This is a genomic window from Paenibacillus sp. FJAT-26967 (genome assembly GCF_001541095.1).
In the GTDB taxonomy this organism is placed as follows: domain Bacteria; phylum Bacillota; class Bacilli; order Paenibacillales; family NBRC-103111; genus Paenibacillus_F.
Genome location: NZ_LMXH01000001.1, coordinates 551,140 through 666,482, shown reverse-complemented (window position 1 = coordinate 666,482; position 115,343 = coordinate 551,140). Strand labels below are relative to the sequence as shown.

At 49.5% G+C, this 115,343-nt stretch carries 45 protein-coding genes; 4 read left to right on the top strand and 41 right to left on the bottom strand.

What is annotated here, in order from left to right; all coding sequences use genetic code 11:
• Positions 1 to 170: 170 nt before the first annotated feature.
• A complete protein-coding gene (locus AR333_RS02815; RefSeq protein ID WP_068773824.1) occupies positions 171 to 1,880 on the top strand; it encodes a discoidin domain-containing protein in 1,710 nt (569 codons plus the stop codon).
• Between the two features lie 53 nt (positions 1,881 to 1,933).
• On the opposite strand, the gene AR333_RS02810 is transcribed toward AR333_RS02815, so the two are convergent.
• The 9 genes from AR333_RS02810 to AR333_RS02770 all read right to left on the bottom strand — a co-directional run bounded on the left by AR333_RS02810 (position 1,934) and on the right by AR333_RS02770 (position 18,816).
• Complete coding sequence (locus AR333_RS02810) at positions 1,934 to 7,561, bottom strand: S-layer homology domain-containing protein (protein ID WP_068773823.1); 5,628 nt, start codon at positions 7,559 to 7,561, stop codon at positions 1,934 to 1,936.
• Between the two features lie 254 nt (positions 7,562 to 7,815).
• Complete coding sequence (locus AR333_RS02805; RefSeq protein WP_068773822.1) at positions 7,816 to 9,252, bottom strand: extracellular solute-binding protein; 1,437 nt, start codon at positions 9,250 to 9,252, stop codon at positions 7,816 to 7,818.
• Positions 9,253 to 9,331: 79 nt separating this feature from the next.
• Positions 9,332 to 10,369, bottom strand: coding sequence for an alpha/beta fold hydrolase (locus AR333_RS02800; RefSeq protein WP_068773821.1), 1,038 nt, complete (start codon positions 10,367 to 10,369; stop codon positions 9,332 to 9,334).
• Positions 10,359 to 12,248, bottom strand: coding sequence for a hypothetical protein (locus AR333_RS02795; RefSeq protein WP_156430814.1), 1,890 nt, complete (start codon positions 12,246 to 12,248; stop codon positions 10,359 to 10,361). The genes AR333_RS02800 and AR333_RS02795 overlap by 11 nt, the downstream gene beginning before the upstream one ends.
• Positions 12,245 to 13,477 (bottom strand): DegT/DnrJ/EryC1/StrS aminotransferase family protein, encoded by a 1,233-nt coding sequence (locus AR333_RS02790; protein ID WP_068773819.1) that lies wholly within the window; start codon positions 13,475 to 13,477, stop codon positions 12,245 to 12,247. Before AR333_RS02790 ends, AR333_RS02795 begins: the two co-directional genes overlap by 4 nt.
• A gap of 15 nt (positions 13,478 to 13,492) precedes the next feature.
• Entirely contained in the window at positions 13,493 to 15,214 is a 1,722-nt protein-coding gene (locus AR333_RS02785) for a hypothetical protein (RefSeq protein ID WP_156430813.1), read from the bottom strand.
• 55 nt (positions 15,215 to 15,269) lie between these two features.
• Complete coding sequence (locus tag AR333_RS02780; RefSeq protein ID WP_068773817.1) at positions 15,270 to 16,847, bottom strand: extracellular solute-binding protein; 1,578 nt, start codon at positions 16,845 to 16,847, stop codon at positions 15,270 to 15,272.
• A gap of 107 nt (positions 16,848 to 16,954) precedes the next feature.
• Positions 16,955 to 17,833, bottom strand: a complete 879-nt coding sequence (locus AR333_RS02775) for a carbohydrate ABC transporter permease (protein ID WP_068775098.1) — start codon at positions 17,831 to 17,833, stop codon at positions 16,955 to 16,957.
• Positions 17,834 to 17,880: 47 nt separating this feature from the next.
• Positions 17,881 to 18,816 (bottom strand): sugar ABC transporter permease, encoded by a 936-nt coding sequence (locus AR333_RS02770; RefSeq protein ID WP_068775097.1) that lies wholly within the window; start codon positions 18,814 to 18,816, stop codon positions 17,881 to 17,883.
• Between the two features lie 815 nt (positions 18,817 to 19,631).
• Here AR333_RS02770 and AR333_RS02760 point away from each other — a divergent pair.
• Positions 19,632 to 21,317, top strand: a complete 1,686-nt coding sequence (locus AR333_RS02760) for a discoidin domain-containing protein (protein WP_156430812.1) — start codon at positions 19,632 to 19,634, stop codon at positions 21,315 to 21,317.
• A 54-nt stretch (positions 21,318 to 21,371) separates the two neighbouring features.
• Here the strand turns inward: AR333_RS02760 and AR333_RS02755 are convergent, their stop codons facing one another.
• The 32 genes from AR333_RS02755 to AR333_RS02600 all read right to left on the bottom strand — a co-directional run bounded on the left by AR333_RS02755 (position 21,372) and on the right by AR333_RS02600 (position 113,565).
• Positions 21,372 to 21,929 carry a nuclear transport factor 2 family protein gene (locus AR333_RS02755; protein WP_068773814.1) on the bottom strand — a complete coding sequence of 186 codons (558 nt, stop codon included), beginning with the start codon at positions 21,927 to 21,929 and terminating at the stop codon, positions 21,372 to 21,374.
• A gap of 24 nt (positions 21,930 to 21,953) precedes the next feature.
• Positions 21,954 to 22,205, bottom strand: a complete 252-nt coding sequence (locus tag AR333_RS02750) for a phosphopantetheine-binding protein (RefSeq protein WP_068773813.1) — start codon at positions 22,203 to 22,205, stop codon at positions 21,954 to 21,956.
• 19 nt (positions 22,206 to 22,224) lie between these two features.
• Positions 22,225 to 23,070: a hypothetical protein gene (locus AR333_RS02745; RefSeq protein ID WP_068773812.1), complete on the bottom strand. Its 846-nt coding sequence runs from the start codon at positions 23,068 to 23,070 to the stop codon at positions 22,225 to 22,227.
• Positions 23,071 to 23,096: 26 nt separating this feature from the next.
• Entirely contained in the window at positions 23,097 to 23,948 is an 852-nt protein-coding gene (locus AR333_RS02740) for a hypothetical protein (protein WP_068773811.1), read from the bottom strand.
• Positions 23,949 to 24,662 (bottom strand): SDR family oxidoreductase, encoded by a 714-nt coding sequence (locus tag AR333_RS02735; protein ID WP_068773810.1) that lies wholly within the window; start codon positions 24,660 to 24,662, stop codon positions 23,949 to 23,951.
• Positions 24,659 to 25,873, bottom strand: coding sequence for an AMP-binding protein (locus AR333_RS02730; RefSeq protein ID WP_068773809.1), 1,215 nt, complete (start codon positions 25,871 to 25,873; stop codon positions 24,659 to 24,661). Before AR333_RS02730 ends, AR333_RS02735 begins: the two co-directional genes overlap by 4 nt.
• Positions 25,857 to 26,105 carry an acyl carrier protein gene (locus tag AR333_RS02725; RefSeq protein WP_253735699.1) on the bottom strand — a complete coding sequence of 83 codons (249 nt, stop codon included), beginning with the start codon at positions 26,103 to 26,105 and terminating at the stop codon, positions 25,857 to 25,859. The genes AR333_RS02730 and AR333_RS02725 overlap by 17 nt, the downstream gene beginning before the upstream one ends.
• 23 nt (positions 26,106 to 26,128) lie before the next feature.
• The gene (locus tag AR333_RS02720) at positions 26,129 to 27,196 is read right to left on the bottom strand and encodes a MupA/Atu3671 family FMN-dependent luciferase-like monooxygenase (RefSeq protein WP_068773808.1); all 1,068 of its coding nucleotides are present in this window, start codon (positions 27,194 to 27,196) and stop codon (positions 26,129 to 26,131) included.
• 25 nt (positions 27,197 to 27,221) lie between these two features.
• Positions 27,222 to 28,034: a 2-amino-3,7-dideoxy-D-threo-hept-6-ulosonate synthase gene (locus tag AR333_RS02715; protein WP_068773807.1), complete on the bottom strand. Its 813-nt coding sequence runs from the start codon at positions 28,032 to 28,034 to the stop codon at positions 27,222 to 27,224.
• A 52-nt stretch (positions 28,035 to 28,086) separates the two neighbouring features.
• Positions 28,087 to 30,387, bottom strand: a complete 2,301-nt coding sequence (locus AR333_RS02710) for a beta-ketoacyl synthase N-terminal-like domain-containing protein (RefSeq protein WP_068773806.1) — start codon at positions 30,385 to 30,387, stop codon at positions 28,087 to 28,089.
• A gap of 12 nt (positions 30,388 to 30,399) precedes the next feature.
• The gene (locus AR333_RS02705; RefSeq protein ID WP_068773805.1) at positions 30,400 to 35,130 is read right to left on the bottom strand and encodes a type I polyketide synthase; all 4,731 of its coding nucleotides are present in this window, start codon (positions 35,128 to 35,130) and stop codon (positions 30,400 to 30,402) included.
• A complete protein-coding gene (locus tag AR333_RS02700) occupies positions 35,123 to 42,151 on the bottom strand; it encodes a non-ribosomal peptide synthetase (RefSeq protein ID WP_068773804.1) in 7,029 nt (2,342 codons plus the stop codon). The genes AR333_RS02705 and AR333_RS02700 overlap by 8 nt, the downstream gene beginning before the upstream one ends.
• Before the next feature lie 3 nt (positions 42,152 to 42,154).
• The gene (locus AR333_RS02695; RefSeq protein ID WP_068773803.1) at positions 42,155 to 50,101 is read right to left on the bottom strand and encodes a non-ribosomal peptide synthetase; all 7,947 of its coding nucleotides are present in this window, start codon (positions 50,099 to 50,101) and stop codon (positions 42,155 to 42,157) included.
• The gene (locus tag AR333_RS02690) at positions 50,089 to 53,940 is read right to left on the bottom strand and encodes an SDR family NAD(P)-dependent oxidoreductase (RefSeq protein ID WP_068773802.1); all 3,852 of its coding nucleotides are present in this window, start codon (positions 53,938 to 53,940) and stop codon (positions 50,089 to 50,091) included. The genes AR333_RS02695 and AR333_RS02690 overlap by 13 nt, the downstream gene beginning before the upstream one ends.
• Before the next feature lie 27 nt (positions 53,941 to 53,967).
• Positions 53,968 to 57,714, bottom strand: coding sequence for a non-ribosomal peptide synthetase (locus tag AR333_RS02685; protein ID WP_172798789.1), 3,747 nt, complete (start codon positions 57,712 to 57,714; stop codon positions 53,968 to 53,970).
• Between the two features lie 22 nt (positions 57,715 to 57,736).
• Positions 57,737 to 69,172, bottom strand: a complete 11,436-nt coding sequence (locus AR333_RS02680) for a non-ribosomal peptide synthetase (RefSeq protein WP_068773800.1) — start codon at positions 69,170 to 69,172, stop codon at positions 57,737 to 57,739.
• A 23-nt stretch (positions 69,173 to 69,195) separates the two neighbouring features.
• A complete protein-coding gene (gene fabD, locus AR333_RS02675; RefSeq protein ID WP_068773799.1) occupies positions 69,196 to 70,482 on the bottom strand; it encodes an ACP S-malonyltransferase in 1,287 nt (428 codons plus the stop codon).
• 26 nt (positions 70,483 to 70,508) lie between these two features.
• Positions 70,509 to 71,546, bottom strand: a complete 1,038-nt coding sequence (locus AR333_RS02670; protein WP_068773798.1) for an HAD family hydrolase — start codon at positions 71,544 to 71,546, stop codon at positions 70,509 to 70,511.
• A gap of 21 nt (positions 71,547 to 71,567) precedes the next feature.
• On the bottom strand, positions 71,568 to 72,704 hold the full coding sequence (locus tag AR333_RS02665; RefSeq protein WP_068773797.1) for an acyl-CoA dehydrogenase family protein: 1,137 nt from the start codon (positions 72,702 to 72,704) through the stop codon (positions 71,568 to 71,570).
• 23 nt (positions 72,705 to 72,727) lie between these two features.
• Positions 72,728 to 72,976, bottom strand: a complete 249-nt coding sequence (locus AR333_RS02660; RefSeq protein WP_068773796.1) for an acyl carrier protein — start codon at positions 72,974 to 72,976, stop codon at positions 72,728 to 72,730.
• A 23-nt stretch (positions 72,977 to 72,999) separates the two neighbouring features.
• Complete coding sequence (locus tag AR333_RS02655) at positions 73,000 to 73,857, bottom strand: 3-hydroxyacyl-CoA dehydrogenase family protein (protein WP_068773795.1); 858 nt, start codon at positions 73,855 to 73,857, stop codon at positions 73,000 to 73,002.
• A 19-nt stretch (positions 73,858 to 73,876) separates the two neighbouring features.
• Positions 73,877 to 77,035 carry a non-ribosomal peptide synthetase gene (locus AR333_RS02650; RefSeq protein WP_068773794.1) on the bottom strand — a complete coding sequence of 1,053 codons (3,159 nt, stop codon included), beginning with the start codon at positions 77,033 to 77,035 and terminating at the stop codon, positions 73,877 to 73,879.
• A 23-nt stretch (positions 77,036 to 77,058) separates the two neighbouring features.
• Positions 77,059 to 83,130: an SDR family NAD(P)-dependent oxidoreductase gene (locus AR333_RS02645; RefSeq protein WP_068773793.1), complete on the bottom strand. Its 6,072-nt coding sequence runs from the start codon at positions 83,128 to 83,130 to the stop codon at positions 77,059 to 77,061.
• 6 nt (positions 83,131 to 83,136) lie between these two features.
• On the bottom strand, positions 83,137 to 93,249 hold the full coding sequence (locus AR333_RS02640; RefSeq protein WP_068773792.1) for a non-ribosomal peptide synthetase: 10,113 nt from the start codon (positions 93,247 to 93,249) through the stop codon (positions 83,137 to 83,139).
• Positions 93,246 to 97,067 carry a type I polyketide synthase gene (locus tag AR333_RS02635; protein WP_068773791.1) on the bottom strand — a complete coding sequence of 1,274 codons (3,822 nt, stop codon included), beginning with the start codon at positions 97,065 to 97,067 and terminating at the stop codon, positions 93,246 to 93,248. Before AR333_RS02635 ends, AR333_RS02640 begins: the two co-directional genes overlap by 4 nt.
• Before the next feature lie 60 nt (positions 97,068 to 97,127).
• Positions 97,128 to 98,411 carry an ACP S-malonyltransferase gene (fabD, locus tag AR333_RS02630; RefSeq protein WP_068773790.1) on the bottom strand — a complete coding sequence of 428 codons (1,284 nt, stop codon included), beginning with the start codon at positions 98,409 to 98,411 and terminating at the stop codon, positions 97,128 to 97,130.
• Between the two features lie 16 nt (positions 98,412 to 98,427).
• A complete protein-coding gene (locus tag AR333_RS02625) occupies positions 98,428 to 102,123 on the bottom strand; it encodes a non-ribosomal peptide synthetase (RefSeq protein ID WP_068773789.1) in 3,696 nt (1,231 codons plus the stop codon).
• Positions 102,116 to 102,862, bottom strand: coding sequence for a thioesterase II family protein (locus AR333_RS02620; protein WP_084783473.1), 747 nt, complete (start codon positions 102,860 to 102,862; stop codon positions 102,116 to 102,118). The genes AR333_RS02625 and AR333_RS02620 overlap by 8 nt, the downstream gene beginning before the upstream one ends.
• A 59-nt stretch (positions 102,863 to 102,921) precedes the next feature.
• Positions 102,922 to 104,379: a serine hydrolase gene (locus AR333_RS02615; protein ID WP_301336117.1), complete on the bottom strand. Its 1,458-nt coding sequence runs from the start codon at positions 104,377 to 104,379 to the stop codon at positions 102,922 to 102,924.
• Positions 104,380 to 104,829: 450 nt separating this feature from the next.
• A complete protein-coding gene (gene loaP, locus AR333_RS02610; protein ID WP_068773786.1) occupies positions 104,830 to 105,402 on the bottom strand; it encodes an antiterminator LoaP in 573 nt (190 codons plus the stop codon).
• Between the two features lie 30 nt (positions 105,403 to 105,432).
• Positions 105,433 to 111,159, bottom strand: coding sequence for an SDR family NAD(P)-dependent oxidoreductase (locus tag AR333_RS02605; RefSeq protein ID WP_068773785.1), 5,727 nt, complete (start codon positions 111,157 to 111,159; stop codon positions 105,433 to 105,435).
• A 102-nt stretch (positions 111,160 to 111,261) separates the two neighbouring features.
• Complete coding sequence (locus tag AR333_RS02600) at positions 111,262 to 113,565, bottom strand: amino acid adenylation domain-containing protein (protein WP_156430811.1); 2,304 nt, start codon at positions 113,563 to 113,565, stop codon at positions 111,262 to 111,264.
• 411 nt (positions 113,566 to 113,976) lie between these two features.
• Here AR333_RS02600 and AR333_RS02595 point away from each other — a divergent pair, with 411 nt between their 5' ends.
• Both AR333_RS02595 and AR333_RS02590 read left to right on the top strand, forming a co-directional pair.
• Positions 113,977 to 114,216, top strand: coding sequence for an acyl carrier protein (locus AR333_RS02595; RefSeq protein ID WP_068773783.1), 240 nt, complete (start codon positions 113,977 to 113,979; stop codon positions 114,214 to 114,216).
• 1 nt (position 114,217) lies between these two features.
• The gene (locus AR333_RS02590; RefSeq protein ID WP_068773782.1) at positions 114,218 to 115,222 is read left to right on the top strand and encodes a BtrH N-terminal domain-containing protein; all 1,005 of its coding nucleotides are present in this window, start codon (positions 114,218 to 114,220) and stop codon (positions 115,220 to 115,222) included.
• Positions 115,223 to 115,343: the final 121 nt, after the last annotated feature.

Here is a 115,343-nt window from a genome sequence, read left to right as displayed (position 1 = left end):
AACCTAATAATATACAGATCATTTAAATATGTAAATAATTTCTTACTGTTTAATTTTTATAGTCTTTTTTTAAAATTATGGTTATCATAGATGCCACTTTTTCTTAATAATGATCAAAGATTTTCTCCAAAAAAAGACTAGCACAGCTTGTCATGAAAGGAGTTTTTATATTGGACGCTCTATTTTTAAGAAAGAACTATTTGAACTGCGTAAAAATCGAACTCGTCGAACATTTAATTCATCATGGAGAAGCTTTTTATCAATTGTTCTATAACAGTTATGAGAATACGAATAAGATTTATGAAAATATCATTGTTCAGAACAAAGGGTTTTGGAATTATCCTTCAGAGAGTTTGAATAACGAAGATTTGTTTGAAACAGGAATTTTAGCCATTCCATGTGAAGTACAAGACCGTTACCAGACGGAGGCATTTATACGTTCTAATTTACAACAAGGGAACATTCTTTTTTTCGGAATTGAACCCCGTTGCTTACCTGGATTTGACCTGCTCGCGCCAGATTCCAAGCACTCTGTTATGATCGAAGAATGGAATGAGTCAGAGGATACGTACAAACTGAATGATGCCAGTAAATTCGTTGGTAAGTGGATAGATCGGGGAAGAATACTTGATATTATGGAAGAACTTAACTCTCCGCTATTTGCTGTAGATTTCAAAAAATTCCATGTCTCAGATAATGTAAGGAAAACGTACCAGGAGCGTGCTGAAGAACGGATTAAACGTCATGCGGACGACTTTTCTTTTTACCAGTCTTTTATTGATTCTATAGCTGATTTCAAGAATAAATCGATTACAGAAATGGAAGAATCTCTGGGTGCATGGAGGCAAGCTTTTCAAATTATTGCCGGGTCCAGATATAACTTCAGCCGCTATGTCCAGCACCTTCACTCTGCCAGTTCCGTTTCTTCTCATTTATACTTAAGCGATCTGATTTTGCATTGCTCTGATTTAGCTGAGAGCATTAAAAATTCCTTACTAAAACAAGAATTGCTTCTCAAAATGTATCCCGAAAATGTTCTTTTTGATGATATCGTCGTAAAATCCCTGATTTTAAAAGACTTTGAAATTCTAACCTTAAAAAGAATAAAAAAGTTTTTCGCTCCCAACGATTCATCAGAAGACTTCCCGACATTTAATATAAAGCTTTCCAATCCACAAAAAATCACGCTGCTGGATAAAAAACCAAGCAGTGCGACTTTAACGTGGAACGGCTCACCTAAAGAACAATTTGTTATTGCCTACGAACTATCCGTGAATAACCAGATATGTACTACCAAAGTACCTTACTTCACTTTAAGAGACCTGAAACCCGGGACAACCTACGAAATAAACATAAAAGCCATAAACGCATACGGAGAGAAGTCTATTCCCGGCACAGATATCAGTATTACTACTGAAACTTACGGCATTGACCTGGATAAAGCTCTCTACAGGCCTACTACCGCTTCTTCTTATGAGGATGATAACCTGGATCAAAATTACCAGCCCTCTAACGCCGTTGATGGCAATGCTAATACCAGATGGAGCAGTCTCTACTCAGAGCCCCAATGGATATCAGTCGATATGGGGGCTATAACGGATATCGAATCCGTAACTCTAAGATGGGAAGGAGCCTACGCCAAAGCATACCGGCTGCAGGTATCTACCGATGGACACACCTGGTCTGACATTTACGAGAATAGAACAGGCTCAGGAGGAACAGAAGTTATTGAAGCGGCTGGAAGGGGAAGATTTTTGAGAGTAAATTGCCTGGAAAGAGCTACTGAATACGGCTTCTCCTTGTGGCAAATAGCCATCAAAAGCAGGGCGGACAGTAAAGCCGAATCTGAAACAAAAATTCCGGCCGATAGCAAATTATAAACGCAAAGAAGGCAGAGCGGATTAGGCCCTGCCTTCTTTGCATTTACCTGCTGCTATTGAAGCTCGAAAAGCAACCATGTAATTTTTGCCGCTTGCTCCCGTGTGGCCGTCTCCTGTGGTGCAAAACGACGATCCTCTATCCCGCTGATCACCCCTCCATGATAGAGGTCCTCCACAGCCTCGCGCGCATAGCTGCTCGTTGCGTCCTGATCTTCAAATGGACTGCTGCCATTCTTCTCAGGAAGCTCAATTCCCGCGGCCTGCAAAGTTCGGTGCGCAATGACGGCCATATCCTCTCTTGTAATTTTCTGACCCGGTCCGAATTCCGAATCACTTATACCAGACACGATGCCGTGCTTCTTAGCGGACGCGACTGTCCGGTAGTACCAGTCTTTTTCGTGTACATCAGTGAAATCGGCATCACTTTGCTCATCGATTAAATCAAAAGCTTCCATCATCAGCTTCAGGAACTCAGCCCGTGTCACATTCTCTTCCGGAGAAAAGAGAGCATCGGTTCTGCCCGTAATAATTCCACGGACAGCAAGCCGATTAACGTAAGAACTGGACCACCGTTCTTCGCTTACATCCGTGAAGTTTACTTCCGCCTGTTTAATTATAAAGGAACTAAATTCACCGGTAACCAAAGTCACTCGCTTCTTCTCTGCGTCGTAACTGAAATGTTTGACTACCCGCAGCTGGCCGTCCTCATCCAACAGATAAGCGGCGAGCTTCGAAGGGTCTTCAGATTCATGCAGACGATAATTCATAGAAATCTCCACGGCTTTGCGGTCCTTGAAACTCGTGATGCTGCTGCCATCTGCATAAAGCTTGACATGATAGACGGGGCGGCCTCCCGCCTGCCCGGCTGTGACCGGGTCCAGGCTGCCTGCATCTGTCTTTGCGAACTCCATGCTAAGAGCAGCTCCCGTATATTCTTGGAGCGCATCGACTCGCAGAGTCACGTCGGCGAAACCGGTGCCGATTGTAAGTTTGGAGATGCCTTGCTTCACAGCGACATCCACAGTGGAAGATGGAAGCTGAAGAGTAATCTTACCCTCCTCTGCGGCATCCTTCAGCCGTATGAGAAGCGTATCCATTCCCGAAGCGGACGCCCGCGCAGCCGCTTTGGAATACGATTCTTCCTTCACCTCATACTCCGCTGTACCTCCCTGTGATTTTACAGGAGCCTCCACTATCACTCCGTCTTCCGGCTGCTCTTCGCCGGGTAAGCTCGGGCTTCCTCCGCCGCCTGGTGAGCCGGGTCCGCCGGGATTATTCGGTTCTGAAGGCCCCGTACCAGATCCGGATCCTTCAATCACCAGTTGAATAACATTCGATTGTACGGTGTTTCCACCTAGAGCGACAGTTGCCCGGATATCCACACGCCCCGGCTTCATAGCCTTGACTACCCCCTGATCAATTACAGCCAATTCCGTATCGCTCACTGTATAAGAAACGGAAGCCCCTGCCATTTCTGCTGTGCTCCGGTTCTTTTCCAAGAGACCCTTCAACGTAACGGGCTGCTCTTCACCGGTTCGAAGCGTGGTCTTCGGTACAGACAACTCTGCCCCCGTCAGTTTCAGAACAAGCTCTGGTATCGTGTATTTATATAGATTGATCCCATCTGCGGAATATAAGTAGAAATGTCCGAAGTCATCCTGGGCAACCTTCTGCGCCTGCGAAGCCAGCACCGTTACCTCCTTGGTTCCTGCGTCTACTTTGAAAAAATTCCCGCCCACAGTTGCATAAACATGACCATCCGTACCGGTAACCATCGATCCGTCAATCCAGCGGCCGACTGCACCAGGGAACTCGTTCTTGCTGTAAGTGACTTTTTGCTGCTCGGGATCAAAGATGAACAAAGCTCCGTTTGCAAGTCCCCATATGTTTCCATCCGGTCCTATATGAAGAGCTGTAATCGCTTGTTTCCCGGCGACGGGAACAACTTCGAATACCTTCTCCTTCTTTAACACATCCCAGCCGAACAAAACGGCTTCAGCAGCTTTAGGCGCCCCGCCTTGCCCGCCATGAATAGAAGTCCCTCCATATACGATCCCGTCTTTATAGGCAAGCGTGATCAGGCTCTGGTCCGGAACCAGATTCCAGTAGACTTCAGGCTCTGTGCGCTCGGTAAGATCATATACCGCTAAGGCTCCGCCCAAAAGTCCGTTCTTCGGTACCGTTCCCACGAACAATTTGTTCAGATCCTCGGCACCGGCGATACCAAACGGCCGGTCTTGAAGCGTATAGCCCGGAATCTGCGTATTCTTGGAAAGGCTGAAGAGAAGATTCGGATTCAGCTTATCCGTTTCATCGCGGTTCCACGGCTTTTTCAAATTATATTCATAGATCTTGGCATCCGGATATAATCCGAAATACATGCTGTCGCCAATGACCGTAACACTCTCACTTTGGCCCATTCCGTTCAGATACATGCTGCTGCCTGTCGTTGGCGTATGCACACCTACATTACCGGCAAGATAGCCTGTCGTATATATTTTACCGTCCGGTCCTTTCTCGATGTCATGGATCTTTACGGCTTCAGCAGGCAGCATAAGGTCGGACAACTGGACTTTACCCGTTTCCAGATTGTATTTATACATTTTGCCGCCGTTGCCGGAGAGTCCAACCAGACTATAGCCCGGGAAGCCCTCTTCCTTCAGCTGTACGAAGGTATAGCCAATCGCCGCTCCCCCGATGCTGACGCCAAGCGAACGATAGGTATTCGTACTCAGATCATACTCGAACAAGATTCCGTTCGCCCCGGCATAGTACATCTTGTTCGCAATCGGCGATTTAGGAGAAACGCCGCGCGAGTAGTTAATCAATTCATAACTTTGGGTTCCCGTGTCCCCATCCGTGATCAAAATCTCCTGGCCTGTTTTGGCGTCGAGGACAAACGTTTCGAAACTGTTGTTCGCCTCTTTGCGGGCAAACAGCTTGCCGTCAACGAGGTTCAGATCATAGACCGAAATGATATTCCTGTACTTCTCCGGAAGCAGATCCCGTTTGGTCCCGGTCTTGATGTCATACTCTACCAGACGCGCCTGGTTGCCGACGCCCGCATAGATTTTATCCGTGTCCGCGTCATAGACGGTTACACGTGTCCAGCGTTCTCCATCCGTCTTGGATGCCATCGTGCCATAATCCGTGAATATCCCCGTTGCAGGGTCATATTGATAGACACTTCCTGTAGGGTAAGTGCCCCCGTACATTTTGCCGTCCGGCCCGCTGTCCATCGGATAGAGGACCGCATCCTTGGAAGCCAGAGGATGACCCAGATTACTCAGCTTCTCTGATACAGGATCATAGCGGTACAGCAGGCCTTTGTTATAAGCTCCGAGATAGACAGTGCCGTCACTCGATACTTTTACTGACCAGGCTCCTTCTGTATCCGGAAGCGGCTTGCTTGTTATCACTTTCTCCGTCTGGATGTCGATAACGGTAAATACGGATGGCGATCCTTGAACAACCGTGTACATCACATCACGACCATCGCCGTACTTGCCGATATCTCCCCTCATGATATTCGCTTTGCGAACTTGAACGCCCAGATCTTGCGCCACTTTGGAGAGAGCGTTATCCGGAGCGGGGACCTCATGTACGACGTGGTTTCCTTTAATCAACTTTACGTCATCCACATAATAGGAATAGGTTTTTTTGGAGCTGCCCGCAAACATGACAGCCGCATAGCTTGCCTCAGCCGGGACTGCCGCTTCGACGTAATTCGTAAACCATGTGGAAGCCGGCTCCGATTTGATGCTGAAATTTTGTTTGTTTAAGTATTTCCCGCTCGCATCAAAGTAACGGACATACATATCGGCAGTTCCGTAATCAATGAATGTTTGCGCTTTCGCCGTATAGGTGGCACCCGCTTCAACCGGAATGAGCTCCGAAATTACGTTAAGAAATCGGTCCGGTGTATTCTGGATCTTTAAACTTTTGGCTCCCGCCGCGAATTTCTCCCCGGTCACTCCGAAGGAGCCTGCATCGGCAGCTTCGTTAACTTTTCTCCAGCCGGGTATGCTGCCGCCGGTCACTTCCTGCTCGAACCCTCCATTCACAACTGCTTTCAGCAAACTGATATCGTCGAGATATACCTGAAAACTTTTCTTGGTGCCGGTGATGAGAGACACTTTCGCTTTTTTGCCTCCCGGCTGCACGTTGAAAGTTCCTTCAGCCAATCCCCATTTGCCGTCTGCCGAAGCGGAGAGCAGGTTCACGTAGGCATGAAAACTAGAGCCCGTCGGACCCGGGATAAGAGTACCTTTTGCATCATAGACATAGACGTACATGCCTTCCAGATTGCCCGCTTGCAGGAATACACTCGAAGTAAGTGAGTAGCTTGCACCTTCTTCTACATCGATGAGATCACTCTCTACATTTACGGCAGGTCCCGTATTAGCCTCATTTTGTATAAAGAGACTGTTCTTGCCTTCAAAAGCATTCGTCTGACTCAGGCTGGCATTCCCTGATTTCACAGTCCATCCGGGTATAGAAGTGCCGGATGCCGGTTGTTCAAATCCGCCATTGGCAAGAAAAAGAGACTGGGCCGGACCGCCTGGCAGACCGCCTTGATCCTGTTTGGGAGCCATGACGAACGCCTCCTCTTCGAGGGAAACCTCATCCCAGTAACTTGTTCCGAGCGAATCCTTGCCGGAGACTAGAGCAACCGCCGCCGATGCGGCCTGTGCCGGAGCCGCTGCCTTCAAAGAAAGGCGCTGCCACTGGCCGGCAGGAGCACTGGTAAAATTCGGATCATGGACGGCGATTCCGCCGTCCTGTGATGCGATCAGCGTCCCGTCAGCCCCAAAGAACCGCAGCTGAAGCTGAACAGACCCGCTCTCTACATAGACATCCGACGTGACTGTATAGGAAGCCAGCGGCGTCACACTGCTTCTGCTGCTCTCCGCTCCGAAATTAACGGTATCGTTATCCGTAATGCGCAGACTCGAGCTGCCCGCTGCAAACTTCTCTCCGGATACGGACAGTCCGCCGCTTTTGCCGCCGCCCAGATTTTGTGTCCAGCCTGGTACCGCACCACCCGCAGCAGGCTCTTCGAAGCCGCTGTTGGTAAGAGGCATAACCCGGGTGAACGCGGCATCGTCCCAGTACACAGTTCCCTTCTTGGTTTTGCCCGTTACGAGAACGAGTGAAGCCTTGGCTGCTCCAGCCGGCGCTGGCGTCTGAACCGATAGAGTCTGCCATTCATTCAGCGGCCCCTCCTTATAGACAGAACCTCCTGCCTCCACGATTCCGCCGGCGGCAAGCAATTTATCCGCGCTGTCATAAAAGCGCAGCTGGATATTCACCGCTCCGCCTCCTATGTATCCTTTAGCGGCAGCCCGGTAAGTTTGTCCGGGGAGTACTTTCATTTTGCCGCTTTCCAGACCGAAGCTTGCGGTGTTGTCCCCGTCTGTAACTTTCAGACTGCCCGCACCGCTATGTGTGATGCTGTTACTGATTTCAACCGTTCCGGTTTTCCCAGTCCCAAGATTCTGAGTCCAGCCCGGAATCACATTTGCCGAGACCGGCATTTCAAAACCCGCATTCTCAAGTGCAGACACGGGCACAAGCACATCTGCGGCTGCACGCGCCGGAGTGGACATCCCCCAGCTGGACAAGAACAAACAAAAACTCAATAGCAGTAAACCTGCCTGACGAACGACTTTCTGACTCAAGATAAAGCCTCCCCTGTGATAGACTTAAAATCTTCCCGCTGATACCCGGCCTTCTGACAACCAGTGTCGTTACCGGTTGGTTTTGCACCCTGGAATCAGCTGCATAACGCAAATGAAAGCACTTTCATTAAATAGAAACAATATAGCACAAAAAATTAAATAAATACAGGATGTATACAGGTATTTATCGAGTATAATCTGTCTTTAATCGAACGCACCTAGATCGTGATCCAAATAAAAAAACCGCTTTTCCATTAGGAAAGCGGCAGTCCGATCAAACTCTCATTAAATTTATCTTCAATTCTGCGGCAAGTCTCTTCCGGACTTTCCATACAAGCCCAGAGCAAGCTCAGCTCGTCAAACAGCATCGAAATTTCCCGCTGCTTGAGATGAAGGCTGCGAAGCGGCACCGCGTAAGGCAGCACATCCAGAAACCGGTTATAATGCTGGGGATGAATGTCGGGACTAAGCAGCTGATCGTTCTCGGCCGCCGATTTAAGGGCAGGAATCGTGCAGCCGTAAGTTTTGAGCAGATTCTGCGCCTCCGTCCCCGTCATATAATCAACGAGACGCTGAGCGGAGCGGACATGCTGACTGCCCGCATTCACGGCAAGCCCGCCGCCAAGCAGAAGCGTGGCTTGTTTGCGCTGCTTCGGAACGGGAAGCACATCCCACTCGATGGAATGGTCCCGGAACTCATTCATGAAGTAATAGGTGGTCATAATCATGGCTACCCGCTCCTTCATAAACAGCCGCTCCGCCAGATGACTGCTCCCGTGCGAGTATATCGGCGATACGTGGTGCTTATACATCAGGGATGTACAGAACTCCAGCGCCTGAATCGTTTCTTCTTTAGCCATAGTAGACCGGGTATGATCGGAAGACATAATCTCTCCTTCATTCTGCAGCAGAAACACCGGCCAGCGGTTAGATGAGGAAGAAAAACAGAAACCGTAATGTTCGGTAAATCCATCCTCGTTCGCATCCCTCGTGCATGCCTTGGCTACACGAAGCAGGTCGTCCCAATCTTTGAGCGGTGTTTGCTCCGACAGCCCGTTTTCCCTGAAGATCGAACGATTGAAACAAATCACGACAGGTGAAAAAATAAAGGGTGCGGCAAGCATCCTGCCGTCATTGGTAAACAAATCAAAAACCTGCGGGTAACTCGTCTCCTCCGGGTTCAAATGAGGGGGCACGTATCCGGCGAGCTCGCCTGTCCGGTCCGTTTCAATCCATTCCCGGAAATGGTGATCCGACATCATAAATACATCCGGTCCCTGTTTCTGATCCATCATGCGGATCAAAGTATCCGTATAGCCATCTTCGGGAAGCAGCGTAAGCTCCACTTTGATAAAAGGATTCTGCCGTTCAAAATTATGAATCATCCGGCGTACAATATCTAGTTCATAAGAGCTGGAAAACCAGGCCAGCCGCAAGGTGACAGGTGTCTGTTCCGGTCCCGGCAGCTTCACCCGGTTCCCTTTGCCCGCAATTTTCTCAATTAATCCTTCTTCTACAAGCTCCGTCAAAGCCTTCCGAATCGAAACACGGCTTATTTGATAGTTCGCGCTCAGCGTATTCTCCGGTAAGATATACTCGCCCGGCTGAAGAGCTCCACTGACAATTTCATCCCGTAATTCCTGGAGAAAATGGTCGTATCTTTCCTGAAAATTATTTCTTCTCCGCAACAATGTATACCGCTCCTATACAAGTGATTAAGCAACAGTATACCATGTGAGACCTAAGGTTACCAACATTAAACAGGTCTCATCAATCTGACATCCCTTGTTTCAAATGCTCATCCAGAAAATCATAAGCGAGCGACCTGGCCTTGACCGGAAAGTCGTGGCCCCCATGGCCCATCCAGAATTCATACGCGCCTTCTCGTCCGAGCAATTCATACACACTTGCCAGATCATTCATTCCAGCGCCAATCGCCGGCCAGTTCGGAAAAATAGTGTCCCCGAGCCCGCTCCACATCCAAAGCGGAGTCGGTGCCGCAAGAGCCGCGATTTCATGCCATTCGAATGGAATCCGGTCTTCCCGGATGCTGTCGGTCAGTGCGGGCAGATGAGAAAACCAGTCCCGCTGCCCCCAACGGTTCGGATCGGGGTCCCCTGTAAACATGGAGAAACCGCAGCTGGAAGCAACAGCCTTTATCCGCCGGTCCATTCCGGCAAGAAACCAGCCGTTATAGCCTCCCAGAGAATGCCCAATGGCTCCGATCCGGCCCCCGTCCACCTCCGGCAGAGAGCTGAGCAGATCAACGGCACGCATGTGATCCTGGAGCATCTTGCCTACAGCGGTCCATTCCGGGTACTCTTCGTAGAATGGAGCGGTCTGGAACGCCTCCGAGCCCGGATAAATGCGGCTGCCGCACGTGATAGAATCCGGTGCCAGCACCACGTAACCCCGAGCTGCGAGTTCGAGACCGTACCTCCGGTTCTCGCGTCCAGACGGCGCAGCGGTATCCAGCCGCCCTTCCTCAGCCGTCGGATGGAGGGCCAGCACGGCGGGATGCCGTTTCTTACCCGTGAGGCATGAATCCGGCAGCAGCAGGGTTGCGGTAACGTGATCCCCATCCGCTGTTTGATAGCGGATATCGCGTCTGAGGCAGCCGTCTCCTCGCTCCTCCATCACAATATCGTAATCCGGCGGGCATTCTTCGGCTGCCGGAGGCGTCCCGAGCAGCTGCAGCCACTGCGCCTGGATCCGTGAGCGCTTGGCTTGCCATTGCTCGGTTGTTGCAATGCCTTCAAGAAGCCTCGGCAGTGTGTCCAGTGTTCTCTCCGAAAGTTTATAGCTCATCACTGCAGTCTCCTTCCTCCATGAAATAGCTCCACAACTCGCTTCCACAGCCAAAATACAACCGGCCCTCCAAGAAAGCTAATCCGCTGGTTGCTTCAACCGGCAGCAGGGAGAGCAGCTGCGGTTTCAACGTATCCGTCTGCACCTTGAAGATCCCTCTGCTGAGAAGCCCGATGATCTGCTCCTGCCCTTGCCTATCTTGGATCAGAATGAGGCCCTGCCGCACTATGCCGCCCCATTCCGATAAATCCTGCTGATACAATACAATTCCGCGGGAAGGATCAAAGATGAAGTAGACCGAATCTGCCGTAAGCGCATGGACCCGGTCGTACGCATCCACAAGCAGCAGAGAAATTTCCCTCGCCCCCGGTACAGGAGTCCACCTCTCACTCACCCTGCGCTGCCGCCAGTCGAGCCGGTATAAAACCGCTTCCTCAGCTGCAGGGTCGGCTCCGCCAGGCGTTTCGATACTGCTGCCGCCTATCACATCACCGGAGCTTAGCGTCCCAAGACATAACGTACTTTGATTGGGGACGATATCATGATCCTCATAGACGGTCCACGTCTCTTGATGAACATTCAGCTCCACGAGTCCGCCCCCTACAGCTCCATAGCCGGGGAAGCCGCCAATGAGTACATGTTCACCGCCCGGATGCGCTACAGCGCAGCGAGGCCGGTGAATCCGCTCATCGGCAAGCAGCAGCACCGGGTTCCGCCCGGAACTGCTTCCGGATTCAAGCGGCATCCGGGTGTCCAGCCTGTGCACGAACCCTCCGGCATAGGCCGCCCCGACGAGATACGGGCCCTGCACGGCATACGCGCAAATATTGCCGCCGCCGCCGTTCTCCACAAGCTTACCGCCGAGATTGACCAGATCCTGCCGCTGCGGGTCATACCGGTATAAGTGCAGCGGATGATTGGAGGTCCCGTACAACATTCCGTCCGGCCCCCCGGTCATCGGGGAAAGTGCAGCCCCATTGCCTTGATAAGCCAGCGGCACAACAGTCTGGCTCCCATCCGGCTCACGGATGACCAGCTCTCCGTCTGCAAGCTGGTAGCCGGTAACGCTTCTTCCGCCGGACAGATCGCGATGCAGCTTGTAATAGCCCGTCCCCTTGTAAACAAAAGCGACATCGGGTGGTGTATTCTCCGCTGCAAGCGCTGCAGCTTTACCGTCCTGCAGGCGGAACCAATTGGCAGTGCAAGTACCTTCCGGCTCGCTTTCGCCCAGGGTCGGCAGGCTCGCATACACGTGCCCGTCAGAGCCGAGCCGGACCTGCCCGCTTCCGCGTACCGTCTCCATGAGACCCTCTCCCTGCAAGTGGAGCAGCGTGCCGTCTGCGAGGCAGTAAGCGGCAACCCCCGCTTCCGCAGTACCGATCCCCGCATACACCCAGCCGTCTTTGCCGGCGGCAAGCGACATGGCATATTTTTGCCGGGTATGGAGCCGTGTAAGCCTTGTGCATGCCATGGATACCGGATCCATCCGGAACAACTCACAGCCCGGGTAAGTCGTGAAGTAAACATGTCCGGCCGCGTCTTCGGCAAAGGAAAAGCCGACGATTTCCTCTTCCGGTGCAGGCTCCGCCCAGTAAATGAACCGTTCCTGGAACGGATCGAGCACCATGATTTTTTGCCCGGCGCCCGTGTAGAGCAGACCGGATTCACTGCTCATGCAGGCAAACGGGTAATCCAGATGCCCCTCCGGAAAGGCAAGCTGGGTACAATGCCCGCTTCCGGCATCCACAATAAGGACATATCCCCTCGCCGTAATGACCAGGCGCTCCTCACCGGAGGGCGCCCTGCATACGGCTGCGGACCTGGTCTCGTCTGCATGTACCGGAGAGCCCAGGCAAACGAAGCGTTCATCGTGTCTCATCCTTGGAGATAGAAGCCGGCAACTTTGCGGACTGCCCGGATAATGTCCTCGATGTCGGCATCTGAATAAAACTCATTGAGAGGGATTTGAACAGCCGTCTTCAGAATCTGCTCCGCATTCGGACATAGACCGCGCTCATATGTCGCTTCGCTCAACTCGAACGGAAAGTGACTTCCCTGGTAGGCCTGTTTGTTCTGAAAAAGCGGCTGCATGTAGCACACATCCGGAATATACCCGGCCCGATTCGGTATTCCCTCCGCTGTCAGTGCCTCACAGAAAGCATCCCGGCTGCAGGTAAGAAGATCCTCATCGAGCCGGAACATGTAGAACCAGTACGTGCATTCGTTATCAGGCTCTACGAGCGGTGGAGTAACACCAGGCAAGCCGGCTAATCCTTCGCTGATCCTATCCCCGAAGCTCCGTCGCTGCGAGCAGATCCACTCCAGCTTCTTAAGCTGGGCGATTCCGACAGCACCCTGAAGCTCCGTCATCCGGTAATTCGGCGCTACCACGTGCAGATCCCGCTGCAAAGTCGTACCGAACCGGCGGTAATTTTTATCGGCAAAAGCATGAGTCGTCTCATAGTCCGCCTCTTCACCGGAATTAACCGTTACGATTCCCCCGTCACCCGTCGAAATATGCTTGAAATCGTTCGTGCTGAAGCAGCCGTAATCCCCGATTGTCCCTACAAGCTTCCCTTTATACCGGGTCAAATAAGCTTGCGCGCAATCCTCAATCACCTTCAGCTTATGCTTGCGGGCGATATTCATGATCGGGTCCATGTCACAAGGATTGCCTGCAAGATGGACGACAACGATTGCTTTGGTCTTCGGTGTGATCCTCGCTTCTATAGACCGTGGGTCCATGTTATACGTATGAGGCTCCAGATCGGCAAAGACCGGAATCGCATTCTGATACAAGATTCCGATCAAAGTCCCCTGATCCGTAATCGGACTCGTAATAACCTCGTCCCCGACCGTAACCCCGGCAGCTCCCATCGCCACATGCAGAGCCGCCGTACCGGATGACGCTGCAACACTGTATTTGACTCCGTAGATCTCATTAAAATCACTTAAAAACCGCTTCACCTTCGTCCCGAAATGGTAAAACAAGGTGTTCTGCTCCAGCGCTTCCAGCAGCTGCGTTGCCTCTTCCAGGCCAAATCTTTTCCCGGTGCCGAAAGGAGTCGTTTTGACCGGCGTGCCTCCGTTTACCGCTAATGCTTCCATGCTGTCACCCCATCGTTAGGATTGTGTTTCCACATGCAGACCGCCCTGCGCCGTGTGGATCCGGCAATCATATCCAAAGCGTCTTTCAACTCCTGCTCTACTGGCGCTTCCCGATTCAAGCAATGAAACCCGGATGACCGCTCCCGGAGGAAGATTGTCCAGTGATAGATTGCCTTCAGAATCTACACGCATGCGTGCTTGACGGCGCGACTGTTCCCATCGGGTAATCTGCTCGCCTGTCCAGAACCGGAACTCCCGCTTCTGCGCCTCTGTGATTACTTGTCGCAGCGCTTCACGAACCTTCGGCTGCTGCAGAATATGAACCTGATGGAACAGGAAATGCGCTACGCCCCTCACACGGCTAACCTGCTCCAGGAAAGGATGGATCACGGAATGATCGGCCAAAGTAGCGTGATCCAGGTCCTGCGTCAGGAAACCGATTTCCAGCACATTGTACATTCTGTTGCGCTCGTCCGCCCATGCAACCGGATAATACGGGTGACACGTACCGAACGGAAATCCGATGTTGCCTTTTTTGCTCGGCCCCCTTGTCTGGTCGCTCTCGATTCCCCCTGCTTCACACCAGCGGTACAGATCGCCCCATCCTTCATAACGGGTGTAATGGTTCTTGTTCGATACAACCGGAGCTTGTGTACTGGAACGGATAAAAGCCAGCTGACGCTCGAATTCTTCTGCGCTCCAGACTCCCTTTTCTTTTTCCAGCGCGTTGAAGTGGAAAGCCAGTTCATGACCCTCTGCATGAACCCGGTCGTACACTTCCGGGGAATAACCCGGTTCTATCATGCACCAGGTCGACTTGACGCCGAACTCTTTCAATACATCCATCGTAATCATCGCAGACTCATCAATATTGAGATCGCTGTCATGCGAGATCATAGCAACCTGCCGGATACCCTCCGGCCAATAATCAAGAAAGGCGGTAGGACGGCCCAGCGCAGCAGCCTCGCGGATCAGCTGCGCTAGCAGAACTTCGCGCCACAAATCCGCATAAGGAACCCCATAGTACGCGGCTCCTGTTTCGGTCGCAGAGCGGTCCAGTACCCAATTCAGCTCGCAGCGGTCGTCCGCCTTCAGAATGCCCTCGTCCAGGTTCCCTGTACCGTCAGGGGCTGGCAGACCGTCGCTGGTAACGGGCGTGCTGCCCTGCTGGAGCATAACGACCGTTTCGGGGATATTGACATTCCAGCGAATCAGTCTGCCGCTTCCAATAGTAAATTCGATGTAAGCAGGCCCGGCCTCTTCACCGTCCTTATGTTCCTTGTGAAGGACGCCGCAGTTCTGACGCTTCGGCTCACTCTCCTTCGAATCTATGGGCTGCCAAGGCTTCGCACCCAATGCACGAAGCCCGATTCCGTCCGCGGATGTCCCTGTATCCGGGATTTCCGCATAGACCGCCTCCCTCCATACGGATTCTCTGCATCCCAGGGTGCCTGCCAACCGGTTCAAACCCGCATAGGAAATCAGTGTACCTCCCTGCTCTACAAATCCTCTCAGCTTCGCTAGAGTTCTATCGTGTTCGTCGCTGTGAGCGACCAGCAGCACATCAGGAGCATAATCCTCCAGCGCATCCCAATTTCCGAATATTTCAAAGGGAATTCCAGCATGGGCGAGAATTTCTTCCAGATACCGCTCAAATACATTTTGGCCAACGTGCCATCTTCTCATAGCGGAGTCTTCCTGGAACCAGACCCCTATTTTCGCCAAGCGTTCCATCATTCACTCCTCCTTCTAAAAAAGAAAAGGGGCAAGGTGCTGCCCCCTTCGACCAGATTTACTTGAACAATTCTTTCGGATCTTTCACTTTGATATTCGCGTTGTATTCTTTGACAATCTCTTTGCCGCCACGATCCATATATTCCTGTACAAGCTTATCCCAATCGGATACCGGGCGATTACCGGCAATCATTTTCACTTGTTCATTCATGACGTATTTTTTGAGCTCAGGGCCTTTGGATACATCTGCTGCAGATTCCAGGCCGTTGATCGGGTTCGCGTAGAGCTTCGTCTTTTTATACATATCTTCGATGCCTTTTACGAGATCCACCAGCGGCTTCGTCTGATACGTGAGGGAATAGTTCACATCCGTATCTTTAGGCGCCCAGCCCGTATTGTCTACAAAATAAGTCGATGGAGCCAGACCGTCTGAAGCGAAGTTCTTGGTATTCACAGCTACGCCGTTCTCCATGTTATAGCCTGTGCCTGCTTTACCGGACCACCAGTCAAAATCCGCATTCTTCTCGTTCTTGTCCGCATCCGCATAGAACTTACGGCCAAATTCGTGCAGCTCCAGCACTTTCTTCAGCTTATCCGGCTCTTTGGCCAGTTTGGCGTTCAGAACGACCATGCCATTGTAGCCCGCTCCCGCCTGCAACCCTTCATTGCCGTAAGCATCTTTGAACGGCTCCAGATGAACGAACTGCGCGTTAGGCTGAATTTTGAGCAAACCGTCCATATAAGCTTGAGACATCCCGCGCGGAGTACCGATGAAGATGCCGGCTTTGCCCGAGTAAAATTCTTTATTCGTATCGGCCCAGTTCAGAATCGCGTAATCCTTCGTAATGGCCCCTTCTTTATATAAATCCGCCATCATTTGAACCGTTTCCTTGCGTCCCGGTCCGATCAAGCCCGGAATAAACTCACCGGAAGCGTTCTTGTGGTACCAGGCATCGGGGTCCCAGTACGGGCCCTGGTTGAAGTTAGGGTTGATATCAAGCCCCATGGCGACTCCATACGTATCGGCTTTGCCGTTCTTATCGGGGTCCTTCTTCGTAAAGGCAATGGCTACCTGCTTAAGCTCCTCATAATTGGTAGGAACCTTCATCCCCACCGCATCAAGCCAGTCTTTGCGGATAACGGTCACCGTCTGATACTTCGGAGAATACTGCGGAATCGCATAGATTTTGCCGTTAACCCGCATGGAATCCCAGACGAAGTCCGGAACCAGCTTCAGCGTCGGCTGGTCTTTGATGTAATCGTCTAAGGGAAGGAAAGCGCCCTGCTTGGCAAATTTGGCATACCGGTTTTTCAAGTCTGTGGACATAAAACCGACCATATCGGGAATTTCCCCGGAAGCGAAGGTCGCATTGATTTTCTCATCATAAGCCGTATTCGGAACATACGTAATCTTGTAATCGATGTTGAAGCGCTCATTAATCATGTTAAGTCCGGGAGAACTGTTCGGAGGCGGATCGCCATACCGGAAATCCAGCGCTGTAATGGTATACTTGGTGTTCGATCCGCTTGCTTTGGGATCACTGGAAGCGGCTGGAGCCGGTTCCTTTGTACAAGCAGCTGTGCTGACCGCAAGTGCGGCGGCGACTGCAGTTAATGTGAGACGTTTTCCTTTCATTCTGTTACCCCCCAATTGTTCATTCATATATAGGATGAATCCTTGAAACCATCAGTTATTATGAAGCTTGCATTTAGAGCGGATTATTCCGCTGCCGAGAAACACAATCAGCCTTTAACCGCCCCGAGCATAACGCCTTTGGCGAAGTGCTTTTGCAGGAACGGATAAACGACAAGGATAGGCAGAGTTGCCAATAGAATGGCCGCCATCTGGATGGTTTCCGGCGGAGGCGGATTTTCCACGAAAGAATCTGCCAGTGTCGCCGTAGTCTCCCCCATTACAACGATTTGACGAAGGATGACCTGGATCGTCCATTTGTCCGAATTGTTAATATACAGGATAGGAGCAAAATAATTGTTCCAATGTGTGACGGCATAGAACAGACTGAATGCAGCCAGCGAAGGCTTGGAGAGCGGAAGAATAATACGCGTGAACACTTGAAGGTCATTCGCTCCGTCAATAACGCCGGCTTCTTTCAAATCATCCGGAATGCCTAAGAAAAACTGTCTCATTACAATGAGATTAAAAGGGGTAATCGCCACCGGCAGGATCAGCGACCAGACGGAATCGAGAAGGCCGGTTGCTTTTACAACCAGATAGGTAGGGATCATGCCTGCTGAGAACAGCAGCGTGAACACAACCATCATCATCAATCCCCGCTGACCGATGATCGGTCTTGATAACGCGTAGGCCATCGTTGCCGTAAAGAACAGATTGACCACCGTTCCGACTATCGTGACGAAGATCGTATTAAGCAGCGACTGGCGGAAAGCTTTGGACTGGAGAATATATTCATAAGCATCCGTCGTCCAGTTCGATGGCCACAAGAGCAGCTTGCTGCCCAGAAAATCCTCATAGGAGGAGAACGATACAGAGAACAGGTAGATAAAAGGAAAGATCATCACGCAGGAAATCAGGACAAGAATCGTCAGATTGACGGTATCAAACAGCCGGTCGAACATTGATTTATGCTTTAGCGCATTCATTCCGTTTTCACTCCTCACAGCTTTCCCGGCAGGAAAGCTTTCTTCACTCAATAAACCCCTTGTTCTCCAAACCGTTTGGCCAGCTTATTGGCTGTAATAACCAGCACCAGCCCGACGATTCCTTTAAAGACTCCGACCGCCGTTGACAAACTGTAATCCGACTGCTGGATCCCCTTGTAGTACACGAAGGTATCGAGCGTATTGCCGATTTCCATGTTAAACGCATTAAGCTGCAAGAAAACCTGCTCAAATCCGACTTCTAGAACGTCGCCCAAACGGATAATCAGCAGAATGATAATCGTGCTGCGGATAGCCGGCAGCGTAATGTGCCAAATTTGGCGCAGCCTGCTGGCGCCGTCCATAACCGCCGCTTCGTACAAGGAAGGATTCACTCCGGCCAAAGCGGCCAGGAATATAATCGTCCCCCATCCGGCTTCCTTCCAGATCACTTCAAGAACCAGGAAGATACGGAAATAATCCGGATTCGTCAAGAAAGGGACGCCCTGCTCCATACCCATGACCAGTACCAGAAAATCATTGACCAGACCATCATTCCGGAAAAAGATCGTCACGATTCCCACCACCACTACCCACGATAAGAAGTGGGGCAAATAAACGACAGATTGAATGATGCGCTTCGTTGCCGACCGCGAGACTTCATTAAGCATAATGGCCAGCAGGATCGGTGCCGGAAAGGCAAAAATAATCTGCAGAAGGGAAATAATGAGCGTATTCCCAAGTACGCGGATCACCTCGGAACTTTCGAAGATCCGGGCGAAATTATCGAATCCTACCCATGGGCTGTCGGCAAAACCGAGAAACGGACTATACTCCTTGAAGGCGATGGCAATACCCAGCATAGGAATATAGCGGTACACGATAAAATACAGAAGACCTGGCGCAAGAAGCAAATAGATATAGCGGTCTTTCCAAAGTCTGTTCTGAATGCGTTTCCATTTCCCCGGCTTTGTGCCGGTCTCCATTTTGTTCACTACAGTGTTCAAAAGCTCACCCCTCATTTGTCCCTGCAGGGTTGTACCAGGCGGTACACACCCGGAGACACTTCCCATTTTTTCTTCTTGCTGCCGCCGTCTTCATGCAGAGAACGACAGAAACTCTTATTATTGTGTATGAACCAGGTGACTCGCGCACAGTTAACGATAGATTCAAAGATGCGTCGGATGGGAGGATATTTGTAGGAAAGCGCTTTCACCTTGGGCAATTCATTCATCTTCATGTAAAGAAATGCCGGATACAAGCTTCCTATATCTTCCCAAATTGAGATAAATCAGAGTTATCCGATGTCGTATTAAATAGAATCTCCAATCGACCGTCTTCTCTATCCAGCTTAACCTCATCCCGCAGCTTCATGAATTATAAATCGTCCTCTGGCAAACACACTTGTAACTTACCTGTATATATGTCAGAGTGTCAAGAATAAACTCCCATTACATAGACGTTCATGACATCCTGTTAACCACTGTTTTCAAATGAGCCGTTTCGCGGGATGCCGTTTTCAGTAAAACAATGAATAAATTTTATACTTGTATATTACCTGTATTTATCTAACGCTGTCAATCCATTTGTTGGAATTGCTTACCTCTTTCATTCGAGCTTTTCAGCATAAAGCATTATTTTCGTCTGCACCGCTCCATTCTCATCCCAACTTCGAACTGATTCTTTACTATCATCATCCCAAAATATAAAATACACGTTTTTAGTCTTTAATAATTTACTATATTTTACTCCTTTATTATAATCATGGTAGAGCTTTCTTCTATGTATAAAATTTGATGAGGTGATTGTTATTTTAAACAAAAATATCTTGTCCTACTTCAAATACCGGCATATAAACTGTCTGAAAGTCCAGATTCTATACGGTTTATTACAAAATGAAGTACCGGTCGATTATTTATTCTATAACGCTTATGTACGTACGGAAGAAATTATGGATCAGATTATCACACAGCAATTAAACAGATGGACGATGGATACGAACAGCCTGGATGATTTAAGCATCATGAACCTCACCCTGGACAAAAAGATGTTCCCCGACTTTCAGAGCGCCCGGGGTTATATAGAAGAGCGGCTACAGACAGGTGCATGCTTATACATGCATATCTATCAAAAGCACATCCCCCATCTCACACATCTTCCCGGTATACACGCCTTAACCCTTAATTCCTACCATCAGGATACGAACTCCTTTATCATCTCGGATATTCCCGTCCTGGAAGCCGTTGAATACCAAGAATCTGATATAGCTGCCGCATACAATCATTTGCGAGAACCTTTCAGATTCATAGTCGAGCTGTCGTATGATACCTATACGTTTAATGAAGAAGCCGTATTGGCCGCCATTAAGAAATTCGAACGGGAGTTTATCGACTTCGAGGATAACTTCCAGCTCTATGAACAGATCGCTGCCATAATCGCGCAGATTCATGCTGAAGCTGATTATCCCGTTCCGTATGACAACCTGGAGAACATATTCGCTGTTCTTGCAGGCTCCCGTTATTATCTGTCTCTATTCTTAACCCGGATCCATTTCCCTGGCGAAGTGATAGACCAGCTGCAGGCTATTGTCACTTTGGCGGAACAATTAAAAAATACAGTGGTTAAGGCCAGATTGACAGGCAATCGCAGCTTGAATATCTTACATTATGTAACCAAACTACATACATTAGAGGTTAAGGTGATTCAAGATATACAAAGCGCCATTCTTTCGAAAACGACAAATAATAGAGAACATTACTTCACAGTGACAAACGCTCTTGAGGAGCTTGATCTGAAACTTCACCACGAAAAAATCGGTTCGGATAAAATTCATTTAAGATGGCAAGAACCAGGTGAAGGATTTTATCTTGAAAAGTATGAAATTTATTCGAATGACAAGCTTATCGGAACCACACTGTTTAATTATTTCGAATTGACGGATCTCATACCCGGTTCTCATTATCACATTCATATTAAGGTAAAAAGCTCATCCGATTACATGACTACGATTAACGACCGGATTTCCATCCGATATGAAGCCGTACAAGGTAATGTTGCTTTAGGCAAACCCGTAACCGCTTCCTCGGAAGAAAACTCGGTTTATGTCAAAGCGAACATCACGGATGGCAATTCCAAAACAAGATGGAGCAGCCGGGAGGGGAGTGATACGGAGTGGGTCATCATTGATCTATTGGATCATTACGCAATTGATCGCATTATTTTGGATTGGGAGTATTCTTACGCCGAGCAATATCAGGTTGATTTATCCGCTGACGGAAAACAATGGAATACCGTTTACTCGACTACAAAGGGCAAAAGCGGGGTGGAGGACATTCATTCCGTCCATCATAGCGGTAGATACGTAAGAGTCTTGGGAATTAAAAGAGGATCGCCTTGGACTTATTCACTGTGGGGAGTTGATGTTTACGGCATTGCTGCTTCCCGGCCAAATATTTCTCTAGAAGGCTCGGCTGTAGAGCTATCCTGACAAAAAAGGTCAGCCGATGTTTCCGGCTGACCTTTTTTGTCAATATTCGCGTGTTTATTGGGGGATCTCTCCATAAATGCGGGCATCTTGATTAAACACCAGTTTCCAGTGTTCACCTGTTTTTTTCCATAATGACGACACATTGAACGTTCCCGCCGCATCCGTATTCGGCGCTTCTATTTTAACAAAGTAATTCGTTAAAACAACGTTGGGGTGAATGACTTTCGTTGTGAATTTCTCTATCTTGTAACTCGTCACTTCAATTTCAGGAATGAATTTCGCGTAGTCCGCTCCCGTTTCCGTAATCCCGCCCACAACCATCACCGCATCGTTTGCAACGACTTCCAGGAACTTTTCCGCATTTCCGTCAGCAAATGCATCCCACATCTTCGTTTCCATAGTTAAGATACTCTTCTCCAAATCTTTCCCTCCTAAGTTCTCTACAGCTTTGGCTGCATCCTGTTGATCTGCGGATTGCCCGGCAGAGGAGTCACTGTTAATAGCCGTTACATTTTGAGGGGCCTTATTACTTAATTTAAACTCTTCTACCCCCGGGGATGCACAGCTTGTAAGCAAAATCAAAGTAAGCATAAAGAAGACGACTTTGAACACGGTTATTTCCTCCTAAATTTCATTTCAACTGGTATCAACGTTGTATTTGGATAACATTTCCATAAATGCCGCCAGTGTCGTAAAATTTTCCGGTGCCAGATCATGGTCCTCGAATTCAAAATTCAATTCTTCCTCAAGCAGGACAAGAAGATTCAAAAGCTTGAAAGAATCCAGTCCCTCATCAATCAAGTTGCATTCCTCTATTGAAGGGATTTTCTTCTCCAGAACGTCCTCTAAAGACCTTATTACTATTTCTCTCACTGCGGATTCATCCATAGCTGTCCCCCCTTTAGCTTTACATATGAATGGCTTTGAAGCTGTTCAGGAAAAGAACCTCATGGTGTATGGCTCTTTCGAAGGAATCCACTAGCCCGCTTGTTCTTCGTGTCGAAGATAGTTTAATGAGTTCCTTAAGGACAGCTTGCCAGCCCGTCAATACATTGGTAATACTGGCCTTATTTATTTTCTCGATTTCAAAAAAAGTTTCCCGATTTTTCAGAACGGTTCTTATACTGGAGAAATATCTTTTGAACAGCGGACTCTCCAAGAAGTTCTTCGAACCGCCGAAATCAATCCCCCCTAGGCTGCCGCTAAGCAGCTGAAAAACCGATTCATATTGATGGGGATAATCCAAGGTTAAGATATAGGGAACCACTTGGTCGGTTGCAAATGATGATGCTTTCCCGACTGAAGACACATCGATTCGGATGACAGGCTTGGAATAATAGGACCATAACTCATGTACATCTTTACCGGAAAATTTCTCTTGAATCTTATAGAAGGGATCTATAATTTCAAACTCATTTTCCTGCTTCCTGGCGATTACATAATGCAGCTGGTCGGCAATTTGATAGAGCTCCGTCATATACGGGACATAGAACGAGTTCAGAGCTAGAATGGTATACTCATTGTCCGGAATATAGCTAAACTCCAGCTCCTGAAATTCCAGCCCGTAATTGCTGCGCGCAAATTGGAGTAGAACCAGATTATCCACATTCCCGCTTATAAAGTCATACTGGCTATTGTAGAAGAAATCCCAGTTGAACTTATAAAGCTCGACCGGATTGATCTTGCTGTTTTTTAAAATAGCGGTGGTAGCGTTTGTAAAACATTCAAATACCCCGTACGGAACGTCAAACAATGGGAACACACCTTTTTATATAAGAGTCAGAGTCTGAGTTTTCTCAAAAATTCAACTTCATAGTCTGCAAGTTCAACTAAATTCCGCTGAAACACCGGCGTATTCCGCTCCGGATTCACACAAATCCCCATCCAGGTTTTCATTAACTTCTTCCACTTATGAACGACTTCCTCATGAGCATCCATGAGTCCCCACTTCCGGAGAAACACTTCCCTCGCTACCAGCATTCCATTGAATAAAGAGTAATAACGCTTGAACTCATGGAGACTTCTCAGCGATTCATTCGTTGATAGAAAAGCGGTTATTCTCTTCTGAAGCTGGTTCACATGACCCAGATAATAGTTATCCAGGTCTTGTTGAAGAATGTATACTTCAGCCGGTTTCTCCACTTGAGAAGTGCCTATACAATGAATTTCGATAATGGGCTCACGGAAATGACCCCAATACTCGGTTAACTCATCCCCGTTAATGAAAAATCTTTTTTTGAAAATCGGATCGGTTATTTCAATAAGCTCACGGTTTATATAATACACCGGCGTATAATGGATCTGGTTTCGTGTTCTGAAATGTTCTTGAGCATAGGGCAGAGAAAATGCATCGAGAGCTACAATAAGACGGCTTTCATCCGCAAGCTCATTAGGTTGACGAATGCTGTAGTTCATTTGATTATGAAGTTCCAAATGCTTCAGTTGATCCTTTAACGGGATGGTCCCTTTGAACGTGTCGTTCAAGGAGTCGAATCTGAAATCCCAGTTATTCCGCAGCAGAGAGTCGTATTCGATACCTTCATGCCTTAGCCAATATATAAGGGCATTGATTTCGCAATCATAATCTCCATATTCCGTCTCATAGTGCACAGTTTCCAATTGTAGGTTCATTTACGCTCCTGCATGAACATCGATGATGGCTCCCGTAATGGAGCTTGACTTTGCAGACAGCAAAAACAAGGTTGTTTCGGCTACGCTTCCTATTTCAACAGGGCCTTGAAGAGAGTTCCTGCGATAAATTTTCTGCTTATCCGCTGCCGGGAGGTTCTTGTTCATAGAAGTTTCCATAAATCCGGGTCTTACGCAATTGCAGCGTATCCCGTATCTTCCCCATTCTCTGGCGACTCCTTTGGTGAAGGATTCCAGCGCCCCCTTGGTGGCGGCGTACATACTTAACCCTTTGTAGCCTTCTTGTGTGCTGATCGACGAAATATTCACGATCGAACCCGCCGTCTTATGAAGGATCATATTCCGTATGGAATATTTCGTTAAGAGAATAGGAGAAATTGTATTCACCTTAAACATCGTATCCAGATCTTCCAATCTCGCGTTGGTGACTAAATCGTCATAAGCCATCGCAGCATTGTTAACTAAACCTGTAACTTTATAGCTCAGATTATGAAAAAGGGACGCGATGCTTTCCGGGTCCGACAAATCCGCAAAACGATGCTCATAGCGATCGGGATAAGTATCTCTGAGTGAGGCAATATAGTTATTCTCGGTCCGGCTGAGTCCTACTACGGAATGGCCACTCTCCAGCAAGCATTCCGATATCGACTGCCCCAGATCCCCGGAATCTCCAGTAACCAATACACAAGTTTTCAATTCCTCAACTTCTTTCCAGTGATGGTTTGGGCAATATCTTTAACCAAATAAATAACCCGTGGTATTTCCCACGACTCAAGTCCCAATTCGCTGCGGCACAGCTGCTTAATTTGAACTTCACTGTATTTATCCGTCACAATTTCAGCTGTAAGCATATTGCCGACAACTGAATTCGGTCTGCAGTAGATCCTTATATGATCAATACCGTCCAGTGTTTTAACTTTTTCTTCTATTATTTGCAGATTTATTTTATATCCGCCGACCTTAACAACGTCCCCTTTTCTGGAGACAAATTTAAACTCATCCTCTGTCTCGAACTGGATTAAGTCGCCGGAATAGTACCATCCTTGACTAATTAGTCTGGAGTCGGGACCTTCTCTTAATAAGCTTTCATGAATCAGCAATTCATCGTTCTCGATTTTTAGTAAGCCTTGCATGGCCGGCGGGATGGTGAATAGATCCGTTTGGGACTCCAACAGCTTCCCCGTTTCCGTGGTCGCATAAATATTTTTGAGCAAGGCGTCCGGAAACAAAATCTTCAGTTTATTCGCCAAGCTCTCCTCGTACTTCTCTCCGCCAAAAATGATTCTTCTTACTTTGCCGTAAGTGCCGTGCAGATAAGGAAGGAGCGACCTGTAAAAGGTTGGAGTCGCCGAGATTATAGTAATCTCCCTACCCGTTAGCAATTCGTCCAGCGGCAGCTCTCTGTAGTCAAAAAAGTAAATAAGCGTATCCAGATTAGACACGATTTCAAAGAAGACTTGAATGCCCGCAAAATGAGAAGGATGGTACGCAAACGCCCAGACATCCCGCTTCTTTTTGCTTCTATGCGGCAGTAATGTACGGATCGAATGGGTTATTCGTTTGGGTTTCCCCGAAGTTCCGGATGTGAGCATATGTACGGATGCATTTGCGTGTTCACGGAGCAGAAGCACGATCTCCTGAGGTTCTCGCAGCTGTACTCTTGACTGGAATGAAGGCTCCTCTGCAGCCGTTCCGCGCTGCTCCGCATCCATAATCTGCACATCACTGCCATTTAGAAGAGCGATTATCAGTTCACAGAAGAAAAGATAGGGATTTGCTCGATCCACATAAACCGTCGACCGATATTCGCTCATTTCATTCAGGCATTTAATAAAATCACGATAGGTAATCTCTTGCTGATTGCGGTGATCCAAGTAAAACAGGTGTTGTTCATCCCACGCTGCCATGTACTTGAATCCTCTCTATCACCTGACCCACCGTGTCCACCCGGTTGTCCTGTTCGAAAATATCAACCTGATAGAGATCTTCGATCCGCACGGTTAATTCCGCTAAATCAAACGAATCCAGACCCAATTCATCCCTGAACGAAGTTGTCCGGCTGATCGTTAACAGAGAGTCCGGCCCCTTGGAGAGCATTATGTCCCGGACAATCTCCAGAACCTTCTCTTCGATATTCATTCGTTGTCCCCCATTCCAGACGTTTAAGACATCGTAGTAACATGACGATTTACTTTTTCTTTCAGAATGACAAGTTCATTCAAACTATCCAGAACCGCGTTCGTTTCCACACCAAAGTCGATCAGACATGCGATTTCATTGACTCCGACAGACACTAATTTCTCCGCAAATTTCGAACAGCTCTCTGCGGTTCCGAATAAGGCAGCCGAGCTCCAATATCTCTCGAATATGAGATTGAGCATCGTTTCCATCATTTTGGGGTCGTTGTTTTTCTTTCCGTTCATATTAAGTGCCTGCATCAGGTCTATGCTGGTGGTTAAATAATTCAGGAATGGTTCTTTTACGGTCTGCTTTACCTCCTCAAGGTTCTGCCCGACAAACGTATGCACCATTACAGTCACACATCCCGCATCGGCGTCGAATCCGTTCTCTTCCAGTGATTTTCTGTAAGCCTTGATGTGTCGTTCCAGCATATCGACATCCTGATAAAGCAGATGGGTTAAGACATGAGTTCCGAGTCTGCCCGCGTTAACAAACGATTCTTCCCGCCCGGAGGTTGTAATCCAAATCGGGAGGGTCCCCTGAATAGGGCGCGGATAGGTTGTGACTTCGGCCTGTTTATTCTCGCCATTAAGGAATGACAGACTTTTACCGCTCCATAATTCTCTGGCTTGTTTAATTTGTTCCAGCATATGGCTGGATTTATCCTCAAAATGATCCGGCTTGATCAGAAAATCATCGGCATGCCAACCCGTTGCGAAAGAAACGCCTACCCGTCCGCCTGATAAATTGTCCACTAAGGACCAATCCTCAACAATCCGGGCCGTGTGATGAAGCGGAGACACGACGCTCCCGGCCCTGATCTGCACTTCTTGGGTGATCATGGCCAGTGCTGCCGACAGTACGGAAGAATTCGGGAAAATTCCCCCGAACGGGTGAAAATGCCTCTCAGGGGTCCAGACGGCCTTAAACTTGTTCCGATCGGCAAACTTGGCCCCTTCTAAAACCAATTTATATTTATCCGTATTGCTCTGGTCATCACTGCTTGAGAAAAAAAACAGACTGAAGTCCACATTGTGGCCCTTATTCAATAGGTTCACCCGCTATCCATTATTTTTACCGATTAACATATCCTCGATCTTCCAATTTTCTGAGCTCGAATAAACATTCCCGATAGGTTAAGCTTCCGTGAACCAGGCTGCTTATGATTCTCATCGTGGTCTCCGGATTACCGCTCTGAAAAACATTACGCCCGATCGCGACTCCGGAAGCCCCTGCGAGCAAGCTCTCATTAATCATGGAGAGCACGTCTTTTATTCCTGTAAGGCTTCCTCCCGCTACAAGAACAGGAATATCAACCCCGCCCATCAAGTTTTCCATCTGTTCCTCGCTGCCCGGATATTCCACTTTTACGATGTCTGCACCTAACTCTTCCGCTAACCTGACGGCATGGGCGATGTCAGCGCCGCTGACAGGTTCTGTCTTGGAATACATCATCGCAAGCAGCGGCATTCCCCAGTCCAGGCACGCCTTGGAGACGGCCCCGAACTGTTGAATCATATCCGATTCATGCTCCGTTCCCAGATTCACATGGATGGATACAGCGTCGGCCCCCATCTTGAGCGCCTCTTCTACAGAACCGACAATAACTTTGTGAGAAGGATCCTTACTGAGCAGGGTTGAGGCCGATAGATGAAGAATATATCCGCTGCTCCTGGTCGCAGGAATTTGAGACTTCACTTTATTCAGATATCCCTTATGCAGAACGATCCCGTCCGCGCCTCCGGCCACCACTTGTTCAATCAGGGGCCAGATATTCCGTATCCCTTCAATGGGTCCCATTGTAACCCCATGATCTAACGGTACAAGGCAAGCCCGCTTGGTTTCAGGATGAAAAATCCTTGACAGTCTGATATCTTTACCATTCATACTTAAGCCCCCTGGCCTGCGTCTTCGCACCATTCATCAATCAACATCGCTTTTAATTGGCATCCATTTTTAGACTCTCCGCATAGTGAGCGAGTTCCTTGATGGTCGGATACCGATTTACACTTTCGAAATCCAAGTTTATTCCACATTTATCTAATTCTACCTCTAATTCTAGTGAAAGGATTGAGTTTCCTCCCAATTCAAAAAAATTATCTTCTATATGGATCGAATCCAGTTCAAGAAGCCGGCCCCATACCCCCGCAATCATTTTCTCGGTTTCCGTGTAAGCTTCACCCTGTAATTTGCCGGTAAGCGTAACGTCTATCAGATGATGAGCCTGAACCGGTTGATCGATATGCGGTGAATCATAGGCAGCGGGCAGAGACTCGCTTCCCTGTACCCAGAACCGGTGCCGCTCAAGAGGATAGACAGGTACACTCACCTTTCTTCCTTTGCGGTACAAACCGCCATACACGAAATTCCAATCCACATCCGCTCCGCTTACATATTGACGGGCGATCTCATCCAGTATTCCGCTCTCTGCCGCTCTGTCTTCGGCTTTGAGCCGGCGGAATAACTCATTGGCTCTTCTGCTCAGGCGATCTTTCTCTGTTTTATTCAAATCTCCTGGTTCCAGTAAGGTACGATTTTCGGTTACAAGCTTATGGTAGCCGAAGAATAGCCTTGATTGACCGGGCTTTTCCAGATGGTTTGCTAGGTTTGTGCCAAACTCGGCAAGTAAATCGGTAAGCTCATCATTATCCCGGACAACCAGCGCAATCCGGTAAGGGTGATGATCTTTGCAGACTGCCAGGGTATAGCAGATATCACTCACATGCAGCTGCCTGTTCTCCCGTAGGAATCGCGAATAATTGTGCAGGGAAGCTTGAAGACTGCTCATGCTTTTGGCGGATAAAGTAAACAGGTGCCGCACGGTCGAAACAGCGGAGCTGTCTCTCAACGGAAGGAGCGGCGCTTCTTCCAGAACCATGTGAGAATTCGTGCCGCTAAAACCAAAACAGGAGATTCCGGCCCTACGGGGATTCTCCTGCTTATGCCAAGTTGTCAGCTTATCATTGATATACACCGGGGTATCCGTAAACGGAATATACGGATTCGGTTCCCGGAAGTTGAGACTAGCCGGGATTTGTTTATGCTTGAGCGCGAGCACCACTTTGAGCAGGGAGGCAATCCCCGAAGCGGATACCAGGTGTCCCACATTGGGTTTTAATGATCCGATTCCGCAAAATTGTTTGCGATTCGTGAATTTGCTCATCGCCCGCGAGATGGCTTTGATCTCCAGAGGATCACCCAGCACCGTGCCCGTTCCGTGAGCTTCAATGTATCCGAGTGTATCCGGCGAAATACCCGCCTGGTTCCATGCCGCCAGCAGTACGTCATGCTGCGCATCAGGGCTGGGTGCGGTGATGCCGTTGGTTAAGCCGTCATTGTTCATGGAACTGCCTTTAATGACCGCATGAATATGGTCACCGTCCAGAAGAGCCTGTTTCAGCGGCTTAAGCAGGACAGCTCCCATTCCTTCGCCCCAGACGGTGCCATCCGCATAGCGGTCGAAGGCGCGCACATCCGCGCTTTCGGTTTCCACCGTTTGCATAGAACTCATTTGGAGCGGCAGCAGCCGCAAATATACCCCGCCGGCTATCGCCATCTGGCATTCCTTGCCGATCAGCGATTGACATGCCAAATGAACGGCGGATAATCCGGATGAGCACGCGGTATCCACGACAAGTGCAGGCCCGCGCAAATTGAGCGCGTAAGAGATTCTGCTGGCCAGGATCGACGTATAGGAACCGGTAAGAGCAAAGGGAGCCTCTTCCGGCAACATTTGTTTATAGGTCTGTCCGAAAGCATGATCATTGCCGACAAACACGCCTGTCGCGGATCCGTGAATGTTTTGCGCGCTATAACCCGCTTCTTCGATGCATTCCCAGGCGGTCTCCAGATAAAGCCGCTGGAGCGGGTCCATCGTTCTCGCTTCACTGGGAGAAATCCGGAAGAATGAAGCGTCAAACTTATCGACTTCTTCCAGGAAACCGCCCAATCCGTACACGTTATCAGGCTCACCCATCCGGGCGATGTAGGGATCGGTATCTTTGCGGCGTCCTGAGGGGAAAGGACCGATAGATTTCACTCCATCGTGCAGGTTATTCCAGAATTGCTCCAGATTACTGGCACCGGGAAATTTCCCTGACATGCCGATGATCGCTATCTGATGGTCCGGAGCTTCTTTGGCGGCAGCACCCTGCCCTGATAATAAGACAGCGGCTTCCTGCGGCGTTATTTTTTTATCAGCAACCAGTTTGAGGACGATTTGCTGTTTCTGTGTCTGCATAACTCCATCACCCTATCCTTTCGAAAGCACGCTCAACAAATATTCCGCTTCATTCATGGAAATCTCCCCGGATGCCAATCTCTCCATAATCTGTTCCACGCCCGGCTCGGCTTCCGCTGCAGGTTCCTCGGGCTCAACTTGCTTCTGATTAACTGCTGCCTCAGCAGAACGATCCATTCTCTGATCGAGAACAACGGACATCTGCTCTATGGTCGGGTAGGCGAAAATATCGGTAATATCCATAAGGCCCGGGAATTCTTTGTCTATTTCCTTCAACAGCAAAGAAGCCATGATCGAGTCTCCCCCGATATCGCTAAACTGATCGTGCAGATCAATATCGGGTATGCCCAGCGTTCTGCTCCACGCCCCGCTGACCTTCGCCTCAATCGAGCTCCTTGCCGCTGTATCTGATGAAACCTCCCCGGCAGGCTGACTATTCTTGCGGTCAGACATCGGCTCCGTTTGGCGGAGGAAATCATTATCGATCCGTCCGGCAATGACATGCCGGACGTTCTTGCCGGTAATTTCGGCGAACATCTCAATCGCTTCCGCGGTCGATACCGGAAATAAGATGTTCCGCTGATTTTGCACGCCATACTCGACAGCCATTCCCGTTTCTTTCCAGGCAGGCCAATTGATCGTTACGGTTCTGCCCGCTGCGCGCGTGCGGTATGCCGCGTAAGCGTCCAGATACGTGTTGGCTGCCGTATAATCGCCCTGGCCCAGTCCTCCGGTTAATGCTGTAACAGAAGAGAACATGATGAAGAAATGGGGACGGTCGCCTCTTGTCAGATGATCCAGGTTCCACGTTCCGTAGATCTTCGGCCCGATAACCTGCTCGAACGCTTCAGGTTTCCTGAGCACCATCATGCCGTCTCCCGCTACCCCGGCACTGTGTACAATGCCATGGATGGCTCCATGCTCCTGACGGATGACATCCAGGACCCGTGCCAGCGAATCTTCATCCGCCACATCTGCCCGGTAGCAGGACACTTTGCTGCCTGTCCTTTCGATCTCCATGATCGACCGTATCCGGGCAGCCGTCTTCGTGTCGGCTTGGCTGCTCAGCCACTGGTTCCACTGCTGCCTGTCCGGCATCTCGCTCCGGTTGATCAGACATAGCTGCACCTGACTCTGCGCTGCCAGATAACGGCCAATTTCCAAACCGATTCCGCCAGTCCCGCCCGTTATGATATAGACACCACTAGCCCGTATTGGAATAGGATCTTCTTCAGCAGCGCCCAGATCCAGCGCCTGGAACTGCTGGCGGTAGCGGATGCCGCTGCGGTATCCGACAACCGGTTCAGCTTTGACAGCTGACAGTTCCTTTAGAAGAACGGACACCGGAGTCTGCTCATCCAGATCGATGCAGCGGCAACTGATGCTGCCCGTTTCCTGCTCCACCACTTTGGCTAACCCGATCAGTGACGCGTTGCCCGGGTTAAGCGTCTGTTCCGCTCCGCTCATCTCATATGCACACGAAGTAACAACGAGGCATTCCAGCGGTTCGCGCAAGGATGCGCGGTGCATCGCCCGCACCAAGTAGAACAGGCTGTTCGTTCCTTTGGCCTGATTCATCCTCAGGTCCGCTGCTGTTTCCGCGCCGCTGTCCCCCATCGTAAGCAGATGCAGGAGGCGCCCGATACGCCTGCCCTTCAGTGCGCGAAATAATGCAATGTAATCGGCTTCGGAGCCGCTGACGCGATACTTCGAATCTCCGCTTGCTTCAAAGCCTTCACCCCAACGGGCCTCGACCACATCCGCTGAGCCCGCTTGAAGTTCTCTGCACAATGCCTCTGCCCGGTCATCGCCGTCATGCAGGACGAGAGTGCAGCCTTCGATGGGCTCGGCCGGCGGCACTTCATCATAGCTGACTTCCCATATGACCTCGTTATAGGGCTGGACCGGGGAGGCAGTGCCGAACTCTGCATAGTCGGGAACTTTTTTTACCGTGTAGCCCTCGATATGCACCAGTAATTTCCCTTCACCGTCCATAAGAACGATTGAATACGTCTGTGTTTCCGAATGGCCGGAGCCCGTGATCCTGGTTATATAACTATATACTTCGCCGGGCGGGCATTCGTAGATATCCATCCGCTTATAATAAAACGGCAAATATCCGCCTGAAGATAAACGGTCGATCGCAATATTAACCGCACAATCCATCAGAGACGGATGCAGCCCGTAGCGATATCTTTCATCCTCATAATCCTTCGGCAGTTTAAAGAAAGACAGCAGCTCATCAGATCCGCTGTAGAGCTTACGCAGCGTCCTCCAATGACCGCCTGTCTGAATAAAGTGGTTCTTGTTATGCGAAGAGTCTTCGATGGAAATAACCGGATAACGTCCGATCAAATGTCCATAATCGGCCTTCGTGGAATATGCGGGAACCTCCCATGTAAACCTGCCTTCGGCATGTTTGGTCCACGCCCCGCTTTCCTCCTTGCTGACAACTACGAATTCATAGCCACCGCTGTCCTGCCGGATCAGATGAAGCTGGGCTTCCCTGCTTTCGCCGGCTCCTACCGCAAGGGGCGCGAGGAACATGACGTCTTCCATACGGATGGGAGCCTCTCCTCTGATAAGTGAACTGGCGGCCCTGACCATTTCCAAATATGCCGTTCCCGGAAGCACATACAATGCGCCAACTACGTGCTCTCCGATTTCCCAGTGACGTTCCGCTGAGAAATGCGTAACATAAACCGTCCGGTCGAACATGTCTATCGCATAATCAAGCAGAGGATGATCCAGCTTTTTCTGGTATTCCTGCACCGGAGAAGGCGCAAGCCAGCACCTGCTTTTGTCGAACGGATACGTCGGCAGATTCACTTTACGGATGCGCTGACGGCCAAACAAGCGGCTCCAATCTACATCTGCACCGGCCACATACAGATCACAGATCCTTCTGAGCAGTTCCCGGCTGGGCTGGTCCTGCTCGCCAACCTGGCTTACGAAGGAGTCGGCTTCACGGCTCCGCTGCTTCCTGGTCTCTTCCGTAATCGTACCGGACGAAGCTTTCTTCTTCTGGTTGACGACAATTTGATGCCGTCCGAAGTACACGTCATCTCCGGCAAGCGGCTCGTCTGCGACCCGGTGCAAATTTCTGAGTTTATCCAGCAGCGCTTCCTTGCTGTCTGAGACAATAGCCAGCCGGATGCCGTAATGCTCCCTTCCAGAAGCGGCTGTCGCGCATATCTCAACCAAAGAAGCAGTCCCCGCTTTTTTCAGGAATTCCGTATAATCTTCCAGCAGCGCATTTAAAGCGCTTATACTTTTAGCCGATAGGGTCAATACTGCCGGCACCCCGGCAAGAGTCTCGGCAGATAAGGTTCCTTCCGGTCGTTCCGGACTTTCCTCCAGCACGATGTGGCAGTTCGTCCCGCTTAATCCGAAGGAGCTTACTCCGCATCTGAGCGGGGACGTTTCCGATCTCCAGTCACTTAACCGGTCCTGAACATAAACCGGCGACCGATCGAAAGAGATTCTCCGATTCGGTCTTTTAAAGTGAAGGCTAGGCGGCAGCTCTCTATGCTTAAGCGCCAGTACACACTTAATCAGTCCGGCGATTCCTGCCGCATGATCCAGATGACCCAGGTTCGTCTTAATCGATCCGACAGCGCAGAACTGTTTCCGCTCGGAATAGGTTTTAAAAGCCATCTCGATGCCTTCTATTTCAATCGGATCTCCTAATTTCGTACCTGTACCGTGGGCCTCGATATAACTGACGGTATCCGGCTCGATTTTGGCCGCGGCCCATGAACGCCGGATCACATCGGCCTGAGATGCGACATTAGGTGCCGTCATACCAATTGAAGCGCCGTCTTGGTTGATCGCACTTCCTTTAATGACGGCATGAATACAGTCTCCGTCGCTCAATGCCTTCTTCAGAGGCTTCAGCAGGATGACCGCAACTCCTTCTCCCATCCCCGTACCGCTTGAACTGTCATCGAACGACCTCGCCTTGCCGTCGGAAGATTGAATCCCGACTTCTACTTCATCCTCATACCGGACAGGAAGCAGATTGATTTTGATGCCTCCGGCAAGAGCCATTTCGCATTCTCCGTTTTTAATACCTTGGCAGGCGGTATGCACAGCCACCAAAGACGAAGAACAGGCGGTATCGATCATCATGCTCGGGCCTTTCAGATCCAACAGGTAGGAAACACGGCCTGCAATGACCGACTTGATGTTCCCTGTAAGAGATGCGCCAAGCATGGACGGCTCGATCTCTTGTACGAATTTCTTGTAGCTTTCTCCGAAATCCGAGCTATGCCCGACATACACCCCGGTACGCGTGCCTTTCATCATGGGAACGGAATATCCGCTGTCCTCGATCGCCTGCCAGGCCGTCTGCAAGAATAGTCTCTGATTCGGGTCCATTAACCTCGCTTCATTCGGTGACATACCGAAAAAAGAGTAATCGAAGGTGTCGATTTCATCGAGGTAGCTTCCGGACGAATATTGAACGGGTTGTTGCTTCGCATTCGTACCCAGCAGCGTTTCGATGTTTTCTCTTCTCCCATCCGGGTAACCGCTTACACAATCGATCCCTTCACGGAGGTTATGCCAGAACTGTTCTACTCCGTCCGCCTTAGGGAACTTTACGGACATGCCGATGATCGCAATCTCTTCGATCCGCTTGTTTTCCCTCTGTTTAAGCATCTTAACGATCTGTACAGCCGCATTCTTCTCGATTAAGCCCGACGCCGCATTCTCAATCACATACTCATAGACCTTATTCATCTTCGACCTCCAATTCATCTAAGCTGTCGAGAATATCCTGCAGATTTAGGCTGCCACTCTCCATGCCTTCTATAAGGCCGGCTATAGCCGTATCCGCTTCTTTATTGGCCGCGGCGGATTCGGATTTCGGAGACGGATTCCCGGAGGCATCCAAATAAGCTGCCATGGCGGCTATCGTATGATTTTTGAAAAGATCGATAATGGTAACTGTACCTGGATAACGGTTCTCAATTAGCGCATGAAGCTGGTTGACCAGCAAAGAGCTGCCGCCCAGTTCGAAGAAACTATCATTAATGCCTATTTCTTCGATACCCAGCACCTGAGTCCAAGCTTGCGCTAAAAATTGTTCAGCCGTAGTAACCGGCTCCGCATAAGGGGTTTCAAGGGCCAGACGATCGGTAATATCCATGTTTGACAGCGTTCTCCGGTCCACCTTGCCGTTCGCCGTAAGAGGAAGCTGATCCATGCTGATAAACAACGCGGGAACCATGTAATCAGGCAGTTTACTTCTCAGCCGCATCCTCAATTCTTCATGCCTGATTTCTTGCAGAGACACATAGTAGCAGACTAACCGCTGCGTTTCGTTCCAAGTCTGCACAACGGCTGCGGCTTCCTGAATTTCGTCCCAAGACAGGAGCACGCTCTCAATCTCGCCAGGCTCAATTCTATATCCCCGGACTTTGAGCATATTGTCCGCACGGCCCATGTACTGAATATAGCCCTCGGCTGAATATTTGGCCCTGTCTCCTGTTCGGTACATCGCGCCTCTTCCGGTGCTGCCAATGAAGGCTTGACGAGTCCGCTCCTCATCATTCATGTAACCCTTCGTTACATTCATGCCGGATACATACAAATCGCCCTCGATACCGATATCGCATAAATGACCGTAACGATCAAGAATCAATATACGGTTATTCGCGACCGGCCGGCCAATCGGGATGCCTTCCGATAGAGCTTGTTCTTCTTCAATCGTATAGCTTGTTACCCAGATGGTCGCTTCCGTCGGCCCGTACATATTCATTATTCTGGCATTCTCGAAAGCGCCGCGAACTTCGTGATACAGCTTCGTGCTCCAGGCTTCCCCGCCCAGCATAACCACTCGGACTCCCTTGGAAAATCCCGAAAGATGATGTTGACTCTGAGCCCGGTTATGCAGCAGCTGGGACATCAGAGCTGGGACAGAGTGCCAAATCGTAATATGATGGCGCTCCAGAAACGGATACAGCTGGTGTACATCCAGCAGCATTTCATTCGTTGCAAGATGCAAGCTCGCACCGCTTAGCAAGGCACCGAAGATTTCAAAGACGGAGATATCAAAACTTATGGAGCTGACCAGCAGCATCCGGTCCTCAGCCCTTATTCCAAGTTCCTTTATGCTCCACAGCAAGTAATTAGCCGCGTTCCGATGGGTGACCATAACGCCTTTGGGCTGTCCTGTCGAACCTGAGGTATACATGATGTACATCAAATGGTCCGGAGAAATTTGGGCGCCTTCCTCTTGTTCCGCTTGCCGGGTTTCACTCGGGTCCAAGTAACGATAGCGCGGATTCTTATGCGGATCACTGCTTTCGTTCATCAGCAGGATTCTTTGAAGGTTAGAATGTGACTCGATAGGATCTGCAAAAGTTCCGGTTAACTCCTCTTCCGTGATCAGAACCCGAGCCCCGCAATGGGCAATCACATACATGACCCGTTCCACCGGATAATTCGGATCAAGGGGCACATACGCTCCTCCCGCTTTGAGAATACCTATCATGGCAATGATCGCATGGGCTCCACGATCAAGCAGAACGCCAACCGCATCCCCCCGCTCAACCCCTTCTTCCCGAAGCCGCTCAGCCAGCCGGTTAGACTTCATGTTGAGCTCTTGATAAGTTAACTCCAAATCCCCGCTTCGGATAGCTATCGCATCCGGTGTGCGGCCGACCTGCATTTCGAATCGGGTATGAATGGCCAAATCGCTAGCGCAATCAGGGTCCTCGGACGAAAACTGCTCCAGCAGCTTATCCTCCTGCAGGGAGGTTAGCAATCTTATTTCCTGAATCTCTTGAGGTCCTTGACCGGCTGCTTGTTCCAGCATCCATAAGAACCGCTGAGATATGCGTCTGATCGTTTCCGCCTTGAACAGGTCGCTGTTATATTCCAGCTTCACTTCAATTTCATCACCGACATGGATAGCCAGAAAACTTAAATCGTATTGGCTTGAACCATCGTTATCCGGAAAAGCAACATCATAGTATTGATACATCGTGTTAAAAATGGGATTGCGGCTTAAATCACGGGCCGGATTAACCTCCGAAACCAGAGCTTCGAAAGGAAACTTCCCATTTCTGTAAGCGAGCAAACTCTTATCCCTGACCTCTGCCACAAGATCATCGAATGTTGTAAGGCTCTCAAAATCGATCCGGATACACAGCGTATTAATAAATAAACCGAAGACGTTTTCTTGCAATTTACTATCGCGGCCTGTCATTGGTATCCCTACGATGATCTGATCTTGAGAAGTTAATTTGTGAAGCAGCAGGAAATAAGCGGACAACAGTGTCATATGCATCGTAGCCTGCAGAGAACGGGAGCGTTCTTTGAGTGCCGAAGCACTGGCAGCACCGATTCTGAACTTGATATAATTTCCGTTAAAAGTCTGAACAGTAGGCCTGGAGAAGTCGGCAGGAAGTTCCAGAACCGGCAGCGGACCCGCTAGTTCCTGCCGCCAATACTCGCTCATCATTCTGCATTCGCGGCCATTCAGCCATTCCTGCTCCTGCTGCACACAATCGACATATCTAGCCTCCGGCCAGGCAATGCCGGCCGGTTGCCCGGTCAAGAGACCGTCATATACTTCAAGAAGCTGTTTGAAGAAAAGATCCATGCTCCATCCATCCGTAATAACGTGATGAATGTTCAGGAACAAACAATATTCCTCATCGGCCAGCTTGAATAGAACTACGTTCAACAGACGCTGCGAAAGATCAAAGGGATGCTTCTTCAAGGCCGCTATCCATGACTGCAGCTGTTCGCCCGGATCCCCAGCCTCATTCGTCAAATCACGAAATTCGGCTTCATAGTTCAGGTGCGGCAGGATAATTTGCCGCGGCTCGCCGTTTTCTTCGATGAAAACGGTTCTCAAAGCCTCGTGCTTTTGAATCAGAATGCTCAAGGCTTTGTTTAAACCCTCACGCTGTATCGTCCGATTAATAAAGATTTGAGAAGGCAGATTGTAAGCCGTCATCTGCGGATTCATTTTTTGCAGGAACCAGATCCTGCGTTGTGCACTAGATAAAGGATACGAATCGGCCGCTTCCGGCTCCCTGATTGCCTGATTGTCCTCCTGCGGCGCCGCCGTGCAGACCCCCTCCGGGTTCTTGAAGGATTCATCAATAAAAACAGACAAGCCGGATACCGACAAGTATTGGAACAAATCGCCGATCGTAACGGGAATATTCCGTTCATCATGCAGCCGGTTGGCAATTCGGATGGCCAGTATGGAATCGATTCCTTGTTCGTACAATGTTTCTTCGATATGAATCTCATCAAATCCGGCAACTTCCCCCCAAATCTGCCCTACCAGAAGCTCCGTTTCCGTATAGCTGCCATCTGATCTCCCTTTGAAATCCAGACGTTTGGTACGGACGCCGGGTTCCGCTTTCTCCTCTTGGGCAGAATCGAGCTTGCCTGCGATCACGTGACGGACGTTCCTGCTCATAATTCCGGCGAACATCTCCATCGCCTCCGCCGTTGCGACGGGCTGTAAGATGCTCCGCTGATTGTGTACGCCATAGCGGACGGCCATACCGGTTTCTTTCCAGGCAGGCCAGCTGATCGTCACCGTTCTGCCTGCCCTGCGCGCCCGGTAAGATGCATAAGCATCCAGATAAGCGTTGGCTGCGCTATAGTCCCCTTGGCCCATTCCTCCCGTTAACGCGGTTACGGAGGAGAACATGATGAAGAAGTCAAGACGATCCGCTCTTGTCAGATGATCCAGATGCCACGTACCGTAGATCTTCGGTCCGATTACTCCGCTGAAGGCGGCTGGCTTCTTCAGCACCATCATACCTTCTCCCGCCGCACCGGCACTGTGCACGATGCCATGAATAGCGCCGTGTTCGCTCCGGATCTGATCCAGTACGCGTGCCAGCGCTTCTTCATCCGCTACATCCGCCCGGTAGCAGGTCACACCGCTGCCTAACGCTTCGATCTCGCGTATCGAGCGAATTCGCGCAGCCGTCTGAGTGCCCGCTTGGCCGCTCAACCACTCGTCCCACAGCGGTTTGTCCGGCATCTCGCTCCGGTGGATCAGGCACAGCTGCACCCCATTCTGCTGTGCCAGGTAGCGGGCAATTTCCAGCCCGATTCCGCCTGTCCCGCCGGTAATGACATAGATGCCGTTACTGCGGATCGGCATAGGTTCCTGCGCGGCCGCCCCCAGATCCAGTTCACGGAACTGCTGGCGGTAACGTACGCCGCCCCGGTAACCGACAACCGGATCGCCTGCCGCGGCTGCCAGTTCATTCAGCAAAGCGGACAGCGGTGTCCGCTCATCCACATCGATGCAGCGGCAGCTGACGTTTGACGCTTCTTGCTCTACGACTTTAGCCATAGCGATCAGTGAGGCGCTGCCCGGGCTGAGCACCTGTTCCATCCCTGTCATCTCGTAAGCGCACAAGGTGACGATGACACATTCCAGCGGATCGCGTACCGATGCACGGGACATCGCCCGCACCAGGTGGAACAGGCTGCTTGTTCCCTTGGCCTGATTCAGCCTCAGGTCCGCCGAACTTTCCATGCCGCTCTGTCCGAGCGTGAGCAGATGGATAATGCGGCCGATCCGGCGGTCACGCAGCGTTTCAAACAGCGAAATATAATCGGCCTCGGAACCGCTGACCGTATACTTAAAGCCGCCTGCGGCTTCATACCCTTCACCCCACTGGACCTCAACCACTTCGCTTGAGGTCTGCAGCTTCAGCAATAAGGCTTGCGCAAGCTCATTTCCGTCATGCAGCACAATCGTGCAGCCCTCGATCGGCTGTGCGGTCTGCGATTCTTCAGGGCTTGCTTCCCAGAGCACCTGATGATAGAGGCTTGCTGTTTCGGCTGCGGGCAGAAGAAGACTTGGCCCTCCTTCCCGGCCAGGGCTCCTGCTCAACCCCTTTTCCATTTCAACCCAATATCTTGTAGCTGCAAAAGGATACAGCGGCAGACTCACCTTCTGCTTCAGGCCGGAATGCATCCGGTCCCATAACACTTCCGCGCCTGCAATGTACGGAGCGCACATTTCTTCAAGCGTCAGATTGTCAGGCAGAAGAGGGGGCTTGGACCACTCCGATTGGACCACTCCGTAGTATATTCCCTCTTCCGGTTCATTGCGCAGACCACGATGCAAGAGAGTACACACCTTTTCTCTTAGCGTTTCCACTGTATCCGCCAGCACCGCAACCCTGTATTTGTAATGTCCTCTGCCGATATTGGACATATAACAAATGTTCTCCAGTGAAACGCCGCCGCTCAAGCTCAGAACCTGATCATATTCTGCCAGCAAGGTTAGCAGAGCTTTCTCGTTCTTTGCCGTGACCGTAAAAATACCGGAGAAATCGGGCGGGGAGACTGCCGCTTCCTCATCCTTAGCCGGGGGCGCTTCCTCCAGAACCACATGGCAATTCGTTCCGCTCAATCCGAAGGAACTGATGCCGCAGCGTCTTGGAACACCCCCCGGATTCCATGGGAGCAGCTTGTCATTCACATACACGGCAGACTGCTCAAATCGAAACTTCCGGTTAGGCTGCCGAATATGCAGGGTTGGCGGGATATGCTTATGCTGTAGTGCCAGCACAGCCTTCACAATGCCGGCTAATCCGGCCACATGATCGAGATGCCCGATATTCGATTTCACGGATCCGATCGCACAGAATTGTTTCTTATTCGTGTATGACCGGAACGCATTCTCTATTCCTGTCAATTCCAAGGAATCTCCCAGTACCGTCCCGGTTCCATGCGCTTCTATATAGGAAATCGACTCCGGATCTATCTCCGCCTGCTTCCACGCCTTTACCATCACCTCTTGTTGTGCGGCCGCGTTAGGGGCCGTAATTCCAATCGAGGCTCCATCCTGATTAATCGCCGAGCCTTTAACCACGGCAAGAATCTGGTCGCCGTCTCTCTTAGCCGCTGACAAAGGCTTTAAGACAAGCGCCGCTACACCTTCTCCGAAAATGGTTCCCTTGGAGCTGTCATCAAAGGATTTCGCTTTGCCGTCGGTTGACTCGATCCCGATCCCGCCCGTATCCGCCAGCGGTAAAAAATTAATTTTGACTCCGCCGGCAAGAGCCATCTCGCACTGATTTTCCCGCAGCGCCTGACAAGCGGTGTGGAACGCTACGAGCGAAGATGAACATGCCGTATCAATCAGCATGCTTGGTCCTTTCAGATCCAATATATAGGCCAGCCGGCTCGCGATTATCGACTTCAAGTTGCCCGGAATGGAAACTCCGACGGCCGAAGGCTGTGCCTGCCGGATAATACTTTTATACTCCAGGCCGAAATCGGAGCTGTAGCCCAAATAGATGCCGACATTTTTGCCGCCGACGCTGTTCTCGATATAGCCCGCATCTTCTAGAGCATGCCAGGCCGCCTGTAGAAATTCGCGCTGATTCGGATCCATCAAAGCCGCTTCTGCCGGGGGAATCCGGAAAAAAGCAGCATCGAACTCTGCGATTTTATCCAAATACGATCCTTTTTTGAAAGAAACGGAGCTGGAGTCCTCCTGCATCCAAGGCAGGATGGTTTCCAGCTCTTCTTTCCGGCTGACCGGAAAATCTCCGACACAATCCTTGCCCGCTTTCAGGTTCTCCCAGAATTGTCCGACATTCCGGGCACCCGGCATACGGACAGACATCCCGATAATCGCGATGTCGTCCTTTTCCTTACGGCTTTCCTGATTCAGCAGGGAAATGATTTGCGCTCCGAGATTCCGGTCCAGTTTCTCTGCCAACACATTCTCGAAAACGAACTGATAGACTCGGTTCATCTGCTATTCTCTCCAGTCTTCCACGTTCTTAAGAGCGGTGTCCATACTGACGTCTCCTTTTTTCACACTGTCGAACAAGCTGAGAATTTTATCGAGATCATCACTAGGAGTTTGTTGTAACGTTTCCTGCCCCACAGATGCTTCCGCCTCGGTCCCCGGGTCCAAATACTTGGCCATTTTGGAGATACTCGTATATTTGAACATGTCCTGCAGCTCTACTTCAGGATAATAATCTTTGATCTTGGCGATGAGCATAACGGACATAAGGGAGTCGCCCCCTAAATCAAAAAAGTTATCATGGATGCCGACTTTAGGAACCTCCAACACTTCCTGCCATAACCGGACTAGTGTTTCTTCGATGGAGTTTGCCGGAGCTTCATACCGCTCATCGTCCAAAGACACGTTAAGCAGTGGAGCCGGCAGCGCCTTTTTATCAATCTTCTGATTGGGGGTCAGCGGGAGTTCATCCAGCTTGATAAAGAAAGAAGGGATCATGTAATCCGGCACTTTCGTTTCCATGTAGGCACGCAGCTTGGAGCCGCTAAACTCCCCATCCCCTGTATAGTAGGCACATATCATGGACCGGCCCGATGCTTCTTCTCTTACGACAGCAGCCGCCTCGGATATTCCTGTAAAATCCGTAAGGACCTGCTCAATTTCGCTCAATTCGATCCGGTGCCCTCTAAGCTTGACTTGGTTATCCTTGCGCCCCAAATAAATCAGATCACCGTCAGGAAGCTGTTTCACCAGATCACCGGTCAAGTACATCTTCTTACCGGCCCCATCATGGAAAGGGGCGTCCACGAACTTTTGCTCCGTGATGTCCGGCAGATTCATATAACCTTGGGCCAGTCCGTAACCCGTAATGCCCAGTTCACCGATAACCCCGACAGGTAACGGCTGAAGATGCTCATCCAGCACATAAAAACCCGTATTCGCGATCGGCGCGCCAATCGTAACGCGTTCCGCCGTTAATTCTTTGACACTGGACCAGATCGTCGTCTCGGTCGGACCGTACATATTATAAATCTTAGAAGAAGTCTGCTCTTGGAGCAGACTCAACAATTTCGGCGGAAACTCTTCCCCTCCAACCATAATTTCAGTTACGCCAGACAGCCAGTCTCTGCTTCCATGCAGCAGCAGCAGCTGAAGCCGGGACGGCGTCATCTGTACCATCCTGACTTGTTCTTTCACGATAAGCCCGGCAAGCCGCTGCATGTCAAGCTGCTCGGCATCGCCTGCAAGAACGACCTCAGCCCCTGCGGTAAGCGGGACAATCGCTTCCAGGATGAAGATATCAAAAGAGCTTGTCGTCACGCAGAGAACAGGCTTGTCCGGTCCGAACTCTATCTTAGACCGCACTCCGGCGACAAAATTCGAAAGAGAATGATGTCCTAGCAAGACACCCTTCGGCCTGCCGGTCGATCCTGATGTATAGATAACATAAGCCAAGTCATGCAATGATGCAGAAATGCCAGACAAATCAGATTGCGGCTCATGAAGCGTATCCGCCAGAACGATTTCTCCTGTGAAATCAAGCAGGCTTTTCCGTTGACTATCCGTTACAAGAATCGAGGCCCCGCTGTCTTCCAGCATGAACAGCAGTCTCTCTTTAGGATAAGCGGGATCGAGCGGCAAATAAGCTCCCCCCGCTTTCCAGATGGCCAGAATACTGACCATCAGTTCCGGCGACCTGCCCACAAGCAGCCCGACAATGGAGCCTTTCCGGACGCCCCTCTTGCGCAGCGCCGCAGCCAACAGATCCGCTTGGGCATTCAATTCAGCGTACGTCAGTGTATGCGCTCCGAACCGCAGTGCGTTCAACCCCGGATTAAGGACGCTCTGCTTTTCGAACATGCCCAGAGCCGTTTCTCCGGGAATCGCCATCTCCGTCTCATTAAAGGATTTCAGCATGCGCAATTCGCGGCCTGACAACAAGCTGACCTGCGCCAAATGGACTTGTGAGCGCTCCAGTATGGCCCCGATCACATTGAGGTAATAGTCCAGAAAGCGCTCGATTGATTGCCGTTCAAATAGCGCAATGTTGTATTCCAAGCGGATGCTTATCTCATCGCTTTCTTCCTTACAAATCAAGGATAGGTCGAATTGGCTTAAACCGCGGTTCTCCTGCGCGTATTCAAAATACTGGAACATCGTGGAGAAGATAGGACTTCTGCTGAGATCACGATCCGGATTGAGCTTGGCGACAATATTCTCGAACGGATACGAACCGTTGCGGTAGGCATCCAGACATTTGGCCTTGGTATACCGGATCAGTTCTTCCAGCGTCTGCATCTCGCCCATCTTAAATCTGATGCAGGTCATGTTCATGAATAGACCGAGCACCCTTTCATACTCATGACGATCCCTGCCTGCAACCGGATAACCGATTATAATGTCCTTATCTCCGCTGACTTTGTGCAGCAGGAAGGCATACGCGGACAGCAGGATCATATTCATGGTGACGCCTTGACGCTTTGTTACTTCTTTCAGACGGAGGAATGTGTCCGCATCCATTCGTTTGGACACATGACTCCCCTGGAATGTCTGCATATGCGGTCTGTTATAGTCCAGAGGCATACCAAGAACCGGAAGAGGTTTAGCCAATTCTTCCAGCCAGTAATGTTCCATCTGATTCGCTTCCTTACTGGTAATCCAGTTCTTCTGCTCATCCGCGTAGTCTGTATATTGTCTGGCAAGCGGCTTCAGTGAAGGCGCCTCACCATTCTGATTCTGAACGTACAATTCTCTTAATTCTTCGAAAAAGATCCGGGCGCTCCAGCCATCCATAATGAGATGGTGAAAGCTTACGGACAAGCAGTAGTGCTCGCTTCCAAGCTTAAACAGCTTCCCGCGCAGCAGCGGCTTGGATAGGTCAAATACGGTATGCTGCTCTTCGATAAGCAGCATTTCCAAGCGTTCCTCCGCAGCTTCCCCGGCCAGCTCCATACACTCTAGCTTGATCGAATAGTCCGGAAGCACCTTCTGCTGCGGCTGTCCGTCTTTATCCGAGAACACCGCCCTCAGCATATCGTGCCGCTTGATGAGACTGTTCATAGCCGCTTCCAGCTTCTCCAGATCAAGCTCATGATAAAGATGAAGGCTGGACACAAGATTATAAGTAACAAGCTGAGGATCATATTGCTGCAGGAACCAGATGCGTTTCTGCGAGCTCGTAAGCTCATACTCTGAATACTCCTCGGGTTTCAGATCCGGTTGAAGCGCTTGCTGCTGCTCCGTAAACTGTACCGGCTGGCTATGAACCGGCGTTTCCGCACTCAATGCCCCAACAGCTTGCTCATCCGGATTTTCCAGACTTTCCATATATACCGACAGCTGGTGAATAGTGGGATGCTCAAAGAGATGACTGATTACCACCTTCTCATCAAACTGCTCCGAAATCTGGTTGCAGATATGAATAGCAAGGATGGAATCGCCGCCCAAGCTATAGATATCGCTGTATATATCAATGCGGGTTAAGCCCAGGACCTGGCCCCATATTTGCCCGATACGAAGTTCGGCTTCACTGTAAATGTTGTCCGCTTTACCCGTCAGCTCGACGCGAGGTGCGGCTTGTTTATTCACGGCAGCCTTCCTCCCGCCGGCTTCGGCGTGCGGCTGCGCTTCCAATGCGGCTCTCACATTCGGTGAAAGACGCATCAGCTTGTGCTGTCCAAGCAGCCCCGTATCTTCAAGATTCAGTTCGCCGATAACTGCTTGGGACAAGTCGCTTTGCAGGACATGCTCCCAGAGCTCAAGCGCCTGAGCCGTGGGAAGTGCTTTGAAGATCGTGTCCTTATTGACGCCGTGATCAGCCGCCATTCCCGTTTCGCCCCACGCAGCCCAGTTAAGGTTCAACGTCCTTCTTCCCTGCTTTGCGCGGTAATCCGCATAACGGTCCAGGAAGTAATTGGCCGCCGTGTAGTCACTCTGCCCGATTCCCCCGATCAGGGAAGCGACGGAGGAGAAGGTAATCAGGAAATCCAGCTCATCCTGGAGAGTTAACCGGTCCAAGACCCATGTTCCTTTGATCTTGGGCTCCATAACCTTATAAAACGACTGGATATCCTTGCGGAGCATCAACCCGCTGCCTGCTATGCCCGCACAGTGAATAATGCCGTTTATCCTGCCATACTCTCTTCTGAGTTCTGTAAATAAAAGATCCATTTCCTCCCAGTCGGCAATGTCTGCAGTGTGATATTCGGCATGCATGCCAAGTCCGTTAAGCTCTTCGAGTCTTGCCAGACGCTGAAGCTGTTTGTCTTCCGCCGTACCCTTCAGTAAATCCAGATAACCGGGAAGCGGGGTACGATGGACAAAAGCAACATTCGCTCCGCTCTGCTCAAACAACTGTTTACTTGTCTCATAACCGATTCCGCCTAACCCTCCGGTTACAACGTACACACCTTCGGCTTTCAGCTCGACGAACTTGGGCTCCGCTTTCTCCGTCATCTCCACTTCTTCGAAATATTCCAGATAACGGATTCCGCTGCGGAAAGCTGTCACAAAAGTATGATCGGACGCTGCCATTTCGCGTATGATCGTTTCAGCGGAAGTCGTCTCATCGAAATCAATGCAGCGGCAAGGAAGATGATCATATTCCTGCCCGATAACTTTGGCCAGCCCTATCAGAGCGGCACTTCCCGGGTTCAGCGTCTGTTCAAAACCATCGACAGGATGAACGGTTCCGGTCAAGAGCACCAGCTGAATATGCCGGGTATATTGATGATGCAGCAGCGCTTTAGCCGTAAAAATCAGACTGTCCGCTCCTGCCTTCTGATTGGCCTCAAATCGTTCTACCGTATCTATATCTGCAAAAGCAGGATCTTCTCCCGGATGAATATATACAATGTGTGTGACCGGTAAAAGTTTCAAATCAGCGAATAACCGGACATAATCCTGTTCATCACTGCCCACAAAATAATTTCCTTCTTCAGAGCGATACTCACTGCCTCTGTATACGAATACACAATTCGTGCCCAGCTCCAGCAAGCAGGCTGCTATACGGCTGGACCACCCTTGTCTATCTGCAAAAATGACAACCGTGCCGCCTTGCCGCAAGGATCCTCCGATCTCGGCAGTTAAAGGCTCCGGCAGCCAAGCCGTGCGGCCTAGCGGGTTTAAACGGCCCTGATGTATCTTCTTCCGAATCAGAGTGTAATCCAAGATTTCAGCGGCGACTTGTCCTGATTCGTCCCATATCGTGATGTTGTATTTCAATACTTCCTTATCCGGATCATTCGAATCATGCGGCTTGGCTAAGCTGTAACAAGTAGCCGGAAGAGCCCGGTGGATAATAAGCTGTCTGTACGAGACCGGAAGAAATAACCCATTCGAAGTGTCCTTAATCGCCCCGATCGAAGTCGCCATATCAAGCAGCGCGGGATGCAGGGTAAACTGGCTGGTTTCCGCTGCAACTTGTCCGGGGAGACTCAGTTTAGCGACAATCGCGCCCTCGTGTTCCTTTATCCGTACGGCTCCCTGCCACCTGAGTCCCAGTGCCAGCCCGTCATCCTTGCGCTCAGGAAGCAGCACGGCTTCTTCCTCATGCCGGTGCATCAGATCTAGCAGATCCGGCGGATTGATCCGGCCGGACGTCTCTGCCTGCGATAACCGGATTTCACCCGAAGCGTGAACCGTCCACTCACTGGCTGCGGCATTCGCGCCTTGACTCTCTAAACTGACCATACTAAAAGCAAAGGAATCCCCCTGCTCCTGCAGCACGGTCTGGATCACCTTCCCCTCCTCTTCCGCGAAGATCAGCGGACTCAGGATCTGAAAGTTCTCTATGACCAGGCAGCCGGTGCCCAAATAATCACCGGCTGCCTGGAGCGCGAGCTCCAGATAGACAGTGCCGGGAAGAATATACTGACCTAGTATCCGGTGTTCATAGACAAACCAATGGTCTAGCGGGCTTAGCGCCGCTTCATAGATACATTGCTTGTAAGAAGCGGCTGCCCGGCGGTTCAGCAGAGAGGGGAGCTGCCCCTCGTATTCGCTTCCCCGGTCCGCCGCTTTCCGCTCTATCCAGTGTCTGTGCTTCTCAAATGGATACGTCGGAAGATGTAAAGTGCGGTAATTGTGTTTCTTGTATAGAAACTCCCATTGGATATCCGCCCCCTCGATATACCATTGTCCAATCTGAGCGGCCGATGGTTCCAGCCAGCCCGATGACTCCATTAAACGGATGCTTTCATTTGCCTTGCGGGTCAACTCGTTCTTTTCCGACTCGAGTAAGACTCTATCACGGTTGTGTTCCGTCTTAATAGTCACCACGCTGTGGACACCGCAATAAACATCAGAACCTAGAAAGGGAAGCGTGAGAGACCCGATGCTTGGCAGTCCTTCCAGCTTCTTAAGCAGATCCGCCGAACTTCTTGCTGTGACAGCCAAACGGTAATGATGGTGCGTTCGTCCCATATTAATGGTCTTGCATATATCCCCGATATTTGAATCCGGATGGGCGGCAAGCCAGCCGCAGTATGTCTTTACGAGATCACTGAGCGCCTCTTGGCTTTTTGCGGATAAAGTGAATACGTGACCTGGGGGTTCAGATGCTTGTACAGCCGGGTTCTCGGACCAAGGCGCTTCTTCCATGATTAGATGGCAGTTCGTACCGCTGAAACCGAAGGAGCTCACCCCGCATCTTCTTGCATGACTTCCTCTTATCCAATCGGTGCGTTTATCATGGATGTACAGCGGGGAGTCATCAAATGGTATAAACGGATTCGGCTGACTGACATTCAAAGTCGGAGGAATCGCTTTCTTCTTCAACGAGAGCGCCATCTTGATCACAGAGGCAAGACCGGAAGCGCCGATGGTATGACCGATATTGGTCTTTACCGAACCAATGCCGCAAAACTGCCTTCTGTTCGTGAACTTACGGAAGGCATCGGTCAGACCTTTGATTTCAATGGGATCACCAAGCTTCGTGCCGGTCCCGTGCGCCTCGACATAATCGATGGTATCGGGCTGGATTCCCGCATCCTTCCAAGCCCTCGTTATGACTTCCTCCTGCGATCTCGCATTCGGCGCCGTAATGCCGTTGGATGTGCCGTCATTGTTGACCGCACTGCCTTTTATGACAGCATAGATGCTATTCTGGTCGCGGAGAGCCGCACTAAGCGGTTTTAAGACGATCGCGTTGATGCCTTCACCCCAGACAGTTCCGCTCGCTTCTTTATCAAAGGTGCGGATCCGGCTGTCGGCCGAATCCAGCATATGTGTCCCGAGCGGTATATAAGAGAGTGCAACACCTCCGACGATAGCCATGCCGACTTCTCCGGATGCTACGGCTTTGGATGCCATATGCAGGGCAACAAGGCTGGACGAGCAGGCCGTGTCGACAACAAGTGCCGGACCCTTCAAATCCAGAATGTAACTCAACCGGCTCGCGACTATACTTGTACTGGCTCCGGCAAGCATTAACGGATCGTCGATCTCTTCCGTCAATCTGGCGTAACTTGAGCCTCCGGTCGTGTCGATTCCCACATAAATACCGGTGAGCGTATGCATGGTTTGAGTGCCTGCGATACCTGCATCCTCAAGCGCTTCCCATGCTGTTTGCAGAAACAAACGCTGTGCCGGGTCCATTAATTCCGCTTCCCGGGGCGAGATCCGGAAATGCGTGTGATCAAATGTATCCAGCTCCTCCAAGTAACCGCCGATCTTATACGGATCTTCGTCCGTGACGGCGAATAGATGATCGACATCTTTTCTGCGTCCGGCGGGAAATCGACCTATGCTGGATGCACCCTTATCCAATAAACTCCAGAATTCTTCTTTATTACGCGCGCCCGGCAGACGGCAGGAGATTCCGATAATTGCGACATCTTCCGCCTGCACTTCAGGCGTATCCGAATGAAGGTCTTTCAGCAGCTTTTTCGCTTCATCTTTCGATAACTGCCTGGAAGCGACCTGCTCCAAGATATAGTTTTTTATGGTTTCCACTCGTTATCACTCACCGTTTTCAAAAGTTTAGACGCTTCTGCTGAAGTCAATTGCCCTTCCGCCAAACGATTCAATATCGAGTCGAGCTCATCATCGTCCTCCGGCTGCGACATACGCTGAGACAGCTTTTCAATGTATACCGCCATTTCGTGAATAGTCGGATAGGAGAAAATATCTGAAACATGAAGCTGTCCGGGATATTCTTGTTCGAGCAGCCGGAATAACCGGGTCGCTAAGATCGAATCTCCGCCAAGCTCATAAAAACTTTCATACACCCCGACAGCCCTCACCCCAAGCACATTCGCCCACATTTGTGCGATTTTATGATGAACGGGCTGAATGGATGAAAGCTCCGTTTCCTTGAGGACGACCTCCTCTTCTTTATGAGAGAAGGCGGCCCGGTCAGGAATCAGGCTGCCGACCTCAGCAGCCAATCGCTCCGACATTCGTATACTGACTGTGCTGAGAGCGTCCGTAACGTCCGGATGGAGTTCACCTGCCACCACTCTATTCTCTGAAGCGCCGATCAAATCATGGAAGACAGACAATGCCTTCGCGTCCGGAAGTGTCTTGTACATGTGCGTGTCATCGCTAATTCCGTATTTGCTCGCGGTGACCTGCCACATCGGCCATTGAATGGCTGTTCCATATTTGCCACCCAGGTGACGGAAACCCGCAAAAGAATCCAGATAGCCGTTAGCCGCACTGTAACCACCGTCATTGATTCCACCTGAAATCGAGGATATCGAGGAGAACATGATAAAAAAGTCAAGCTCCTCGCTCTTAGTCCCTTCGTGCAGAAGCCAAGTTCCCATCACCTTCGGGGCCAGCAGTTTCATCACTTCTTCTTCCTTTTGCTCATGAAGGCTGCCCGCTCGTTCGCCTACCCCGGCCCCGGCGCAGTGGATAATGCCATCGATGGCTCCTAAGGTTTCTTTTATGCCGGTTAAGGCTTGCCGGACCTGCACCTCATCGCTGATATCCGCGCGGAAGCCGTGCACCTCCGAGCCGGATTCCCTGATGGCTCTTACACGATCCTCATCCAGAGGACCGGACCGCTGAAGAAGCGCGAGCTTTACTTTGCAGGCAGATGCAAGGCTGCGGGCAACAAGCATTCCCAGTTCCCCGGAGCCGCCCGTTATCAAGTACACGCCGCCTTCTTTGAGGGATACGGCAGGATCTTTGCGCTGTACATGCGTCAGCAGGTCAAGCTCCTCAATCAGCCGGAGCCCCTTCCGGTAAGCGACCACTGCGTGACAATCGGGTGCGTACAGTTCACTCTGAATGTGCTTCGCATCTTCGTTTCCATCAATATCGATACAGCGGACTTTGGCGGCACTTCCCTCCAGCCGGATTGATTTGCCGAGCACATAAAGCATATAATTCTCAGGAAATACGCTTGTCTCTTCTCCGGTAACTACAGAGGCTCTTAGGGAAATGATGACTAGTTCCGCTTTATGACAAAGAGCAGTCTTATTCAATGCTTTGTTAAGGGTGAACAAGCCCAGAAATCCGCTGTGGAGTTTGTCCCGGAGCTGGCTAACCTGCTTAATCTCGTCTTGCGGCGATGCCATCGGCATGTATAGGATTTGTCCGATCCCCCGCTCCGCAGCATCTTCAAGCAGCCGCACGTAATCTTCAACGCTGCTTGTGATTTGATAGCTGTGGTCATCTACCCGGACGAAACTCGTTCCCAAGCGGGCGGTCAGGACAGTCCGGCCTTCACTTCTTAGTAAATCCGCAAGATCAGTCCCAAGCTTGCCCTCGCTTGTAATGAGCAGGACGGGACTGAGTGCATCCTGCCGGGCACTAGTGTGTTCCGGTACGGCGGGTGTCCAAGACACCCTATAATAGCCGCTGCCGGAAGATGCCAGGTCCTCTTCGGCACCGGCCAGAGGCAGCCAGCACCGCTCCTGTCGGAGCGGGTACACAGGCAGCCTCATCCGGCGCCTGCTTCCGCCAGCATAGACACGTTCCCAGGGAATTTCCGCTCCTTGGACATATAATCTGCCGATTTCGGCTAACTCCGCCTCAGAACCGTTCCCTCCTGAACGCGCATATTGTCCGGCTTGCTTCTCCGCTTCCGCGTCCAGCCTTTTTTTATCCTGCACGGAAAGCTGGTTAGGACCTTTGTCCGTCACCGTTTCCGGAATGATCTCGAAACTGCCCCTGTATGTAAACGGGGCCGCCTCTGGTGCCTCTGCTGGTTCCGGGAGCAGTAACGCCCGAAGCTTCTGCCGGGCTGCCTCTATATCGTTAACGAGCAAGGCGGCCCGGTGCTTGCGATGCTTCTTGCCTGTATTCACGCTGTAGCAGAAATCCCGCAAACGGCATTCCGCTTCGACTGTATCCAAGATGTCCAGATAGCTCCTCGCAACTACCTTCAGCATCGCTTCGTCATCCGCACTAAGCGTCAGAATTTCTGTACCGGCCTGTTCTTCGGACAGTTCCTCAAGAGGAGCCTCCTCCAGTACGAGATGGCAATTCGTTCCGCTCAAGCCGAAGGAACTTACACCTCCCCGGCGGGGGTGCCCCGATGCAGGGAACGGAATCAGTTTGTCATTTACATACAAAGGTGATCCCTCGAACGGAATTCTCCGGTTAGGCCGATTAAAATGAAGATGCGGAGGGATCTGCTTATGGTATAAAGCAAGGGTCATTTTGATCAAGCCGGCCATTCCTGCACAACTGTCCAGATGACCTATATTGGTTTTGACAGAGCCTATGGCACAGAACTGACGCTTGGCTGTGTGCTGCTCAAAGGCCTGCCTCAAGCCGTCAATCTCTACAGGATCGCCCAAATGCGTCGCTGTTCCGTGAGCCTCGATATATGAAATCGTCTCGGGGTCAATACCGGCTTCTTTCCAGGCCGCTGTGATAACCTCCGATTGAGCGCGTGAATTAGGCGCTGTTAGACCGATAGAATTTCCGTCTTGATTAACTGCGCTGCTTTTAATAACGGCATAGATATGGTCCCCGTCCAGCACAGCTTGATTGAGCGGTTTCAGGACTATAGCGGCTACGCCTTCGCCTGCACCGGTACCGTCAGAACTGGCGTCGAACGTCCGGGTTCTTCCGTCTGAGGATTCGATTCCGACCTTATTGTGTTCCTCCCCCTCTATATTGAGCAGACGGATATTTACTCCCCCGGCAATGGCGGTCCGGCATTCTCCAACCCGCAAGGCTTGACAGGCCAAATGTACGGCGACCAGGGAAGAAGAACAGGAAGTATCCACAACCATCGCCGGCCCCTTCAAATCAAGCAGATAAGAAATCCGGCTTGCAAGGACCGATTTTAAACTTCCCGTAACGGAGGTGCTTACCTGCTCCGGACAAACATTAAAAATGAGCGTTTTATAATCACTCAGCGGATCGCTGGAATAGCCGACGTATACGCCTGTCTTCGATCCGGCAAGCTGGCCCCTTCCATAACCCGCATCTTCGATTGCTTTCCATATTTCTGTGAGCAGCAGTCTTTGACTGGGGTCAATAAAGCTTGCTTCTTTGGGAGATAGCGAGAAAAAATGAGGATCAAAACGATCCACCTGATCTAAATAACCAATCTGAGCATATTCAATGGCATCGGCCTGGATTCCTTGAGATCGAAATAAACTCTCTTGATCTGCCCTCCTGTTCGAAGGTATCGTCCGGATGAAATCCTTCCCGGCTTGTAACTGTTCCCAGAACTGATCTACGTGATTTGACTCAGCCATCCGGGCTGATATTCCGATAATCGCGATCTCTCTTTTGTCGAGTTTATCGATTGCGGGGGGCGAGAAATCCTTCCCCAAAGAGCCGCTCTGCGTCAACCGCCGAATATGCTCAAACTGATTTATCAAGTTCCTTCACTTCCTGACTTGTGTAAGTTACGGTCGATTGGCCAAAGGCGAATGAACCAATTCTATTAACTGTCCGATTCTGGCTAAGATTTCGTTCATTTTGTCTTCCTGCATCATACGGCTGTTATATTCCAGCAAGAGCGACAGATCTCCGCTCTGCCCCGATACTACCAAAACAAGATCAAACAGTGCCCGTACAGATTCCGGCATCCTCGTGGAACTCGAAAAACCGATATATACCTGATCCCGTCCGGAATTGTTTTGCCTGCTCACCGGATCATTCAATGCCTCTGCCTTAAGCAGCTCATTATTGATCTTCTTGTATAGGCTCGTGAAATCCGTCAGATCCTCTAAATCGACAGGCAGGGACCCTAATCTTTCTTTCAGATAAACGGTTATGTGAAATGCCTTGGACCCGGTAATTTCAGCCAGCAGAAAAGCAAATAAACCGATCAGGACATCGTCTGTTCCGACTCCGTCTTGATCGGCCTGCTCGTTTAGAATGCTGCTTAGTGCCGGGCCCAGTTTATAGCGCAGAACAACGTTCTCTTCTCCGCGTTCCCGGTCTGCCTGATTCAAATATTCTCCGGGGAGCCGCACAGGCTCTATGGTCGTAATCTCCCTCCGGCCCGCCTCGATATGCTTAGCAAGCTTGGCGATTGTCGGATGTACAAAGAAGTCGGTAATCTGCACGGCACCGGGAAAATGCAAATCCATCTGGGACAGCAGTTCAATCAATTTGATCGAATTGCCGCCCAGATCAAAGAAGTTATCCCCCGCTCCGATGTTGTCAATTTTCAGAACACCGGCCCAGCACCTAGCTATGGTTGTTTCAATTTCGGAACTCGGTTTCATATAAGCCACACCCAGATGCGGACGGTGGCCGCCGGGCAGCGGCAGATCCCGCAGGCTTATTTTACCGCTCGGTGTCATCGGGAATTGTTCCAGCCTGATGAAATACTGCGGAATCATGTAGTAAGGCAGGAACTTCGATAAATGTGACGTTAATTCATCTACCGTCATCTCGCGCTCCGACAAATAATACGCCGTCAGGAACTTGTCCCCTGTTTCGTCCTTATTCACGGTAACGATACAATCACGGACACCCGGGTAAGACTGCAGGCGGCTGCTGATTTCATCCGGTTCAATCCGGAATCCCCGTATTTTCTCCTGATGATCCAATCTTCCAAGAAAATCAATGTCACCGTCCGGCAGGCGTCTGGCAAGATCGCCGGTCCGGTAAATCCGTTCTTCCTTCAGTAAATTATTTCCGTCCACAATCCGCAAGAGTCCGAATTTTTCGTTTGTCAGCGTTTCTTTGTTAACATACCCTTGAGCAAGCCCACTGCCTGCAATACACAATTCTCCGATCGCACCGGCAGGAAGCAGCTTGTCGGCACGGTCTATAATATAGACCCCGTAATTGACAAGAGGTTGCCCTATCGTAATAGGCTTATCCGCCGTCAACCGTTTAATGCTCGTATATACAGTCGCTTCCGTAGGCCCGTATACATTGTATACGGCGGTCCGGGGAATGATTTCCGTCGCCCTGCGCAGCAGGGATACAGGGAATTGTTCCCCGGCAACCAAGATATATTCCAAATGCCCGCAAGAGGAAGCGAAAGAAGGTTCATTCAACAGCAGCTTCAAGCGGGACGGTGTCGCCTGTACAACCTCGACCCCGTGTTCCTGAATCAGTTTACTGAGCTGTTTCGGGTCCTTCTGCTGCCGCTCGCTGGACATCACGATCCGCAGGCCGTTTGCCAAAGCAAGCAAGGTCTCCACAAGAAAGACATCAAAACAGATGCTGGAGACACTTAGAATCGTCTTGCCTTGACGGAACGGGACGGCTTCGGATAACCCTTCTAACATATGCACCAGAGAACGATGCCTGATTTGGACACCCTTCGGTTCACCGGTAGAACCCGACGTATACAATATATATGCAAGCTGTTCGGGATGCGCCGTGAAACTAGCCTGTGTTTGCTCTTCTGCACCCGGATCGGCATCTTTCAGATACAAAGTTGCTCCTTTCCAGCAGCAGCGTTCCACAATATCGTCAAGATCGGTTACAAGCAGCTTGGCTCCGCCATCGGTAAGCATATATCCGATTCTTTCGGGTGGAAGCTCCGCATCAAGCGGCAGAAAAGCAGCGCCGGTCTTCCAGATCGCCACAAAACTGATCAGCAGATCCGGCGATCTTGCAGCCAGCAGTCCGACGACATCACCCGGACCGATCCCCCTGCTTCTGAGTACCGAAGCCAGACGACTGGCTTCGGTCATGAATTCGCCGTAAGAAATCGTCCGGTTGTCAAACACAACTGCCGGTCCGGAAGGGTTTTGCTCACTTTGTTCTTCAATCAGGCGGCATAGGGTCACAGCTTCGCCCTTCCCGGCAGAAGCCGTTTGCGGCCATTCCGTCAGCCGCAATTTCTCCTCCGGACGGAGCAGTTCGATTTCCGCAACCGGTGTGTCCGGATGAAGCGATACCTGCTCCAGTATTTTTTGGAAGTGCCCCACAGTCTCTTCCAGCTGGCTCCGCTCGTATTGACGCTCGTCATACACGAAGGTCCATGTAAAATCAGGCGTAGGACAAACCATAATATTCATTTCATAATTCGTTTGTTCTTCAATGTGATATTCCGTAACGCGAAAATCGGCATCTCCCGATACGACGAGATCTTTTCCCACAGGGAAGTTCTCAAAGACGATTAGGTGATTGAAGAGATTCTGCTTCATCACTGACAAGTTGTATATTTCCGCCAGGGAACCGTAATCATATTTCTGGGAAGCTATCGATTCCTCCTGTACTTTATGCAAAAGCTCAGCGAAAGCCACCCGGGATTCACAGCGTATCCGAACCGGTATCGTATTGACGAACAACCCGACCATCCGGTCGATGCCCTGCATGTCTGCTGGTCTTCCCGATACGACTGAGCCGAATACAACATCGTCGGAACGGTTATATTTTTGCAGCAGAATGCCCCAAATGGTATAAAATACATTGCTTATCGTACATTTAAACCGCTGCGACAACTGATTTAATTGCTGAGTAGACTCCGCATCGAACGTGAAGGTGAGCTCTGCCCTGGCATACGGATCTTCGATCTCTGATCTGCTGATTTTGTACTTGGGCACAGAAGCGGAAGTCTCATAATCCTGTAAGACGCGGGACCAGTAGCCGCGATAATCCTCCGGGGACTGCTTTTGAAGCCGGTCAACATATTCTTGAAAAGGACGCGGAGCCGGATAATCGCTCTCTGTGGACGTACACAGGGAGTTGTATATTTCAAAGTGCTCCCGGGTAAGCTGGGCTAAGCTCCAGCCGTCCAGAATGATATGATGATGACTTCTTATCAGTGTGTACTGCGCAGGTCCCAGCTTAAAAATGCAAATCCTCATTAAAATGTCTTTTAGCAGATCGAATCCTTTGGCTTTATCCTGTGCTTTAAAAGCATCCAGCCTCTCCAAACGTTCCTCTTCCGGTAGGGTGCTCAAATCCTCGTAGCTGACCGTTGTCCTTCTCTTCTTACAGATGACCTGATGGGGTTTCTTAAGCTTGCTGTAGACGAAATTCGTACGCAGCACATCATGACGCTGAATCAGCTGGTTAAAACTCTCCTGGAATAATCCGATATCCAGGGGACCTTCAATCTTCAAGGTGGTCAGCTCAAAATACGCATCACTTTGCGGAGCTACCAGCGAATGGTACAGAATCCCCTCTTGCATCGGAGTAAGCCGGTAAATTTTTTGAACCTCAAGCGTTTCTCGCATAGCTGCCCTCTCCATTCCATCCTCACTCATGAATTGTTTTGAAGATTTCGAGAATATCCTCCACTTCTTCAATTGACAAATCCCTGGTCCCATAATCCGACGGTGTATTCTGCGGTGCTTCAGAAGCTGAGCAGTGCTCAATAAGGGCGCGCAAATGATCTTTGAACATGCCGGACAGCTTCGTGATCGAACCGCTTTTATATTCCTGCGGCGCGAAAGTAAAGGAGATCGATAAGCGTCCCTCCGCCACAACGCCGTTGATATCCAGTGAATAAGGCGATTTTGCAGACGGACTGCGCGTCGCTCCCGCAGAAATGTCAGACAACCGGAACATGTCATTAGCGGTTTCCTTGCCGAATTCCCCCAAATAGTTGAAGCAAATGTCCGGCTCAGGCACTTTAAGCGCTAAATCCTGGCTGGTAAGGTCCGTCATGTAAGCCAGAATCCCGAAGCCGATTCCTTTGGACGGGATTTGCCGGAGCGATTCCTTCACGGTTTTAATCTGATAGGACAGATCTTCATACTCCATGTCAAGATGGACCGGATACAAAGAAGTGAACCATCCCACCGTACGGGATACGGAGATGCCTTCAAACAGCTCCTCCCGGCCGTGTCCCTCCAAATAAACGGTAAACGCAGTATGCTGCGTCCAGTCCTTAAGAGCGAGTCCTAAAGCCGTCAACAAAATATCGTTCATATCCGTGTTATAGGCTTGGTGAACCCCATGCAGCAAGCGGTTCGTTTCTTCCTCGTTTAATTCCATTGAAACGAGCATGTTTGGTCCCGTCTCCGGAGTCACTCCGTCAGGAAAATCCTTCGGAAGAGGCATGCATGGCATATCAGCAAGCTCATGCCAATAAGCCGCTTCCTTCAGCAGCTCGCTGCTATCGGCATATTGATTGAGGAAATCCGCCCATTCCATGAACGAATGCGTTTTGCTTTTCATTCGAATAGCCGTTTGTCCGCTTGCTTGCGAGTAGGACGCATACAAATCTTCCAGCAGAATCCTCCAGGATACAGCGTCTATGACCAGATGATGAATGGCAATCAGAAGATGATCCTGCTGTGCTGTCTGGAACAATCCAAGCTTAACGAGCTGTCCCCCGTCCAGACGGATGCTGCCTTGTATACGCTCCGATTCTTCCGTAATCCGGCTTGCGAAGTCCGATATTTCCCGGAAATCAAATTTTTCAAGAGAGAAAAACTCACCTTCCGGACCGCGGTTGAACTGGGAGACGGCTTCACCTTCCAGCCTATACGTCATTCTTAGCGCATCGTGATGCGCGATTAAGCCGCTAAAACACTGAACCAGCTTGTCTGGGTCTACACGTTCGTTGAATTGGAGCATCACAGCTTGATTCCAGTAATGACTCTCTGCAAAGTCTTGCCCGAAGAACCACTTCTGGATCGGAGTAAGAACGACTTCACCGGATACATAACCTTGATGCGCTTTCTTCTCAAGCGGAGTGATCTGCCGGGCTATTCCGCGTATATCGGGAGACCGCAAAATATCACGGACCGTTAATTTATAATTCTGTTGATACATGGCGGCTGAAATTTGAATCGCATGGATGGAATTACCGCCCAATTCGAAATAATTATCGTTCATCCCGACTTGGCGGGCTTCCAGAACATCCGTCAGGATTTGGACGCATAGAGCCTCCAAGTGGTCAGCCGGTGCCGCGTACTCGGTAATTCCATTTGCCGACTCCTGCGGCTCAGGCAGCTTCTTGCGGTCTACCTTCTGATTGGCCGTCAGCGGAAAGCTGTCCATGATGATCAAATGGGAAGGTATCATGTACTCAGGCAATTTAGCCGCTAAGAAGATCCTCAGATCGCCCGGCAGCAGCTCCGTCTGTGCGGCAATAACGTATGCGCATAGCTGCTTGGAACCGTCCGCATCTTCTCTCGCCAGCACGATAGCATCCGTAACGGAGTTATGGAGCAGAAGCGTTTTTTCAATTTCACCGAGCTCGATCCGGTATCCGCGCACTTTACACTGATGATCCATTCTGCCCAGATATTCAATCTCTCCGGCGCTTGTCCATCTTGCCAGGTCGCCTGTTCTGTACATCCTTTGTCCGGGTACAAATGGGTTGTCCACGAATTTCTCGCGAGTCAGCTCCGGTTTATTAATATATCCGCGTGCCACTCCGGCTCCTCCGATGCATAGCTCGCCGATTACGCCGATAGGCTGCATCTGCATATCTTCGTGAACCACATAGACCTGCGTGTTGCTGATGGGCTTCCCGATAGGAATCGAATCCGGAAGGGAATCCGCCGGACAATTATAATAAGTGACATCAATAGTCGCTTCCGTCGGCCCGTATAAATTAATAAGCTTGCACGGCCCATAGGTACCTATACCCTCGTTAAACACCGTCACTGTTTTCTTCTGTAAAGCTTCCCCGCTCGCAAAAACGTACTTCAAACTGGAAAGCTGCCCATAGGACATATGCCCCGAAGCCGCACTAGCCAGGAATACGCTCAGCATCGAAGGTACGAAGTGAAGGACAGTGACTACATGGGCTGCTACTGTCTCTGCAATCGTTACCGGATCCTTCTCGCCGCCGACCTCCAGCAGACTAAGAGCCGCTCCCTCCGACAAGGGCCAGAGGAACTCCCATACGGAAACATCGAACGTATAGTTCGTTTTTTGCAGGATGACATCCTTCTCGCCGATGGGATAATTCTGCTGCATCCAGTGCAAACGGTTCTTTAAGGATCCATGTTCGATCATGACTCCTTTGGGCTGTCCTGTAGAACCTGACGTATAAATGACATAAGCAAGGGAATCCGGGCGGCGGCATCCTATAAGGTTATCCGCTATACCCGGATGCGCTTGGTCCAGCAGTATGGTGTCAACGTCATATTCAATCCGGTGGAGCAGAGCCTCTACTGTCAAAATAATCCGTGCGCCGCTGTCACGGAGCATGTAGGCTATGCGTTCATCCGGAAATTGCGGATCGATCGGCAAATAAGCGCCGCCCGATTTCAGGATCGCCAGGATCGCTACAACCATTTCGACGGACCGTTCGGCCATGACTCCGACAATCGTGTCTTTCCCGACCCCTTTGTCCGTCAGCACCCATGCCAGCCGGTTTGCCCGCTCATTCAGCTCGGCATAGGTCACCTTCTGGTCCTTGCAGAGAAGGGCGGCTTTACCCGGATTACGCCGGACACTGCTCTCAAAGTCATCCACTATATCCACCCCGCCGTAAAGCTCGGCAAATGTATCGTTTATTACCCGGATCTGTTCTTGCTCTTCTTGCGTCAACAGAGTAATTTCCGAAATTTTCTGCTCGGTATTCCGGCAAATGGACTCCAATACATTTTTATAGTGGGCAGACATTCTTCGGATCGTTTCTTCTTTAAAAAGACGAGTGCCGTATTCTACGTTAACGAAAATGCCCTCTTCCGCCTCGTTGGCTTCAAATTTCAAGTCAAACTGAGACGTAACCGAATGCATCGGATAAGGACTTGCCGTGAGGCCCCCCAGCTGCAGTTCCGGCCTCTCCATATTTTGGAGAACAAAAGCCACGTCAAACAACGGGTTCCGGCTTACGTCCGTCTTTACTTTCAGATCCTGCAGCAAATGATCGAACGGATAATTTTGATGATCCAGCGCTTTCAGTAAACTTTCTTTGGTCTCTGCAATAAAATCCGCGACTGCTTTGCCGGCTTCGGGATATCCCCTCAGTGCCAGTGTATTCACAAACATCCCCATCACTCGTTCGGCATTCACATGGGTTCTGCCGGATACAAGCGTTCCTACCACGATGTCCTGCTGCCTCGAATATTTCGCCATCACGATTTGGAATGCCGCTAACAAGACGATATTAAGTGTTGCTTTTTCACGCTGGGCAAGCTGTTTGAGTCCGTTCAATAACTCCTGGCCGATTTCAAAAGTAAAGACGGTCCCTTCAAAGCTTTTTACCGCCGGACGATTATAATCCAAGGGGAGCTGAAGGATCGGAATTTCACCCGAGAAGACGCCTGACCAGTATTCCCGCTGCCTGCCGGCCGCATCGCTCGTTAACATTTGATGCTGCCAGACGGCATAATCCTTGTACTGGATGCTCAGTTCATTCAAACGATGGCCTTCATACAAATCCATCGCGTCCTGGATCAATAACCCTACAGACGTACCGTCCACTATAATATGGTGCATGTCGTATATGAACAGATGCTTGCCTGAATCGATGCGGATAAGAGCTGCTCTGAAGAGAGGAGCCTGACCGAGATTGAAAGGACGGATAAAACCGGATACTCTTTGCCGGATCGACTCTTCATTGTCTTCGCATTCCATTTGTTCCACAACAAAGTCAACATTGCCGTGAATCCACTGCCGGACATCGCCATCCGCAATATCAAAAGAAGTCCTCAACGATTCATGCCGCTGGATCAGCTCATCAAATACTCCGATAAATCGGTCCGTATCCAGTTCACCGCGCAGCTTGACAGCTCCAGATACGTTATATCCGGTGCCGACCTGATCATTCTGACAAATTAGATACATTCTCTTCTGAGAAGAAGAAACCGGGTAATAAGGAGCCTGCGCCGCCTTCCCGATTTCTGCGTAGCGCTCGATATTGGCCTGTGCGATCAGCTTTGCCATTTCTCTGACAGTCTGGTACTGGAAAATATCCGTGATCGAAATATTCACGTCAAAAGTCCGGTGAATTTTGGAAATCAGCGCTGTCGCTTTCAAAGAATGACCGCCCAGTTCAAAAAAGTTAGCCTGTGCACCGATCTCATCCGCTTTCAGCAGCTCTTTCCAGCATTCGATCAGCTTCATTTCGATATCCGGGTCGGTACCGCCGTCTAGCGACACCGCTGAGGCAAACATATTCTTCTGCAATTCTTTCCGGTCGATCTTGTAATTCGCTGTAAGCGGAATAGTTTCATAATGAATATAGTGCGACGGAACCATATAAATCGGCAGTTTGCTCTTCAGCAGCTGCTGGATATGCGATTTATCCAAAGGCAGCTTGTTCTTCGTTTCATAACAGACAACAAGCTGAGGCTCGTCTTCCTCTCCGTCAACTACCCCGACCACGCATTTCTCGATTTCGTTCATATGATTCAGATGGATCTCGATTTCATTCAGCTCGATACGATACCCTCTCAACTTGACCTGGAAGTCCTTCCGGCCCAGAAACTCAATCGTGCCGTCGGGCAGTCTTCGTGCCAAATCCCCGCTGCGGAACACAGCTGACTCACCATCGGTTAGACTGTTTCCGAACGCTGCTTCGGTACTCTCATCATTGTCCCAGTATCCACGGGCTAAATACCGGCTGCGGTATACCATTTCGCCTTTTCCAAAAATACCGGCTTCCTCACCGTTATCAGCCTCGATGCAAAGCTCGATTTCCGGAACGGGAAGTCCCGCAGCAATGAGTTTGCCGCTGATCGGCTGTCCCCATTCGATGATATTTATCGTGGCGATCAACACCTCTGAAGAACCGAACAAATTAACAAACTGGCTGGAAGGCGAGAATGTGGCATTAAACAGTTCGACGTCGCGGCTGTATACCGCTTCTCCTCCGAGGATAATTAACCGGATGTGTTCAAGAGGGCTGAGATTTACAGCTTCCTCAAAACAATAGCGGAAGATCGACGGAATCGAATGATAGATCGTAATTTGCCGCCAGCTCAGCCAAGCCGGTAGTTTATCGATACCGCCCTCTGCTTTAAGATCATAAGGCAGTACGGCCGCTCCGCTTAACAGCGCACCGAGAATATCGATAACACCGACGGCATGGGTGTAGGACGTAAACAGCGAAATCCGGTCTTCCGGGCGGATCGTCAGCTCCGCCGTAAACCGGTCAATGAACGCCAGCACATTGGAATGAGTATGGACGACGCCTTTCGGTTTGCCGGTAGAGCCCGAAGTGTACATGATATAAGCCGTCTGTGCGGAGTCAATAGACACATTCGGATTAGAACGATCCGGGGATTCATCCAACGAATTCGTATTCAGGATCGGGATCCGCTGTCCCGTAATTTGGCGGGACAAGCCTTCATTCTTATCATTGGTAACAATCATTCCGATGGAGCAAGATTCCAGGATCTCCTGCAGCCGCTCTGCCGGGAATCCCGGATCCAGCGGGACATAGGCCGCGCCCGACTTCAGCGTGCCGAGCATCGCTGCAATCATTTCCGCGCCATGCTCGAATAATAAAGCGACTCTTCTGCCCGCTTCCGCATTCCCCGGGTTCATAGGGGCATCCAGTATAGCATGTGCGATCTGATTCGCCTGCCGGTTTAATGCCCCATAGCTGTAAGATCCGGTATTCACAATCACTGCGTCCCGATTCTCATAGCGGTCCGCGATGTCTTCGAACCTCTTTACAAGGGTATCTGCTGCTGCTCGTTCAACAACCTCTGCCGAACAATACTTGCTCAGTGATGTGGAATTCAGCAAGTCATATTCGGCAATGACTTTGTTTGGATCTGCGCACAGCTGGCGCACCAGCTCAACGTATTCGCCCATCAGATACTTTATACTTTCATGCTTGTACAAGCTCGTCCGGTAGTTACAATTCATCTCAATCCGGTCCGCCAACTCGTCCAAATGGATCGTCATATCAAACTTGGTCGAGTTATCGCCGAAAGGCTGCGGAGTAAATACGAGATCCCCGACAGCAACCCCATGATCAAAACTTGTATTCTGCAGATTAAATACGGTGTCGAACAAAGGGGTCCGGTTAACTTCCCGCTTTGCTTTAATTTTCTCAAGCAGCATCTCAAATTGAAAATCTTGATTTTCATAAGCAGTCAGCAGGTTCTCTTTGACCTCATTCAAGAGATCTGTAAATTTTTTGCCCTGCGCCGGGTGCTGTCTAAGTGCAATTGTATTAATGAACATACCAATGGTGGATTGCACTTCTTCCTGGCTTCTGCCGATGACCGGCACACCGACTACAATATCTTCGCTTTTTGCCAGTCGGGACAAAAGAACATAGTAGGCGGATAGCAGAAAGTGAAAAATGGTGGCGCCGTTTTTTTGGCAAAACACTCTCATTTCGTGAGTCGCCTTGGGATCAATACCGAATTCATATACGTCTCCCTCATAATTAAAGGACGACGGGCGCGGATAATCCGAAGGAAGCTGAACATCCGGCAGTTCTCCGGAATAGCTGTCCAGCCAGTACTTCTCCTGCCTTTCGATGTAAGGCGTACCCAGTAAATCGTTCTGCCACACCGCATAATCTTTATACTGGATCCGGACAGGGGGAAGCTCTTTTCCCTGGTAAGAATCAGCAAATTCTTGAATAAGGATACTGATCGAGGTGCCGTCCGAAATGATATGGTGCATATCAATCAGCAGAAGATGCAGCGTATCCGTTACAGTGATCAGAGCGGCCCGGAATAACGGCGCCGTCTCTAAATCGAAAGGCCGGACAAAGCTGCGGATCACTTCATCCACTTCATGCTCCCGGCACTGGTAATTCTCCATCCCGAAGCCCGCTTCTTCATGGATAATCTGTACGGGTTCGCCGTCTACCAGCGTAAATGAAGTCCTGAACGCTTCATGACGGGCGACTAGCTCGTGGACCGCATGGTGGATGCGGTCCGTATTCAATGAACCGTCGATCCGCATAACCAGCGGCATATTATAGCTCACATTATCCGGCTCGAACTGATTCAGAGTGAACAATCTTTTCTGTGAAGCAGATACGGGATAATGGCCGGCCTTGCCTACCGGCTGTATGGCCTTGACTGAATCTGTGCAGCCTCTCTCTCCTTCCGACGAACGAAGCCGATCCAAGTAGGCGGCAAGCCCGGATACGGTAGGATGATTTTTTAGGATCTGAGAAATCTCCACTTTCATATCGAAACATTGCTGAATGCCGTTCACAATCTTAATGGCGAGAATGGAATCGCCGCCCAGTTCATAGAAGTTGTCGTCGATATTCAGAGATTCATATCCGAGTACGAAGCCGAAGATCGATGCGACTTGAAGTTCCGTATCGGTATAGGGCTCTCCTTCTCTGCCCTGCAGTTCAACAGGAGTGATCGACTGAGCCGGTGATGTGGAAGCAGACTCCAGTTCCTTGCTCTTATGCCGGATTGTCCGTACAATATCGGCGGATAGCCTGATTTGCGAATCGTCGTTCAATTGGACCACTTCGTCCTCGTAATTGATTTTACCGACGATTACTCTGGACATTCCCGATTCCATTAACTGATGAAACGCCCCAATGGCATCTTTAGTGGTCAGCACTTTGAACAAACCGTCCACATTGACGCCGTAATCCACAGCTACCCCGACTTCCAGCCAGGTGGCCCAGTTGACCGTGACTGTTTTCTTGCCCTCCAAACTACGGTTCGCAGCGAAAATGTCCAAGTAACTGTTCCCTGCGGTATAAGCTCCGTGACCTGGTGCTCCCGTCAGGGAAGTAACGGACGAGAACAGAACAAAGAAATCCAAATCATCCGACCGGGTCAACCTGTCAAGCAGCCAGGTGCCGTATAGTTTAGGGGAAAGGGCGCGGTTAAACAGCTCGTCCCCTTTCCCTACGATTAACCCTTCGCCGATAATTCCCGCCCCATGAATAACTCCGTCTATGGTGCCATAACGGGACCGGAGCTCATCCATTATCGGGGCGACTTGCGCTTCTTCCGCAATATCGGCTGCGTAGCAGCGGACCTCGCTTCCGTATTGTTCGATCTCTCGTATAATGCGTAAGCTTCGAAGCAGTTTCGGATTATCACTGCCTGCCAGAACCGCGTCCCATTCCTCTTTTGGAGGCAAGGAACTACGGCTGATCAGGCATAGATTCACTTTAGCGCGGCTGGCGAAATCTTGAGCGATCTCCAGCCCGATACCGCCGAGGCCGCCTGTAATCACATACACGCCATTTTCCTTCAGCTTCATGCCGGCATCGTCCTGATTACCGGTTATAGACAACCGGTCCAAGATTTCAGCATATCGGATTCCCTTACGGTAGGCAGTCCCGTATTGGCTAAACTCGCTGCATATTTCCGAATAGATTTCATCGAGGGTAGTAACCGGATCAACGTCGATATATCTGCATCTGATCCGGAAGCTTTCCAGACTGACGACCTTTCCTAACCCGAGCATAGGTGCATACTGCGTATAGAGTTGTGACTCGGAACCGTCCACCGGATTAACGTTAGGTGTAATCAGGATGACTTCCAAATCATTCTCAAGGTCCCGGTTCATCAGCGTCTTGGATAACTGGAATAAATGGGAGACTCCGGTCCGCTGGCTTTCCTCCAGCTGCTCTTTCGTAGAGATCTCCTCTGCATCATAGAAATGAATAATTCGGGTAATGTGACGATTCGCGATAAAATCTGCCAATTCCCTGTAATCATCCTCACAATATGAAAGCGTATACGCATTCTCGTTGACCGCTCTGAACCCATCCGTTCCGGGTAACACTTGAACAGCATGACTACCATTCAATTCAAAACAAGCGGCAAGTGAACCGATTTTCTCAGGACTGCTTCCTATGATTAGAACGTTGTCCCCTTCCCCGGCTCTCGCCGAGGTTTGCGGGGAAGCTTCCCACCGTACCCCGTGGTACATAGCCTCTTCACCGGTTTCGATGACGGGAATATCGATCCAGCAGCGTTTTTTCTGAAACGGATAGGTAGGCAGACTTACCAGACGATGCTTCTGATTCGCATATAATTCTTGAAAAGGGACGTCCGCCCCGTTCATGTACAGCTGGCATAACCGGCTAAGAACAGTTTCGTCGGCCTTGTCCCTCTCACTATGAGAACGGACGAGGAGAACGGCTTCAGCACTCAATTCCTGCTTTTCTTGGGCAGTTAGCTTGGGCGGGCTCTCCGGTGAGAACTGGTTAGACCCTTCCAGGTAACTCTCTAGCTGCGATGCCAGTTCCTCCAGGCTACGAATGCAGAAGCCCGCCCGGTACGCAAACTGCTCCCTGCCGACATTGGCGGTGTAGCAAATATCGCCCAGCTGTTCATCGCTCCAAACGGGTATCTGGAGCGAATATTTGCGGACCAGATCCGTAAGCGCCTCTTCGCTTTTGGCAGAGAGGGACAGCAGATAAGGACCTTTGCCGGCAGGCTGGAGCTGCTTCTTAACCTCGGGCGCTTCTTCCAGCACAATGTGACAGTTGGTGCCGCTCAGACCGAACGAGCTGACGCCGCAGCGGCGCGGAACACCTTCCGTCTCCCAATCGGACAAGGTGTCATTGATGTATAAAGGAGACCGTTTAAAGTCGATTTCTTTATTCGGACGAAAGATATGCAAAGATGGCGGAAGCTGCTTGTGGTGCAGCGACAATACCGCTTTTATAATGCCCGCTATTCCGGCGGCGTGATTCAAGTGTCCGATATTGGATTTAACGGAACCGATCGCACAGAAGTGCTTCTTGCTCGTCGTTCTCCGAAATGCCTTTTGTAAGCCTTCAAATTCAATCGGATCTCCCAGCTTGGTTCCCGTGCCGTGCGTCTCTATATAGGTGATGGTTTGGGGATCAATCCTGGCATCCTCCCAGGCACGCACAATAACCTCTTCCTGCGCAGCCGGATTGGGAGCAGTGATTCCGTTGGAGCTGCCGTCTTGATTAATCGCGCAGCCTTTGATCACGCCATAAATATGGTCACCGTCACGCAGGGCGTTCTGAAGCGGCTTTAATACAAGCACGCCCCCTCCCTCGCCGCCGCCTGTGCCGTCCGCTTCATCGTCGAATGCCCGGCTCCGGTTACTGGAAGACTCCAGTCCGAGCTTAATTTCACTCTCGACCGGAAGCATGTTAATGTTAATGCTTCCTACAAGGAAGAGATCGCAATTGCCGCTTCTGATTTCCTGGCAGGCCATATAGATCGCGACAAGCGCCGAAGAGCAGGCCGTGTTGATTAACATGCTCGGACCCTTCAGGTCCAGCAAATACGAAATGCGGCTGGCAATAATCGCATCGAGATTACCCGCCAGCGCGAAAGCGGCGGAATCCGGCTCGACATTGGCAATAAGCTGCTTGTAGAGAATATCGCCCCCGAATCCGACGAATACGCCCGTTTTACTTCCCCGGATCTTGCCCCCGCTGTAACCGGCATCCTCTATTGCCTCCCAGGCAAGCTGTAAAAACAATCGTTGATTCGGATCCATCAGCTGGGCTTCTTTGGGCGAAAGGCCGAAGAATGAATAGTCGAACTGGTCAATCTCGTTTAAATAAGCAAACTCCGAATATTCCGGGCGGCCTTCCCTGCCGTTGATGTGATTCATATATGAAAAATAGTGATCCACATCTTCTTTCCGCCCCTGGGGCAGCGGAGCTATACAGTCCTGCCCGGTCCGCAGTATATCCCAAAACTGCTGTATATTTTGAGCGTGGGCAATATTCGACGACATGCCGACAATAGCCACATCCCGCTTCGATATTTCCTGGATTTGAAAGTGTTGATCCTCCGCATCCCATGACTCCGCATCCATGTCAAAAAGCTTGCTCTTCATGGTTCGCCTCCTAAGTCGGCATCTTATTTCAGCACTTGTAAAAAGGGCAGGTGCTCCGCCAATTCCTGATTCCCAGTCTCCTCGAGTATTTTCCAAAAACGCATCGTTTGAATGTCAGCGGCCACTTTTTTAGTATGAAAAATCGTATTTAAAAGCTCCAGAGCCTGCAATAAATCCCCCTGCGAGACGGCCCCGTAATCTTGTTCCAATCTGCGTTCGATATCTTCTAACTGCTCATAGGGGCCAATTACCCCTGTCAAGAACTCTTCTTCATTCCCGTTCCGGTTTCTCGTACAGACTGCGGCAGTCAAACATCTCTTTACCAAAGATTCTTTGCTGTAAACGGAGCTTTTCCCTTGTATTTCACCTTGCCCGCTGCCGATTTTCTTCAATAAGTGGAGACGGTCGTCTGCTTGTCCGTAAGAATACGATTGTACGCCCGGATAATTTGCTGCCACTAGATTTGTAAGAACCGACTGAGGTCCCATTTCAATGGTTTGTGTAATTTGCCGCTGTTTCAGGAAATCCATCGTTTCCTTCCACCGTACCGGCTGTGTCAGCTGCATTCTAAGATAACGGTAAATATCCTCCGGTTCGTTATAGACGGAGACCGTTGCGTTGGCTATGACCGGCCACCTTGGCTTCTGATAAGTGTAAGACTTCAAAACGGCTTCCAGCTCATCCGCTGCCTCTTCCATTAATGCGCTGTGAAATGGCGGACTCATTAGTAAGGGAGTAATCTGCCCGCCGATTGAAGCGATTTGATCCTCTGCCCTGTCGACTGCCGAATAATGTCCCGCAATCACGAACTGGACATCGGAATTTATACAAGCCAGCGACACAGGCTCGCCCACGCGCGAGCTCATTTCGCATATATTCCGGATTTGATTTTCCTGAATGCCGTTTACAACGGTCATAGCACCTTGTCCGTGTTCAGCGGCTTTCTCCGCGAGTAAACTTCTCTGATGCACGATATGGACCGCATCCGCGAATCGTATCGCTCCTGAGCAAGTAAGCGCAGAAATTTCCCCTAAGCTGTGTCCTGCACAGTAAGAGGGCTCTTGTCCCACTTCTTCCATGTATGTGCGGAAAGTTGCAACACTGACCAGGAAGATTGCAAGCAGCATGTGCTCGGTTTTATTTAAATTCACTATACTTCCGCTAAAACAAATGTGAGCGAAATCTTTGCCCAGCAGATCACTTGCTTCTTCAAATACCAGCCTCGCTGCGGCATGTTCCTTATATAAGCTGCTGCCCATTCCGATATACTGGGATCCTTGTCCGGGAAATAAAAAGGCGGCTCTCTCCAAAATGGTTTCCTCCCACTTCTCTGTAATTACCCTGAGGTGATCAGCTTGACATATTCGGCAGCAGGTTGAACCGTGCGTCCATCATGCTCAAAAATTATCGTATTTCCTTCTTGTCCAATCTCTTTAAAGCCGGCAAATTTATAGGTTATGTGCATCATACGGTTCCGGTCATTCGGTAAATATTCGGCCAGCAACCGGCAATCGGCCTCTATAGATTTGCGGATAATATGATTCAAAAGCACGGTTCCGACCCCGCGAGACATGACCCGGCAGGAAGTGAGCATCAGCTTGAGGACCCATGTTTTCTCTATGCATTCAATCAAGGCAAGACCGATCTTGCCATATCTGCCGAACCGGTCATCCAGCTCGCAGATGAGAAGAAGATGCGATTCCGAGCGGCTGAAATGCAGCAGCTCCTCGTATGAATAGGTGTAGCCTGTCGCATTCAGCTGGTGGGTTCTGACGGTCAATTCTTCGGCCCGCTCAAGATCACCCACCGTTACAGGATGGATCTGCATCACCATATCCAGTGTGGACAAAAACTCATTCTGATCTCCAGTGAAGTGTTCTTCCGCTTTTTTTCTTTCGATCTCACTCTTGTATAATCCCCTCCGCTGCCTTGCATCCGGAGAGATAATACGCGGGATCATCTCTGCTTTATCCGTGAGCGATTCCAATTCCGACGCATCCAAGCACCATACCTCGGGCAAATGAAAGTTTACCTCTTCCCGCTCGAACTGCTGATCATCTATAAACGCGACCGCATCCAATCCGATGTTGATCTGTTCCGTAATCTCCCGGATTGACTGAGACTTGGAGTTCCAGGAAATTTGCGGATATATAAAATATTCCGCCACTCCAAGCTGCTCCAGCTTGTCCATTGCATGGGCGTACTCATTACGGCTGGCAACCGACTGTAGAATTCCGCGTTCATCCAGCGTCCGGATGATATCCAGCACACCATCGCGGAGCCGGACTTCGCTATCTTCCAGTAGAATGCCGTCCCACAATGTCAAATCCAGGTCCCATACCAGGCATTTGATTTTCTTTTCCTCGGCGTCCATAGCTGCCCTCCTTTCATCCGATTAATTAAATTGTCCGAAGGTATAGGAGGAAATCATTAATTCATGAATTTGATTGGTTCCCTCGATAATCTCCATTATTTTGGCATCCCTCATATATCGTTCCACCGGGTAAAGAGAGCTGCATCCGTTGGCGCCATGGATCTGGACGGCATCTTTGGCTGCTTGGCTCGCGGTAATCGAAGCAAAATATTTGGCTTTCCACGTCTGCAGTACACAGTCGGGATGCAGGGTATCACGCGAATAAGCCGCTTGGCGGCAAAGAAGCCTGGCGGCGGAAGTGTGAACCTCCATCTCTGTAATCATCTTCTGGATCAGCTGGTGCTCGATTAATGTGCGCTCAAATTGCTTGCGTTCCCCGCTGTATCGTAAAGAAGCTTCCAGACTCGCTTGTGCGATGCCCACACAGCCGCATGCGATGGAGAATCGGCCGTAGTCCAGACAAAATTGCACGACATGAGATAAGCCGGCTCCTTTTCGTCCAAGTAAATTTTCTTTAGGAATACGGCAATTCTCGAACGTAAGGTCTGCCGTCATCGACCCCCTTAAACCGAGCAGTCCCGTTACGGCTGTTCGGGTGAGGCCAGAGGCGGAACCCTCCACTATAAATGCCGTTATTTCACCTTCCAAGCGTGCAAAAACGAGCAGAAGGTCTGCCGTTTGCCCGTAAGTTGTCCACTTCTTAGCTCCATTGATGATATATCCAAGCTCATCCTGAGTCGCTTCTGTCCGGAGTGCACTGGCATCGCTGCCCGCGTCTTTTTCCGTTAGGGCGAAAGCACCCGTCTTTACTCCGCTCGCCAAATCGGGAAGCCATCGCTTCTTTTGCTCAGGCGATCCCCATTTTTGTATGGCATACGCAACCATCCCGTGAACCGTCAGCAAACTTCGGATTGAAGAACAGCTTTTGCCGATCTCCTCATGAAGAAAGCTGAGCATCATCGAATCCCAGCCTTTACCGCCATACTGCTCGGAGATATTAGCTCCCAGATACCCCCCTTGGCGAAGGCTGGAGAGAACTTCATCCGGGGTTTCCTGCATACTATCCATCTGACGGGCATAGGGTTCAATGCAGGTTTTGGCGAAAGACTCGAATTTTTCTTTGGCTTCCAGTTGTCCGGCGGTCAAGTCAAAATTCATGCAGATAACTCCTTCATTAATATTTAAGTGACATTGACATCCGCTTTACTGTCCACAAAATTCACTATCGCCTTAATGGTCCTGAAGTGATCGATATCCAGATCGCCCGGTTCCATGACAATGTTAAATTCTTTTTCCAGAAACATGACCAGCTGCATGGCAAATAAAGAATTCACGAACCCCAGCGCAAAAATATCATCCTCGTCCTGCAGCTCCCGGCTTTTAAAGAAACGAGACAGAAATATTTTGATCTTTTCTTTTGATTGTTCCATCCATGAACCTCCACTAAAAGATATTATTCATACGAGTAAAACCCTTTCCCGCTCTTCCTGCCATGAAGCCCTGCGTCCACCATTTTCTGAAGCAGGGGGCACGGCCTGAATTTAGTATCTTTATAACTGTCGAAGAGTACTTCCAGAGAATATAAGATTGTATCCAGTCCGATTAAATCGCAAGTTTCCAGCGGTCCCATCTTATGCCCGAAACAAAGCTTGAAAATCCGGTCAATATCTTCTACGCTGGCCACTCTATCCTGCACTTCAAAAATAGCCTCGTTTATAGTCAGCATCAACACCCGGTTGGAGACAAAACCCGGCACGTCATTAACGATAATGCCCTCTTTGCCTGCCCCGTTCAAGATGGCATTGGCCTCTGCAATGGTTTCCTCCGACGTATGGTAACCCTTAATCACTTCTACGGCAGGCTTCATGGGAACCGGATTCATGAAATGCATCCCCAGCACGCGGGATGGGTCGGAATAAATGGAGCCGATCCGGGTAATGGAGATGGCCGAAGTGTTCGCCGCTACCTTACAGCCGGGTAGAAGAATTTGCTCCAGCTTCCGGTGCACCTCCTCTTTGATTTCCCACTTCTCCGTTACGTTTTCTATTACGAAATCAGCGCTGCGAACGTCATCATAATCTGTTGAAAAAGTAATCTTCCCCATGATTTCTTTAAGGTCAGGGGCGGGTTCATCTTTTTTTTGAAATAACCGGCTGAACCCGATGCTCATTTCCAAACGTTTGCGGGCTTGCTTCAGAATCGCATCCGACAGATCGATTAATAGGATCTTATAGCCTGCTTTGGCGAAGCACTCGGCTATTCCGATTCCCATTACTCCCGCCCCGATGACGCCAATCGTTTTTATGCTCATCTACACTCCACTCCCCTATTTATCGCAACTCAGCCTGCTCCCGCTTCTGAACCATCATACGGAGCAAAGTCATATATTTCTTTAAGAGCTCGATCATTCTAGCCCCATCCAGTCTCGTGTTATCGAACTCAAGCGAAATATTCACATCGTCCGGATCGAGTTCCAGCACGAGATCGAATAAACCCGAAAGCGCGTAGCCCGCTGTCACTTTGGATTTGTCATAGATAAGCGCAGAGACCGAATGATCCCCTCTTTCTTCTTTAGCCCGGATATGCCCGATTCGTACGGAGCCGTTCGCCGCAATTTCCCGGGCTTCACGGACATTCCCGAACAGATCGGAAATATCCTCGATCGCTGAGAGATTTACTTGCAGCGGGGTCACCTCATCAGTCCGGTCCAGAGCGGTATACATAAGCATTTCCTCACTGCCCGTGATATCTGACATCAAATAGAAACAAGCGGCCAGCAGCACGTCCATTTTAGTTATACCTGCCTGCAGGGCGGCTTCCTGAATACGTCCTGACATTTCAGCACTGGCTGCAATTCGGTACGACGATTCGGATGATGCACTTTCATTGCCGGCAAAATATCGCTCCGGGAGCGCAAAAACGGCTAAGTCATGCAGCGCCGTTTCCTGAACTTTTTCATCCTTAAGAATCAGCTGTGCCAGCATTTTTATATTCTTATGAACGAACAGGTCTGTCAGGGTTACCTTTCCGGGGAACTGCTTGTCGATCAAAGCGACCATCTGAACCATGGAAATCGAATCACCGCCGACGTCAAAGAAGCTGCTCTCGGTACCGATTTGATCGGCGGACATTTGCAAGACCTCCGACCAGATCTCTGCCAGGGTTTGCTCCAGATCGTTCCTAGGCATTTCGTTATCTGAAGGCAGCACGGTCTCATGGGATAGTTTCCTTAACGACTCCCTGTCCGCTTTTCCGTTAGGAGTGAGCGGAATGGTTTCGACGGGCACAAGAAATGCCGGAATCATATATTCCGGCAGCTTTTCTTTCAACAAAGCTTTAATTGTTGCAGTCGGCAGAGGTGTGGCAGTCACGATATATCCGCATAAGAACGGGTTTCCGTCATCTGTCCGCTTGGCCAGCACGACAGCCCCTGAAATCCCCTCGATTTCGTTGAGAGCCTGCTCAATTTCTCCTAATTCAATGCGGTAACCGCGCAGCTTGACCAACTGATCGTTTCTGCCGATATACTCGATTGTGCCATCGGGAAGCCATCTGGCATAATCCCCTGTTTTATACATCTTAGAACCTTTAAGGAACGGATTGTCTACGAATTTCTCTCGCGTCAGATCGGGCTGATTCCAATAGCCCCTTGCAAGTCCGGCTCCGCTAATATGAAGCTCGCCAATTGCAGATACAGGAACAGGATTCAGGTTGTCGTCCAGAATGTAAATCTGGGTGTTGGCAATCGGTGAACCGATCGTAAGCGGAGCGTCCTGCTTCAGTTCTGTCATTGCCGACCAGATCGTCGTTTCCGTTGGACCGTACATGTTGTAGATTTTCGCTGCGGTATAAGACTTAAGCTGATCAAGTAAGTAAGAAGGGAACGCTTCCCCGCCTACCAGAATGGCTTTAAAGTTCCCCATCAGCTCTGCACAGCGCTCGTTCTCAAGCATAAGCTTTAACCGGGAGGGTGTCGTCTGGATATAATCGGGCTGACGCTTCCCGATCACCGCAGCCAACTGGCCCGGATCGATCTGCGATGCTTCATCCGCCAAGATAACAGTCATCCCACGCAGAAGCGGGAGCAGCGTCTCCAGATAAAAAATATCGAAGCTGTACGTGGTCACAGACAACAGCGTCTGTTCCTCTCGGAAAGCAATCCGGTCGCACATCGCTTCGATAAAATGGATGACTGACCGGTGCTCGATCATAACACCCTTTGGCTTTCCCGTTGAACCTGACGTATAAATCACATAGGCCAGATTAGACGATTGGTGCGATGCCGCAGCTGTGATACTGCCTTGAACATACTGCAATTCATTCAGGTCTATTCGCGTTCCTCTAAAGCCCTGAATATCCGTTTTGGCTGTCGCCGTCACTATAATCTCGGCTTGACTGTCAGACATATAGTGCTCAATCCGGCTCGCCGGATAATTCGGATCCACCGGCAGAAAAGCGCAGCCCGATTTGAGAATGCCCATTATACCGACAAGCATATCGAATGACCGGTCTGCGAGCAGAGCAATAATTTGATCCGGTTTGCCTCCGGCCGCAATGACCCGGGCTGCAAGCGCATCCGCCTTCTGATTGAGCTCCCCGTAGGTGTAAGACTTTTCCCCGACTATAAGAGCGGTTCTGCCGGGATTGCATTCAACCTGTTCCTCGAACAAGCGGTCGATGGTCGTCATCCTAGGGGTAAGAACCCTGCCCTCATTAAACCCGAATACGATTCGGTTCTTCTCTTCTTCAGAGAGCAAAGGAACCTCCCCGACAGACGTCTGAATGTTCTTCGAAACGTGTTCAAGGACATGATGGAAGCTGCTTTGCAATAAGGCCGCTTGTTCGTCCGAATAGCGCGCCAAATCGTAGTCCAGCACCAGCTTAAGTCCTTCAGGCGTCCGTTCCAGGCCAAAAACAACTTCAACCTGGGCTTCTTTTCGAAAAGCATGCTCGTGCAGTTGGTCAAACATGCAGGCATACGACATCAAAGGAGTGGCAGGCACCGATTCATTAGCTCGTTCCGCCAGCTTTTCCAGAATAACCGGCAGGGGATAATCCTGATGGCGGTACGCTTCCAATACCGCTCTCTTCGTTTGGATGAGAAGTTCCTTGAACGTCATGTTACCTTGAGTATGACTGCGGAGAAGAACCGCTTCGTTCAGTGTCTCTTCCGTACGCGCCTGTTTGAGCACCGGCATTCCTATCACGCACTCCGGTAAACCGTGACACCTATGCAGAACAATATGAATCATTGCAGTAAACGCGATGTACAGCGACATATCAGAGTGATTGCATAGCAGAAGGAGTCTCTCTTGTGCCTCAGCATCCAGAAGCTCCTCCGAATACCCTCTTCCCTCATCAGACACACGGACCGTTTCCGTTAATCCGATATGATCCGAAGAGATGCCTGCCAAATTATCCAGCCAGAACTTTTCTTGTTCCGTATATTTCCGATCACTTAACAGTACATTCAAATCCAAACGTGACATGAGGAAACTTCTCCTTTGGCTAGCTAGAAATTAAAATCGGCATCCAGCTCTAATTTCAGCATCTCTGCCCCCGGCTCGTTACGGCTGTTATTGCCGCTGTCGCTGTGCCGTACTTGAAGCCCGCTCAAAATCCGCTGCTTTTCCTGCTGGGTCATTAACTCCACATCCGCAATTCGGATCTCGGGATGTTCGGACACTTGCTGCGCCAAATGAATAAAATGAGCCGACATTCGTTCAATCGTTTCTTTTTTAAACAATTTGGTGGAGAATTCGAAGCTGAAATGCAGCGTTTCTTTCTCCAAGGCGTAGAGAGATAAATCAAATTTGGAAATCGGGAAATCGTAATCCACCGGGGTAATAGACATATCCCGGAGCTGCATTTGCCTCACTTCAATGTTCTCGAAGATGAATACCGTGTCAAACAACGGATTTCTGCCGGTGTCTCTCGGTATAGGCAGTTTGCGGATTAATTCCTCGACCGGGTAATCCTGGCTTTCGTAAGCTCCCAGCACCTGCGCTCTGACTTCTGTTAAATATTGCTCGAATGTCATCTCTTGCTGAGGCCGGTTGCGGATTGCAAGCATATTCACAAACATACCGATTAAATTCTCGATTCCCTTATTTCTTCTGCCGGAGATCGCAGAACCGATCACAATATCGTCCTGGCCGCTGTATTTGGACAAGAGGATAGAGTAAAGAGCCAGCAGCAGCATAAATAAGGTTGCGCCTGATTTTTTGGCCATTAGGCTTAACTGCCCGGTGAGTTCCTTATCCATCTCAAAGGCCAGACGGTCTCCTTCAAAACTGCGTACCTGCGGCCTCGGAAAATCCGTAGGCAGCTTCAGAACCGGCAGGTTCCCGTCAAAAACGGACAGCCAATACTTTTCCTGCGCATTCATGCGTGAATCAGACAAGTGCTTTTTAAGCCAGACAGCATAATCCGTATATTGCAGCACTGCCGGTTCCGGCTCTATCCCCTCGTAAAAGGCGCCGAACTCCTGGACAAACACGTTATAAGACGTCCAGTCGGTCACGATATGATGAAAGTCAAACAACAAGATATGTCTGTCCGAGGCCAGCTTGATAGCGGCACATCGTAAAAGCGGCGCCTTGCTCAAGTCGAACGGCCTGATAAACGATTGGATAATCCCTTGAACTTCATGATCCGCCGCTTCGTACTGCCGCAATTCTATTTCATGGGCCGGATTAATCTTCTGGACAATTTCGCCTTCCGCCCATTCAAAGGATGTCCGCAAGATCGAATGCCGTTCGATGACCCGGGCGACAGCCTTCTGTACCCGCTGAAGATCCAGCTCCCCTTCAATCCGAAGCAATTCCGGGATGTTGTAGGCAGTTCCGGCCCCTTCCATTTGCTGAACAAAAAAGATGCGTTTCTGACTCGGCGTAACCGGATAATAGGCTTGAGATTCAGCAGGCAAAATGGCTTCACTGCCTATATTCGAGCTCTCCCCGATCAGACCGGTTTGCTGCTCCAAATAAGCAGTTAGCGCATAGATGCTCTGGTGAGTCAACACATCGGTTATTTGAAGCCGGTGCCCGGCTTCTCTTCCAAAAGCATTGACGATCTTCATCGCGAAGATCGAATCTCCGCCCAGGTTGAAGAAATTATCATAGATGTCAATGACATCGGTTCCCAGCGCTTCAGCCCAAACCTTCGCCATCTCCTGCTCCAATGCGGAATACCGGTTGTCCGATCTTCCCGTAATTGTAACGGCCGCCCCGGAATTTCTTGCCGCTGCCGAGACCGCTGAAACTTGCTTTTCCCGGTCCAGCCGCAATTGTATGTCGGTATGCAGCATGAACGGAAGATCATCCATTCCGGCAATTTCCGAATACTGGATCGGACCGACTATGACCCTGCCGGAACTGCTTGTCAGTATACGATCCATCGCTTCCCATGCTTGAACGTTCGTAACCGGACGGAAAGCATCTCTTAGATTGACACCATGGCGCGCTGCCATTCCTGTCTCGATCCAAGCCGGCCATACGATAGCTATCGTACATTTTCCCTGCTGATTGCGGAATTCCGAGTAAGCTTCCTGATAAGCATTCGCAGCCGCATAATCACCTTGGCCTACTCCTCCGAGGAAAGTAGTTATGGACGAGAAATAGATGACAAAATCCATTTCTTCGGATGCCGTAACCTCGTCCAGCACCCTTGTTCCCTGCACTTTCGGCTTCAGTACCGCTTGAAATTCCTCTTCCCGGATGAGAGGCAATAACCCGCTTGAAGGAAGCCCGGCTGTATGAATGATTCCGTTAATTTTACCGAATTCTCGTTTTAATTTATGAAAGACCTCTGTCATCTGCCCGTGATCCGATACATCTGCCGAATAGACCGATACCGCGCTCCCAAGACCTTCCAATTGCTGAATCATCTTGATTTTTCCGATCAGTACCTCATCTGAGCTTTCCTGAACCAAGGACTCCCAGATATCCCGCTTTGGAAAACGGCTCCGGTTTATTAAAGCGAGCTGTACACGGTTCTTTGAAGCAAGGTAGGCGGCCATTTGAAGACCGGCACCTCCAACGCCCCCTGTAATGATGTATACACCTTCGGAGTGGATGCTAATATCCGTATGTCCGCCCGGATCCGCTTCTTTCAGCAGCTTGCCATACGTCATCCCGCTGCGGAATGAAACCTCCGCAGGCGAATCAGACAGCATGCAAGCTGTCGCTCTCTCAAGCGATTCCGTGCTTTCATCCATATCCATATACCGCACATGCCAATCCGGCATCTCCTGCCTCATCACGTTCAATAGAGCATGAATGGCAGCATGCTCCGGAATCAGCGATGCTTCCCTGCCTGTAACCTTGTTCCCGCATAGAGTAAGCACATCCAACAAGACGGGCCTGCCTGCATATTCACTCTGCAGTGCCCTCGTCAGATGGAACAAAGAATAGATTCCTCGGGCTAGACGCAATTCCAGTACATCTTCCGATACATCGAATCCACCAAAATCAAGGTCAGCCGCCGACCAGGCATGAACAAAACGGCTGATCTTCCGATCTTGTACCTCTGTCAATAAACGTGTGATATCCTGCAGGTCCGGGCGGATCCTGAAGGTCGTCTCGTCCAGTCGTTCATAGCTCTCTCCGATGACAACCTCAAGCACGGGTGAGCTGCCTTGCGCTCTTAATTGCTTTGCTATTCCTTGCCCTTGCACAGTATTGAATACCAGGATGCCTCCCGGCTTTTGTTCTCTCCGGTTATATCCGATTTTTATCGGCCGCCACTCAAATTCGTAATAAGCGGATGGAACTTCCGTTTCCGGTAGCAGAGCAGCTTTTCGCATGACATAACCACGGACCTCGATAAGCAGTTTGCCTTGCTCGTCCATGATAGATGCGTTATAGGTAATGGAGTTTTCTGTCTCCTCTACTTTCCTGAGATAGCTGTAGACAACGGCTTTCAGCGGAGAGTGAAAGATGACCTCTTTGAATTGAAAAGGGATGAATGTGTCCTTCTCGCTCACAGTCGGATCCGGTATATTAAGTGCCGCATCCAGCAGTGGCGGATATGCCTTGTGCCCCGCAACCTCTGACTGATATTGCTGCGGAAGCACGAAATATCCCAGCATTTCATTGTCGCCTGCATACACCTGCTTCAGACTGAACCAGCGTTCTCCGAGCTGAAGGCTGTTCATTCTCTCCGGCTGCCGGGTATCCCCATGCAGCAGCTTAGAACACCTGCTCTTTATTTCTTCTAAAGAGTACGATTGTACATCTGCATCTTCCGGGGACCTGCTTTCCATCTCCCCCACTGCATGATCCGTCCATCCGGGTGGCGGGCCGTCTTCCCTGCTCGCCATCGAAAATGTCATTCTCTGGTCCTTTTGTCGCTGAACCAACGTCTGTAATTCTTTACTCTGTCCCGTCGGAATAAGGAAAGGGGAAAGCAGCGTAACGTTAACCAGCTTAATGCTTCGGTCAGGGTTTGCATGCAATGCCGCTGACAAGGCCATGTCGAGATAAGCGGTCCCTACAAGAAGGCCGGTCCCGTTGATTTGATGATCCCGGATGATCCAATCCTTCTCGCTGAACTCTCTCAGATAGAGATCACCGAGCTTCGTCTGAATAGGAACCGTATCTGCCGAGCCCGCCCGGATATCCTGTGCTGATTCCGCCTCAAGACTTGGCGGCCAGAACGTATCCGGTTTGCTTTGGACCCAGCTTCGCTTCCTGTCGAATGCGTAGCCCGGCAGCGGTACCGAGTTTGCGGTACCCGCCTCGAAGAGGGACGCCCACTGTAGATCAGCGCCCTCCACATAGAGCAGCGCCAATTTTACAAGTAACTCGGCTTGATCGCAGCCGGTTATCCGGCAGGAATCGGTTATCGATTGCGCTTGTGCCGTTAACTGCTGCTTTTCCTCCAGCCAAATCTCGCCATCGCCTTTAACCGTCTTATTCGCGTCGATCAGCTGGTGCCGTTTGAACCACACTCTATTGCCTTCAGATATGCCGGCAGCTGTAAATTGCTGCAGCTTGTCTCTAAGCTCGCTTACACTGCTCGCCACGATAGCCAGGCGGTGGTTTAAATGTTTTCTTCCGATCCCCGCCGTATAACAGACATCCTTAACGGATAGTTCCGTATGGACGTCAAAGTAACGAATATACGTTTGGATCAGCTCATCCAGAGAAGCTTGTGTAGCACCGGATAAAACAAATAAGCCAGTGCTATCCGGCAAGACGGCGTTCTTCTCGGGCGCTTCTTCCAGTACGATGTGACAGTTCGTGCCGCTTAAACCGAAAGAGCTGACACCGCAGCGGCGAGGTGCAGATTGTGGTTCCCAGCTTGTCATCTTGTCTTGGACGTAGACAGGGGAATCCTCCAGATTGATTTTAGGATTAGGTCTCTGGAAATGTATGCTCGGCGGAATTTGCTTGTGATGAAGAGCTAGTACCGCTTTAATAAAGCTGATAATGCCCGCGGCGCTGTCTAAATGGCCGACATTTGTTTTCACCGAACCAATGGCGCAGAATTGTTTTTTATCCGTATATTTTTTGAAAGCCCGCCTAATCCCGTCAATTTCTATCGGATCTCCGAGCTTCGTTCCCGTGCCGTGGGCTTCGATATAGGAGATCGTCTCGGGATGAATTCCGGCATCTTCCCAAGCTCTCAGAAGGACATCTTCCTGGGCAAGTACATTGGGAGCGGTAATGCCGATCGAGCTTCCATCATTATTGATCATGCTTCCTTTAATTACCGCATAGATATGGTCGTTGTCCTCTACCGCCTTATGCAAAGGCTTCAGAAGCACGGCCGCGACGCCTTCACCTGATCCGGTTCCATCCGAATAATAATCGAACGTTCTCGCTCTGCCATCCGTTGATGCAATGCCGACTTCTTCGTTGGCGTTTACCTTGGCAGGCAGCAGGACCACCTTCACTCCGCCTGCGATCGCCATCTCTACCTCGCCTGCCCTCAGCGCCTGACAAGCCAGATGAATTGCAGTGAGTGATGAGGAGCAGGCTGTATCCACCAAGAGACACGGGCCTTTAAAATTCATTAAATAAGCCATTCTGCTCGCGATAATGGAGCTGATGTTGCCTGCTTTCGCAGCAGCATTCATCATAGATTCCGCATTCCATATCAGATTCTCGTAGGAAGGCCTGGATTCGCTGTAGCCTACATAGATACCGGTTCTGCTGCCGACTGCACGATTGCCGCTGTAGCCGGCATCTTCTAAGGCATGCCAGACCGTTTCAAGAAAGAGCCTTTGCTGCGGGTCCAGATAACGGGCTTCTGCTGCCGAAATATTAAAAAATTGATGATCGAATTTGTCGATAGCGGATAAATAAGCCCCCTCTACCTCCATCACGCCCGTATTCTGTAAACCGACCGCAGACAATACATCGTTAAAATCCCTTTTTCTCGCGGCCGGCAGCTCATCTATGCTATCCACACCGTTTTTGAGAGATTCCCAGAATTCATCCAGATTGTTCATCTTACCTACGGTTCCCGACATTCCGATGACAGCAAAATCATTCGTTGCCACGTCTTCAATCTTAAATTGATGCGGATCCGGAGCAAAGATGACTTTTTTATCCAGTTCAAGTAATTTCTTGATCACGTATTATCACCTGTTTCCGGTTAGTTCCTGCTCTTCGGATATGGTCTCGATTATAATGTCTAGAATTCGTATGAAGGCCCGGATACACTCTTCCATTCTATGCTTTGCCAGCTTGCCGGCATTGTAGCCCCAGAGGAGGGTAAGCTTATCCGGCTCTTCCTGAAACCGCAGCGTCAAATCAAAGTAGTGGCCGGACGAATCCGATGAAGCTCTGGAATAATAAAAGAGCGCGTACAGATCATTCTCCGCGGAGGCAGGAGCCCCCAAGTTCTCTAAGAGCAGCCCCTCTTTGTTGTCCGCTGCATTCCTGGTCAATTGCGCCAATTCCATAAACAGCTCTGCAAGCGTATCCGGCGATGTCAGATCTATCGTAATCGGGACGATTCTGTTCTCTATACAAATCTGCAGCCCCAGTTCCTGAACATCGAGAACTTCCGACAACAGGATCAGGTATGCCCCCAGCAGCATGTCCTTCAGCTCGATTTGCAGCTCGTCAGCTCTGCCTTGCAGCTTGGTCAGCTGGTTACGCTCCAGACCGAACCGCAATAATTTATCCTGCCTCCGACCTCCGGGGTCCAGTATAAAGGACTGCGGAAACGAAAGCGTCTGTAGGGAAACAGACTCTTTGCCGTGCTCCTCCAGCATGCTGGCAAGCTTACGGACCGTCGGAAACGCAAAAATATCCGTAATCTGCAGCTGATCGGGATACTTTTGCTGGATAAGGGAATACATCTCAATCACTTTCAGTGAATTGCCTCCCCTATCAAAAAACTGATCATCAATGCCGATTTCCTGAACACTCAAGACCGTTTTCCAAATATCCAGCAGCGTACGCTCCCAATGGTTAGTCGGTTCCACTGTAATCTCGGCCTTCACCATTACAGCCGGAGCAGGCAGTTTGGAGCGGTCCACTTTGCCGTTGGCATTAAGGGGCAGTGAATCCAGCCTGCAAAAAAACGACGGAATCAGTGAATCCGGCAATACTGAATTCAACCGGTTTCGCCAGACGTTGTATTCCGTCTCTTCATCCGATACGACATAGGCGCAAAGGTACTTGTCCTTCCTTTCATCCTCCAGCCCGATTACGACAACGTCCTTGACGGCCCCGGTCCTGCGGATCTGCTCCTCGATCTCTCCAAGCTCGATCCGGATTCCCCTGATCTTAACCTGATCGTCGATACGCCCCAGCAATTCGATCGTACCGTCAGGATTCCAGCGGGCCAGATCGCCTGTCTTGTACATAAGACGCCGCTTAGAGCCGGCAGGAGCGAAAGGATTCTCGACGAATTTTTGACGGGTCAACTCGTCCCTATTCAAATACCCGGTCGCAATACCGCTTCCGGATAAGCACAACTCCCCGATAATGCCAATCGGTTGTGGGCGGCCGTCCCCACTAATAATGTATGCGTTCACATTGTCAATAGGTCTGCCTATTTCATGCTTGCCCTTCTGACATTGGGTGACAATTGCATCTACCGTTGCTTCCGTAGGACCGTAATGATCATACAAGGAGTAACCCATCTCAAGCAGTTCATCCTTTAGCGTATCGTCGAGTTTTTCCCCTCCGCTGATGACGACATCCAAGCTTTCGAGCTTGCGTCCATACCCGGATAAGTATTCCTTCAGCGTTGCCGGTACGAACTGGGCTAGATGAATATTGTGGTTTCCAATAAAAGAAGCGAATGCATTCTTATCATAAATAACTTCCCTATGAGGGACTACGAGTGTGGCGCCGCTTAACAAAGCGCCCATAATTTCCTCGACTGCAACGTCAAACGTCAAGTTCGTCATTTGCAGAACATTGCGGTTCACTCGCAGGTCATAGCTTCTGGCAAACCAGCACACCAGATTTACCACATTTCTCTGCTCAATAAGGACTCCCTTCGGAACCCCTGTCGAGCCAGACGTGTACATTACATAGGCAAGATCATCCGGCGTGCTCACTAATTCAAGCGGAGTCGACGCCTCTACTTCTTCTTGCTCCTGCGCTTCCCATTCAACGATTCTTCCATCAAACGTAAAGTCGCATCTAAAAGAGCTCTCTGCCACAATAACCTGCACAGAAGCGTCTTTTACTATATAAGCGATTCTTTCCTGCGGGAAATTCGGATCGATAGGCACGAAAGCCCCGCCCGCTTTCAAAATCGCTAACATTCCCACCACCATATTGTCCGAGCGGTCTGCGACTAGCCCGACCTTGGTGTTAGCCTTAACTCCAGCTTCCCGCAGCCGGCGGCCTAACCAGTCCGATCTGCGATCCAGGTCCGCATAAGTGAGACGCTTCTCCTTATACACGAGGGCCGTGCTCAAGGGCGTCCGGCTCACTTGCCGGGCAAACATATGCGCCAGTGACAAGTGTTCGGGAAAATCTATCGCCGTCCGGTTAAATTCATACACCACACGATTTCTCTCATCCGGCGGCATTATCTCAAGTTCAGCCAGCGTAAGATCGGGATAAAGCGCGATTTGCTGTAAAAGCTGTGTGAAATGCAGCGCCATTCTCTGGATCGTATCCTTACGAAACAGCTTGGTACCATATTCCAGTTCCAATCTCAGGGTGTCTTCTTCTTCAAAAGCGGTCAGCGTAAGATCCAGCCGGGATTGATTGAACTCCATCGGATAAGAGGATATGCTAAGCCCGTCAAGAGACATATTCTTGTTCCAGTTCTCCTGCAAAACAAACATAACGTCAAATAAAGGGTTTCTCCCCGTCTCTCTAGGGAGATCCAGCTTGTTCACCAATTCTTCGAACGGCAAATCCTGATGATCAAGGGCTTTAATCATATTTTCTCTGACAGCTTGCAGAAATTCATGGAAGCTTAAATCCCGGCGAGGCCGATTTCGCAGCGCCAGCGTATTCAAGAACATTCCGACGACTTTCTCCAAATCTGCCTGCTCTCTGCCCGCCACTGGAGATCCGACAACAATGTCTTCCTGCCCGGTATATTTTGACATTAATACATTAAAGGCAGCCAGCAGAACCATGTATAACGTCGTCCCGGTCTTTTGAGCAAGCTGCTTCAGCTTAGTTTTATGAAAACCGTCCAGATTGATCTCGATACGATCCCCTTCAAAACTCTGAACCCGTGGCCGGCGGTAATCTGTCGGCAGCTGCAGTACAGGCGGATCCGTGAGCTCGGAAATCCAGTAGTCCTCCTGCTCCTTAAGTTTGGGACTGCGCAGCAATTCTTCCTGCCAGACAACGAACTCTTTATACTGAATCGGCAGCGGCTTCAAATGGAATCCATTATATAAAGCCGCCAGTTCGCCTACAAGGATTCCGGTCGAAGACCAATCCGTGACAATATGGTGTAGATCGAATAGAAGGATATGCCTGTCTTCCCCGGTTTGAACGAGCTGTGCACGCAGTAACGGAGCCTGCTCTAAATCAAACGGCCGAATAAACCGGGTAATCGTTTCCGGCAGCCGGTTCTCTTCGACTTGAGCAAATTCCACTCCAAAATGAACTTTCTCATGTATTTTCTGGACGATTGCTCCATCCTTCATGTGAAAGGAAGTTCTTAGACTTTCATGCCGCTCTACAATGCCTTGGAAGGCACGCTGCAAAAGGTGGCGGTCTAACCGCCCTTCCAGGAGCAGCGCAGCCGGTGTATTGTAGCTTTCACTGCCGCCCTCGAAGTGCTGTAAAATGTACACCCGCTTCTGTGCAGAGGACAGCGGATAATATTCCTGTTCCAAGCCCACCGATTCCGAAATCAACTTATGCGGTGCTTTTATCCGGGGTGCATACTCCGTAATTGCCGCATCCTGCCCGGATGACAATGGAATCGAACCGCCCTCTATCGTATGAAGAAGCAGCTGATTATGCTTTAATGCAAAGTAAGGTTCAATTTCGGTATACTTAATTTCTCCTACGGAACATACACCGATTCCGTTTAATCCGGCTGCTTGAGTCAGCATAGCGATTAAGACGCCTGCTTCGAGCAGAGCATAATAGTAGCCTCTATAGCCGTAACGCGGCATGTTCGCATCCGGGTTATACATCAGGAATATAGTAAAGGCCGAGGTTTCGCCAGCCTTCATATTCGTATGCAGATGGGCTTTCTCCATTGGAATTTCTATATCCGTAACGTTAATTAACGTATGAGAAACAGGATTATACAAATACAGGCCACCGGTAATATTCTCAACCCGGTCCTTTTTGACATTTATATAGACATCAATCGGATAAAGGCCGCCTGCGCTCGGGTAATAGTACCGCGTCCTTCCGTCTTCGCGTATCTGCTTGAGAATGGATAACATACCGGCGAACGATTGTCCGCTGATTGCCTGCTCATGATCAAACTGCCTGTACGTCCTTCTGTCATGAACATAAGCGGGCAGTTCCGGGCTTTGCCCCAGTTTGATGCTATAAGCGCCTTCTTGTTGCTGTGAGCGGTTAAGCTGCTTCTCCTTGTAAGCTTGAAGCGCATCTTCTTTATACAGGAGATCGTCACCGTATGTGTGCCGGAACAGCTTATCCTGGGCCGAGAATAGTTCCGCAGGAGGCAAGATCGAATGAACCAGCACACGGCTGGCGATCAAATCTTGAATGACCCGGTTTGCTGCTGCAGTACCTGCAGCCGCAAGAAGCCCGCAAAGTTCTTGAAACGATGCCCCCTTTTGTGCGTGAAAATACAAATCAGGGAAGAGCGCACAGATTTGAGGGTCGCCGTTTGCGTAATCACCGGCGGTAATCATCCCGTCTTGTCTTGTCCAATGAACAACGGGAGACCAATAATACACTTGCTCGGTCCCGTTCGTGTAGGTAAGGGAACTGCTTTGTAACTCGCCGGCGCTGCCCGTCTTCAGCACCTGTTCGCCTGTGATAACTATGGCAAGACGTTCAATTGTCGGTTCCTCAAAAAGCTGCCGCACAGAAACTTCCGTTTCGAACTCTTTCTCGATCCGGTTCTTCAGCCTTTGAATAATAAGCGAATCTCCGCCGAGATCGAAGAAATTGTCCGTTACGCCGATATTATCGACCGACAAAACTTCTTTCCAGATTTGGGCTAATCGCTGTTCAGTTCCGCTCCTAGGAGCCACACTCTCATTAACAGCTTCCACCGGAATATTCATCAGCGTTTTCTGATCGATTTTGCCATTAGCGCTTAAAGGAAGATCCTGCAAATGTATAAACACCCGGGGCACCATATATTCCGGCAGTTTACGGGTAAGGACTTCTCTTAAATCTTCACTGTCCCATGCCTTATCCGCTGAGTAGAACAGAACCAGATACTTTTTCCCGTCCGGGCTTTCTTTGACAATAGCGACAGCACGCTTAATTCCTCTGCTGCCGGCAACGGCATGTTCGATCTCGCCTAATTCAATCCGGTGTCCCCGGATTTTGATCTGAGTATCTTTTCTTCCTTGAAATTCAATATAACCTTCCTTGCGCAATACCCCGTAGTCGCCGGTACGGTATAAACGGCCGAGCTCGGGATGGTCGATAAAAGCTTGGGACGATTTGACCGGATCATTCCAGTACTTTTCAGCGATGCCGACTCCGCCGATATAAAGCTCCCCTGCAACATTCACTGGACATATCTGCAGCTGATAATTCAGTACAAACCAGGTTTGATTAGCCAGCGGGTAACCGTAAGGAATGCTGATCCAATCCGGTGAGACATGCTGAACCGGATAATAGATGGACCAGATGGATACTTCCGTAGCACCGCCGAGGCTTATCAGCTCCGCTTCGGGACAGAATCTGTTAATTCGCTCCGGAAGTGTGACGGGAATCCAGTCGCCGCTTAATAAGACGAGCCGCAGGTCATTCAGACTCGGACTTTGTCCATACTCCAATACCATTTCCAAGAGTGCCGGAACCGAGTTCCAGATCGTAATCTTATGACGGATCAAATTTTCCACCAATAGACCGGGATCGCGCTGATCTGCAACCAGCACAACAGCCGCCCCGCTGCTCAGAGCACCAAAAACATCATAGACAGACAAGTCAAAGCATAAGGATGAGACGGCAAGAATGCGGTCTTCCTGTGATACCGCAAATCTGCGGTTCATGTCCTGAATGGTATTACTGACCGCCTTGTGTGTAATAACGACCCCTTTCGGTACGCCTGTACTCCCGGAAGTATAGAGCACATAAGCAACCTCATCCGGGAAGTCTGCCCCTTTACTTGGAAACGCAGAAGAATAGGAATCGGCATCCCAGTCCGGATCCAGAAGCAGTTTACAACCACTTTCGGAGACGATGTGGTTTCTGCGTTCCTCCGGATGATCGGGATCAATCGGAATGTAAGCGGCCCCTAGTTTCATAACTCCCAGCAGTTGAGCGATCGTTTCGCTGCGCCTGGAGGCGAGTACGCCGACAAAGTCCCCTTGTCCGATGCCATGCCGGATAAGAGCATTCGCATACCGGTTGGACCATTCGTCCAGCTCACGGTACGTAATCCGCTTGTCGCCTTCAATAACAGCTGCAGAGTCCGGAGTCATTCTGGCTTGTTCACAGAACATCCGGTTCAAAGATTTCGGGGCGATATCCTCCTCCGAATCATTGAACGCTTGAATAAAGCCCTTATCTTCAGGGGTAATGTCAAGCGCAGCCGGCTGCCCGTTCTGAACGATTCCCTCAACAAGCTGCACATAATGACTAAACATAGCTTCAATGACAACAGGATCGAATAACTGATCCACATAGTCCCATGTAACGGAAAGCTGACCGTCCAGTTCCATAACCTGATTATCCAAATAAACCTGAGGCGTCTGGGTAATCCCCATTTTCACATGGCCAATCTGCTTTAAGTACTCCTGATCTCCATCCTGATTAAACAGCATGCTTGTAAAAACGATAGGCATTGCGGCTTTTCCCACCGGCAGATGATTATGCCTGACAAAGTCTCTTATGACTTCAATGCCTTCGTAAGCTCTATGTTCCAAAGCTTCAGCCAGCACATTCTGGATGCGCTGTGCCCGGCTGCGGAAAGTATTCTCTGCGCTCATATCTATATCGAGAAGTATCACCGAAGTAAAATCCCCCACGATCCGGTACACGTCCGGATGGTATGGATTCCGGTTGAACATCGTCAAATTCATGGCAAACCTGGGCTGATTGCTCCAAAAAGCTAAAACCTCTGCATATAAAGTACAGAGCAGCACGGATGGCGTCACCTGATTCTTTCTTGCAAAATCCTTAACCTTACTCCAGTCTTCCTGGTGAAACACGGCCTTCATGCGCTGAAACTGAGGTTTTTTTATATGCTCGGGTGATTGGATCAATCCCAGCTGCGGAGCCATCGGAAACTCTTTGATTTTCCCGCTCCAATAAGCTTTGTCTTCTATATACTTGTGACTGTCTCTAACCTCCTGAAGCGCCATCATATAATCACGGAAAGTAAAATCCAGTGCCGGCAGCTCCGTGAGCGGATTTTCATAATAATAAATGAGCTCTTTACAGATTGTCTGTGTACTTGCCCCATCAACGATTAAGGCATCCAGGCTGACGAATAAGTAATGCGTATCGCCTGTTAGTCTCAGCGCAGCAAAATCAAACATAGGCCACTGGCCGATGGGGAACATACGATGTGATCTTATTGTTCTCTCATCTTCAATGCGCATCTGCTGCTCTAGAGGCGTTAAGCTGCTGATATCCTCCACTAAAATGGAATACGGTACCGTATCCCGGCATACCTGCTGTTCTCCCGACTCCAGAATGACGGTACGCAGCATCGGATGGCGGTCTATGACCTTCTGAAGGCTGCGGTTTAACCTTGCCAAATCCAAGCGGGTCTCAATCTCCAAATACGTATGCGTAGAAACGCCGCCAAGTTCAAAATGATCGCTCCGCCCTCTTAAATAAGCCATCTGTACCTCTGTTAAAGGAAACGGATCGTATGCCCTGCCAGGTTGTGCCGAAGCGGAGATAGATGCCGCAGCGAAACTGCCGGCTGCCTGAACAGGGTCGCAGGACTCAATATACGAAGAGAAGCCTTCCAAAACCGGGTAATTATAAATCGTCGAAATATCGATCTTATAACCATTGGTTTGATTGAAACGGGACAACAGGTGGATAGCCATCAACGAGTCTCCGCCTAATTCGAAAAAATTATCACGGATATCAAGTTCTTCGACTCCAAAAGATTCTGACCATGCCGCTGCCGCCATTCGTTCAAATTCGGAGTATTCGCCTGACTCCCGCCCTTTTAAGGAAAATTGCTTAGAGCTGCTTTTACTAACGGTGTACGTGGCCACAGCCTCTTTAACTTCCGTTAAAGCGGTATCCCACTCCAGCCACATACGGGTCTTGTCGAATGCATAGGTTGGCAGATCTGCTATTTGCCACTCTTTGCCGGAATAAATCCCCTCCCAGTCAACCTTAGAGCCGCTTACATAGATTGCCGCTGTTTCCTGAAGACTCTTATAGGCCGGAGCCTCGTTGCGGCTGTCTTTATTTAAGACGGAATCACTTCCCGGAGCCCGGTAATACACATGTTCCGACTCTTTGTAATTATCCAGGGAAGAAGCGAGCTTAAGGATATGCTCACGGAGTTCGGGAAGGGTAGACACAATTACTGCCAGCCTGTGATCAAAATGCTCTCTCCGGGTGGATGCCGTATAACAAACATCGCCAAGTTCCAGATCGCCCGGCTCATCCAAAAAACCCGCATATTTCTGCAATAGCCGCTTTAAAGAGCGTTCGCTTTTGGCCGACAGCACAAAAATATGCTGAGCCCGTTCGGCTGCTTTCTTGGGAACGTTACGGAGCGGAGCCTCTTCCAGAACCAGGTGGCAATTCGTTCCGCTAAAACCAAATGAACTTACTCCGCATCGTCTCGGGCCTGCCGGGGCCTCCCAATCCGCCAGTGTATCGTTTATATAAACCGGTGAATCGGCAAAGTTAATTTTTTTATTCGGACTTTGAAAATGCAGGGCCGGAGGAAGTTTCTTATGCTTGAGAGCCAGCACAACCTTGATTAAACCCGCAATCCCTGAAGCAAAATCCAGATGTCCGATGTTTGTCTTGACCGAACCGATTGCGCAGAATTGCTTCTTATCGGTGTAGCGCCGGAATGCCCGGTCTATCGCCTCGATCTCGATCGGATCGCCAAGCTTGGTAGCGGTGCCATGCGCCTCCATGTAGGTGATGGATTCGGGTGCAACGTTCGCATCCTTCCATGCGGATACGAGGACGTCTTCCTGTGCATGCATATTGGGGGCTGTCAATCCGACTGATGTGCCGTCTTGATTCATGGCCCCCCCTCTAATGATCGCATGAATCCGGTCTCCGTCTTCGATCGCCTTCCGAAGCGGCTTGATGAGGATCGCTGCGCTTCCTTCTCCCCAAACCGTACCCTGCGCACTGTCATCGAATGTTCTTGTCTTATAGTCGGACGATTCTATGCCCGCCTGCATTCCGCCCTCGACCGGGAACAGCGATATCTTAACCCCGCCGGCGATTGCGAGGTCACATTCACCGCTCTTCAGAGACTGACAGGCGAGCTGGACGGCCGCCAGAGAGGAAGAACAGGCCGTATCCACTAATAAACTCGGACCTTTCAAATCAAGAAGATAAGATATTCTCCCCGCAATTATTGAAGCAAGATTGCCCGGTATCGCAATTGTTGAGAGCTCCGGCGCATGCTTCATGATATATTGACCATAAGCGGGCCAATTGCCATATCCCAGATAAACGCCCGTGCGGCTGTTCTTCAATTGTCCGTTCGCATAGCCTGCTTCCTCGATCGTTTCCCAGGCGGTTTGCAGGAACAACCTCTGGCTAGGGTCCATGAGCCTAGCCTCGCTCTGCGAGAGGCGGAAGAAAGCGGCGTCGAATTGATCAATGTCGTTTAAGTATCCCCCATCCGAGTATCGAGCCTCGTTGGCATTCAACGAAGTATAGTGGGAGATGAACCCAAGACTATCTGGTTTCCTGTTTTCGGGAAATTTCCGTACGGAATCTTTGCCCGCCGCAATCCCCTGCCAATACTCCCCGATATCATTAAATGAGGCGATACGAGCCGACATTCCAATAATCGCGTAGCCCTCAGGTTCTCGGTCCCGGGGTTCTTCCATCAACACCGATAATAATTCCGCACCCGCTGCCTCATCGATTCTACCGGCTGCACAATTCTCGAAGATAAGTTTGGTCAATCTCTCATTCATTTAAGGTCCCCCAGCGATCTATAATTCTTCATGGCATGATCGACAGTCAGCTTTCCTTCTTTTAATTGTTTCAACATCTCCGTAATTTGCATACCGGAAGCGGGTGGTGCATAATCGCGCTCCACGATTGGATCATTTGGCTCAGAAGGGTGAATCCGGCCATGTATATATTCCGCCAGGGATGCAATCGAAGGAAATGAAAAAAGATCCCCAAGCGTTACAACACCTGGAAAAACCTGCTCCAGCTTCCGCTGAATGCTGGTGATCATGATCGAGTCGCCGCCAATTTCAAAGAAATTGTCCGTTTCCTTTATCTGCTCATAACCTAATACATCTTTCCAGGCAGATGCTATATACCTGGTAATCTCGCCGTAGCTTGTGATCTGTTTTCCCGGGGAGATAACAGCAGATTCGGGTAATTTGTTGAACTCCCCCTCCGAAGAGCGCTTCGCAAGAGCATCCTTAATTTCTTCAGACAAACCGAAAGGAAGCCACTCCTCCATGTTCCATACAGCAGATTCAGTGTGGATCCTGCCGACGATCACTTGTGCGCAGGGCAGATGTAGCGCGCGATAGAAAGCTTGTGTCGCTTCATCGGAACCCAGCAGTTCGAATAATTGGCTGCTTCTCATTCCAGTTTGCTCACGTTCGCTCAACCCTTCCTGCCACGCAGACCAGTTTATCGAGGTCATGTTCGCCCCATCCAACCGGCGCCGGGAGGCATACGCGTTAAGGAAACAATTGGCGGCCGTATAGTGTCCGCTTCCCGCTCCGCCTATCAGTGTGATTGCCGAAGAGCACAGCACGAAGAAATCCAGGGTGTCCTGCCGCGTAGAGCGGTCGAGAATCCATGTCCCCTTGACTTTAGGAGACAGCACTTGCTGGACAACGCTAAGGTCTTCATCACGGATAAGAGCCCCCTTCATCCGGCTGCCGACACCCGCGCAATGAACAACTCCGTGAATCCGGCCAAACCGCTCTCTTACGGCGTTCATCGTAGGCATCATTTGCCGTTCATCGGTCACATCCACACTGTAGTAGAAGACACTGGCACCCGTTTTTTCAAGCTCTAACAGGTCAAAGATTTGACGGAAATTAGGATGTTCCTGCGAATCTTGAACGATAGCCTCCCATTCATGCCGTTCCGGCAGTTCCGTTCTGCCAAGCAGAACGAGATTCACTTTATGGTCCGCTGCCAATGATTTGGCAATCTGCCGGCCTATAACGCCAAGTCCCCCTGTAAGGACATACACGCCGTTATCACGGATCGGATACCGGTTATCTGATTGACTTGCTTCCATGACAGGAACTAGGACCTCTGTATACCTAGCGTTGTTCCGGAAAGCTACAATCTTGTCCTTAGAACTTGAGAGCATCTCCTTGACAAGAACACGTGCATCGGTTAGTTCATCGATGTCGATCATGCGGCATGCCGAAGCTCTGTGCTCTAATGCATAGGTTAGTCCAAGACCTACTGCCATGGCGTTCTCCGGGATAACCAGCGAGTCCTCATCCGTTACCTTATGAGCACAATCCGTAACCAGGAATAGGTCTATCCCGGTTTTGTCGAATCGATCTATACCCTTCATTAGCCCAAACAAGCGGTAAAACCCATTCCTCAAATTGCGATCGAGCTCTTGCTCACTATCCATGACCCGATTTACCCCGTTATGCTGCACATACACGACTTGGTCGATACGGTTCGCTGTTAGAATCCTCTCCAAGCTGTCATCATTCAGATCTTCGATGCGGGCTTCCACAACGACTATCCCTTCTTCTTTATAGGACCGGGCGATCTCTTCACCTTTAGCTGTCCCATTGTCGATTAACAGAACAGGCCTGCTGTGCGGTTTCGCCTGCTCGGTTAGCGGCTGCCTGTTCCATTCTTTTCGATAGAAAGCCGCCTCAGCCGTTTCCTCCTGCCCTTTACTGACAGAAGGATCAGAAATCCAGCACCTGCTTGGCGTAAAGGGATACGCAGGCAGCGAAACTCTACGATACCTGCGTGCCCCGTAGATTAGAGGCCAGTTAAGATCAGCTCCTTGCGTGTATAAGCACAGGAGTTGTGATAATACGGACTCTTCCCGATAATTTCCAGCTATAAATTGCTCTGTAAGCCGATCGGTATTTTGTGCCGAGTTCTCGTCATTACCTGGGCGGCTCCTTCTCACACCATAAAAAAAACTGTCCTGCGTACCTAGAGCTTCGGATTCCGTAGACAATATTTTGTTCAGTACCGTTATGAGTGCCTGCTTATTCAATTGCTCGCCGGCCAGCACCACACCAACACGATAATCATGATGATCCCTGCCGGTGTTTAATGTGTAACAAAAATCTTTAAGATCATAGTCATATTCTATAAGCGCAAGTTTATAACGCTCAACGAGCCGCTTCAGGGAATCCGCCGATTTGGCCGAAATTGTAAAGGCGTGTACCTCTTCAGTCAGTGAAGATCGGTGTGCCCGCGGTTCTTCCAATAAAGCCGCCTCTTCCAGTACGATATGACAGTTGGTACCGGTTATACCAAATGAACTGACCCCGCATCTGCTGGGAGCCTGAGCACCGGTCCAATTCACTGGTTGGTCATTGATATAGATAGCCGTATCTTCAAAATTAATTTTGCGGTTAGGCCGGACAAAATGCAGGGATGGCGGAAGTTTCTTATGGTGCAGAGCAAGCACGGCTTTTATAAAACCGGCTATACCCGCTGCTTGATCCAAATGGCCGATATTGCTTTTGACGGTTCCGATGGCACAAAACTGCTTCTTGCTCGTATACCGGGAGAAAGCCCTGTTAATTCCGTCAATCTCCACGGGGTCTCCGAGTTTGGTGCCGGTGCCGTGCACTTCAATATACGACAACGTTTCGGGCGCGATATTGGCATTCTTCCATGCCTGCACCAGGACTGCCTCTTGAGCAACGGGATTCGGTGCTGTGATACCGATCGAAGCCCCGTCATGATTGACGGCACTGCCTTTAATGACGGCATAAATGTGATCCCCGGCCTTGCGGGCTTGTCCGAGTGATTTCAACAGTACCGCCGCCACTCCCTCCCCTGTCCCTGTCCCGTCGGAACCGTCGTCGAATGCCCGGGTACGGTTATTGGAAGATTCAATACCGACATTGAAATCCCTTACGGGAAACAGATGGACTTGAGCACCTCCCGCGATAGCCATCTCGCATTCACCACTGCGAATCGCTTGACATGCGGTATGTACCGCCACTAACGAAGAAGAGCAGGTGGTGTCGATTACCATATTAGGGCCCCGCCAATCCAGCATATGCGAAGGTCTGCTTCCTACCATCGGCCGCAAATTTCCCGGTAACGACATAAATAAATGATCCGGCTCAAGCTGCGCAATGACGGATTTGTAATCCGCATCCGGACTAACCCCCACGTACATACCGACATTTTCTCCCGCTAAGAAGCGGGTACTGTAGCCGGCATCCTCAACGGCACTCCATACTATCTCCAGAAATTTACGATGGACAGGGTCCATTAAACTGGCTTCTTTCGGGGAGATATTAAAGAACGAATAGTCGAACGCATCGATCTCCTCCAGATAACCGGCCTCCTGGTATTCACCTTTCAAATCCTTTTTAATCGTATTTCTTAGATGATCCACATCTTTCTTTCTTCGCTGCGGAATGGGTTTAATACTATCGACACCGTTTATCAGGTTATTCCAGAACTCAGCAGGAGATGCCGCATCCGGAAATTGCAGGGCTATCCCGATTACGGCGATATCCTTATCTTGAATCTCTTCAATACTTTCTTCATCCATCACATCTTCTATCAGAATATCAGCCAATTTCATCCGAGTGCCCCCCTGTCACTAAACGATCTCTCCCTGCTTCCCGCATCCAACCCGGATGGGCTACAATACGACCGGCTCCGCTTCCAAAATCCCTTCAGCCAGTTGGGGAAAGAGCTCCCATGTGCGTGTTTCCCGCTGCAGCTGCTCAAATCTTTCTTGCTGCTCTTCTTTCTCCGTACCCTTTGTAGTAAACACGGATTGAAGCATGGTCAAAGCTTCGCGCATTTGATCCAGTGTCGGCTGCCCGCCGCTGCTTTCCAGCTCTTCCAGCATATGCTGAACCTTTCTATACGGCTCGATGACACCTTTGGTATACGCCTCATTGTCCCAATTCGTATTTCTCGTACAAACCGCAATCGCGAGGCAGCGAATAATAAACAATACCTTGTCGGGTTCAGCGGCTTGCTGCTTGGTGATCACTTCCTGCACAGCGTTTAGATCCTTGCTTTCGCCGAAAGAACAAGCATGAACATCGGGCGCGTTCTGCTTCATCAAGTTCCTGAGAACGGTTTGCGGCCCTAATTCGATCACAGAGCTTATACCATGCTCTACCGCATAGTTCATGGACTCGCTCCAAAGAACCGGAAGCGTAATCTGATCCGTCAGATTCTGAACGATTTCGTCGCTGCGGTCATAAGGGCGTCCCGTAACGTTAGAGATAACCGGATACGTGAAGCTGCCGAACACCTGTCCTTCCAGCTCCTTTCGCATCCGCTCCCCCGCAGACGCCATTAAAGCGCAATGGAAAGGTGCGCTGACTCGAAGAGGTATCACCTTAGCTCCCATTCCTGTCAAACTTCCGCCGGCTTGCTCTACCGCTAAACGGTGTCCTGAAATAACCACTTGCTCCGGTGAATTGTAGCTTGAAATCACTACCTCATGCCCGTCCTTGCTAGCGGACAGACAAACTTCTCTCACAATTTCCTTATCCATTCCATACACGGCAGCCATAGCACCGACATTCTGCTCGACAGCCTCCTGCATGAATCTCCCGCGTTTATGCACCAGACGGACAGCATCCGCAAGGCTAATAACTCCCGCACTCACAAGCGCCGAATACTCTCCGAGGCTGTGACCGGCAACAAGGGAAGGAACCAGATCCGTTTCACTCGTTAATACCTTAAAAGCCGCTACGCTCACCGTAAGAATAGCAGGCTGTGTGATTTCAGTTTGAGACAGTTCCTCCATCGTGCCGTCAAAGCAATACCTCTCAAGACTAAACCCGAGCGCTTCGCTTGCTTCCTCAAATACTTCCTTGGCTATTGGATAGTTATGAACTAGATCTTTGCCCATCCCCACATATTGCGAGCCTTGTCCAGGAAAAATAAATGCTAATTTGTTCATTCTAATCTCATCTCCATCATTTCATTTTTTGGGATATCTGATTCAGAACAGCCACATACATATTCATGAACATCCGGACTTTACTTTTCAAAAGAAGAGTTGAATTGTAGAGACATATCAGGCCGAGCTGCCCTTCATCATCCGTTACGCCTACAGAAAGATCATAAACAGACGGGATATCTGCATAATTCCCGCCTCTGCAATCGGCAAAACTGCAATGAATCGTATAGGCCGGTGACTCCTCGGAATTAGCCGGCTGCGGCAGCCGGAGTGGCGCTGCCAGCTCTTTGTCGCTTCTGCTTCGGTAAATGTCGTTCATTATTTCAATAAACTCTTCCTTCTTGCCCAAGTCGCAGTCGATCGGGTGAACGAGCTTGTCTTGAAGGGAAATGAAATGGAAGCGGACAACGGGCTGCTTAATCCATTGCGAAATGGTAAACACATAGGCTGCAAGCAGCAGATCAATTTCGGTGACTGTATGTTTTCTCGTAATTTCTTTAAGGGAAAGCGATACGGCAGGGTCCACCTGTATTCTGAAAGTCGTGTCCCCTTCGTTTGAAGCACGTGAACCAAAAAAATCAGCCGGCAATACGAGCTGCGGAAGCTTGTTTGCGCCGATCATCCGGTTCTCGCTCCCCCTGATAAATGCAGCCAGCTTAGCAATGGTGGGGTACGCGAAAATATGTTGTACCGTTATTTTCCCCGGAAACAATTTATCGATTTTAGCGTGCATTCGCATCAATAGAATCGAGTCCCCGCCGATTTCAAAGAAATTATCTTCTATGCTGAACTGATTCTTATCAAGCAGAGAAGACCAAATTCCATAAATCTGACGCTCTAACGGACTATCGGGACTATATAGCTCTGGCTCATCATTTCTCAGTTCTCCGGCTTGACCGAGCAGATGGCGTTTGTCGATTTTGCCATTCGGCGTTAAAGGTATTTGTTCAACCTGCACAAACTGCTTTGGAATCATATAAGCCGGTAGTACACCGGCAAGCGATTCTTTGATTGTATCGACTGCCGCTTCGCCGTGCCGGGGCACATAAAATGCGCATAAGTAGTTTTCACCCTGCAAGCCTGCCGACAAGACAACTGCCTCTTTAATATCACCAGTATCCATCAGATGCTTTTCGATTTCTCCAAGCTCTATCCGGTAGCCTCTAACTTTAACTTGATTATCCATGCGGCCCAGAAATTCAACATTTCCGCCTTTATTCCATTTGGCTAAATCACCGGTCCGATATAAGCGTGTCTGCTGCCCCCATTTCGCATCCACGAACGCTTTGGACGTCAATTCGGGATGATGGAGATAGCCCCGGGATAATCCCGCGCCGGCAATATGCAGTTCACCCGGAACACCCACCGGCTGCATGTTTCCATGAGGATCAAGAATATAAACCTGCTCATTGGCAATCGGCCTGCCTATGGGAATATTCGGCCCGGCGGGCTTATCTATCGGATAGTAGGTTGCGACAACCGTATTCTCTGTCGGGCCATATAGATTAATAAGCCGGTAGTTCGTCTCCCGGCTTATCCGGAGTACATCGCCCCCCGTTATCAGAAACCGCAGGGAATGGTTGGGGTACTCCATAAATTGCTCGCAAACCTGGGGCGGTAAAAATGCCGCCGTAATCTTATTGGTTTCAAAATAAGCATTCATACGGCCAATATCCAGCCGGTGCGATTTCTCCAGCAGATGAACGGATGCACCGCTGATCAGGTAAGGGAAGATTTCCATCACGGCTGCATCGAAAGACATGGATGCATATTGTGAAGCTCTGTCTGTCTCCCTGATTTCCAAATAATCGACCATCCAGCAGCATAGGTTTACCAGAGATTTGTCTTCAATCATAACCCCTTTAGGTTTTCCCGTCGTGCCGGAGGTATAAATTACGTATGCCAGATCGGCAGGCATAATCAATGGCGCTGCCGGCTTCACATCAGACGTACAGCTATCCATATCCAAACTATCCATTGCAGGAAGTAAATCAATGAACGGATGATGGGAAACCATGATATCCGCTCCGCTGTCCTTAATCATGTAATGAATTCGATCGATCGGGTAGTGCGGGTCTACGGGTACAAAAGCCGCCCCTGCCCGGAGGATTCCCAACATACCGACAACAAGCCGGATATCCTGCTCCACCATAAGTCCGACAATGCTGCCAGACTGGACGCCTCTTTGGGCAAGGTGCGCTGCCAGCTCCGCAGATTTCTGCTGGAGCTCTCTATAGGTCATCCGCTTATCCCGGTAGACGACCGCCGTATGATCCGGATATTTTGCAGCCGCATCCTCAAACCGTTGAACGATAGTAGTTTGTAACGAAAATGGCTGATCGGTCTCATTAAAGATATCCATTTCATGAATCTCCTGATCCGATAGCAGCCGGATATCGGATGAGTGGACCGAAGGCATTTCTACAATCTGTTCGATCGTTCTTAAGAGATGCCCCGCCATTCTGGCTACATCCTCTTCCGCTATACGCACGGCATCGTAATGCATAGTTACTTGTATGGTATCTTTAATCGCAAACTCCAGAACGAGGTCATAGTTAGTCGTTTCCCTCTTGCTCATTAAATCTATCTCGATGGGCGGATTCACCGGCATACGCTCATCAGCCGGATAATTCTCAACAACCACGATGGAGCTGAACGTATTCTGCTGACGGTCAAAGTCAAGGCAGGTATTGATACGCGCCAGTGGAGTATGTTCAAATTCTCTCATCTCCAGCAGCATACGGTGAGTCTGCTTCAGAATAGAAGACACGCTCTGATCGCACTCCACATTAAAGCGGAGCGGCACGGTGTTAATAAACAGACCTGCCATCTGATCTATTCCGCTTATTTCAGGAGGACGCCCCGAAAGGGTAATGCCGAACATTACGTCTTGAGTGCTGTTATACTTCTGCAGCGTTATCCCCCATGCCATGTACAACAGCGCCGAAACAGTGGCTTCATACATACTGGCCGAAGCATGCACCTTATTTGTTACAGCTTCCGGGATTGAAAGCCTATAGGAATGCCCTTTTTGTGGCTGACTCCCGTTATAACTCTTATCCACATAGGGAATTTCAGTTTGCGCTGTATGTCCTTTTAAATAATTTTTCCAGAACTCAAGCTGCATTGGCGTTTCTTTTTTCTTTTTCCACAGAACAAACTGTTTAAACGATGTCTTTCTAACCGGTTGGGGTACCTGAATTCCTTCGGTCAAAATCGTATAGGCCGCAATAAATTCCTGCAGCAGCAAATGACTGCTCCATCCATCGAATAGAATATGGTGAAAGGTCACGATCATCTCTGATTCCGACTCCGAGAGAAGCATCAAGTCAATCCGAAACGGATGGGTCGTAAGCTGCACAAGCTTCCGGGCCTCTAATGCCAGACTCTTGCGGCTAACCCCCGCTTCTTCGAATCCGGCAATCCGAATAGGCAATTCTACCTGTCGGCGAATAATTTGAACCGGTTTCTCCAGCCCGCTCCAGCGATAAACAGCCCTTAGCATTTCATTGCTTCGAGCTACATTATTCCAGGCCGCGATGAAATGATGCGAATGAACCGTACCCGTGATTCTAAAATGAAACTGCTCGATATACGTATCCGATCCAGCTTCGCTCAGATGATGAAATAATATTCCTTCTTGCATAGAGGTCAAGGATAGAATATCCTCGATATCCTGCTTGTTCAGCTTTTCGGAACCCACATTAAGCATGCAGTGAACCGCCTCTTCCTCTTCCCGCCAGCAAGGCAGTCCTCAATGTCCGGGTAATGAGTGATACGATTTCCTCCGGCAGCTCATTTATAAAAAAATGCCCGCCTTCAAAAAGGACCGTACGGCATTCGCGATTCGTGAATTGTGCCCACTCCCTCAAGTCCTCTACCGGTACTTCCTTATCCGCTTTGCCTCCAAGAGCCGATATATTGAATTCAAATTTCGCTGAACGGGGAACATAGGAATACGTGCTCATCATTTTAAAATCCCCGCGAATAATGGGCAGCACATAATCAAGCAGGGGTTCGCTCTCCAAAATTTCAACCGGCATTCCTCCAAGCTGCCTCAAATCTTCCAGAAACTCTTCCTTGCCGGAATCAAAAGCGACGCTCTCTTCTTTTATGATATGAGGAGGATTTCTCCCTGAGAAAAAAGCATGAATCGGCTCTTGTCCCGTTAATTCTTTAATTTTATGAATTAACTCATAAGAAAGAAGACTGCCCATGCTATGTCCAAAAAAAGCAAACGGACTTCCGTCCAGATAAGGAAGAATCCATTTATACAAATCGTCGACTGCCTGATTTAGATTTTCGTAGTGGGGGTGTTTAGAACGAGTTCCCCGGTTGGCAAGTTCAATGGGAGCCAGTTCTATGGCATGATCCATTAATTTGCTCCAACGCTTGTACATCATTGCAGAACCGCCTGCATAGGGTAAACAAAATAACTTGATTCGTTCCATCGGCCTGATTCCTCCAAATTAGTATCGCGTGCCCATCAGTCTTATCAGGATGCCGGCAGCTAGAAAGTTAGCTTCGGGCTCTTAGCTGCCGGACAAGATCGGGCAAATATATCACACAGACAAAAAAGCAAGGCACATCCCCAAATTCCATACAAGGCATAGAATAAGCTGTTGGGAGCCCACACCTGGACGAAGCTCCAATTCAAACCGTCAAAAACGATATCATTTATTCGGTATAGCAAATACGCGAGAGCGGATAGGAGTACCGCCATGACTAACATACGAATCTTCAGACGATTATATAAACCCGTATATTGTCTGGCTCCGGTCCGGATCTGTATAATGCCTTTCACGAGAAGGAACAGCAGGACGAGAATGCTGATTCCGGTAATTGCTGTTACGATAGCGGCTATCCTGTCCACCTGAAGGAATTGGTCGGAAGTGCCTGTTTGTACGTCCCGGCCCATCAGCATATCCATTATTCCTTGGCCGATCTCTTGCGTGTATGAAGAATTCATATTCGCCAGAATGCCTACGCCAAGACCTCTTTCCGGATTCAACACAAAATAGGAGGAGTAATTGGGATTGCCGCCTCCATGTGACAGCTCCGTACTTTCTTTTAGATAAGCAAACCAGCCGGAGGCATATAACGATCCATCATAATCCGGCTGGACTTGCGCATTCGGAATCTGCGAAGTACGGACAAGATTCCGTACCCAGCCCAGCGTTGATTCTCCAAGCTGAATTTGCAGCCATTTGGCCAGGTCATACCCGCTTATGATAAAATACCCGGCGGGCGTATTGCCCCGATATTCGGGTGCCTGGTACGGCTGCGGCTGTCCGAACAGCAGTTTATAACCGGCAGCCAGCTTCTGCTGATCCAGATCTCCCCGCCATGCAAACGTCTGGTTCATCTCAAGCGGATTAAGCAGCTCGGTTCGAATAAAATCCTCAAAATGCTGTCCCGTTACTTTCTCGATCACCAAGCCAAGTACATCATAGTTGAGCGTTGCATAAGAGAATTTGGTGCCAGGCAAGAAGTCAAGTTCAATCCCTTCAAGTACCCTTACCGTCTGTTCCAAAGCATCTTCGCCTGAAGCAACGGGAATATCCCCAATCGTACGAAAGGGGATTCCGCTGGTTTGATACATAAAATTTTCCAGGGTCAGCTTAGGCCTCGTTCCCTGGTAAGTTGCAGCGAATGACGGAAGATACCGGGTGATCTCATCTGTAATTTGCAGACTGCCTCTTTCTTGCAGCATGAGAATCCCCAGCCCGGTGAACGCTTTGCTTGTCGATCCAATCTCGAATAGGGTCTCCTGCGTAACCGGAGCTTTCGTCTGATCCGCGATTCCGAAACCCTTCTGGTAGAGAATCTGCTTCTTATCGACAATGGTCACGGATACTCCCGGAATCTTACCGTCTTCCATCTTCCTCCCAATAAAGGAATCAATCTGCCCGGATTCAAAGGTCCCGCCTGATTGATAGGGGCTGCCTTCACCGGAAACCCGGTCCATGATTGGATAAATGAGCCATAGGGCTGTCCAAATACTTAGTGCAGCCAAGTAGACTTTCTGATGAAGGGAACGAATAGCGATCTTCTCCTCACGGAATGATATACCTTCTTGCAGCAGGATACCGGCTCAAAATCTGCACAGAAAAAAGGCAGTGCTTCGCCACGACAAGTGGGAGCACTTACCTTCCTAAATAGCTATGTCCGCTTGAAAAATATTAACGTGCCGGAACATCGATTAATTTTTTCAAGAATCATTACGAAATGCAATAATCATTGAATAATGATGCAATTAAAAAAAGGAAATCTTGATATTAGTCGTAAATTACCTTTTTTAAATAAATAACCATTGATGTATCTTGTTAAAATAATACCATAAAATTTTACTTTTGTGGCACAATTCTTAACCTTCCCGACATACGAAGAGGCTGTTTATCCGGGCTTAAGTTCGTTACTAACGTATAGGACTGGTCGGTGTCGGAGCTAACAATTCAATCCCCAGATCAATCAGTTTCTCACAACCCAGGAAATTCAGCAGCAGTTTGGCCCGCTTTTTATGTTTATCGATCTTTTTGATGCTTCCTTCCATTCCCTTTAACGGACCCGAGACGATCGTTATGACGTTATTGTTCAGCAGAACAGTAGAATAATCGACAATCGCCTTGTCATCCATAAGCTTGATAAGATGCTCCATCTCTTCATCCGGAATAGATTTAAAGTACATCTCTTCATGACCCTGTTCCTGCGATACTTGCTTGTCCTTTTTATTCTCATAGTTTAATACTTTGATAACCTCAGGAATCGCTTGGATTTCATAGTAGGTTTTAAAATCCATATGAATCTGCAAAAAAACATACCCCGGGAACATCGGTTTGATTACGGCGTTTACAACCCCATCTTTTTTTTCAGGTACTTTCCGCTTCGGTACACAGCAATATACAGAGGAACGATCGAATCTCTCCAAAATCCGTCTCATGACATCCTCTTCCTTGGCGCCTTGAACAAAAATCGCATACCATTTTCGCATATTTGTCCCCTCTTCGAGCTATGATGGATGTTAAACGTTAGAGGCGGGCTGCTGCATTTTAGCTAACAATTGCTCGTAATACCTTTTTTCTGCCGGATGAATGGAGTTAAGCCGCTCCGTAATATCCTTCATTTTGTAGACAGATGTAAACGCATATCTCACTATGAGGTGTCTTACGTAATTCCAATGATCCAGAATATTCTCAAGCTCTTGCGTTAACGGCTCTTCATCACCGAACAACTCCTTGATATTAAACACCTCGATTTGCTTGCAAGCTATGATCGAGTTCAAGATCTCCATGCATCCATCCGCTTCTTCTTTTAAACGTTTTTCATCGGAAACCGCAAGAAGGATCCTGTCCGTGATTTCCTTAAGCTGCTTCAAACTCTCGAATAGCAGTTCTTCATGATCCCTCACATTGCGTTTAAATACTTCCCGGTAATCGGGTTCTTTCTGGCCGGATTTATCCGTATTGTTTAGAAATTCATAGTAGGACGGCATGTTAGTGTGCGGCAGATAATTCACAAGAAATCCTTCATAAGATCGCTGCAAATCCTCGTACCCGATCGTTTGCGGTCTATAGGTCAAATTGCCGCGATAGCTATGTTCAATTATGTTGAATATCTTCTTGTCATCATCAAATCCATAAACAAGTAAGCTGTGCATCCAATGGTCCTGATGAAAGGTGTCTTGACGAATGGGCTCATAGTAACAATCCACCCATACGATTACCGGATTCCCCTGTGATACAGCGTTTTTAATGCGAGGGATTAGCTGCTTGCTATCTTCAGCAGGCATAGTCGCTTCCATCCCAATGTTTCTGGAGAAGTCCGCCAGCAATATTCGGTCCTGTTCCGTTATCACTTCGTCATTTTTATTAGGACTATGATGCGTTGCAGTACTCACTCCGATTCCCAGCTCCGCCAGCAAATCAGCGATAGTCTTCTCGAAATGATTCGTCATCCCGTCTTGCGTATACCGGAATAGATCGTTAGCCGAAAAAACAGTGTAATTCTTCTCAAAGAACAATAGGACTGGGAACAGGGAGTTATGAAAACAATCTTTATAGAACAAGTCATTAAAAGGCTGTATATTGTCCAGGATCAGACCGGAATCTTCAATCTCCTCTATCCGCTGGTGGCCGGTAAGATTATCGGCCTGGGATGCGAGCTCTCCCGAATCATTTTGACCGGACACATGCTCTGCGAGCGCCTTTACGGTCTGCTTTTCAAATAATTCGAATATCCCAATCGGAATATCGGCTTTCTCCATTAGCGTCTCCACTTTAACCGCAAGGATCGAATTGCCGCCTATCTCATAAAATGTGTCGTAAATATTAATTTCCTTCTGTCCGAGAGCATGACCCAGCACTTGAGCTATCCTTAGCTCCCAATCCGTGTAAGGATCGTCGGAAGAACGCCCCGTCAATGTGACACGAGAGGATTCTTCTTTGATCTCATCCTTGGCTTCTCCTACCTGGAATCCGAAATTATCCTCACCATGTGAAGACATAATCGATGGATCTAGTTCAAAACCAAGTGAATCATCGAATAAAGACGGATGGTTGCTGTTCAGTTCCCCAATAATAACCCTCTGTACCTGCTTGCTTAATACCGTATGAAAGGCCTCCAGAGCATCCTGAATCTCAATAGGCAGGAACATGTCGGAATCTCTGCTCACGCCATAGTCATGAGCCATCCCTACTTCCTCCCATGCGGCCCAATTAATTGTCAATGTACGCCTGCCTTGATGATTGCGGTACAGGGTATAAGCATCGAGGTAGGAGTTGGCTGCGCAGTAATCTCCCTGTCCTTGTCCGGCCAAAAAGGACGTAATGGATGAAAAAAGAACCAGAAAATCCAGATTATCTTTGGCTGTCAGCGTATCTAAAATCCAGGTTCCTCTCGTTTTGGGAGCGAGCACATTATCGAAAACTTCTCGTTCTCTGCGGATAATAAAACCGTCTCCGGCAACACCTGCGGCATGAATAATTCCACGGATGGCTCCATACTGGCCCCGGACTGTATCAAGCACCGCTTCCATTTGACTCCTGGAAGAAACATCGGCACAGAAGAATTGTATAGTTGAACCACTTGCCCTTATCTCTTGGGCTTTGCGAATTTTGTAGATAAGCTTTTGGTCCGTAGACGTATCACATAACCGCTCCCAATCCCCTTCAGCGGGAAAGGCAGACCGGTTAATACAAACAAGATGAATTCGATTGCGGGAAGCCAGATCCTTTGCGATTTCGAGCCCTAGCCCGCCCGCTCCGCCTGTAATGATGTACACGCCATCGTCTTGAATCGTAATGGGCTGATCCGGGATCTCCTGCAGTTCGATAGAGGACAATTCTTGTACGAACCGCTCTCCGCCTTTATACAAGGTCCAATAATTCCTGCTGGCGCTATTAATTTCGGAAACAATGGTTGCCTCATCTGTTAAATCGCATACTTCTATACAACGGCAGTTAAGCTTGGAGTATTCCTGTCCGATTACTTTACCAAGGCCGAACATGGAAGCATGATGAGGATTCTCTTGGACGGAAGGAGCGATCAGCACAATCTCGACTTCCTTCTCCAGCCCCGCCTTGACCAAGGCCTTCGTAAGGTGATAAAGGCTGTATATCCCCCTGCTTTCCTGCACTTGAAAATCATCCAGGGTTTCCGCTTCCTTAGGTTCTGCAAACGCTAATAAGTGAATAATCTGCTCTACCTTACGTTCTTTACAGAGGTTCGCCAAGGTATCGTAATCATCCCCATAGCTTTCGCCCGCAACAGTAACGTCCCTCCGGATGCTTTGAATCTGCCCCACTATACGATTACTGCGAGAATCACCCTGCTCAATAATAAGGGTGGATAACGATGCTGTTTGCTGCTGATGAAGCGGAGTCTCCGACTTTTTCCAATTCAAATGATAGGTATTCTTGTGATTACGGGGCTGGTCATAAACTAGGCTCCCTGTTACTTTCTTAATGGAGTAATCTTCAATAAATACCAGTTCATTACCGGACTTATCCAGTAAATGAACATCAAACGTCGCGATTTCGGGGCTGGCCACGTCTGCACTTTTCTTCTTAATATAGCTATAAATATCGGAGGGCAAGTTTCTGTAAATCGTTAAACGTTTGTAAGAGAAAGGCAAATACAATTCCTCTCCCAGGCTGCGCAAAGCCACATTCACGGCCTCATCCATCAAAGCAGGGTGCAGGTTGTATTCCAGCGCTTCAGTGGTGTAAGCTTCTTCGAGAGATAGATCGGCGATCAAGCTCCGCGAACCCTGTTTTACTTCTCTGATACAGTTCCAGTGAGGTCCGGTCTCAATACGATTGACGGTTTCGTACGGAAAATACGGCATATCGCCACCTGAGCATTGCTTCTGGAGCGTCGTGATCTCAAAAGCATTCCCTTGCTTCATGGCCGATGGGATTATGGTTCCCTCTGCATGCTTGGTCCATTGCTGCTTGAAACGGCTCATGACTACAAAATGGAAACGGTCCTTTTCTTTTGTAAGAATAGTTTGAAGCTCTTTCCTCTCTCCCGGTTTAACGGAAAAAGGAGTAAGGAACAGCACGTCCGACAACTGAATGGTACGGTTCGGGAAATATCTTTTGGCAAGCTCGATGGCCATTTCCAAATAAATCGTGCCCGGAGCCACACAACTGCCCGCAACAAGATGCTCGCTTAGAACCCAGTGATCCTGGGCGGAGAGTACGCTGAGATAAGTTACACGATCGTATGACTCCGACAAGCAGGCGTCAAACAGAGGGTGCGAATCGTTGAGAATATAAGGCGACCCTTCTCTTTCCTTCGATGCTTCCTCGTTTGCCTCTACCCAGCAGGAAGTCCTGGCAAAGGGATACGTCGGAAGACTCAGCCGTTTGCGATTCTCTCCTTCATAAAGAACCTGCCAATTAATATCGCCGCCAGAAAGATAAATTTGAACCAGTTCCTTGATAGATAAAGAAGACCCTTCAGTCAATTCCTTACCCGCTTGCGTCAGTTTCAGTTTTTCCGTTCTTGTCAGTTCGCCTTTCTTACGAAGCGTCTGATTCTCTGAAACGATCCGGTGCTCCCCGTAAAGTACAGCAGAGTCCTGCCACTTGTTAACATCAAGGCTGGATAACCTGTCTAATTGAATCCGAAGGTCAGCTTGGTCATCGAACAAAACAGCCAGCCGGTGGGAATAGTGACCTCGTCCTGTGTTAGCCGTATAGCACATATCACGTAAATCCATGACGTCATGATTATAGAGACGGAATTGATATGCCCGGACTAGATCCCTCAGCCCTTCTTGTCCTTTGGCCGATAACGTTAAGAGGTTCTGACCCTGGTTTCTTAGCGGACTATGGACATCCCCCGGCACATCTGCCGGACCCGGAGCTGCTTCTTCCAGAACGACGTGGCAGTTCGTTCCGCTCAGACCGAATGAGCTGATGCCGCATCTTCTGGGATTTCCCCCTGCAATCCAGGGTCTTATCCGATCATTCACATACACTGGCGATGTCTCAAAGTTAATTCGCTTGTTCGGTTTTTGGAAATGAAGCGATGCAGGAAGCATTCTCTCCTTGAGAGCGAAAATCGCTTTAACCATCCCCGCGATTCCAGCAGCATGATCGAGATGTCCAAGATTCGTTTTGACGGAACCGATGGCGCAGAATTGCTTCTTATCGGTATACCTGCTCATCGCTTCTTCTATCCCGCTAATTTCAATCGGATCTCCCAGGTTCGTCCCTGTACCGTGAGCCTCAAAATAACCGATTGTTTCCGGATCAATCCCGGCATCTTTCCAGGCTCTTTCGATCACATCGGATTGAGCGGAAGGATTAGGAGCGGTCAAACCCGCAGATGTACCATCCTGATTGATTGCACTTCCTTTGATCAGTGCGTATATGTGGTCACCGTCGGCTAATGCTTGAGACAATGGTTTTAACAGAATCGCTGCAACACCTTCTCCAAGACCTGTGCCCTCAGAGCTGTCATCGAACGTTCTTGCCCGGCTGTCGGAAGAAGTGATGCCGATCTCATCTTCTTTTGCTTTGATACTGGTTAACGGCAGCAAATCGACCTTGACCGAACCGGCAAGTGCCAGATCGCAATCTCCGCTGCGAATGGAACGACAGGCTTGATGAACCGCGACTAGAGAAGATGAACAAGCCGTATCCACTACCAGGCTTGGGCCTTGCAGATTAAGCAAATAAGAAATACGGCTGGCTATGATCGAGTTGATATTACCGGAGATCGAAACACTCATATCATCCGGGCTGCTCGATTCAATAAATTCTTTGTAGCTCACGCCAAAATCTGTACTATGTCCCAAGAAAATTCCCGTAAGGCTATTCTGCAGAAGACCTCCGCCGTACCCCGCATCCTCGATTGCTTCCCAAGCAGATTCCAGAAAAAGCCGCTGACTGGGGCTCATCAGACTCGCTTCTTTAGGAGAAAGCGAAAAAAAATCATAATCAAACAGATCAACCTGCTCCAGGAAACCCGCTTCGTAATAAGAATCGTTTGGTCTCACAGCTTTCTTAGCGGCCAAGTAGGGCTCATTGAGCCGTTCCCTCTCTTCGGGAAACGGCCGGATGTGGTCCTTACCCTGAACAAGCGACTGCCAATATTCTTCTTTATTCGCTGCATCAGCAAATCTGCATGACACCCCGATGATCGCGATATCCCTGCTGAACCTGAGTTCCTCTTTGGCTTCTTCTTTAGGTTCCTGGCTCACGATGAGTTTAGTCAAAGCTTTTATGTTAAGTGACATAATTCCCCTCCATTAGGAAACCTCCGTAATTCCAAGCAGTCTTGCAGGTTATTATCGGACTTGTATAAGGAAGCACGATACGGCGCATCCGGAAGCCTTTATTTATATGGACTGCGCTACAGCTGTAACCAATTGCGAATAGTAATTTAAGAACTCCCGCATTTTTGAGACAGCAAAATCTCTAGGACGAAAATGTATTTGACACGTCAGCTCTTCCTGATCTTCCACGATTTGTAGTTTTAAACGGCTGTTTATAGATCCTGTTTTCGTGCCCGGGTATGCAAACACAAACGAAGGAACCACAAACCTGCCCACTTCCTTAACCGGCACCGGATCAACTAACCCAGACGCCTGATTGATTTGCAGTTCCACCTGTTTTAAAATTTCTGTGAATTCCGTAGTCGTTTTGAAGTCGACCTCTACCCGGATACGTCTGGACGGCGTGCCGGCTAAAGCCGCTATTCCTATTCTCTCCTCATTTGAAATTTCAGAGAGCAGGTGGGCATAAACCGTAAGCAGAAGCGCAGGTAATTCCGCCTGGTTGCTCCTCGCCATTTCTTGCAAACGGCTCTTTGTTGCCGAGTTCACGGAAACCTCCAGAACCATTTCGCTGGCTTCGCTTGCTTCGGGAAGGTAATAGTCGGAGGGGAAGACCAGTCCTTTCCATTCATCCTGATTGCCCATTCTTTTCTGCAAAAGCTGTGCTAACTTCTCAACGGTCGGATTCGAAAAAATATCCGTAATGCCAATCCGATCCGGAATATAATCATTAATTCTCACTGCTAACATGGATAACAGGACGGAATTTCCTCCAAGCTCAAAGAAATTATCCTGGGTCCCTACCTCACGGTTCAGAACCTGCCTCCAGAGTTCCGCCATCTTGCTTTCGAGCTCAGTCTTTGGAAGAATGAAATCCGTAGAGAGAACCGGACGCTTCTGATCAGGCTCGGGTAAGGCATTTCGATCGATTTTGCCGTTAGGCGTCAGCGGTATTTGCGGGACTCTTACATAAAATCCGGGGATCATATATTCGGGCAGCTGCTCTGCCAGATAAGCAATAATCTCTGCGGCCGGCACATCGTGACCGCACACATAATACACAACCAGATATTTCTCATCCCATTCATTGGTCTTCGCTGCTACTACACACTCTTGTAGAAGAGGATGTCGGGAGAGGCATTCTTCGATTTCCCCCATCTCGATACGGAATCCCCGTACCTTGATCTGATTGTCGACTCTTCCCAGGAACTCTACTTCCCCATTTGCCAACCGCCTGGCCATGTCACCCGTTCTATACATCATTTGTCCCGGGCACAAGGAACTGCGGATAAACCTCTGGTCAGTTAACTCCTGGTTATGGAGATACCCCCTGGCAACACCAAGACCGCTGATGCACAGCTCTCCCACTTCACCCTCTGCCGCCGCCTGCATCTGTTCATCGACAATAAATAATTCCGTATTGGCAATCGGGTGTCCGATCGTAATCGTTTGAGCAAGTGTTAAGTTGTTGATGGCAGACCATACCGTTGTTTCGGTTGGGCCGTACATATTATAAATATTTGCTTGTGTAAGCGCTCGCAGTTTATGCAGTAAACTCTTCGGGAAGCTCTCGCCACCCAGCATGATATCGCTCATTCTCTCGATAACATCCCTATTCGCCTGATCATTTAGCAGCATTTGCATCGTTGAGGGTGTCGTTTGGATCATATCGATGCGATGTTGACCAATATCCCTCATCATATACATCGGATCGGCTAAAACTACGCGATTTCCTTTACAAAATGGCAAAAGCGTCTCAAGGACAAAAATATCAAAGGAAATCGTGGTTAAACTGACAATCGTTTTCTGTTCCGAAAAATCAATCAGCCGGGTTACGCCTTCAATGAAGTTTTGTACGGCCTTGTGCTCCACCATCACGCCTTTGGGCTTGCCTGTAGATCCGGATGTATACAGCACATAAATCAGATCGCCCGGAGCATTAACCGGTTCAAGATTCTGATCAGACTGAGAATCCGCTATGTCCTCCACACAAAATATCTGGCCGCGGAAGTCCAGGAAAGATCTGAGTTCTTTTTGGGTAACCATCACGGAAGCTTGGCTGTTCTCGAGCATATAGCGAATTCGATCGGGCGGGAATGAGGGATCAATAGGTAAATAACAACCTCCCGCTTTGAGGATGGCCATCATCCCTACCATAATATCCGCAGAGCGTTTCATCACGAGCGCTACAATATCGTTAGGCTTGACACCTGCATGGCGAAGTTCATGGGCCAGCCGGTTAGATCTTCTATTCAACTCGGTATAGGTGAGAGATTCTTGCTGATATACAACCGCTATTTTATCTGGTGTTCGTTCCACTTGTTTCTCGAACATTTCATGAACCGTCCGAGTTTGGGTACTAGGCACAATCCTCACCCCTTAGCAAATATTAACAAGAATTTGCTCGAATTTTGTATTCCCATTATCAAGATTACACTACCTAATTATACCAATGCGATATTTTTTTTCAACATTCTATCAATTTTCACATTAGATATTGTATTTTTCAATAAATCCATTTAAATTGATAATAGCTGTATATGATTCTGCAAATTAAAGTGATTTTTCTCCTTCAAACTCTTATTTATGCACATCTCTCCTTCCTTACATAAATAATATCTCTCATGTGATGTCAGATTAATTACATACCGGCGTTGAAATAATTGTAAATAAAACATTATGCTTGTCGATATACACGCTTCATTTAACATATTATTACACACCTTAAATGAAATAGTACAACCCACTAAGTAAACCTATTCCGATTGGAGCCGAGTGATGAATCCTATTAAACAAAAAGTCGAAAGTCTGTTAAATAAGCTGCTGGAGGCTGCTCCGGATAACGTATTAAGTAATGATTTAGTCTACAATGGCGTAGATTCCATGAAATTCGTCCATTTGTTAATTTCCATCGAGAACGAATTTGACATCGAAATTCCAGATGACTTCCTAACCTTAGATAAATTGTCTACCATTGATGAAATCGTTGCGCTCATTGAAAGAAGCCAGGTGAATTAAAGTGGTACAGACACTCCATTTGACTCCTAATTATGATGCACAGTTAACTTGTGAAGAAGGTATGATCGCTTCGATCTGCAATTGGCTCCAAATCGATTATCAAATGCTGTTTATAGATAGCTGGGGTTTTCACTTCAATGCCCCCACAGGTCCGGAGAAAATAAAATTAGGCGATCGAATTTCACACAGTACGCTCGGTGATGAAAAATATATTCAGTGTGTCGATTACATGAAGATTCATCATGGTTTACAAATCGATTATGAGGTTTTCCTTACATTGGAACAGATGTTAACATCCGTTCGACAAGAATTAGAATGCAGCAGACCCTTAGCAGTCTTAACGGATTCCTATTGGTGTCCCTGGATTCCGTCTTTTCAAAAACAGCATGACGATCACTTTCTAATCATTGTCGGTGTCGATGAGACGTCTGGACATTTCCTTTGCATCGATCCTATGTTCTCAAAAAAAGTGGAAAAATTATCGTATGAATTTATGATGAAAGGAATTCATGGTTATCTTATCTTCACCATAGAAACGGGAATAAGGCCCGTTTGGCATAAGGATTGGGTTCGTAATATAAGCAATTCCTTGCTGATCCTTAATAATCCCGCAGAAAATACTGATGTTTTCCGTGCCATGAAACGACTATCCGAAGATATTCTCGATAAATTTGATTATGAACTAGAGAGAGGCAGTGAGGGATTAGTCCCACTGATTGTTAGAAGATTTTCCGAAATCTCAAAGGGAAGATACAAGTATTCCGAGCTTGTCGCTTTATTAGCAGACTTGTATAAGGATGATCGACTGCTCTATTTCTCCAATGGCGTGCGAGAAGCTGGTGAAAAATGGGGAGTTATTCAACAACTGCTTACTAAATTCATGATTACCGGGAGAAACTCTACCCTGGTCCGAATAAGCGAGAAAATCGCGGATGCGGCACATTTCGAGAAGCAGCTGGTTGAGGAGTTTCAGCAGTATATCAGCAGTATTGATTCATCCAATTAATTAAAAAAACCGATAGCGTGAGGGGACTGACCCCTGTTTGTGAGACAGGGATCAAAACACCTTTCAAGTTATGCAGCCAGTCGTCGGAATTCAAGCGGCGACTGGTTATTTAGTTTCGTTT

Excerpts from the sequence above, each read along its gene's own strand:
- AR333_RS02625 (WP_068773789.1), bottom strand. The coding sequence starts at position 102,123 with ATGCTTAATGTGGGTTCCGAAAAGCTGAACAAGCAGGATATCGAGGAT.
- AR333_RS02615 (WP_301336117.1), bottom strand. The coding sequence starts at position 104,379 with ATGGACCGGGTTTCCGGTGAAGGCAGCCCCTATCAATCAGGCGGGACC.
- AR333_RS02595 (WP_068773783.1), top strand. The coding sequence starts at position 113,977 with ATGAATCCTATTAAACAAAAAGTCGAAAGTCTGTTAAATAAGCTGCTG.
- AR333_RS02710 (WP_068773806.1), bottom strand. The coding sequence starts at position 30,387 with ATGCAGACACAGAAACAGCAAATCGTCCTCAAACTGGTTGCTGATAAA.
- AR333_RS02795 (WP_156430814.1), bottom strand. The coding sequence starts at position 12,248 with ATGAGACACGATGAACGCTTCGTTTGCCTGGGCTCTCCGGTACATGCA.
- AR333_RS02800 (WP_068773821.1), bottom strand. The coding sequence starts at position 10,369 with ATGAGCTATAAACTTTCGGAGAGAACACTGGACACACTGCCGAGGCTT.
- AR333_RS02785 (WP_156430813.1), bottom strand. The coding sequence starts at position 15,214 with ATGATGGAACGCTTGGCGAAAATAGGGGTCTGGTTCCAGGAAGACTCC.
- AR333_RS02790 (WP_068773819.1), bottom strand. The coding sequence starts at position 13,477 with ATGGAAGCATTAGCGGTAAACGGAGGCACGCCGGTCAAAACGACTCCT.
- AR333_RS02680 (WP_068773800.1), bottom strand. The coding sequence starts at position 69,172 with ATGAAGAGCAAGCTTTTTGACATGGATGCGGAGTCATGGGATGCGGAG.
- AR333_RS02775 (WP_068775098.1), bottom strand. The coding sequence starts at position 17,833 with ATGAATGCGCTAAAGCATAAATCAATGTTCGACCGGCTGTTTGATACC.
- AR333_RS02640 (WP_068773792.1), bottom strand. The coding sequence starts at position 93,249 with ATGAATGAGAGATTGACCAAACTTATCTTCGAGAATTGTGCAGCCGGT.
- AR333_RS02700 (WP_068773804.1), bottom strand. The coding sequence starts at position 42,151 with ATGAACCGAGTCTATCAGTTCGTTTTCGAGAATGTGTTGGCAGAGAAA.
- AR333_RS02660 (WP_068773796.1), bottom strand. The coding sequence starts at position 72,976 with ATGGAACAATCAAAAGAAAAGATCAAAATATTTCTGTCTCGTTTCTTT.
- AR333_RS02715 (WP_068773807.1), bottom strand. The coding sequence starts at position 28,034 with ATGAATGGTAAAGATATCAGACTGTCAAGGATTTTTCATCCTGAAACC.
- fabD (WP_068773790.1), bottom strand. The coding sequence starts at position 98,411 with ATGAACAAATTAGCATTTATTTTTCCTGGACAAGGCTCGCAATATGTG.
- AR333_RS02730 (WP_068773809.1), bottom strand. The coding sequence starts at position 25,873 with ATGGCAGCGTGGGATGAACAACACCTGTTTTACTTGGATCACCGCAAT.
- AR333_RS02635 (WP_068773791.1), bottom strand. The coding sequence starts at position 97,067 with ATGAAATTGGCTGATATTCTGATAGAAGATGTGATGGATGAAGAAAGT.
- loaP (WP_068773786.1), bottom strand. The coding sequence starts at position 105,402 with ATGCGAAAATGGTATGCGATTTTTGTTCAAGGCGCCAAGGAAGAGGAT.
- AR333_RS02665 (WP_068773797.1), bottom strand. The coding sequence starts at position 72,704 with ATGAATTTTGACTTGACCGCCGGACAACTGGAAGCCAAAGAAAAATTC.
- AR333_RS02605 (WP_068773785.1), bottom strand. The coding sequence starts at position 111,159 with ATGTCACTTAACATAAAAGCTTTGACTAAACTCATCGTGAGCCAGGAA.
- AR333_RS02780 (WP_068773817.1), bottom strand. The coding sequence starts at position 16,847 with ATGAAAGGAAAACGTCTCACATTAACTGCAGTCGCCGCCGCACTTGCG.
- AR333_RS02620 (WP_084783473.1), bottom strand. The coding sequence starts at position 102,862 with ATGGAACGAATCAAGTTATTTTGTTTACCCTATGCAGGCGGTTCTGCA.
- AR333_RS02740 (WP_068773811.1), bottom strand. The coding sequence starts at position 23,948 with ATGAACCTACAATTGGAAACTGTGCACTATGAGACGGAATATGGAGAT.
- AR333_RS02750 (WP_068773813.1), bottom strand. The coding sequence starts at position 22,205 with ATGGATGAATCCGCAGTGAGAGAAATAGTAATAAGGTCTTTAGAGGAC.
- AR333_RS02685 (WP_172798789.1), bottom strand. The coding sequence starts at position 57,714 with ATGCGAGAAACGCTTGAGGTTCAAAAAATTTACCGGCTTACTCCGATG.
- AR333_RS02705 (WP_068773805.1), bottom strand. The coding sequence starts at position 35,130 with ATGAATAAGGTCTATGAGTATGTGATTGAGAATGCGGCGTCGGGCTTA.
- AR333_RS02725 (WP_253735699.1), bottom strand. The coding sequence starts at position 26,105 with ATGAATATCGAAGAGAAGGTTCTGGAGATTGTCCGGGACATAATGCTC.
- AR333_RS02650 (WP_068773794.1), bottom strand. The coding sequence starts at position 77,035 with ATGTCACGTTTGGATTTGAATGTACTGTTAAGTGATCGGAAATATACG.
- AR333_RS02670 (WP_068773798.1), bottom strand. The coding sequence starts at position 71,546 with ATGGACGCCGAGGAAAAGAAAATCAAATGCCTGGTATGGGACCTGGAT.
- AR333_RS02770 (WP_068775097.1), bottom strand. The coding sequence starts at position 18,816 with ATGGAGACCGGCACAAAGCCGGGGAAATGGAAACGCATTCAGAACAGA.
- AR333_RS02655 (WP_068773795.1), bottom strand. The coding sequence starts at position 73,857 with ATGAGCATAAAAACGATTGGCGTCATCGGGGCGGGAGTAATGGGAATC.